The sequence below is a fragment of the Donghicola mangrovi genome (assembly GCF_013377535.1).
In the GTDB taxonomy this organism is placed as follows: Bacteria; Pseudomonadota; Alphaproteobacteria; order Rhodobacterales; family Rhodobacteraceae; genus Donghicola; species Donghicola mangrovi.
Genome location: NZ_JABCJE010000001.1, coordinates 277150 through 388142 on the forward strand (window position 1 = coordinate 277150; position 110993 = coordinate 388142).

The following is a 110993-nucleotide window of genomic DNA, read 5'->3' on the forward strand; positions in this document are numbered from 1 at the left end:
CTATGGCGGGCGCCTCTCTACCAACCACATCGAAGGTCTGGCGCAGGTTTCGTGATGCTGCTGGACGCCTTCACCCTCGGGCTGGGATATAACGCAACGCTAGTGACCTTGGGCTCGGCCCTGCTTGGCGGGGCTGCGGGGGTCTGCGGGACCTTCCTGTTCCTGCGCAAACGCGCGCTGGTCAGCGATGCGATCAGCCACGCCACTCTGCCCGGTGTCGCGCTGGCTTTTCTGGTCATGGTGGCGCTGGGGGGCGACGGGCGCAACCTGATCGGCCTGATGGCCGGGTCCGCCCTGTCCGCCGTTCTGGGCCTGTGGCTGGTGCAAAAGCTGACCCGCCACACCCGACTGGCCGAGGACGCCGCGATCGGCGCGATCCTGTCGGTCTTTTTCGGCTTTGGTATCGTGCTGCTGACCGTCATCCAGACGATGGAGGCAGGCAAACAAGCGGGCCTCGAAAGCTTCCTGCTCGGTGCGACCGCCGGAATGTTGAAGTCCGAAGCCCTGACCATCGCCATCGGCGGGGCCATGTCCCTGCTGGCGGTTCTACTGCTGCGCCGCCCCATGACGATGGTCGCGTTCGATCCCGAATATGCCTCGGCCACGGGGATGAATGTCAGCCGGATCGATATGCTCACCATGATGCTGGTGATGGCCGTCACGGTCGTGGGCCTCAAGATCGTCGGCCTGATCCTGATCGTCGCCCTCCTGATCATTCCCCCCGTCGCCGCCCGTTTCTGGAGCGATAACAGCGACACCGTCGCCTTGCTGTCCGGCGCGATTGGTGCGGTCGCGGGCTATACCGGCGCGGCCCTGTCGGCCAGCGCCCCCTCGATGCCCACCGGCGCCCTGATCGTCCTGAGCGCGGCGCTGCTGTTTACCTTTTCGCTGATCCTGTCGCCCCGCCGCGGCCTAGTCGCCGCCGCCCTGCGCCAGCTGAAATACCGCGACCAAGTCCACATGCGCCAAGGCCTGCTGGCCATCGCCCTGCAACAACCGATCTACGAGCGCCTCACCCTGAACATGCTGGGCAAACAGGGTCTTCTGCGGGCCGATGGCGTCCCCACCGATCTGGGCCGCGCCCGCGCCGCCAAAGCCCTGCTGGACGAGGAACGCTGGCGCGCCCTGCGCACCCTGCCCCAATTCGAGGCCGCCGCCGCCCGATATGACGGCCTGACCGATCTGGAACAAATCCTGACGCCCGACCAGTTGACCGAGATCGACGCCCACCTGAACCGCCCGCACGGAGTACCCGCCTGATGTTCGGCGCCGAATTCGTTCCGCTTTCGCTTCCCCCGCTGGTGATCGGCAGCTTGGCCGCCGTTGCCTGCGCCTTGCCGGGGAACTTTCTGGTCCTGCGCCGTCAGGCCCTGATCGGGGACGCCATCAGCCACGTTGTGCTGCCGGGCATCGTGCTGGCCTTTCTGGTCACCGGATCGCTGGGAACATGGCCCATGATGATCGGTGCCGCTGCGGCCGCCCTCGTTGCTGTCGCCCTGATCGAAGCCATCCGCCGCATCGGCGGAATCGAACCGGGCGCCGCGATGGGCGTGGTCTTCACCACCCTCTTTGCGGCTGGGGTTCTGCTGCTAGAGCGGTCCGACACCTCCAGCGTCCACCTCGACGTAGAGCACGCCCTCATGGGCAGCCTCGAGAGCCTGATCTGGCTGGACGGCACCGGCTGGGGATCGCTCTTCGATCCCGAGGCGCTGGCCTACCTGCCCCCCGAACTTCCGCGCCTTGCCATCACCCTGACCATAGTGGCCCTGCTCACCGCCATTTTCTGGCGGCCCCTGAAAATCTCGACCTTCGACCCGGGCTTTGCCCAAGTCATCGGCCTGCCCACCACCCTGATCGGCCTCGGCCTTGTCAGCACCGCGGCTATGGCCGCCGTGGCTGCCTTCGATGCAGTCGGGTCGATCATCGTGATCGCCATGTTCATCTGCCCGCCCGCCGCAGCGCGCCTTATGACCAACCGTCTGGAAATCCAGATCCTGTGGTCTGTGCTGTTCGCCGTCCTGTCGGCCACCACGGGCTACATCCTTGCCGGCTATGGCCCGCTCTGGCTGGGGGCAGACAACACGGTCAGCGCGGCCGGCATGATCGCCACGGTGGCGGGCCTGATCCTCGGCCTTGCGGCCCTATTCGGCCCCTGCCGCAACCGCGCCGGAGCCCCCTTGGGCGCGTAATTGCGCTTCTTCTTTGCCTAAATACTCACTGCGCTTCCATCAGCCGCGCCGTGATGCCGTCGAGCATGTTCAAACACATCTCCAGCTGCGCAATCTCGACATACTCGTCGGGCTTGTGCGCCTGCACGATGCTGCCGGGTCCGCAAACCACCACGTCCATGCCCAAAGACTGGAACAGCCCCCCTTCGGTGCCAAAGGCCACAACGTCCACGTCATTCGCCCCTATCAGGGCCAGCACCAGATCACGGGCGGCGTTGCGCTCCATCGGTTCCAGCCCCGCGACCTCTCCAATCGTTTCGGTCACCACATCCGCGTCGGGATGAACCTCTCGCATGGCGGGCAGCAGCACCTCGCCGACAAATGCGCGCACTTCCTCGGTCACATAATCATAGTCCGAGGGCTGAACCGGCCGGAATTCCCACTCCACCATCGCCTTGCCGGGGATCACGTTGTGGGCCACGCCCCCATGCAGACCCCCGATGTTCAAAGTGGTCCAAGGCGGATCAAACCGCCCCCCATGAGGCGCGCGCATCTTCAATGCCTCGCGGACCTCCAGCAGGTGGCCAACGTAACGCACCGCATATTCGACCGCATTCACTCCGGCGTCAGGCGCGCTTCCGTGCCCCTCGAGACCGGTGAAATGGGTGGTGTATTCGCAGCAGCCCTTGTGCCCTTCGATCACGCGCATCTCGGTCGGCTCACCAATTACGGCGATAGATGGTTTTAGCGGATTATTCCGTAACAACCCCACCAAAGCCTGCGCCCCCAGACAGCCGGTTTCCTCGTCATAGGTAAAGGCAAAGTGCAGCGGCCGCTTCAGCGCCGACACATCCAGATCGGGCAACAGCGCGATACAGCAGGCAATGAACCCCTTCATATCGCAGGCGCCACGGCCATAGAGCCGCCCGTCCCGTTCGACCATCTCAAAGGGATCGCTGGACCAATCCTGATCCGCCACCGGCACCACATCGGAATGGCCGGACAGCACAATGCCCCCGTCCACCTCGGGACCAAGGGTGGCCCACAGGTTCGCCTTGGCCCCCGTGGCATCATGCTGAAGGGTCACACGGGCCCCGACCTGAGTCAGAGCGTCCTGAAGATAGCCGATAATGTCGGCGTTCGAGTCAACCGAGATCGAGGGAAACCGGATCAGATCCGCCAATATCGCTTGGGCGCGGGATAGCTTGTTCATTTGTCTTTACAAACAGTTGGCGCGGCTGGGTACAGAAACACTCTGCGGGGCCGCTATCGGTGATCAAAATGGATTCGGTGATTTCCATCCCCCAGTCTTGCATCCACAAGCCCGGCATAAAATGGAAAGTCATTCCCGGTTGCAGGACGGTTTCGTCCTCGGCCCGCAGGCTGATGGTTCGTTCGCCCCAGTCCGGAGGGTAGCTCAGGCCGATGGGATATCCACACCGCTCGCCGCGTTTGATGCCCGCAGCCTCTAGGGGACCGGCCAATGCATTGGCAATATCGCAGGCTCTGTTGCCCGCGCGGGCGGCGTCCAATCCGGCCTCTAGGCCCCCCACCAGCGCTGCCTCGGCCCGTTTGAAGGTATCATCGGGCTGGCCCAGATAGATCGTCCGCGACAGGGGCGCGTGGTACCGGCGATAGCAGCCCGAAACCTCAAAGAACGTTGCCTCACCGTTGGCAAAGGGCCGTCCGTCCCATGTCAGATGGGGTGCGGCCGCATCGGTGCCCGAGGGCAGCAGCGGGACGATCGCGGGATAGTCCCCCCAGTGGCCATCGGCACCCAAGGCACCATCACGCAGCACCTCGGCCACGATCTCGTTCTTGGGAATACCGGCCACGACCCGCTCCCGCAGGCCGTTGATGATCTTGTCGGTGATCTTGGCCGCACGGCGCATAAAGGTGATCTCTTCGCCGGATTTCACCGACCGCTGGCGGTTCACCAGCCCCGTCGCCTCCTCGAACGAGGCATCGGGCAGTTCGGCCACCAAGGTGATGTGCGCCTTGGCCGAGAAATAGTAGTTGTCCAGCTCCAGCCCGATGCGCGCCGATTCCAGACCCAGCTCGCGAAAGATGGCAGCCAGATCCTGCATCGGGTGGCGCACCAAGGACTGCACGTAGTTATCGCGGTAGCCGCGCACGTGGTCGTCCGCCATCCAGACCGTCCGCACCGCGCCATTGGCGTCCTGCCCGCGGCCCCACCAGATCGGATCCCCATCGGGGCGGACAATCACCCCCTGATGCACATAGAACGACCACCCGTCATAGGCCGTGATCCATGCCATGTTCGACGGATCGGTCACGAACAGCGCGTCCAGACCGGCCTTGTCCATCGCGGCCCTGACCAAAGCCAACCGGCGAGCATATTCAGCGGACGAGAACGGCAGTTCCAGAGCAGGCATAGCGACCCTCCTGTGCGATGTGCTTGGGGCCAGCCTGTCGCAAAAGGGTCATGTCTGTCCCGTTAAAAGCGACGAAGGACGTCGCGAACAGCCCCCGCCCGATTAGCAGATTCCCCGTACGCCGTGATCTTTGGGAGGTCTGTTAGCGATATCGCCTGTAAGAATTGGGAAACCGTGACAACGAATGTGCATTTTCCGTGCACACCACATTTCCTGTTCAGGTCGCATTTATAGTCCATTTGGTCGGCTTCCATACAGCATATCAATCGTTTGAACTGACTTCATTAAAGAAGGATCATTTGAGCCTACGACGCTGTTGCAAGACTCGACTGCACGCGTTTTAGTCAAAGGCGAAAAAGCGCAGCACCAAAAAGCTGCCGGTAAACAGGGAGCCAGTTTTGGCGCAGACATATTCAAACGATGCGTTCGTTGCCTTCGAACGCGTGCAAAAGAGTTATGATGGCGAAACTCTGGTCGTCAAAGATTTGAACCTGACGATGCCCAAGGGCGAGTTTCTGACTATGCTCGGGCCGTCGGGTTCGGGCAAGACGACTTGCCTCATGATGCTTGCCGGTTTCGAAACAGCGACCCACGGCGAGATCAAGCTTGGCGGCAAGCCCATCAACAACATCCCGCCCCACAAGCGCGGCATCGGGATGGTCTTTCAGAACTACGCCCTGTTCCCCCACATGACCGTGGCCGAGAACTTGGCCTTCCCGCTCGAAGTCCGCAAAATGGGCAAGTCCGAGCGTGAAGCCAAGGTCAAGCGCGCGCTGGACATGGTGCAGATGGGTGCCTTTGGTGGCCGCCGTCCTGCGCAGCTTTCGGGCGGTCAGCAGCAGCGTATCGCTCTGGCCCGAGCACTGGTGTTCGAACCCGAGCTGGTTCTGATGGACGAGCCGCTTGGCGCGCTCGACAAACAGCTGCGCGAACACATGCAGTTCGAAATCACCCGCATCGCGCACAATCTGGGCATCACCACCGTTTACGTGACCCACGACCAGACCGAAGCGCTTACCATGTCGGACCGCGTTGCCGTATTCAACGACGGCCGCATCCAGCAGCTGGCTCCACCGGACGAGCTGTACGAAGCACCCCAGAACAGCTTCGTCGCGCAGTTCATCGGCGAGAACAACACCATCGAGGGCGTCGTCCAGCAGATCAGCGGCAACCGCGCTGTGGTCCGTCTGGACAGCGGCGAGGTCATCGACTGCCGCCCCGTGAACGTCTCCAAGGTGGGCGAGCGCACCAAGGTCTCGATCCGTCCCGAGCGCGTAGAAATCGACAAGAACCGTCTGCACCCCGATGCACACACCCTCAAGGCCGAAGTGCTGGAGTTCGTCTACATGGGCGACATCTTCCGCACCCGCCTGCGTGTGGCCGGTACCGACGACTTTGTCATCAAAACCCGTAACGCCCCTGACCAGCGGCGCCTGCAACCCGGCGAGATGATCGACATCGGCTGGCTGGCAGACGACTGCAGAGCCCTAGACGCATAAAAATTCGGCGTTACACTCAGAATACCGCGCCGACCACAACGGCGCGGTGGCCCCGCAGCCGAAGTGGTATGCGCGGCAAGGAACCGCAGGCCTGCCCCGGGGTCGGGTTCCAGAACAATCCAACCGGGCGACACATAGGGAGTAACACATGAAACTCACCAAGATGATGATGACCACCACGGCGCTGACCCTTGCCGCTGGTGCTGCGTTTGCCGAGAGCCACGGCTCGATGGCAGGCGAAATGACTGTTGTTTCCTGGGGTGGTGCATATCAGAACAGCCAGGTCAAAGCGTACATCGAGCCCTATCAGGCGATGAACGATGGCCTCAAGGTGATCACCGACGAAAGCTCGGCAGAAGCCGTGACCAAGCTGCGCGCAATGGCAGAAGCCGGCAACATCACCTGGGATGTGGTGGACGTTGTGGCTGCTGACGCGATGCGTCTGTGCGACGAAGGCCTGGCCATGGAAATCGATCCCGATACCATGCTGGCAGACGCGCCCGACGGCACCAAAGCGGCTGACGACTTCGGCGACCTGATGGTCAGCTCGTGCTTCGTGCCCCAGATCGTGTACTCGACCACCTTCGGCTACCGCACCGACCTGCTGCCCGAAGCGCCGACCAGCGTTTGCGACATCTTCGACACCGAGAAGTTCCCCGGCAAGCGTTCGCTGGAAAAGCGTCCGATCGGCAACATGGAGTGGGCTCTGATCTGTGACGGCGTCGCCATCGACGACGTTTACACCACCCTCGAGACCCCCGAAGGCGTTGCTCAGGCGTTCGCCAAGCTCGACACCATCAAGGACAACGTTGTCTGGTGGTCGGCCGGCGCCGAAACCCCGCAGCTGCTGGCTGACGGCGAAGTCACCATCGGTTCGACCTATAACGGTCGTCTGTTCTCGGCAATCGCCGAGCAGGGCCAGCCCATCGGCATGCTCTGGGATTGGCAGATGTTCGACCTTGACGGTTGGATCATCCCCGCGAACCTGCCCGCAGAGCGTCAGGCTCGCGCGCTGGACTTCCTGAAGTTCGCAACCGACACCCAGCGTCTGGCGGATCAGGCCAAGTTCATCTCGTACGGCCCCGCACGCGCATCGTCGGCTCCGCTGGTTGGCAAGCACGCCGAACTGGGCATCGAAATGGCGCCGCACATGCCGACCGATCCCAACAACGCCAAGAACACCTTCCTGTTCAACTACGACTGGTGGGCAAGCTACCGTGACGACCTGGACGCACAGTTCCAGGCATGGCTACTGAAGTAATCTTCGCACCCGGAGAGGGGGCTCGTCCCCCTCTCTACCCCTGCTTTTCCGACAGACGAAGTTCTTGCGCCAAGCCCGCTGACGGGCTTTGCCCAACAACTTTTCAAGACGCCGGTTAACCGGCGCAGACCTTTCAACAGGGATACACATGGCTGAAACATCGACGAATGGCCCGATGCTGGCCGCCGACGGCACGCCTCTCAAGCAAAGTCTTGCAAAAGCATTGAAGCGGCAAAAGCGGATGGCTCTGCTGCTGATCGCACCTCTTCTGATTTTTGTGCTAGTTTCGTTTATCATGCCCATCGGCTCGATGCTGATGCGCTCGGTCCAGAATACGGCGGGCACCGACTACGTCCCCGATATCCTGCCGAACGTCGTCGTCGCGCTCGAGGATTGGGACCCCGCCACCGGCGAGCTGCCCTCCGAAGCCGCGTTCAAGGCGATGGCCATCGACTTTGCCGCTGCATTCGAAAACAAACAGCACACCCAGCTGGGGCGCCGTTTCAACTATGAAACCCCCGGCATGTCGTCGCTGTTCCGTAAATCGGGTCGCCCGATTTCGCGCCTCAAGATCGATCAGGTCACCGACTTCAAATCCGAGCTGATCGGCATGGATAAAGACTGGGGCAAGATCGAATACTGGGCCACCATCAAGGCGAACTCGGGCTATTACACTGCCAGCTACTACATGGCCGCCTTTGACGCCGAGCGTACCTTGGACGGCGTCCAGATGAAGGAGCCCGACCAGCGCATCTACCAGAAGCTGATGATCCGGACCCTGTGGCTGAGCGCGCTGATCACCCTGTGTACGCTGGCTGTGGGCTACCCCGTGGCATGGCTGCTGGCGGACCTGCCGCTGCGCACCTCGAACCTGCTGATGATCCTTGTTCTGCTGCCCTTCTGGACCTCGCTGCTGGTGCGGACGTCGGCATGGAAAATCCTGCTGCAAGAGCAGGGCGTCATCAACGATATCTGGGTCGCCATCGGCTTTACCGAGCGTCTGAGCCTAATCAACAACCAGCTTGGCGTGGTGATCGCGATGACCCACATCCTGCTGCCCTTTATGATCCTGCCGCTGTATTCTGTGATGAAGACCATCCCGCCGTCGTACCTGCGCGCCGCGAAATCTCTGGGGGCCGATAACACCACCGCGTTCCTGCGGGTGTACTTCCCCCAGACCCTGCCAGGCATCGGCGCGGGCGCCCTGCTGACCTTTATTCTGGCGGTTGGCTACTTCATCACCCCCGAGCTGGTGGGTGGCGCAGACGGTACCTTTATCTCGAACCGCATCTACTTCCAGTTCTCGTCCATGGGTAACTGGGGTCTGGCCGCCGCACTGGGCACGATCATGCTGCTGATCGTTCTGCTGCTGTACTACGTCTACGACAAGCTCGTCGGCATCGATAACGTGAAGCTGGGGTAATCAATCATGGCAACCACACTCCCTCCTTATGCGACGACGGGTCAGAAAATCTGGTACTACGCGTTCCGGGTGTTCTGCGGGCTGGTCTTTTTCTACCTGATCTTCCCGATCCTGATCGTGATCCCGCTCAGCTTTAACGCGCAGGACTTCTTTACCTTTACGCCGGAAATGCTGCGTCTGGACCCTGCGGGATATTCGCTGAAACACTACCGCGATTTCCTTGGGGCGAACGGGGATTACAGCTGGCTGCAAGCGTTCAGCAACTCGCTGATCATCGCGCCTGCGGCGACGCTGCTGTCGGTCAGCCTTGGCACCTTGGCCGCCATCGGCCTGAGCCAACCGCACGTCCCCTACAAGCGTCAGATCATGGCGCTGCTGATCTCGCCGATGATCGTTCCACTGATCATAACCTCGGCCGGTATGTTCTTCTTCTACTCGAGCGTCAGCCTGCAGGGCACCTTGGCCGGTGTTATTCTGGCCCACGCTGCACTGGGCATTCCGTTCGTGATCATCACCGTCACCGCAACGCTCAGCAGCTTTGACCGCAGCCTGACCCGCGCGGCGGCGAACATGGGGGCGGACCCTGTGACCACCTTCTTCAAGGTGCAGATGCCGCTGATCCTGCCCGGCGTGATTTCGGGTGGCCTGTTCGCCTTTATCACCTCGTTCGACGAAGTTGTTGTGGTGCTGCTGGTGGGTTCGGCCGGTCAGAAGACCCTGCCGTGGCAGATGTTCATCGGCCTGCGCGAACAGATCTCGCCGACCATTCTGGCGGTGGCGACCATTCTGGTTGTGATCTCGATCGCGCTGCTGACCACCGTGGAAATGCTCCGTCGCCGCAGCGAGAAACTGCGCGGCATGAGCCCGGGCTAAGGCCCCGCGCATCACCGGAAATGCCAAAGGGCGCCCCGATCAAGGGCGCCCTTCCTACGTTCAGTGAGCGGAATTATTTGGTCAGGATCAGTTTCCCCTGACGGGTGATCCGCAGGGTATAGATCTGGTCCCCCAGTTGGATCAGCGCCTGCGCGCCGCCTGCGGTCAGCTCCTCGGCGATGTGCAGGGGCAGTTCGGGGGAATGCGGGCTGGCGGTGCGGAACGTCGAGGTCATCATGTTCATTGGAAATATCCTTGCGGTGCGCGCGGCATCAGAAGTCGCGGATTTCGATGTGGTCCAGCAAGCGCTCGGCACTCAGGTCCACCGGCCACGGCAACTCGGCAAGAATGGCGCGCAAAACAGAGGCGCGGGTATCACGGTCCTGAACGGGGGCGGCCTTGGGCGGTTGGGTCATTGTGGGTGTCCTGATTGACTTGTGCGCTGGCTGACCCGATTCAGGTTGGCTGAGTTAAACCTGACTATTTTTGTCGTATTAGTCAATCCCCCTGAACACCCAAACAAAAAGACCCGCCAATGACGGCGGGCCTTTGGTCATTTCGCGGGCATCAGCCAATCAGATCTGATCGACCAGAGTCTCGCCTGCGGACAGTTCGCAAACGCCCGGGCTTTCCTCGAGGTTCAGCACGGTCACAACGCCGTTCTCTGCCACCAGCGAATAACGCTTCGAGCGGCCGATCAGGCCAGCGGGCGGCGCGGTAAAGTCCATCCCGATCGCTGCGGTCCAAGCACCATCGGCGTCACCCAGCATGGTCAAGCCAGCGTCAGCGGCGCCGGTGTCCTTGGCCCAAGCGGACATAACAAAGGGATCGTTGACCGAAACGCAGATCACTTCGTCCACGCCTTTGGCCTTCAGCGCATCCATCGAGCGGATAAAGCTGGGGACGTGCGCGGTGCTGCACACGCCGGTATAGGCGCCCGGCAGGCCAAAAATCACAACCTTGCGGCCGTTCATTTTCTCGGCCAGATCAACGCCCTGCGGTCCGGCTTCTCCCATCACCAGCATGGTGGCTCCGGGCAGCGTATCCCCGATAGAAATAGTCATGTGTTTTCCCTCTGACGAATTGCGTTCGCAGCTAGCCTGCGTTTATTCAGGTCCTGTGCAGGCCCATAGAACTACATAGGAGCGCCCGTGGAAATGTCTCACATTGTTGTTATCGGTGCAGGTCAGGCCGCAGCGTCCTTAATTGCCGAACTGCGCAAGCGTGGTTTCGACGGCGCGATCACCCTCTTTGGCGAAGAGCCCGTGCCCCCCTATCAGCGCCCTCCCCTGTCCAAGGCCTATTTGCTGGGGGATATGCCGCTAGAGCGCCTCTTCCTGCGCCCCGAGCAATGGTATGCGGACAATGGCGTGACCCTGCGTCTGGGCCAGCGCGTGGATGCGATCGACGTGGCGGGCAAAACCGTCACCGCAGGGTCTGACGTGATTTCTTGGGACCAGTTGGTGCTGACCACCGGATCGTCCCCGCGCCACCTGCCCGCTGCGATTGGCGGCGATCTGGCTGGCGTTTATGTGGTGCGCAACCTGTCCGACGTGGACGCCATGGCCCCCGAGGCCACCGCAGGCAAGCGCGTGCTGATCGTCGGCGGCGGCTATATCGGCCTCGAGGCTGCAGCGGTCTGCGCGAAACGCGAAATGCAGGTCACGCTGGTCGAGGCCGCCCCTCGCATTCTGGGCCGCGTTGCGGCCCCCGAAACCGCCGACTATTTCCGCGCCCTGCACCAGTCCCACGGCGTTGACCTGCGCGAAGGCATCGGCCTAGCCCGTCTGAACGGCACCGATGGCCGCGTCACCTCGGCCGAACTGGCGGATGGCAGCACGCTTGAGGTCGATCTGGTCATCGTCGGTGTCGGCATCCACCCCACCACCGGATTGGCCGAGGCTGCAGGCATCACGCTGGACAACGGCATCGCCGTCGACGCCCAAGGCCGCACCAGCGCGCCCGACATCTGGGCTGCGGGCGATTGCACCAGCTTCCCCTACCGCGAGGCGCGCCTGCGTCTGGAAAGCGTCCCGAACGCCATTGATCAGGCCGAATGCGTGGCCCGCAACATGCTTGGCAGCAATGAGGCCTATGTGCCCAAACCTTGGTTCTGGTCTGACCAGTACGACGTGAAACTCCAGATCGCGGGCCTGAACACCGGCTATGATCGGATCATCACGCGGGACAACGGCAACGGCTCGGTGTCCTTCTGGTACTACGCCGGGGAAACCCTGCTGGCCGTGGACGCGATGAACGATCCCCGCGCCTTTATGGTTGCCAAACGCCTGATCGAGGCCGGCCGTAGCCCCGCCCCCGAGGCCGTCCAAGCCGCCACCGACATGAAGGACCTGCTGAAATGAGGATCATCGCCGGCCAATGGCGTGGCCTCAAGCTGGCCGAAGTGGGCGAAGGCGACGCCGCCGCCCACCTGCGCCCCACCTCGGACCGCGTCCGCGAGAGCCTGTTCAACATCATCGGCAATCAGGGCGGCGTCTCCCCCATCGTGGACGCCCGCGTGCTGGATCTGTTCGCAGGTACCGGCGCCTTGGGCCTCGAGGCCCTGTCGCGCGGCGCCAAACATGTGACCTTTGTGGACGACGGCGTGAAATCCCGCGCCCTGATCCGCGAGAACATCGACAAATGCCGCGCCATCGGCGCCACCCGCCTGCTGCGCCGCGACGCCACCGATCTGGGCCAGAACGACGGCGCCCCGTTCGACGTCATCTTCCTTGACCCGCCCTATGGCAAATCGCTGGGGGAACAGGCGCTCACCTCAGCCCTGAACGGCGGCTGGATCGCCCCGAACGCCCTGATCATCTGGGAAGAGAACAGCCCCCAACTCCCGCCAGCGGGCTATTTCCTGCGCGAACACCGGAAGTTCGGGGACACCCATATCACCTTCGCGGAACCGGCCTGACATAAGCTCCAAATAAAAAGGGGAAGGCACCGCGCCCTCCCCTTCATCTTGGCAAAAATACCCACATTACGCCGCCAGCCAGCGGCGTGTCATCACCACGTGGGGTGGAACTTGCCCGCAGGGGACAGGGTGAAAATCTCGCAGCCGTCCGCCGTCACACCGATGGAATGCTCGAACTGCGCGCTCAGAGATTTGTCGCGGGTCACGGCGGTCCAGTCGTCGGCCAGAACCTTGGTTTCGGGGCGACCGAGGTTCACCATCGGCTCGATGGTAAAGAACATGCCCTCTTCCAGAACAGGACCGGTGCCCGGACGGCCATAGTGCAGCACGTTCGGCGGCGCGTGGAACACAGTACCCAGACCATGGCCGCAGAAATCGCGGACCACAGACATACGCTGCGCCTCGACAAAGCTCTGGATGGCGTGGCCGATGTCGCCAAATGTGTTCCCCGGCTTGACCACCTCGATGCCGCGCATCAGCGCTTCGTGAGTGACGTCCAGCAGACGCTCGGCTTTGCGGTTCATCTTGCCCGCGACGTACATGCGGCTGGTGTCGCCGTACCAGCCATCCACGATCACCGTCACGTCGATGTTCAGAACGTCGCCGTCCTTCAGCTTCTTGTCGCCGGGGATGCCATGGCAGACCACGTGGTTCACACTGATACAGCTGGCGTGCTTGTACCCGCGATACCCGATCGTGGCCGAGATCGCCCCCGCCGCGTTCACTTTGTCTTCGATGATGCGGTCGATTTCACCGGTGGTCTGTCCGACAAACACGTGCTCGGCGATTTCGTCCAGAATTTGCGCAGCCAGACGGCCCGCCGCATGCATCCCCGCAAAATCGGCTGCCTCGTGAATACGGATTCCGTCTTTGGTCATCCGCCCATGGTGTTGCTTTTCCAACGGGCTCTCCTTTGTCGTCGCTGAGCCATATCTAAGTAGGTTTACGGCCATTTGCCAGAATGCACGCACCATTGGCAATCATATCGCCTGAGGGGAAGGGGCTACCGGCATCTGATGGCCGAAAAACACGCCGTCCACAGTGATATCCGTACCATAGCAGATCGCCTCGACGCCAGCGGCACGGGCCGCGTCAAATGCGCGGGCATAGGCAGGGTCCAGATGCGCGGCCAGCCGGAACTGCTTGCAATCGGTCCTCTGGACCAGAAACAGCATCACCGCGCGGTGCCCCAGCGCCACCATCTCGGTCAGTTCGGCCAAGTGTTTGGCCCCGCGGGCGGTCACGCAATCGGGGAACTCGGCCCAGTCGCCATCCCGCAGGGTCACGCTTTTGACCTCGACATAGGCGTCGGGCAGGCCATCGCCGGTCAGCAGGAAATCGACCCGACTGCCGTTGCCGTATTTCACCTCTGGCCGGATATTGGCGTATTGCGCCAGTTCGGGGACCAGCCCCGTCCGCAGCCCCTCGGCCACAACGCGGTTCGGGATCGAGGTGTCGATCCCCGCCATATGCCCGCCCTCTAATTCAACCAGCCGCCAGCCGTAGTTCAGCTTCTTCTTGGGGTCGTCGTTCGGCTCCAGCCAGCAACGCATACCGGCGTCCTTCAGACCCAGCATCGCGCCGGGGTTCGGGCAATGGGCGCGCACCTCCTGTCCCGTCTCCTCGAGGATCATGTCCGAGAGGAACCGGTTATAGCGCCGGATCAGGCGCGCAGGGATCAGGGGCGTTGTGAATTCCATAGCACCGGATGTACGGCCATCGGCCAAGTTTGGCAAATCCGTCCTGCGGCTATGGAAATGCCCCCTGTGCTGCCCTAGCATCTGCCCCGAAACACCCCAGACCGGAGCGCCCCCATGCCCAACCCCACCGCAGCCATGCTCGTGATCGGAGACGAAATTCTGTCGGGCCGCACGCGCGATTCCAACATGCATTATCTGGCGGGCGAACTGACCAAAATCGGGATCGACCTGAAAGAGGCCCGCGTGGTCAGCGATGACCGTGACGCCATTGTCGCGGCGGTTCAGGCGCTGTCGGCGGGTTATGACCATGTGTTTACCTCGGGCGGGATCGGGCCGACCCACGACGACATCACCGCAGACTGCATCGCCGCCGCCTTTGGCAAGCATATCGACGTGCGCGATGATGCGCGGGCGCTGCTGCAAGCCCATTACGACGCCCGCGGCCAAGAGCTGAACGCCGCCCGTCTGCGCATGGCCCGCATCCCCGATGATGCCACCCTGATCGACAATCCGGTCAGCACCGCGCCCGGCTTCACGCTGGAGAACGTGAACGTCATGGCGGGCGTACCCAGTGTGTTCCAAGCAATGGTGGCCAGCGTCCTGCCCCATCTGACCGGCGGCGCGCCCCTCTTGTCCCAAACTCTGTGCCTGATGCGCGGCGAAGGCGACATTGCCAGCCCCTTGGCGGCATTGGCGGCGGATTTCCCCGAGCTGTCCATCGGCTCCTACCCGTTCCAGCGGGACGGGGTGTACGGCACCAACATCGTGATGCGCGGCACCGATGGCGCGATGATCGACGCCGCGATGACCCGCCTTGCCGCCGAGGTCGCCGCCTGATGGACAACCGCTATTTCGACGTGGTGGACGCCACATGGCCGCCCTATGCGATCACCCACGCCGGTCCTTGGCTGATCCGCGAGGGGCGCGGCGGCGGAAAACGGGTCAGTGCGGCCTCGGCCACCGGCCCCGTTACCGAAACCGACATTCCGCAGGCGCTGGACGCGATGAGGGCCATCGGCCAAGGGCAGCTGTTCATGCTGCGCCCCGATGACACCGCGCTGGACCAGATGCTGGAAACCCAAGGCTACGAGGTCATCGACCCCGTCCACGTCTACTCCGGCGATCCGGCGGTGATCGGCGCGGGCGAGATCCCTCGCGTGACCACCTTTGAATCCGAGACCCCTCTGGCGATTATGCAGGAAATCTGGGCCGAGGGTGGCATCGGGCCTGATCGCTTGGCCGTGATGGCGCGGGCGCAGGGGCCGAAAACCTATTTGTTGGGGCGCACGAATGACCGCGCCGCAGGTGTGGCCTATGTCGCGATGCATGACGGCGTCGCCATGCTGCACGCGCTGGAGGTGCTGGAGAAATTCCACGGCAACGGTCTGGGCCGCCACCTGATGCGCGCCGCCGGACGCTGGGCCGCCGCACAGGGCGCGCGCGAACTGACGCTATTGGTCACACGCAGGAATGTGCCTGCCAATGCGCTCTACTCTTCCTTGGGGATGCAGGTTGTGGGAGACTACCACTACCGCATAAAGGACAGCGCATGACCACAGACCAGCCGACCGCCCTGAACCTGCCGCCCGTCGATCCTCTGCCGCCCGAAACGCAGAAATACTTCGACATTTGCATGGAAAAGCTGGGGATGGTGCCGAATGTCCTGCGGGCTTATGCGTTTGACATCAACAAGTTGAACGCGTTCACCGCGATGTACAACGACATGATGCTGGCTGACAGCGGCCTGACCAAGCTGGAGCGCGAGATGATCGCGGTGGCCGTGTCCTCGCAGAACAAATGCTTCTACTGTCTGGTGGCCCACGGGGCTGCTGTGCGCCAACTTTCGGGCGATCCGGCCTTGGGCGAGGCGCTGGTCATGAACTACCGCGTCGCCCCGATCACCGCGAAACAGCGGGCGATGCTGGACTTCGCCGTCCAGATGACCGTGGCCAGCAGCACCATTCAGGAAAGCGACCGTCAGGCCCTGCGCGATCATGGCTTCTCAGATCGGGACATCTGGGACATCGCCTCGGTCGCGTCGTTCTATAACATGACGAACCGCATGGCCTCGGCTGTGGATATGCGGCCCAACCCCGAATACCATTCTCTGGCGCGATGATCCGATCCTGTCTTTCCGGTGTGGCCGCCCTGCTGATCGCAGGGCCGGTGTTTGCCCTTGATCTGGCGGTGCCTGCGGGCGCCGCTCTGGTCTATTCCGAAGAGCCGTCTGCCGACAGCTACGAGATGCCCACGGGCCCCTATGCGAACGGCACCCTTCCCACCCGCACCGTCGAGGGGCAAGTGTCCGTGCAGGTCTGGCAGGTCCAGAACCCCGAGCTGACCAGCAGGTCTCTGCTCGATATGCTCAAGGCGCAGGTCGCCCTGCAAGGGTTCGACACCGTGTTTTCCTGCACCACGCTGGATTGCGGCGGGTTTGACTTCCGGTTCGGCACCCGCGTGGCCCCCGGCCCCGAGATGTACGTGAACCTGCGCGACTTCCGCTTTGTCTCGACCGAGAATGATCAGGGGGAGGCCCTGAGTCTCTTGGTCAGTCGCCGCGATAATCTGGGGTTCGTACAGCTGATTTTGGTAACGCCGGACGGCCAAGCCCCCGCAGTCACACAATCCAAGGCCCCTGCCCCCGCCGCCGTCAGCTATGCCACGCCTGTGCTGCAACAGCTGGTTGGCACCGGCCACGCAGTCCTGAGCGATGTGGTCTTTGAAACGGGGAAAACCAGCCTGTCGGGGTCAGAGCACGCCAGCCTAGAGGCTTTGGCAGGGTATCTTCAGCAGAACCCGTCCCGCAGGATCGTTCTGGTGGGCCATACGGACGCAACAGGCAGTCTGGACGGCAACATCACGGTCTCGCGCAGCCGCGCCCAATCGGTGCGCGATGCGCTGGTCCGTGGCCTTGGGGTGCCCGCTGCGCAGGTCGATGCTCAGGGCGCAGGCTATTTGTCCCCGATTGCCACCAACGACACCGAGGACGGACGCACCGCCAACCGGCGCGTCGAGGCTGTATTGCTACCCGAATAGGGTTACCAGGCGTCGGGGCCTTTTTCGGTGAACGCGTCGACGAGGAAGTCGATGAACGCGCGCACCTTGGGCTGCGGAAAGCGGCCCGGGGGGTACACAGCGTAGATGCCCTGCGTTTCCATCGGCAGATCGGGGATCACATCCACGACCAAGCCCTGCTTCATCGCGTCCGCGTACAGGAACGACGGCAGATACGCGATGCCAAGGCCCGAGATCGCCGCGTTCAGCAGCGACTGGCCGTCATTGACGCTGAGCCATCCAGCAGTGCGGATCTGGCGCTTTTCACCCGAGGGGGCGGTCACCTTCCACACGCTGCCGTTCGCTTGGTTCGAATAGTGCAGCAGCTTGTGCTCGTTCAGATCGTCCAGACGCTTGGGGCGGCCGTATTTCTCGATATAGGCAGGCGAGCAGATCATGCGGATCGTGGTGTCGGTCAGCTTGCGCGCCCGCAAAGAGCTGTCTTCCAGCTCGCCAATGCGGACGGCCAGATCGAACCCTTCGGAGATCAGCTCGACGTAGCGGTTGTTCAGCACCATGTTGACGCTGATGTCCGGATAGGTCGCCAAGAAGTCCCCGATGACGGGGCTCAGGTGGTTCACGCCAAAGTCGGTCGCCACCGAAATTCGCAATTGGCCGGACGGCGCAGCCTGCATCGAAGTGACCAGAGCATCGGCCTCTCCGGCGTCAGTTAGCACGCGGCGGGCGCGGTCATAATACGCCAAACCGATCTCGGTCGGGCTCACGCGTCTAGTTGTACGGTTCAACAATCTAGCGCCCAGTCGGGCCTCCAGAGAAGACACGTGTTTCGAGACCGCCGACTTGGAAATCCCCATTTTCTTTGCCGCATCCGTAAAGCCGCCTTGATCGACAACTGTTGCGAAAGCTTCCATTTCAGTGAGCCGATCCATGCAGATCCCCCGGTGCATTCTGTCCTGCCCTTTACCTGCCGCGCAAATGGGGCAGCACTGTGTCCAAGGGCGGACAATTGCGGGGAATGATAGGGATCGTTCGCCAAAGGGAAACAACAATTCTGTATGATTACCCCCTCCTAACGGCCCTATCTTTTGCATTAATCAAACACGTCTAAATTGCAGCCGCGACTCGGGTTCCCTGATTGATTGCGCGCTTCGCGTCGAGTTCGGCAGCCACATCGGCCCCGCCAATCACGTGAACCGTAATGCCTTCTAAACTAATGCTTTCAGCGAGGTCCCGGTTGGGCACCTGACCCGCACACAGGACCACGGTGTCCACTTCGATCAGTTTCGGGTTCTCTCTGGCCTCGCCAAACGACACGTGCAGGCCCTCGGCATCAATACGTTCATAGTTGATACCACCAACCATTTTGACCTGTTTCGCCATCAGCGCCATCCGGTGGATCCAGCCGGTGGTTTTGCCCAGCCTCTTGCCGGGCTTCTCGGCCTTGCGCTGTAGCAGGGTAACCTCGCGCACAGGTGGGGTCGGCTGGGCTCCGGCCGCGGCCAAGCCGCCACGGGTTTCTTCGGGATCGCCCACGCCCCATTCGGCCCGCCATTCCTGCGGATACTCGGTGGGGCTGTCGTCCATCACCAGATACTCGGCCACGTCAAAGCCGATGCCGCCCGCGCCAATCACCGCCACACGCGCGCCCACGGCGGCCTTGCCCGCCAGAACCTCGATATAGGACAGCACGTTCGGCCCGTCCTGACCGGGGATCTGCGGATCGCGGGGGGTGACGCCGGTGGCGATAATCACCTCATCAAAGCCCTTCAGGTCATCCGGCCCCACGCGATGCCCCAGCCGCAGGTCGATGCCCGATTGCGCGACGCTGGTCTCGAACCAATCCACGAGGCCGTGGAACTCTTCTTTGCCGGGGATCTGCCGGGCCATGTTCAGCTGTCCGCCCACGCGATCCGCTGCATCGAACAGGGTCACGCGGTGGCCGCGTTGATCCGCCGTCAGCGCCGCAGCAAGGCCCGCAGGCCCCGCTCCCACGACCGCCACAGTCTTGGGAGTGTCCGTCCGGGTGATCACCAGCTCGGTCTCATAGCAGGCGCGCGGGTTCACCAGACAGCTGCTGATCTTGCCGCTAAAGGTGTGGTCCAGGCAGGCCTGATTGCAGGCAATACAGGGGGCAATCTGCGCGGCCTTGCCTGCCGCAGCTTTGGACACGAAATGGCTGTCCGCCAGAAATGGACGCGCCATGCTGACCATATCGGCGCAGCCATCGGCCAGAACGGTCTCGGCGACCTCGGGGGTGTTGATGCGGTTGCTGGTGATGACGGGGATACCAACCTTGCCCATCAGCTTTTTGGTGACCCAGACAAAGCCCGCGCGGGGCACACTGGTGGCGATGGTGGGGATGCGGGCCTCGTGCCAGCCGATGCCGGTGTTCAGAATGGTGGCGCCCGCAGCCTCGATCGCTTTGGCCAGCTGCACGACCTCTTCGTGGGTGGAGCCGTCGGGGATCAGGTCGATCATCGACAGGCGGAAGATCACGATGAATTCGGGGCCCACGGCGGCGCGCACGCGCTTCATCACCTCGATGGCAAAGCGCATCCGGTTCTCGTAGCTGCCGCCCCAGCGGTCGGTCCGCTTGTTGGTATGGGTCACTAGGAACTGGTTGATCAGGTACCCTTCGGAGCCCATGACTTCGACCCCGTCATATCCGGCCTGCTGTGCACGGGCGGCGGCGGTCGCGATGTCGCTGATCTGCTTTTCGATCCCGTCTTCGTCCAGTTCGTTCGGAGCAAACGGCGAAATGGGCGAGCGGATCGGCGAAGGGGCCACGCAGTCTTTGCCATAGGCATAGCGGCCCGCATGCAGGATCTGCATCGCGATCTTGCCACCAGCGGCGTGGACGCGATCGGTGACGATACGGTGGTTCTGAATATCCTGATCGGTGAACAGACCCGCCGCACCGGGGAACACGCCGCCCTCTCGGTTCGGGGCCATGCCGCCGGTCACGATCAAGCCGACGCCGCCCTTGGCGCGCTCCTCATAAAAGGTCGCCACGCGGTTCCAGTCGCGGGTTTCCTCGAGCCCCGTATGCATAGAGCCCATCAGAACGCGGTTTTTCAGCGTCGTGAACCCCAGATCGAGCGGTGCCAGCAGGTGCGGATAATCTGTCATCGGTGCCTCCCTAGTGAGGGGATGACAGCGCATAAACGCGGCAGAGTCACCAGCAACGCCGCGTCACGGGGTGGGCGGCTTACCCGCGGTCAGCGCCCGTTTCAACGCAGTGGCGGCGGAAGGCACGCTTCAAAAGGTCCAGCTCGGCCCGCAGCAGATCCATCTCGATGCGGATGTCCTGTGCCAGCGCCTGCCCCGCGATCAGGGAAAAGCTGTTCACCTCCTCGTGGGTCGAGGCATCGATGATCAGATAGGTCTGCACCCCGTCCGAGATCGTCTCGAGCGGGATCGGCACACGCAGCACCCAGCCCCCTTCCATGTCGCCGACGGTCACACCGCTGATCGCCTGCCCCTGATGGGTCACGGCCACCGCAGGGGTTTCGCCGTTGCGGCCACCGCCACGGGTGATGACGCCTTCCCAGACACCTTCGATGATGCGGGTCTTGGTGATGTTCAAATCGCTCATCCAAAGGTCCTTTCGTTAAATGTCTGCGCGGGGCAAGCGGCAGAAGGTCAGGTCGCGGATCGTGACCTCGTTCATCTGGGCCCCTTCGAAAATCAGGTCGACCCACGCGGACTCGAGCCGGTTTTCTGCGATCTGGGTATATCCAAGGTCGAACTCGACCATCATCTCGCCGCCATGTTGCAGGGGCACCTCGCGGACGATCTGCTCGGTGTTGGGGCCGTGCTTGATGTTCAGGCGGGCAAAGATTTCCAGCGGCTTCTCGATCTCGATCTGGGTGTCCATACGGATCAGGTGCTTGCGGCGCAGGCCGCGCAAGGCCTCGGGCGGCAGATCAACAGCGATGGACAGGAAGCTGCCGTCAAAGCGGAACACGTCCATGCGCACACCAAAGGGGGCCAAGTCGGCCTCTCGGGTATTGCGGAGCTGGCGCAGGGTCAGCTCGGACACCGAGCAGTCGTGGAACACCGTCGAGCCGGGCGCGAATTCGGTCTTGCTGGGAACCGAGGCCATGCCCTTGTGCGCGACGGGTTCACGCCACAAGGGCGGACGCCAGCCCCAATCGGAATCCCGCGGCTGGCGAAAGGTATCGGACCCGATCGCAGGCAGCGCCAGACGGTTATCGGCCACCGCAATGACCCGATCCAGATGGTGACGCAGCAGTTTGGCGCGGTTGTTCTGCACGCGCAGGCGGCTCAGATCGGTGATGTCAGCACGCTCTGCCAGTGCGGCCCAACGCTTGACCAACCGTCGAAACAAGAAGGCGTTTACCAGCCGTCTGAACTTGCTCATGCGCTGCGGTCCCTTTGCCCGTGTTTTCTGCACCTTATCAGGAAAACTGTCAGGTAAACCTAGTCATGAAAAGCGCCGCAGCGAACTTTTTTGTTCGAATGCGTAAACAATGCGATTTTGACAGCAGTCAGACCTGCGGACCGGGGACGTAAAGGTTGTTGGCAAGGGTTTTCAGGATGATACTGCCGTTGGCCTGCGCCTCGCTCGCGCCCTTGGGGGCATAGAGCGCCATAGACACCAGACGCCCCGACACCACGCGGATCGCCCGCCAGTAGCGTTCATCCCCACCGGGCAGGGTTTCCTGCCCACCGTTCGCGATGTGCAGCAGGGACACCATATCGGTCTCTTCGCTGGCCAGAACCGCGGGATTTCCAAGGGCATTCGCAAATGCCGCCGAGGAAACTTGCTCCACGCTGACCTTGGGGCCGACCGAGACGGTGATGATTGCAGGCGTTGCCGCCACCCCCAGCAGGGACCGGCAGCTGGAAATCAGCGCAAAGCCACCCTGCACGCCTTGGTCCTTGGAGTTTCCGGTATCAATACAATACCCCGCAGGTGCAGCAAGAACGACCTCGCCGCCCGCCAGCGTAATTGTCCGAGGCTTATCATTCACCAAAGGCAGACGGTCGCAGCTGGCGGCGATGATCACGCCGACCAAAATCAACAGGGCCCGAACCGTCCGTCTCACTGTGGCTAATACTTTCAAGCAGGGGTGCAGGATCCGAAACCTGCACGCACGAATCACTGTGTAATTCTTAACGGGATTACCCTTTGTAAAAAAGGGCCATCAGGGGCCTTTCACCTTATTTTAAGGTGGTATCTGCCATATCTGCCCTGCAGTTTTTGCATGACTTGTCCAGTGACCTGACGATAGCGGGGGAGCTCATTGGAAATAGCGGAAATCCTGCCGTCGGGCATTGCCAGTTCAAGCCGCCCTGCTAGAGATAGAATCATGAAATTTCCCTCTGCATATGCAGCACACGACAGTTTAGCCGCCCCCGCCAAGACCCATCCCGAGGGGTGGCGCTTTGCCTTGGGCATGGTTGTGATGCTGGTCGCCGGGTACGGCATCATGTCGACCTACTGGGCCTTTGTGCAGACCATCGCCGGTGGGCAGGCCCCCGCCCTGCTGCAAGATGCCGAGGAAGGGGCCAGCCCTATCGGAATGATCCTGTTGCTGATCGGCTTTGGCTCGATGGCGGCGGGGCTGGCATTGTCCACGCAGCATGTCCACAAGCGCGCCTTTGCCAGCCTGTTCGGGCCTCTCGATCTGGCGTGGGCCCAGTTCAAACAAGTGGCTCTGCCGGTCGCCGGAATTTCCCTGCTGATCGCCATTCTGCCGCCGTGGGGCGGCACCCACGAATTGCAGCCCCATCTGACCTTGGGCACGTGGCTGACCCTGCTGCCGCTGTCCTTGCTGGCGGTGGGTATTCAGGTCGCCACCGAAGAGGTCGTGTTCCGCGGCTACCTTCAGCAGCACCTGTCGGTGATCAACCGTGATCCGCGCGTCTGGATCGGCCTGCCTGCCCTGCTGTTTGCCTTGGGGCACTATTCGCCCGCCACCGCTGGACCGAATGCGGTGCCGCTGGCGCTGTGGGCGGGGGCGTTCGCGCTTGCCATGGCGGACCTGACGGCGCGCTCGGGCACCTTGGGGCCCGCGATTGCCGTCCACTTTGTCAACAATGTCTTCGCGATGGTCATCATCTCTTACCAAGGGGATCTTTCAGGTCTGGCCCTGTACACTCTGCCCATGTCGATGGACGACGCAGAGCCTGTGCGCGCTGCCCTGCTCGTTGACATCATGATGCTGCTGGTCACTTGGTTGGCGGCCCGCTTGGCACTGCGCCGATGAAGTCCTACGCCCCCCACGACCGCTATATCGCCCCTGCCCTGCCCAGCGCAGATTTCCCGCGACTGGTCATCGGCTATGCCATTATCGAAGCCGCCTACTATGTCAGCCAGCACGCCTTTTCCCTGCTGCTGCTCCTGATCGGCGAGACGACGGGTTTCAGCGATCTGGAGCCCAGCTATGAATATGGCGACACTGCGCTGGGGTTGCTGCTGCAGCTGTTCTCCTTTGTCTTTCTGGCGTTGGCGGTGATCGGGGTCACTTGGGCCCATCACAGCCGCAGCGGTTGGACACTGCTGGGGCGGCTCGACAGGTTCATCCCCACGCTGATTGCCACAGTCGGGGCCTGTGCTGCGGTTTTTGCCGCGCTCGAGGTCCTGCCCCCCTTCTACAGCTTCGAGGGCGGAGAGCTGCAATTCGGCCGCATCGCCCTGCTGCCCCTGTCGATGCTGGCCATTCTGGTCCAGACCGGGACCGAGGAATTGCTCTATCGCGGCTACCTGCAACAGCAGTTCGCGGCCCGTTTCAGCAGCCCTGTGATCTGGATGGTGGCGCCGAACCTGATGTTCGGGCTGGCGCACTGGGACCTTGGCGGGGACTTCGTGACCTCGGCCCAGTATATGATGTGGACCTTCCTTTTCGGGCTGGCCTGCACCGATCTGACCGCGCGAACCGGCTCTTTGGCTGCCGCGATGGGCTTTCATTTCGCGAACAACGCCTATGTTTTCCTATTCTGGGCCGAGGAAACGACCCCCGACTCAGGGCTTGCCGTGCTGCTGTTCCCCTATTGGGAGGGCACCGGCGATGCCGCCCCCGTACCCCTGTTTGACCTGATTTTCTTTAATGATCTGGCGTTACCGGTGGTTCTGTGGCTTGCAGTCCGGCTTGCTATTCGCCGCTGATTGCATTCTCCGGCTATGGCGCTTATCTGTGCGCCAACGCGCCGCAGTAGGCCTCAGGGGAAACGCATGAACTGGATCACCAACTACGTCCGTCCGACCATCAACTCGTTCTTCTCGCGTCGTGACACGCCCGAGAACCTGTGGACCAAGTGTGAGTCCTGCGGAACCATGCTGTTCCACCGCGAGCTGAAGGACAACCAGAACGTCTGCACCAACTGCGGCCACCACATGGCGATCACCCCCCGTGAACGCTTTGCGCACCTGTTCGACGGCGGCATCTTTGTCGAGGTGGACGTACCCGAGCCCCTCGCTGACCCCCTGCAGTTCCGCGACCAGAAGAAATACCCCGACCGCATGAAAGCGGCCCAGAAAAAGACCGGCGAGAAAGAAGCCATGCTGGTCGCCGAAGGTGAAATCGGCCGGACCCCCATCGTGGCGGCGGCGCAGGACTTTACCTTTATGGGCGGCTCGATGGGCATGTACGTGGGCAACGCGATCATCGCCGGTGCCGAGCGTGCGGTTGCCACCGGCAAACCCTTTGTTCTGTTCTCGGCCGCTGGCGGCGCCCGTATGCAAGAGGGCATCCTGTCCCTGATGCAGATGCCCCGCACCACCGTCGCCGTGCAGATGCTCAAAGAAGCGAACCTGCCCTACATCGTCGTGCTGACCCACCCCACCACGGGCGGCGTCACTGCGTCCTATGCGATGCTTGGCGATATCCAGATTGCTGAACCGAACGCCCTGATCTGCTTTGCCGGTCCCCGTGTGATCGAACAGACCATCCGCGAAAAGCTGCCCGAGGGCTTCCAGCGCGCAGAATACCTGCTGGACCACGGTATGCTGGACCGCGTGACCCCGCGCACCAAACTGCGTGAAGAGCTGATCACCATCATCCGCATGCTGATGGGCCAGCCCCCTGCGATCGTCGGCGACCTGCCCGCCCCCGCGGCCGCTCCGGCCGAAGAAGCGCCCGCAGCTGACAGCAAATGACCGGCGTATCCTCTGACGTCATCCTCGAACGGATGATGGCCCTGCACCCCAAGGTCATCGACCTGACCTTGGATCGCGTCTGGCGCCTGCTCGAGGCTCTGGGGAACCCGCAAAACGACATGCCGCCCGTGATCCACATCGCGGGCACCAACGGCAAGGGCAGCACCCAAGCGATGATCCGCGCGGGGCTCGAGGCGATGGGTAAAAAGGTCCACGCCTATACCTCGCCGCATCTGGCCCGCTTTCACGAGCGTATCCGTCTGGCCGGAGAGTTGATCAGTGAACCCGCGCTGACCGCCCTCTTGGACGAATGCTATGAACGCAACGAAGGCGGCAACATCACCTATTTCGAGATCACGACCTGCGCGGCCCTGCTGGCCTTTGCGCGGACGCCTGCGGATTACACCTTGCTCGAGGTTGGCCTTGGCGGGCGACTGGATGCGACCAACGTGATCGACCAGCCTGCCCTGACCATCATTACCCCCGTGGACATCGACCATCAGCAATTCCTTGGGGAAACGCTGGCCGAGATCGCGGGCGAGAAGGCCGGTATCATCAAGCGCGGCGTCCCCGTGATTGTGGGCCCGCAAAAGGACGAAGGTCTGGACGTGATCGAAGCCCGCGCCGAGCGTCTTGGCGCGCCCGTTCTGGCCTATGGCCAACACTGGCATGTCAGCACCGAGAACGGCCGCCTGATCTATCAGGACGAGCGGGGCCTGCTGGACCTGCCGCTGCCCAACCTGCCCGGCCCGCACCAGATCACCAACGCAGGTGCAGCCCTTGCCGCCCTGCGCCATCTGGGTGCAGACGAAGCCGCCTGCGAAGCCGCCGTCACGCAGGCCTTCTGGCCCGCGCGGATGCAGCGCCTGAAAACCGGCCCCTTGGTCCAGATCGCGGGCGAGGCAGAGCTGTGGCTTGATGGCGGGCACAACCCTGCCGCCGGTGACGCCATTGCCGCGACGCTGGCCCAGATGCCCAAGCGCGAGACCCACCTGATCTGCGGGATGCTGAACACCAAGGACATCGCAGGCTATCTGCGCCCCATGGCGGCCTATGCGGACAGCCTGTCGGCGGTGTCCATCCCCGGCGAGGCCAATACCCTGCCCGCCGAAACCACCGCAGAGGTCGCCGCCAAAGTCGGCCTGACCGCCCACATCGCCGAAGACGTCGAGCACGCCCTGCGCCACATCATCGACACCCACGGCAACGTGCGCGTTCTGATCTGCGGCTCGCTCTATCTGGCGGGACAGGTTCTAAAGCAAAACGGCTGAGACCTGTATGGTCCCAGCCGCCTTGGCTGCCTGTTGTGAGTGGTAGGCTAATTCAGGATTTCGCACCCGAGAAACGGCGCTCGACGCGGCCGCTGGCGCGCATAATGGTGGCCATCACGTCCGCTTCGGAGGCGGGCATCATCACCACATTGCTGGTCGGCACACGGCGGCGCGCCACGTTGCAGGCGCCGCTGCCGGGGCGGACCATGACAACGACGGGGCTGTTGCCTTGCTCGACGATGTTCAGCAGGGTTTCGGCGTTATGCTCGTCTGCGGCGCTATCCTCGAGGCATAGAACCACGCTGTGAAAGGTCATGCCGCTGTTGCGCAGGATCGAGATCGCCAGCATCGGATCATCCGAACCTGCAACCTCCAGACCCTCTTCGCTAAGCAGCTGGGTCATCGCACCCAACGCTTCGGTGGAATCGGTGACCAGCAGAACCGGCAGCACCGCGCGGTTCGCCGCGACCGGCGCCGCAGCCCAGGCACGGGCGGGTTCGTTGGCAACCAGATGGTTCGGACGACCATAACGTTCAAACTGCAGACCGCCGTCGGCGCCGCAGACAAAGGTCAGTCCCTTGGGCTCTTTACTGGGTAAATAGCCACACGTGCGCGAATGGCGCGAACGGTTGTGGATGTTGTCTTGATGATCACTCATTTCACAATGGCCCGTGTTGGAGGGTGGTCTTGGTATGGAAAAAGTTACCTCATAAGGCGTATATCCGACAGTTACCCTTCGGGATCGAAATACATACTTTCTGATATAAAACCCCATCAAGGGGCCATATTTGCGACCCTTTGCCCGTTGACGGAGGGGCATTTCAGTCGGTACACATGTAAATAATAATAACAGAATGTGTGGCGAGCAGCCCCATTATACAGCGGTAATCTCGGATCGGAGGGCTCTCTGTTGGCGATGCCTTCGGGAAAGAGCGTAGGCGTGGCTATCTGTTTGGCTACGTTCGCGCCCCATGTGGCAGCACAGGACACCGGCGGGCAGAATCTTGCCCGTCTGGACTGGAAGGGAGTCTCTGTCGGGATCACCCAGACCCTGCCGGAGAGCGACCTATCCCGTTGTGACACCGATTGCCTGCCCCCGCTGACGCCGCACCGCGGAATCATCCCCGTGGCCGAAGCCGAAGTGATCGGGTTCCTGCGCAACCAGGTGACCGAGGGCACCGGCCTGTTGATCGACGTGCGGTCCGCGCAGGCCTATGCGGCGGGCTCTATCCCCGGTGCGCTGAACATTCCGCTGGAACTGCTGAGAGACACCAATCCCTATCGCGCGGACATCCTGAAGGCGTTCGGTGCGATGGACGCGCCCTCGAACACGCTGGACTTTGCGACCGCCCGCAGTGTGCTGGTGTTCGGGGATGGTCCGCTGGACCCTGACGCCGCCAGTGCCGCCAGCCAGTTAGTGCAGGCCGGATACCCTGCGCGGCAGGTTCTGTACTATCGCGGTGGGCTGCAAAGCTGGCAACTGATGGGCCTGAACATCGCAGAGCCCAAGGGAGCGCCGTCATGATCCGCGTTGCCCTGTTCACCCTGCTGACCATCATCGCCAATCTGGCGATCTACCTGTTCAACCCGTGGCAAGAGAGCGAGGCCATCGCCTCGATCCCCGAGATGGCCGTGATGGAAGCGCCCGAGGCCCCCAAGGGCCGTCTGGTGCGCCTGTCCGATGTGCGCGCTGCCGTGGCGCAGACCGTCCAGAAACAGCCCGTGGCCGCGCCGGAACCCGCCGCGCCGACCGAGGCAGTCGTTGACCCGCTACAGGACAGCACCCGCGCGGTGATCGCAGAGATTGCGGCAGCCACCGGCCTGCCCTCGCCCCAGTCGCCCAAGGCCGGGGGCAGCGTTTACGTTGTCCAGCCCGGCGACAGCCTGACAACCATTGCCCAGACCCACTATGGCGACCCGATGGAGTTCCGCCGCATTTTCGAGGCGAACCGCGCGGTGATCGGCTCCGCGCCTGTGGTTGCCCCGGGGATGCGGCTGGTCCTGCCCTGATTACTCGCGGTCGTCGCCCCAGCCTTCGGACTGCATCTCGCGCAGGCGGCTGGCGGTGCGGTTGAATTCGAACGCACCGTCCCCTTCGATATACAGCATCTCGGGCTTGTCGGCGGCACTGGCGATCAGACGCACCTTGGCTTCGTAGAGGGCATCCACCAGCGTCACGAACCGCTTCGCCTCGTTAAAGTTCGAGCGCCCCAGACAGGGGATATTTTCAATCACCAGCACGCGCAGGGCATGGGCAATCGCCAAATAATCCCCCGGCCCCAGGGCCGCGCCGCACAGTTGGTGAAAGCCAACACGCCCCACCCCGTTATGATGCCGCGGGATCTCGACCTTGCGGCCCTTGACCGTCAGGACCAAGGGATGCTCCTGCCCGCCGGTCAGATCCTGCCAGATGCTATTGATCTCGGCGCGGGCATCGTCGTTGGCGGGGTAGAAATAGACAGGGCTGCCCGCCAGACGGTTCTGGCGGTAATCGCGGGGACTGACCATTTCCCAGACGACCAGCTTTTCCTTGATCAGCGCGATGAAGGGCAGGAACAGCTGCCGGTTCAGACCGTTCTTGTAGAGGTCATCGGGGATGCGGTTCGACGTGGTCACGACCACCACGCCCGCATCGAACAACATCTGGAACAGACGCCCCACGATCATCGCATCCGTGATGTCGGTGATCTGCATCTCGTCAAAGGCCAGCACCTTGACCGAGGCAATGATCTCTTGGCCGACGGGCTTCAGCGCGTCCTCGACACCGTCCTTGCGGGCCTTGTGCATGGCCTCGTGGATTTCCTGCATAAAGGCATGGAAGTGCACACGCCGGACGGGAACCGTCAGGTGCTGCACGAACAAGTCCATAATCATAGACTTGCCGCGACCCACCCCTCCCCAAAGGTATAGTCCCTTGGGCGGCGGCGGCGCCTTGCGGAAGAGACCGCGCTTGACCGGAACCGCCAGCTCTGCGGCGATGCGGTCGAACTCGGGCAACACGGCTTCCTGTGCGGGGTCGCTGTGGATTTTACCTTCTGCGACTCGTGCCGCATATATTTGCTGGATGCTCTGGGTCATGTCGCCTGATTAGCTTGGCGCACCCCTCTCGCCAAGCCCAGAGCCGTCACCCAAAGCTCACATTCAGCATTTTGATTATACCTAATGCTATTTAGTTTTTGCGTTCTTAGCCGTTCCAGCGTAAACAAATGTAGATTTATTCAGTGCTCCAGTTATCATTTAGAATGACACAATAAACGTACGTGCGGATAGCGAGCGGATAAAATGATTGCTGAGCAAACCTCCGAGAAGACTAGGGTCCTGATAGCCGATGACCATTCGATGGTTCTCGAAGTTCTGAGTCTTTTTCTCGCCTCCCAGCCGGATCTGACTGTAGTTTCGGCGAACAACCTTGATGAAGCTCTGGTCAAACTAGAGAAGGAAGGCCCCGTTGATGTGGTCCTTCTGGACTACAACATGCCCGGCATGAACGGCCTCGAGGGCCTGAAAAAGATGATCGAACGCACGGGCGGCAAGCCTGTCGGCATCATCACCGGCACCCCGACCCGTAAACTTCTGGATGAAACGCTGGAAGTCGGTGGCGCGGGTCTGATCCCCAAAACCATGCAGGCGCGCAGCCTTGCGAACGCGATCCGCTTTATCGCGTCGGGCGAGGTATACACCCCGCTCAGCCTCATGCACGAAGAGGCCGCCCCCGCATCGAACCCCGACAGCCCCCTGAGCGATCGCGAGATGACCGTTCTGAACTATCTGGGTGAGGGCAAGCAGAACAAAGAGATCGCCTACGAGCTTGATCTGTCCGAAGCGACGATCAAAATGCACGTTCGTTCGATCTGCACCAAGCTGTCCGCAAACAACCGCACCCATGCGGTGTTTATCGCGCGGAACACTGGCCTGCTGTAAGGTTCAGGTGGGGCGCCCGAGTGTGGCGCCCTACTAGTTGACTTCGCCGATCAAGCTCCGCAGCCGCATGATGGCTGCTTTTTTGATCTGGGAGACCCGTCCCGTCGTGACTCCCAAGATGGCTGCCACTTCGTAGACGTTCAGTTCCTCGACATAGTACAGATGCAGCAGCAGGGCTTCGCGCTCTGGCAGCTTTTCCAGTGCTTTACGAAGCAGTTGCTTCAGCTGGGACTGATGGGTCAGGTCCTCCGAGTTCTGCTGGCGGTCCTCGAACAGCATCGACTGGTCCGAATAGACCTCGTCCAGCGACTGCACGCGGTTGGCCTGGAAACGGGCCTGCCAGTCCTCGTACTCTTCGATCGGGATTTCCAGCTTCTTGGCGATTTCCTCGGCTTCGGGGCTGCGGCCCAGTTCCGACTCCAGCGCGGCGATGGCTTTCTTCACCTCTTGCTGCATCGCGATGGTCTTGCGACACAGGTTCGAGTTCCGCCGCAAGAGGTCCACGATGGACCCCCGAATGCGGATCGCCGCATAGGCAGAGAAGCTGACCCCCTCGCGGACGCTATAGCGCTGCGAGGCATCGACAAGGCCAAGGTATCCGGCCTGCATCAGGTCATCGAGTTCGACAAATCTTCCGACACGTCCCAGAAAATGCCAGGCCAATCGCTTGACCAGATGCATGTGGTCTTCGACCAGTTTTTCGGGACGCGGCGCCGCCTGCTCGGCATAGGATTTCGGCGCGATCATTCCACACCTCCAGTACTTTGGGGCTTTTGTGCGTATAGGCTACGGATGCCCGCAGGCAGCTCTTGGGTCAGCGCTGCGGATAATCCTTCGCGGTCGGCAGCGGTCAGGCCCCCGATCACAGACTTTGACGCGCTGAGCCATGTCAGCGGCAGACCGGCGTCAATCAGGCCCGACAGATCGTCAGGGTCCAGAAGGTCTCCGGGGTTGGTGGTCAGCGTGACCACGGGGTCCAGCGCGCGCCATTGGCTGGCACTGGTCAGCACAGTCCGGCGCCGCATCCCCAAAGGCAGCGTCAGAACAGTGCGGGTGTCATCCTGAAGCGCCATCGCGTCGATCACTGCGTCCAGCAGGGCAAGGCGCCCTGACACGACAACGATGTGCAGCAGATCGCCCGAAGGCGGCGTCATCAGAATTTCGGGATTTGCGTAGTCCATCGGGCAGCCCAACAGGCGCGCCTTGGACATCAGATAGGCTCCGTCCGCATGGGAGGCGCCGACATAGCTGACGCGCACCTCCTGGCCGGCCTGAGCCTGCTGCGCCGCGATCTGCAGCGCCTGGAGCGACTTGCCCGCCCCTACGCGGCCAACCAGCACGATGCGATGGGCCCGCAGGACATTGGCGGCAGGGGCGATCTGGATACGGCGGATCAGGGCGGCGATCCCCTCGGGGGTCTCGGGGACGGATGCTTCGAGCTCTGCCTCGGTGGGGTTCATCCGCGACTTGAACAGCCGCGAGAAGCCGGGTTTCTGCGCGTCCACTTTGGGCGCGTGGGTGGCGACGACCTTGGGGGCCTCGACCTGCGGCAGAGGTACGATATCGGCGCTGCGGGGTTCGGGCGACACCTCGGGGGCGACGACCGGCTTGGGCGCGGGTTTGGGGTCCTTGGGCGGGATCGGGTCAGTGGTCGCAGTGATCTCGACCATGCCGTTCCGTTTCACGGTGGACAGGATCAGGGCATCGGGCCCCAGACGGGCGATGACTTCGTCCATCGCCTGTGCGCTATCTTCTGCTCGTACGACTGTGGTCGGCATCAGAGGGTCTCGTCACTTCAGTTCTGGGGGGCCTGACCGATTTGGCGAGTGCCGCCTACGGTAGCCACGATTTCAATCTTGCGGTTGTCTGGCAGTTCGTTCACCGCCAGCACGATGGCATCGCTGCCGTGTCCACGCAGGAAGGCCGCGAAAGGCCGACGGAGCGCGTTCGAGACGATCACCACGGGCTGCCGCCCCTGAGAGAGCATCTCTTCGTTGGCCTGGTTCAGCGACTGCAGCATCTGCTGGGTCAGCCCCTGATCCACGATCAGCCCCGCCCCTTTCTGGTAGCTGCGGGTCAGCAGCTCTTCGAAGTCGGGCGACAGCGTGATCAGCGGCAGGTTCTGGTTCAGCGGCGCGATCTGTTGCAGCAAGAGCGGCGTCAGAGCAGGACGCAGAGCCTCGGCCATGTCCTGGGGGTCTTGCAAACGGCTTGCCACGTCGGCCAAACCTTCCAAGATTCTGCGCAAATCGCTGACAGGAATGCGTTCGGACAGCAGGTGACGCATCACCGAGGTCAGGGTGTGCAGCTGAACGGGCTTGGGTACGACAGACTCGACCAGAGTGGGGCTGATCTCGGCCAGACGGTCCAGCAGGCCCTGTACGTCGTCGGGACCGATCAGGTTGGCCGCGTGGGTGTACAGCATCTGGCTGAGATGCGTCGCAATGACCGAGTCCGGCTCGACCACCACGTGATCATCGGCCTCGGCTTCGGCCTGCTGGTAGGGCATGATCCATGTCGCATCCATGCCGAATGACGGATCTTTGACATCTATGCCCTTCAGCTTTTTGGTGGACATGCCGCCCTGCAGGGCCAGCTTGCGATCGGGATAGACGGTGTCCTCGGCCACGATGGCCTGACCGATGCGGATCCGGTAGGTGTTCGAGGGCAGGTTCAGATCGTCGCGGATCCGCACGCCGGGCACCACAAAGCCCATGGATTTGGACACCTCGCGGCGGATGCCGGTGATCCGAGCCAGCAGTTCCCCACCCGAGCTGTCGTCGATCATACCGATCAGGCCAAAGCCGATCTGGATCGAAATCGGAGCATAATCGGTGACGTCCTCGGCGGTGATGGTGCCGGGGCTCGGCTTGTCCTTGTCCGCGCCTTTCAGCGCCGGAGCGTTCGCGCCGCCCTTGGCCGGATCGCCTGCGTCCGCCTCGTTGTCGCGTGAATACCAGTAGGCTGCACCGGCCGCACCGGCGGCAATCAGGAACAGCAGGTTGGGCATACCGGGGACCATCCCCAGCAGGGCCATTACACCCGATACGGGTAGCCATGCGCGGCTGATGTGGATCTGCTTGGTGATGTGCTGCGCCAGATCGGCCTCGCCCGAGACGCGGGTCACGATGATCGCGGTCGCGATGGAAAGCAGCAGCGACGGGATCTGGGCCACCAGACCGTCACCAATCGACAGCAGCACATAAGTCTGCGCCGCAGTCCCCGCCGACAAACCATATTGAGTGGTACCGATCACGATACCCCCCAAGATGTTGGCAGCAAGGATCATGATGCCAGCGACAGCGTCCCCTTTGACGAACTTGGACGCACCGTCCATAGCCCCGTAGAAATCGGCCTCTTCGGCGACTTCGGCGCGGCGCTTTCGGGCCTCGTCGGGGTTCAGGATGCCTGCGTTCAGGTCGGCATCGATCGCCATCTGCTTGCCGGGCATCGCGTCCAGAGTGAAGCGCGCCGAAACCTCGGACACGCGGCCCGCACCTTTGGTAATCACCACAAGGTTGATGATCATCAGGATGACGAACACCACGATACCGACCGCAAAGTTGCCCCCGATCACAAAGTTGCCGAAGGCCTCGATCACCTTGCCCGCAGCGCCCGCGCCCGTGTGACCGTCCGTCAGAACGATCCGGGTCGAGGCCACGTTCAGCGACAGGCGCAGAGTGGTCGCGATCAGCAGAAGGCTGGGAAAGCTGCTGAAGTCGAGCGGCTTGTAGGTGTGCATGGACACCATCAGGATCAGCAGCGACAGCAGGATGTTAAAGACAAAGAAGACGTCCAGCAGGAACACCGGCAGCGGCAGAACCATCATGGCGATCATCGCCAGAATGCCGAAGGGCATCACTAGTCCGCCCATCTTTTCTGTCGTTGAAGGGTTTGAAATGTCGGCCATGCGGCGGTCTCTTTGCGGCTGTCGGTTCTTTGACACGCGGGGTGTCCTCGGCAACCAAGGTGCAAAAGCCGTGCCAGAGCATCTTTTTTGCTAAAACAATCCGCGTTCGTGCCGTGGGGGACAGATGGCACAGGGTTTGCAGACCCGTTCGCATCCCATGGCCCGCAACAGGAGAGCCTGATGCCCACGACCACCACCCTCTTGCGCCTTGCTTGCGTCACCAGCCTCGGGCTGGGGCTGGCAGGCTGCACCCAGCCGCACCGCGCGGTTCAGGACCTGCCCTCGGACCCTGCGATGCAGACCCGCGAACTGGCCGAACTGAAGGACGCGCTGGACCAGACCACCCCCGCCTTTATGGCCCGCGCCAAAAAGGCCGAAGAGATCGTGCCCCTGACCGGCATGGGCTTTTCTCAGGTGTCCGGCCAGCCCGGCAAAACCACCAACGAAAAGCGCCTGATGGCCATTCGCGCCGCGCGCCTTGAGGCGATGCGCGATCTGACCGAACAGGTGCACGGCATCCGTCTGGATTCATCCTCGACGGTGAATGATCAGGTACTGCGCAGCGACTATATCCGTGGCCTCGTCGATGGCGAGATCCGCGGCGCCCGCACCACCAGCATCAAACCCAAGAGCGCCGATACCTTCGAGGTGATCCTGACGCTGGACCCCGATGTGATCCGCTACATCATCAAAGCCGCGAAAACCGGACGCTGATCCATGACCGTTGCCCCCTTTGCCCTGCTGACCCGACTGGCTGTTCTGGCCGCGACGCTGTTTGCCTTGGCCCTGCCCGCTGCGGCCGGTTCCAAGGATGACGCCGTCTGGATCGAGGCATGGGGCCACGCCGCCCCCGCCCCCGGCGAAAGTCAGGACAGCGCCAAACGCCGCGCCCTGATCGACGCGCTGGTGAACGCGGGGCTGCAAGGGGGCGCCACGATCCGCGGCTATACCTTTATGGACAAAAGCAACATCGTGGCCGACCGCGCCCTGATGTTGGCCAAGGGGCGCGTCATGCGCCACAAGGTCCTGTCCAGCAGCTTTGACGGCAGCCTGTGGCAAGTGCGCGTGCAGGCGCTGGTGGGGCCCGTCCCCTTGGGGGTTTGCGGCAGCAAGCGTAGTCTGGTGATCAGCGCCCACGCGCCCACCTATCGCATGTCCCCCGAAGTCCCCGCCTTTGTCGTGCCGATGGCCGAGCAGATGTACAAAGACATGCTCTACACCATCGAGCGCAATCCTGCGACGCGGCTGGACCGCGTGATGGCCACCACAGGCCGCGAGTCCGGCACCGTCCGCACCAGCGGCATGGACTACAACAGCCTGACCCGTGGCACCCTGCCCGGCTCGGCCAAGGGGGACCACGTCCTGCGCGTGACCTTTAACGGCGATGTGCAGTTCCTGAACGGGATGCAAACCGTGGTGATGAACGTCGACATCGACATGCGCGAGAGCAACGGCAACATCCGCACCCACCGCATCCAGCGTCTGGCCCCCGTGCCCAAGAACACCACCCTGCACGGCCTGACCCTGCGCACCCGCACCACCACCGAGGCCCTGCTTCTGCGCGGTGTGAAAGAAGAATTCGACAACGTCCTGAGTGCCCTTGGCTGCGAGCCGCCCGCCGCACGGGTGGAGTTCGCCGGTGGCACCCTGAGTGTCCCCGTCGGTGCCCGCCACGGCATCACCCGCGGTGCGCTTGCGGTGCTCGAGGACCCCAATGACAGCTTCGGCCTGCTGGAAATCGTGCGTCTGGAAAACAGCCGCGCCATCCTGCGCCCGTTGGACCCGACCCGTCCTGCCCAAAGCTTCGATGGACGTCTGGTCTACTTTATGGAGGCAGGTCTGTGATCTTTCGCGTCGCGTTTCTGGCCCTGATGCCCTTGGCCGCGATGGCCTCGCCCTATTCCGACGGGATCAGCCCCGACGAAGCCTCGGCGCTGGTCAGTCAGGCCATGAGGTCGGCCGGCCAGAGCGGCCAGATCCAGATCAGCCAGATGCGCGGGTTTCCGGCTTGTGATGACACCCCCGCCGTCTCGCCCCGCAATGGCGACTGGCGCACGGTCGAATTGCGCTGCGCCGCCCCCACCAGCTGGAGCCGCGCCGTGCGGACCTCGGCGGGACCGGGCGTGATGCCGCAGCGCAGTACCCGCAGCGAGCCCTTGGGCCAGCCCGTGCTAACGCTCACTGAAAGTCTGGCCAAAGGGACCGTAATCGAACCCCAACATTTGACCCTAAAACCTGTCAGCGAAGGGTCGTTGGACGGCTTGATGACAGACCCCGCTTCGGTGATCGGCCGTACGCTTACCGTCAATCTGGGTCAGGGTCGGCCTGTGCTTGCCCGTCATCTGGAACTGAATTGGCTGGTCACGGAAGGAACGCCTGTTGCAATCGTATACGACGCCGGAGGAATGTTGATCCTGGCATCAGGAATTGCAGCCGAGAACGGCCAACGTGGCCAGATAATTGCAGTAAGAAATCTAGGAAGCGACAGGCTGGTAAAAGCCATCGTAACCGAGAGAAACAAAGTACGGGTGGCGGCTAAAATGAATTAGCCCTCAGCCGTTTCACTGTCCGAGAGTATGTGTAATCCCGTTTCAGTCTAACCCGAGGAGAACGTCATGGTAGACTCCATTAATCCGTCCCTCGCCCGCGCCCGAATTCAAAAGACGCAGGGTGATACGCCCGCCCAGGTAGCGAGAAGCGCCGAGGGTTCGACGAGCGTCAGCGCGCCCGCCGCGACCGACAGCGTTTCGCTTAGCGCAGCCGTGGCCAAGATGCCTGCAGGTGTCGATGAAACGAACCCTCCGTTCGACGTCGAAGCCGTCAAGCGCATCAAGGATGCCATTTCGCAGGGCAACTATCCTGTCGATCTGGACCGGATCACCGATAGCCTTTTCGAAGGCTACCGCGAGCTGATGCTCTGAGACCCGCATACAAACTGTAATAAAATACTGGAATCCTGACGTGACCAGCCAACTGATCCTTCTTGCCAGCGCAGCAGCCGTGACCCTCATTCTTGCTTCCGGTGCCTATGCCGCCCTGCGTCGCAAGCGTGCCGAGAAGGCTGCTGCAAACTCTGAGAAAGCGATGCTTGCGAAAATCGCGGATGATCAGAGCAAGATCGACGCAGCGATCAATGCGATGGCTGACGAGATGAAAGACATCCGTGCGGATATCCAGTGGCTGACCAGCGAGCGCATGATCGACCAAGCGATCAACATGGCCCGCGAAGGCGAAAGCGGTCAGGAAATCGTGCGCCAGACCGGAATTTCAGCCGACGAACTCGTGGCCATGCAGGCGTTCCGCCGCCACTGATCAGGTTTTCTTGCAGGTTGCCGGCAGCTTGTTCTCTGGCAACTTCTCGCACCACTCTGTGAACAATTGCCGAGCGCGGGCCTGAATGGTCAATCGCTCTTGTTTTGTGATCTCTTGGCTGACGCCCTCGCGGAATAGCGCCGCATGAGGGGCCTCGAAGGCAGCGGCCACGGTGAACCACAGCAGGGCCTCGGCCTTTTGCGAGGGTTCGCTGACCTCGTTGTAAACCCGCCCCAAAGCTGTCAGTGCCCCCAGATCGCCTCGCTCTGCTGTGGCGGTCAGGTCAGTGACCAGACGCCCGGCCACTTCGGCGCGGCCCTCTTCGGTCAGGCGTTCGCGCAGCAGTTTGATCATCGAAATCGCGGCCTTCTCGCCGGAAAAGCGCGACCGCCATGCCCAGTAATAGGCATTCATGTCGTCCTGCGGCACGCCCTGCCCTATCGCATAGAGCACCGCCAGATTGGCTTGCGCGGCGCCGTCGTTATGCTCGGCCAGTTTCTGGAACAGGACCACGGCCCGATCCAGATCCCCGCTTTTGAACGCGGCCATCGCATCGTCGAACTGATCCGCCGCAGCGGCGCCGCACAGGGCCACAGACAGCGCCACAGCGCCGGTGAAACGTTTCAGATATCCAGTCATCGGCCAGCCATCATCACAAGTTGCAGGTACAAGAGCCGCCGCTTCCGCCCGTCCAGACCGGCCTGATAGACCACAATCCGCGGGCGCTTGCCCGGCTCGGTCTCGACCTCGATCTCGACGCTGTCGGGCAGGTGCACGTCATAGGTGGACAACATCTTTTTCGGGTGGTCCATGAACGCGGCCTGAAAGGGTTTGTCGATCCAGCCCCGCGCCAACGCACGGCCCAGAATTTCGGGCAGGTGACGCTCGATCTCGTCCAGGGTCATCAGGCGCGTCATGCGCTGGACCAGCACGAACTCTTCGGTGGGCAGGGAGCGGTCGTCGTAGTCGGCGCCAGCGGGCAGCGGATCATCAGGCATCAGCACCTGCGGCACGCCTTCAGCGCGCCTGCGTCCGAACAGACGCTTGAACGGGGCCAGAGCCCAACTCAAAGCCAGTGCCATCCACTACCTCTCTTGCTTCGGGGCCGGGGTCCGAAGCTTTGCTCTTGTCTTTATCTTTCGGTCATATTCCGGAATTTTTTAGCCTCGGGTTACACTCTAGCAGGTTTGGCACCTGCCTTGCAGAGCCTTTTGCAGAAATGAAAAGCCCGAGGAGGCATTCGCTTATGTCGGCCGAGCCGATCTCTGCCAAAACGAGCATTCTGTTGATGGTTGCCCCCGCGATTATTGTCGTCGGGGCTTTTGGCGCGGGCCTGTTCCTGTCGCTCGGGGCCAAGCCCGATCTGCCCGAACCCGAGGTCATCGAACCCGTCGAGCCAGAGCCGGAACCCGATCCCAAGCGGATGTACATCGACATCATCAACCCGATCAAAGCCACCCTGCCCCAACTTGGCGGGACGGCGAACATCAGCATCGGTTTGGCCGTGCGCGATGACATCGGCAAAAAGGTCTACGACATGCTGCGCGAAGACGCCGCCCCCGTGATGGCGCCCATGACCGATGCAGTTCAGGAACTGGTGGATCAGATGCCTGCGGGCAGCACATGGCAGGATCTGCGGGGCGCTCTGCCCGACCTGCTGCGGATCAAGCTGAACGAACAGCTGACCGCCGAGGACCGCCCCAACCCCGTCTACGAAGTGCTGATCACCAACTTTTCCGTCGGCCAATAGGATTTGGCGCGGCTCTTGCAGTTGCTCTGGTAGCAAGCACAGGAGCCCTGTCATGAACATGATCTACGACCCCAAGACCACTCAGGCCACCGAAGTCCCCGTGATGATGGTGGAAACCGTCTTCTGCGACGAAACCGGCGCGCCTCGGGCCCGCAAGAGCACCCCGCTGTCCGCACTGGTCGCAGCACTCAAGACGCCCCTACGGATCGCCTGAGGCGCTCTACGCCCATTCTGAACACAAAGAGCCAGGCCAAGGGGCGATACCCCTTAGCTCTGGCTTTTGTATTTTCTGTATCGCAGGAAAAATCCGGCAGTCCCGGACAGCATCATCAGCGCAGCAATCCAGCCGGTGGACGGCACCATGCCCGCAAGGCGGACCATGCCGGACGGCTGAAGTCCGATCATGATGATCAGAGGCAGCGCACACATCATGAAAATGCGAATACGCAGACAGGTGCGGCAGGGTTTACGACGGCCAGCCATCCTCAGTCCTTCCGCTTGTAGGCCAGACGCAAACGGCGCGACTGGTCGATTTTCTGTTTCAACTGCTTTTGCTGGACTTTGACCGAGGAGATCGCCACCTCGACCGCGCGCAAGGCATCGCGCACGGATTCCAGCTGCTCGACCAAGGGCGCTTCGCCTTGGGGGATGGTGCCAACGACGGCAAGTGCGGCGCAGCGCAGTTCATGGTCCAGCCGGGCCACCTCTTCCAGAGCGCCCGCACTGGCAGCTTTTTCAAGCCGCCGTGCGATATCAGCCAGTCGCTCTAGCGACTGGGCCGATGTCATGTGCCGGACCAGATCGCTGCTCACGCCGGTTTCCCACCTACTTCGGGTCCGATCTGGCGCCAGGCCGACATGATGTCGGTGATGCAATCACGGGCTGTGATAATCTGGGCCTCGGGGTCCCGGCGCATCAGGGCCAGTACCTGTTGGCGTGCATATTCATAGAGCTGGAACAGACTGGTCGCGATATCCCCACCCTTTTCGAAATCCAAAGAGGACTGCAGGATGTAGATCGCCGTCAGGGCGCGACTTGTGTGTTCATCTGGTGCTTTCACACCTTCGCCATTCGAGGTCGCCAAAACAGACAGGGATCTTTCGAGTTCGCGCAACGTAACCAGAATGATTTCGTGCGGATTTTCGACCTCTGCCGCGTTGGCGGACTGAGCTTGGCGATAGCGCGATCGTGCTAGGGCAATGGACATTCTGATGCTCCTTCAGTTTCCCTGACGCTTCCATCGTCTTGATAAAATCAACGACAAGTCCGTTGCATCTTTTAGGCCAAATTGCGTGTTTGGAGGGCACTAAGTTGTTGTCCTGAAATAAAAAACCACGCCCCGAGGGGCGTGGCCTAAAAGAGTCTGATTACAGGGACTTAGGCGCTTGCAAAGCTGCTGACAGACAGCACCATGCCCACGTCCCCACCGGTCAGAATGGCGATTCCGGACAGATCGCGCATGCTGGACAGGACCCCGCGCAGCGGACGCAGCAGAACCAGCTGCTGGCCCAGAAGTTCGTCCACTGGAATGGCGCGGCGGATTTCGCCATAGCGCACAATCACATAGAGGCCGTCGGGGCTGTCGCCGATCTTGGTCTTGCCGTTGGACAGGGGCTGGATTTTCACCAGATCCCCGTCGTCCAGTCGCAGCATCGCCATGTGACGGGCGGCAACCACGGGGACAACGTCTTTGCCCTGATGGATGCGCTGGATCGATTCAATCGGCAGCACATAGCGCACGTCACCAACCCGCACGACCATGCCATCCAGCACGATCATGTGCAGCGGCAGGCTGAGTTGGAAACGCTGTCCGCCGTTCGGCACATTAGCCGATTTCAGCGAACCGCCCTTGCGCTTGACGTCCTCGACCAGATTGCCGAATTCCTTGGACTTCTCGACGGATTTGCCGTCGTCGGTCAGTTCGACAACAACGCGGTCGTCCTCGTTCGACAACGAGATGTGGAATTTACCCGGACGCCCCTCTTCTTGCAGACGGATCGTGACCAGCGCCTTCAGGAAGTGGCGCAGATCGGTGATCATGGTCTGATCCAGAGTGATCTCGCCGCCAACCGCCGACAGACGGGCCGAGCCGCCATGTTTGCGGGCCAGCGTTTCCACGAACGATGCCAAGGGCTTGAGCAGGACGTTCGCAGGGCGCGAACGCATCGCAACGCTTTCTTCCTGAAGCTGGCCAAGCTGGCTGGCCAGCTGGGTTTCGGCTTCGGACAGCTGCTGCAGGCGGCCCATATGGTTGTCCATGATCTCGCGCAGGATGGTCCGGTGACGCGGGTTCAGGGGCGGCGCATCCGAATGCTGGATGCTCATCTCGATTTCCTGCATCAGATCGCGCATGGCCATCTGGCGCACCAGTTCCTGCACCATCGCCTGACCAGAGCTGATCTCGCCGATGGTTTCCAGCAGGCGCAGGCCATCCCCGCCCGAGCCCATCACGACGTTAAAGTCGATCGGATCGTCGGAGTGCTTGTGCGCGCCCGCGTTCTCTTCTTCTTTGACCTCGAGGCGCACGGTGCTGAACAGCTTTTTCGCCGAGGGGTCGATCTGGATCAGGGTTTCCTGCAGGTGGTCATCCGGCAGGCTGGTCGCGACCAGGAAGTCGAACAGCGTGATGTCGTCCTGGAACACGGTCACGTTGGTGATCATGCGGGCTTGCTTGGACGAAACCCAATCCAGGAAGGCCTGCGCGATATCCTCGTCGTCGTTCAGGTCGGCACGGATCACCCAGAAGCTCAGGCCGTTTTCGATGGCCGACTGGGCTTTCTTGACGCTTTCCGGCGACAGAACGCGGTGGAATTCCTTGGGCAGGCCCAGACGCTGCTCGATGCTTTTCGCGGTGACCATGCCGGAGGCAAGGAAGCACACGGTCGAGGCTTCTTCGAACAGTTTCTCGATCTTGCTGGTGTCGGGGTTGTCGCCCTGATCCAGCGCGTCGAACACCAGTTCCATCGTATCAACGAAACCGCGGGCGATCTGGATCAGAATGACGTCGGGCTTGGTTCCACCCACGCGGACACGGGCGAACAAGTCGATCAGCGCCATCGTCAGCTGCGCGGCGGTTTCCATGTTGAAGTAGTTACACGCATGGAAGGCACGGCGCATCAGACCTTCGAAGCCGACGAACCAGGTTTCCCCTTGGCCGTTGTTTTCCTCGAGGCCGTTGCGCAGCTTTTGCAGGGTGTCAAAGATGTTGTCCGCACCCCAGATGCGCAGCAGTTTGGTCGGGGTCAGCAGATCGACCGGCACCGCCCCACGGGGCAGCACGGCTTCGACGGCAGCCAGTTCTTCGTAGAACTGAAGTTCGGCAGTGCGGAAGCTGTTCGCCGTGGTCGCCATCGCCAGCAGTTCGGCGGCGCGGGTCACACGGACATAGCCCTGATCCTTGACCAGACCGATGATGGTCTGGCTCAGCGCGTCCAGTTCCTTGGGCGTGGGCTTGTCGTCGGTCGCAAAGCGCAGGCCGGTTTCCGACACACGGGTGAACAGGTCGGCCAGACCGCGCAGAACCTTGGTGGTGGGGTCCTCGGCGGGCGCAGCAGGCGCCGCAGGGGCTTCGGGTGCAGCTGCGGCCGGTGCGGGGGCCGGAGCCGCCGCAGGAGGAGCCGCAGGGGCCGCAGCCGCCGGAGCGGGCGCAGGTGCAGCTGCCGGGGCCGGAGCAGGTGCTGCTTCGGCAGCGGGGGCCGGTGCGGCCTCGGGCGCGTCATCCTCGACGTCGTCCCCGCCAATGCCCAGATCCCGCTTGCGCAGTTGCTTGACCTTCTTGACCACGTGCTTGAGCACATCGGTTGCGTTGCCGTCGGCCGCGTTCATGCGGTCCAGTTCGGTGACCCAGTCGTCCAGGCCCAGCTGTTTGGCAGCATAGGACAGACCCTTGCCCTTTTTCAGGGTGTCGGCGGGCATTTCGGCAGGTGCCTTGCCGATGGCTTCTTCCAGATAGCCAAGGGTCTCGGCGACCATGTCGCTGTAAATCTTGTGGTAAACCACGTCCTCGAGCAGACGCTTGGCCGCCTCGGAGGGGGCAGCATCCGCGGGCGCTTCAGCAGCGGCCTCGGGGGCAGGCGCAGGCTCTGCTGCCGCAGGTGCCGGAGCGGGCTCGGGCTCTGGTGCGGGCGCAGGCGCAGGTTCGGGTTCCGGCGCAGGTGCGGCTGCGACGGGTTCGGGCTCCGGTTCGGGTTCGGGGGCCACATCTGCGTTGTCGTCCATCTCGCCGAACAGGTCGTCATCGTCACCGTAATTGGTGTCGCTGTCGCCCAGATCGTCCAGCGCCGCGAACATGGACGCCATAGGGTCGGCGGCTGCAGGCGCCGCTGGCGCTGCGGGGGCAGCAGCCGGCGCTTCGGGCGCCGCCTCTTCGGCGGGGGCTTCGGGTTCTGCGGGGGCAGCTGCTTCGGGCTCGTCACCGCCCTCGCCTGAATACTTGGCCACCATTTTCTTCAGATCCTCGTACAGTTTCTGAGAGGGACCGGGATCCACGTCCGACCGATCAGAGGCCGTGTGATCCAGCATGCCGCGCAGGGTGTCCCCCGTCAGCATCAGGATATCCAGGATCTCGGAGTTGAGCGCGACGCCCGAGTCCCGCACCAGACCGATAAGGTCTTCGGAGACGTGCGCGCGGCTTTCTACCGTGGCAAGGCCCAGAACCCGCGAGTTGCCTTTGAAGGTGTGTACCGCACGGAACAGTGCCCCGATGTGGTCCTTCTGGTCGCCCTCGCCGTTTTGCAGCGCCTCGAGTGCCTCTTCCATAGCATCAAGGGCCTGCGCGCCGTCATCCGCGTAGAGTTCCCAGATTTCGTCCATTTCGTCGTTCATGGTTTCTTCCTTGATGCAACGATATTCATGGAAAGAGCGAAGCGGGGCGGCCTATCAGGCCGCTTCCACCAGCGACCGCATCACGCGGCGCAGTTCGTCACCGACGCGCTCTTCCAGGTCGTGGGACACAGTGCCCGAGGGTTTGGTCACAACGCCGTCCGCCCCCAGTTCGCGGGCTTTGGCCGCCAGCGGAGAGCCCGATACCGTCACCGAGGACAGCATGCAGATCTTGGCGCGGGTTTTCAGCTTGGCGTGGCGCAGGAATTCCAGGCCGTCCATTACGGGCATCTCGATGTCCAGCAGGATCAGGTCCAGGTCTTCGTGGTCGGACAGTTTGTCCAGTGCGTCCTGACCGTTCGCCGCCTGTGCCACCATTTTGAAATCGGGCAGAGTTTTCAGGAAGCTCGAGATGTAGAGGCGCATCATGGCTGCGTCGTCTACGATCATTACCTTGTATACCATATCGGTGTCTCCAAAAGTCTCGGGAAGGGGGCGCCGCACCCGAAGCACGGCGATTGGATTGCTTAGAAGTTACCGAAGCCGCGTTCGTCACGGTCTGCGTTTCGCGAGCCACCGCCGTTGGCCATGGCCATCTGGCCGCCCATCATCTTGGTGATCTGGGCCAGCATTTCGGGCGACAGTTTGCTCAGGTCGGGCATGCCGCCTGCAGTCTTCTTGACCTTACGCAGCTTGAAGCGGCCCATCTCGTTGCGCATCTGCGTGGTCGAGGAGGTCATCTGCGAGCTGGTCGAGGCCAGTTCTTCGGCCTGCTGGCTGGTTGCCAGAGCGGCCTTGGCGATTTCGCCGATCGCGTCGTTGATCTGGGCCACACCGCGGGACTGTTCGCCCGAGGCCTGGTCGATTTCCGAAACGATGTCGCGCACCTTCTGGATGTCACCGGCGATCTGGCTGAAGGCCTCGCTGGTTTCATTGGCGATACGCACACCCGACGTCACGCGGCTGGTTGCGCCTTCGATCAGGTCAGAGGTTTCGCGCGCCGCCTTGGCCGAGCGACCGGCAAGGTTGCGAACTTCTTGTGCCACCACCGCGAAGCCGCGGCCGTGCTGTCCTGCGCGGGCCGCTTCCACGGCGGCGTTCAGAGCCAGCAGGTTGGTCTGGAAGGCGATCTCGTCGATGACCTTGATGATCTTGGCAATGTCCTGCGACGAGGTGTTGATCCCCTCCATCGCATCGACCATCTGCGCGATCTTCTGGTTGCCCATGTCGGCAACCTGCGCCGCCGCCTGAACCAGCTTCGAGGCATCCTGAGCGTTGGCCGCGTTGGCACGGACCTGAGCATCGGTCTCCTCGACCGAGGCCGACACTTCGTCCACCGATGACGAGGCGATCTGGCTGTTGGTCGCCAGCTTCTGCGAGGCTTCGTTCATCTGCGCGGCAGTGCCCGAGATCTGTTCGATCTGCTCGCCGAACATGCTGAAGATGCCATCAAGGCTGGTGAAGGCGCGCTCGAACGATTCAACGATCTGGCGGTATTCGCCCTGGAACTTGCTGGCGTCGGCCTGCACATCCAGATTGCCCGATACGATGGCGTCGGACAGCATGGTGATCTCGGCGGTCACGCTGCGGAAGTTCATGCGCGAACGGTTGATGGTTTCGTTCAAAAAGGCCTTGCCTTTGGGCTGGACCGGCAGGTCTGCGTCGAAGTTGCCGCGGGCAAATTCGTCGAACACCGCAATGGTGGCCTTCTTGGTGTTGATGTGGGCACGAACCATTTCGTTCACCATCATCGCTGCGTCCTTGAGCTTGGGCTCGTTCAGCGCGCTGATGTTGATAAAGTGGTCGATGTCACCGCTTTCGTGCGCCATGGCCATATTGTTCATAGCGTCGATCAGGGACCGGAAGTCCGCTTCCATCTTGGTCACGACCGAGATGTCCTGAACCTCGACCAGAACGTATTCCAGATTGCCCTTGGCATCGCGCATCGGCGAAATCTGGGTGTCCCATGCCATCGGACCGATGCGGATCTTGATCGGCTCGGGCTGTGCCATGTTGCGCAGCATGGTGCGCTGCTTGTCCGGGGTCTTGTGGAAAGCGTCCATCGAACCGCCAACAAACTTGGCCGCCGCAAAGCTCGGGTTCACACTCTTGATCGTGCCTTCCCATTTGGTGACCAGATCGCTGCAAGCCTTGTTGGCATACACGATGTTATAGTCCTGGTCGGCAATACAGGTCGCGGTGCAGAGTTTATCCAGAGCGCCCGTGGCGACCAGGCTCTTCCATCCGGTTTCGGGGGTTTGGGTCTCGTTGGCGGTCATGTCTTCGGTCCTTTTTAGAACTTCCGCTTCAGCAGGAGCGGGCACTAATTCTGGGGTGGCGCTGGGGCCTTCGGGTTTCGTGGTTGCCGCAGGGGATCGAGGGGTGCGGCGGATCGGAGGGCGGCGGGTCGGTTTGTCTTCTTCGTTCAAGTGTCCGGCCTCCTTCTGGGGATCAGGTCAGGTTGTCGGGCTTTCAGCGCGGGGTACTGCCCGAGGGTCGCATACGCATACCGTCGGACGGTCCTTGCCTCTCTCGGGGCCGTCACCTGCCGCAGAAGCCGGATCAGGCCCCCGAGCAGATGGTGTGCGTATGGGATCGGGCGGGGCATTGGATCAGGCCTTGGCCATCTTGGGCGCGATGACATCCATGTCGGACACCAGCAGCGGCACATCCAAGAGGATGACCACGCGTTCGTCCACACGGCCCAGACCACTGACAACGCTGCGACCATCGGCCGAACCAAAGCTTTGGGCGCTGTCGATGTTGTCATCGGGGATGTCGATCACTTCGCGAACGCGGTCCACAATCAGGCCCATGGGGGCGTCGTTGACCTCGAGCACGATCACAACGGTGCGGTCGTCATAGGGACGCTCGGCCATGCCGAAACGCAGACGCACGTCCATCAGCGGGATCACCTTGCCACGCAGGTTGATCACGCCTTTGATGTAGTCGGGCACATCCGGCACCACCATGATGCGCTGCATGCCGACGATCTCGGTCACCATGCCGATGGACATGCCGTAATCTTCTTCGCCGACGGCGAAGGTCAGGTACATGCTGTCGATGCTTTCCGCCTCGACAACCCCGTCGTCTACAGACGAACGCGTTTCGCGTTCCATCTCTGCTGCTTGTGCGGCCATTTTCAGTTTCCTTTCCTGAGAGGCTTGGAAAAAATGTTCTCTTCGGGCAATGGCGGGGGCGCGACACCGATCGAGGACATCAGCGTTCCAGCCATGTGATGCAGGGGGACCAACCCTTCGGCGGCGCCTGATTGCCAGGCGGCTGCGGGCATACCGAATACAACGCTGCTGGCTTCGTCCTGGGCAAAGGTCCGGCCACCGACGCGGCGGATCATCCCCAAGCTTGTTGCCCCATCCCGGCCCATCCCCGTCAGAATTGCAGCTGACACGTTGGGGGCCGCATAGTTGGCAACCGAAGCAAACAGCACGTCCACAGAGGGACGCGAATAACACACCGGCTCACCGGGGTTCAGAACCACACACATCCCTGTGGGGGTGGGTCTGACGACCATGTGGTTTTCACCACCCGGAGCCAGAAGGACGAGCCCCTGACGCAGCATGTCACCGTGCTGTGCCTCGCGGACTTCAACCTCGCACATATCGTTCAAACGGCGCGCGAACGCATTCGTAAAGCCCTCGGGCATATGTTGTACGACAACGGTCGGCGGCGCGTCCTTGGGCAGCTGTGCCAAAAGCGTGCCAAGCGCCTGTACCCCGCCGGTCGAGGCCCCGATGGCAAACATCCAGCGCGCATTGGCCCGCGGATTGATCGAGGTCATCCGGGTCGGTGCCGAGGGACGGTTCGCGAACCCTTCGGTGTTTTGCAGGTGCGCGTGGCGCGCAGCTTTCAGGCTGACACGGATCTGGGTGGTGATCCCCATGATGTCCTGCCCCGCCACCATGCGCGGCTTGGGCAGCACGTCCACGGCACCGGCCTGCAGCGCCTCGATCGTGGCGCGGGCCCCGTTCGAGGTTTGCGACGACACGATCACGGTCGGGATCGGGTCCTTGGAAATCTCTTCCTTGAGGAAGGTCAGACCATCCATCTGCGGCATCTCGATATCCAGCGAGATCACGTCAGGGCGGCGGATTCCGATGAACTGGCGCGCCTGCTCGGCGTTTGCAGCGGTGCCAACCAGTTCGAATTCGGGATCGCTTTTGATGCCTTGGGCCAGAAACCGGCGGAACAGCGCGGAATCGTCGATGATCAGGACGCGGATCGGGCGATCAAAGTTGCTCATGCAGGCCTCCGGTAGATGCCTGCGGCAACGGGTTCCCAGCGCGATCCCAGATCACGCAGCGACTCGGTCACAGAAGTAATCAGCCAGCCTCCGGGCTCGGTAGCGTCATAGATCGCCTCGAGCGTTCCGATCTGGTCAGCGCGGTCAAAGTAATAAAGGATGTTCCGGCAGAACACGACCTGGAACGGATGGATGAACGGATAGGGCCGCGCCTTGAGGTTCATGCGGCGGAAGGTGCAGCAATCGCGCAGCTCGGGACGGACGCGGTACTGGTCCATGCCGGTGGGTTCGAAATAACGTCTAAGGATCATTGGGTCCGTATGAGCAAACTGGCGGGTCGGAAAGACACCCATCTCGGCGCGTTGAACGACGGGCTCGCTGATGTCGGTTCCCAGAATTTTCAGGCGCTTCAGGGCGTTCATGCCCAAGGCCTCGGCGATCATGATGACCACGGTATAAGCTTCGTCGCCGGTGGACGCGGCGGCGCTCCAGACGCGCATTTCGGGGCGTTCGGCCAGCTTGGGGATGATCAGGGACTTGAAGTTGTCCAGAACCTCGGGCTCGCGGAAGAAATACGTGTGGTTGGTCGAGGCCGCGTGCATCACGGCCAGCTCCACGTCCTGACGTGGGTTGTTCAGCAGATCCCGCGCGAGGCTGTTCAGATCACGGTATTCAAAACGGCGGGTCACCCGCGCAAGACGCTGGCGCAGCAGATCCTGTTTGTTGTCGGCAAAGTTGATGCCGCAACGGTCGGACAGCCAGTTCCTGATTTGCTCGTATCCTGCCTGATCGACGACCGTCATCGTTCCTCTCCGGAAGCGAGACGTTCACAATCCAGCACGATGGCCACCTCGCCCGAGGACAAGAGCGCACAGCCCCAGCTGGCGCGAACCTTGGCCAAAGAGCCAACCAGCGGCTTCATCACCACCTGCTGACGGTCCAGAACTTCGTCCACGGGCACCGCGATGGTCCCGCGCGAGGTGTTGAACACGATACAGACCATGTCGATCAGCGGGGTCAGGCGATCCACTTTGGTGCCGTAGAACTTTTCCAGCCGCAGAACGGGGATAAAGCTGCCGCGCAGTTTCAGCACTTCGGTGCCTTTGTCGGCGGACACACCAACCAGATCGCTGAGGCCGGGCTTGACGATTTCGGCCACGTCATCGACGGGCACGGTGAACAGCTGTTTGCCCAGACGCAGCAGAATGCTGTCTAGGAACGCCAGCGACACCGGAATGTGCAGGGACACTGTGGTGCCCTTCATCGCCTCGGAATCCACGGCGATACGGCCGCGCAGTTCGGACATGGTGGTGTTCAGAACGTCCATACCCACGCCGCGGCCCGACAGGGTCGAGACCACTTCGGCGGTCGAAAAACCGGGCTCGAAGATCACTTTCCACAGGCGCTCGGGCTCGGGCTCCTCATTCGGGCCAAAGAAACCGCGCTCGCGGGCTTTTTTCAGGATTTTGTCACGGTTCAGGCCGCGCCCATCGTCCACGACCTGAATACGGACCTCGGAGCCAACCTGTTGGGCGGCCAGCCGGATCATGCCGGCCTTGGATTTTCCGTTATTCAAACGCTCTTCGGGGCCTTCCAGACCGTGGTCCGCAGAGTTCCGCACCACGTGCAGCAGCGGATCATACAGTTTGTCAGCGACCAGCTTGTCGATCGCGGTCTCAGCGCCGACGATATCAAGGTCGATAATCTTGCCGGTTTCCCGCTCTAGCTCGCGGATCATCCGCTTGAGGCGTCGGAAGACCTCGCCCACGGGAACCAGTCGCAACTCGGTGGCTGCGTCCTGCACTTCGCGGACGATCATGGACAGCCGGTGGGCTGCCGCGTCAAATCCGACAAGATCGAGACCCTCTAGATCAGGGGAGTTTACCGTCTCGGATACACTGAGCGAGAGTTCGCCCACCAAATCCATCAAGCGGCCGATCTTGTCCGATGACACGCGCAGAAGCGCGCCACCGCTGGACTTATCTGATGTGGCTTCGGGATTTGCGCTCATCGCGCCTCTCTCACTTAGCTGGGGTTCTTAATTCTATGTGACACCGTCATTTTCACTCGGGGCACACGCGGTCGGGATCCCTGATGCAAACCCCGTGCCGACTCTGTTTTCCGGCCGTTAAGCCGCGTCGCTGGCGTCGAAATTAAAAATGCACACGCCGTCGAAACCGGTGGACCGGAACAGAAAGGTCGACTTCATCGCGTCGACAAAACCGCCATGGTTCTTCTCGAATGCCTTCAGCTCTGCGGCCGAGGGAAAGAACACATTCACCGAGATGTCGCCCTCTTTACTAAGAAGGACGGTCAGACCGGACATATTACAATTGGGGATCGCGTTCCCCAGGGTCTCGGTCACAAAGGGGGCGGCGATCTGCGCTGCATCCAGACTGGGAAATTTCAGATGGTAGGTTTTCGACAACATGGCAGCCCACGCCTTTCAATTTTGGCAACTGAATGTGTTAACGACCCTGCCGAGGAATCTTTCATAGCCCTTTTGAATGTGGCCGAACTATCCGAATGGGTGACCTTTTGGCTGTATAGCGGGGAAGGCTACGCCCACCGTGCTGTGCTAAATGAACGATAGTGCACTGCCCGTGGTCGATGTGGGTGTCGGCATTTCGACAACTGTCAGCGTTCCCTCGTGAATGACGGGGTTCCGACACAGTCTTTTCGCCTGACACTGACAGTATCGGCTCGTTTAAGCCCCGTTTTAGGGCTCATCGCGATTTTTTTTCGTTTTTTTTTATTTTGGCACGAGTCCTGCCTTGTTTGTTCCTGACAGCAACACGAGGACCACCATGACCGACATTCTGATCAACGAGACTGCATTCACCGCTGCCAACGGCCTGATCGAACTGCTCCAGCGTCGTCGTGCCAAAGTATCCAGTGACGCTGCTGCCAAGGCCACCACCTATGTTGTCTCGGCTGCTGCCGAAGCACAGATGGGCGGCCAGCGCGGCATCGTCGAAGCCGCCAAGGTTGCCGGTGCCAAGCGCGTCATCATCGTAGACGAAGCTGCCGCCGACCTGACCATCACCGAAGAACTGGGTGGCCGCATGATCCGTTTCGGTCTGCCCGCCGGTTCGACCGACGCGCTGCGCAACGGCCCCGTTCTGATGCTGTCGGACCTGATCGCCGCGCCCTACGGTGGCATGGTTGCCGCCGACACCCAGACCGGCGCCCTGATCGACATGACCGCCCGCGTCGCCCGCACCGATGTCACCGTGTTCATCAACGGCCCCACCGGCAGCGGCAAAGAAGTTCTGGCCCGCACCGTTCACGCCCACTCCAGCCGCGCAGACGCCCCCTTTGTTGCGATCAACTGCGCCGCCATCCCCGAGAACATGCTGGAAGCGATCCTGTTCGGCTACGAAAAGGGTTCGTTCACCGGCGCCTCGACCGCAAACAAAGGCATCGTGCGCGCTGCTGACGGCGGCACCCTGCTGCTGGACGAAATCTCGGAAATGCCGCTGGGTCTGCAAGCGAAACTGCTGCGCGTCCTGCAGGAAAAGAAAGTCACCCCGCTGGGTTCGCAGAACGAATGCGCCGTGGACATCCGCGTGATCGCAACCTCGAACCGCGACATGGCCGAGGCCGTTGCCGCCGGCACCTTCCGCGAAGACCTGTACTACCGCCTGAACGTGTTCCCCCTGGCGACCCAGTCGCTGGCCGAACGCGCCGAGGACATCCCCGCACTGGCCGCCGCTCTGCTGCGCCGTCACTGCGCAGGCGCCCTGCCCGTCCTGACCGAAGAAGCGTGTGACGTCCTGATGGCGCACAGCTGGCCGGGCAACGTCCGCGAACTGGAAAACGTGATCCAGCGCGCACTGGTTCTGCATGACGGCGTGCGCATCACCGGCGCGGACATCATGCTGAACGGCCGTCCGGGCCTGATGCCCGCACCGGCACTGGCAGAGGCCGCGTAAGACGGCCCTCCTCCCCCGACCAAAAATAAAAAAATCGAGCAGGCAACTTTAACCAGAGGATCAGAGAGATGAGCATCACAGGCCCTGTGTCGGCATTTGGCGCACTTCCTCTTCACTCGACCACGTCGTCGACCAACCTGACCCAGAACATCAAACCGCAGGGCAACGAAGGCCCCAGCTTTGGTGACCGGGTCAACGACGCGATCAACAACGTCGCGCAGTCGCAGAGCAATGCGGCTGATGCAGCCAAGGCCTATGAAACCGGCAAGACCGACGACATCGCCTCGGTGATGGTCGAACAACAGGTCGCGTCGCTGGGGTTCCAGATGACCCTTCAGGTCCGCAACAAGGCGCTCAGCGCCTACCGTGACATCATGAATATGCCGGTCTGATTTCAGATCAGGGCAAACGTTTTACTAACAGGGACAGACCATGGTTGACACTTCGACAGCACCGGTACCCGCAGGCGGCCAGAAAAACGAACTGGTGGCCAAAGGTGAAGCCGCGCTTGCGTGGACCAAGGGCGTGACCGATCAACCCGGCATCCGCCGCGCAATGCCCGCCATCGTGCTGGTCACCGCGGCTGTGCTGGGTCTGATGGTTTACATGTTCCTGAACACCTCGGGTCAGGTGGCGCTGAACACCGCTCTGCCCGACGCCGACAAGAACGCCGCGATCGAGCTGCTGAACGGTCAGGGCATCAAAGCCACCATCAACAGCGAAAACGGCCAGATCACGGTCCCCAAGGCCGACCTCTACAAAGCGCGCATGGCGCTGGCCGCCGAAGGCCTGCCCGCTGGCACCCCCGATGGTCTGTCCACCATCACCGACATGCCCATGGGCACCAGCCGCAGCGTCGAAAGCGCCCGTCTGCGCCGGATGCACGAACTGGATCTGGCGCGCTCGATTTCCGAGATCAAAGCAATCACGCAGGCCCGCGTGCATCTGGCCCTGCCCGAGCGCACCGCCTTTGTCCGTGATACCCAGCCGCCCCGCGCCTCGATCTTTGTGCAGGTCGCGCCCGGCCACACCTTGGGTCAGAATCAGGTTGACGCCATCGTCAGCCTGGTCAGCACATCGATCCCCGGCATGCCCCGCAACAACGTCTCGGTCGTGGACCAGACCGGCCGCCTGCTGACCAACAACACCGAAGACGCCTATACCGCGCAGACCGACCAGCAGACCCGCCAGCGGATCGAGATGGAAGAGCTGTATCGCCAGCGCATCGAAACCCTGATCATGCCCATCGTCGGCCTGGGGAACGCGGCTGTTCAGGTCACTCTGGACATGGACTTCACCCGTTCCGAGGTGATGAACGAACAGTACAGCCCCAACCAGACCGCCCTGCGCAGCGAGCAAAGCAACCTCGAGGAAAGCAGCAGCCCCAAGGCTGGCGGCATCCCCGGCGCTGTTTCCAACACCCCGCCCAAAGAGGTTGACCTGAACAAGGACCAGCCCGGCACCGGCCGTTCGGAATCCGGCAACGTGGACAACCGCTCGTCCTCGATGACCAAGAACTACGAGGTCAGCCGCCGCGTCGAGACCATCGTTCCGCAGGCCAGCCGCATCACCCGCATCAGCGCCGCCGTTCTGCTGCGTGCCCCCACCAGTGCCGATCCGACCGAACCCGCCGTTCTGCCCGAGGCCGTCCTGCGCGAGATCGAGGCCCTGACCCGCACCGCCGTTGGCTTCAGCCAGGACCGCGGTGACACCATTACCGTGTCGTCCAGCCCCTTCATCGACACCTTCGATGTTTACGAAGCCCCTTGGTACAAGGCAGACTGGCTGCCACAGGTTGGCCGCATCCTGGCGCAACTGGTAGCTCTGGCGATCGTAATCCTGGGTATCATCCGCCCGCTGATGTCCCGCCTGCTGCCCAAGCCCATGGAGTACGGCATCAGCCCCACTCTGGCCGATACTGTCGAAGTCGGCGAAGGCGACACCCTATCCACCCTGCGGGCCCGTCTGGCCGGTCAGGATGGCAGCGACGGCGGCAGCGCCGACGGCAAAGACGGCAAGTCCAAGAAGCCCAAAGGCGACGTTGTTCCCCGCGGTCCCGAGAACGAACTGCTCAAGAACGAAGCCGCCACCTACGAAGAAAAAGTTACCCTGCTGCGCCATCTGGCCGAAGTCGAAAGCGCCCGTGTTGCAGCTGTGTTCCAGCAGATGATCGAGCGTGACAAGGAGATCGCGAAATGAACGCCCTGGTTCCCGTCACTGAAGAAAACACCCAGCTTGCCGAGCTGAACGGCACCCAGCGTGCCGCGGTTCTGATGATGCTGTTCGGCGAACAGGCGGCGGCCAGCGTGCTGCGCGAACTGAGCCCCGGACAGGTGCAGGATCTGGGTGCGGCGATGTATTCGGTCCGTCAGATCCACCACCGCACCATCGCGGCGGTGGTCGATGAATTCCTGCGGGAACTGAACGAACAGACCAACATCGGCATCGGTGCCGGCGCCTACGTCAACAGCGTCCTCCACGAGGCCCTGGGCCCCGACAAGGCGCAGTCGGTCCTGTCGCGGATCACCCGTTCCTCGGCCGAGCACCCGATCGAAATTTTCGACTGGATGGACGCCAAGGCGATCTCGGAACTGATCGTAGACGAACACCCGCAGATCATGGCTCTGGTTGTCGCCTCGATCGACGCGCAACTGGCCAACGAGGTTCTGCGCCTGCTGCCCGAGGATTTGCAGCCCAACATCATCTTCCGGATCGCGACCCTGACCAATGTCCAGCCCGACGCGCTCAAGGAACTGGAGCAGGTCATGCAGCGCAAGTTCAAGGCCAACACCACCCTGCGCGCCAGCCAGATCGGCGGCATTCGTTCTGCTGCTCGTATCATGAACTTCGCAAAGCAGGACATGGAACAGCGCATCATGAAGGCGATCCGTGCCGAGGACAAAGACCTCATGGAGAACCTGCAGGACAACATGTTCGTCTTCGACAATCTGGTTCAGTCGCAGGACCGCGCGATCCAGACCCTGCTGCGCGAGATCGACGCCGAAATCCTGACCGTCGCTCTCAAGGGCTCGGACGATTACGTCAAGGATCGCCTGCTGTCGTGCATGTCCACCCGTGCCGCCGCCAACATCCGCGACGAAATGGAAGCCATGGGCCCGATCCGGCTTACCGCCGTGCAAGAGGCCCAGAAACAGGTGGTCGCCGTGGCACGGCGTCTGGCCGATGCAGGTACGATCACGCTCGCCGGGCGTGGCGGTGAGGAGATGGTATAATGACCCAGCAGTCCCGTCCGAATTCCGCGCTGTCCCGCGCGCTGGACCACGAAGACATCATGCGCCTCATCCGCGAGGCCGACCAGTCCGGCTTTGTGTCGGGCAGCGGCCTGCCGACCCGCGTGTCCCCCTCGCCCGAAAATTTCCAGCCCAAGGGCTTTGTGGCCGTGGCCGAAGCAGAGCTGCCCCCGCTGGTCGATGACCTGCCCGAGGACAGCATCGAAATCACCGCCCGCCCCGCCGCCGAAGAGCCCGCCCCCGCCCCCGCGCAGCCCAAGATCGACATCGAGGCCATCCGCAAAGAGGCATGGGCCGAGGGCTATCAGGCCGGTCTGGCCGAAGGTCAGGCCAAGGCCCATCTGACCGAACCCGAAGAACCCGCCGCGCCCCAGTCCGACGAAGAAGCCATCGCCGCCGCTCGCGAAGAGGCCTATGCCCTTGCCGCCGCCGAATTCGCCGAGGCCCGCGATGCGTTCGTTGCCGCCACCCAGCGCCTGCTGACCCCAGACACCGATGCCTTGGCCGGTCTGCGCGACCAGCTGACCGAAGCCGTGCGCAAGCTGGCCTCGGACCGCGCGGGTGTGCAGATCGACACCACCCCCGCCCGTTTCGTGAACCGCATCGAGGCGCTGGTGGAAACCGTCGCCAGCGGCATCACCGACGTGACCATCCGCCTGCACCCCACCGATCTGGACGCCGTGTCGCCTCACCTGTCGGGTGCGCCCATCGTACAGCAAAGCCGCCTGATCGCGGACCCCAAACTGCGCCGCGGTGACGTGGGCATCACCACCCCGGACATCACCCTGACCGACAGTCTGGCCAAGAAAGGAGCCGCGAAATGAGCGCCCTTCTGCAATCCCTGACCGGATCTCTGGACGATCTGGCGGTCAAACCGACCCCCGACATGAGCGGCAAAGTTCTGCGATATGACGGGCTGATTTTGGAATGCACCGGCTTTCCGGCCAGCCCCGGCGCGATCTGCGAGGTCGAGACCGAAGATGGCAGCCACGTACAGGGCGAGATCGTTGGCTTTCGCGATGGCCGCAACATGCTGTTTCTGGACACCCCCGGTGCGCGCATCGTCTCGGGCGCGCGCGTGCGTCGCTTGGACGGTGGTCACGACGCGCTGATGGGCGAGGCCCTGCTTGGCCGCGTCATCGACGCCGAAGGCCACGCACTGGACGAGGGTCCAAACCCCCAAGGCGACATCCGCTGGCCTCTAGCTGGCAAGGTGCAGAACCCCCTCGCCCGCCAACCCGTGGATACCGTTCTGGACGTGGGCGTGCGCATCATCAACAGCACCCTGACCGTCGGCCGCGGCCAGCGCGTCGGCATCATCGCGGGCTCTGGCGTTGGTAAGTCGGTCCTGATCGAGATGATGACCAAGAACACCAACGCGGACGTTGTCGTCGTCGGCCTGATCGGGGAACGCGCCCGCGAAGTCGGCGCATTCGTCGGCCACATCATGCACGGCGAGAACGCCCATAAAACCTGCGTGGTCGCGGTACCAGCCGACCGCTCGCCCCTGCTGCGTCTGCGGGCCGCCAACCGCGCCACCGCCATCGCCGAATACTTCCGTTCCAAGGGCAAAGACGTCCTGTTGATCATGGACTCGCTGACCCGCTGCGCCCACGCCCGCCGCGAGATCGGTCTGGCCTTGGGCGAACAGCCCACTGCCAAGGGCTACACCCCATCGGTGGTTTCGATGATCCCGACGCTGATCGAACGCGCCGGTCCGGGCCTCAAGGGCGAAGGGTCCATCACCGCCTTCTACACCATTCTGGCCGACGGCGATGACACCAACGATCCCGTCGTGGACACCGCCCGCGCCATTCTGGACGGTCACCTTGTTCTGTCGCGCAAGCAGGCGCAGATGGGCATCTATCCCGCGATCGACATCCCCCAGTCGGTCAGCCGCGTGATGAACGACATCGTGGACAAGGACCACCAGCGCGCCGCCCTGAAACTGCGCCGGATGATCAGCCTGTATATGGACAACCGCGACATGATGCTGATGGGCGCCTACAGCCCCGGCCAAGACCCCGAACTGGACGAAGCCGTCCAGATGTGGCCGCGGATCAAGAACCTGATCCAGCAGCCCGTAGACGAGAAATCGCCCTTCCCCGACAGCCGCAAGAACCTTCTTAACCTCGCCGGAGGCACCCTCGGATGACCCGCAAAGAAAAGCTGATGAACCTGATGGTCCGCAAGGAAAAGGCCAAGCTGGGTCAGGAAAGCAAACAGCTGGGTCAGATCGCGCAGGCCGCCGCCCGCACCGAGGCCCAGTCCACCCAGCTGAAAACCCTGCTGGACGAGGCGATCACCCAGCGCGCCTCGATCAATTCCAAGGCGCAGCTGGCCTCGACCATGTGGTTCGGGAACGCCATCGCGCAGCAACTGACCAACGTCGAAGCCCAGCGCACCCAGAACGAGGCCCGCCTGGCCGAGGCCCGCTCGCGCGTGGCGCAGGCCGAACAGCGCGTCCGCATCTATGGTGAAAAAGCCGTGGAAACCAAGCGCGAAGCCCGCGCCGAAGCCGACGCCAAAGAGGACAGCCGGTTGGGCGAACGCGGCCGCACACCGCGCTGACGCCAACTTGGCACTGCACTTGCAACACACGGTTTGAAACCGATCCGACTTTTGCCCTGAAAGGACCGCCATGACCCCGCTGACGCTGGCAGAGCAGAGCTTTCTCAAGCTGGACGCCCCGCAACAGGCCAAGCCTGCTGCGTCTCAGGGCGCGTCCGGTGCAGGGTTCGGGAACATCATGTCCGAGGCTCGGGAAAATGCCGAAGCCGCGCCCGAAGCCGTTGTGACCGACGCCGCCCCCGAGGCCGCAGCGGACACCCCCGAACAGACCACCGACGCTGAAATCATCCAGCTGCCGACCAAACCGGCCGCCAAAGGCGAGGCCGTTCAGGCCGACGCCGCAACCACCGACCTGCCCGATCTTCCGGTCATCGCGCGCCTGCCCGAGGGCGGCCTGACCATCAAAGCGAATCCCGACACCGCCCCTCGCAAAACCGCCGAGGTCGCCAAGGTGCAGCCCGCAAAGGAGCCGGGTCTCGATCCGGCGGCAAACGCTTTGCCCCTCACCGGAACCGTCAGCGAAACCGCCGTGGCCGAAACCGCAAAGCCCGTTCAGGCTCAGACGCTGAAGCTCGTGCAGGCCAAAGCGACCCCGACCGACGCCCCCTCCGAAGTTCAGGTAACCACTGATCTGCCCGAGGTTGTCACGCTCGCAATGCAGAATGCCACTGACTTTCCCATAGCTGACAGCCGCAAGGCCACAGCGAAACCCGCGACCACAGAAACGATGCAGGTGCTGACCGCGTCGACCAGCGCACCGGCGCTTGTGGCCGCTCAGGCCCCCGTGACCGAGGCCAAGGCCGAGCTGCCCACGACCACGCATACTTCGCTGGCGCTGCGTGCCAAGATGGGCAAGAAGGCCGCGCCCGCGACTGTGCAAACCGCGCAGCAAGCCCCTGCACAGCAGACCGCGAAACCCGTTAAGGCCGAGGCAACCACCGAAGTCGCAAAGACCTTTGAGGTCGCAAAGACCGAAAGCGGTGAAACGCCGACCGACGTTCTAGTGAACCTTGAGACCACTGAACAGGTCGCATCCGATGCACAGCCTCAGGCCACTCCAGAAACGGCCCCCCAGACGCCCGAGCAACTGACCGCCGCAGCGACCGTAGTTGCGCCGATCGTCGTGCAGCAGTCGGACAACGCCCCTGTCCAGACCCGCACCGAGCGGACCACCGACAAAACCGCTCAGCAGATCACCGCCGCACCCAAGGGCCCGCAGGCCCAAACAGTGCAGACCCAGAACACCGAGGCCACCGCTCAGGCCGAGCCCACCCAGCGCCGCACCGCGCCCGAGGCCAAGCAATCCGTGGCCGCCCAAAGCTTTGAGCAGATGATCCAGCAGTCCGTGTCCGATGACACGCCGCTGGACCTGAGCGACCTCAAGCTGGCCAGCGCCGACAGCGCCCCCGCCCCGCAGACCCAATCCACCCTGCCCCAATCTGCCCCGCAGGTTCAGGTCACCACCAGCCCCGAGGCCTTCCAGCCCCAGCTGGAGAGTGCGGCCCGTGACATCGCCACCCGCGAATTGTCGATGGAACAAGCCGACTGGCCGGAAACCATGGTTCAGGACATCGGGTTCGAAACCCTTGCCGATGGCGAGGCAATCGACATCCAGCTGACCCCCGAACACATGGGCCGCGTCCAGCTGCGGATGGAGATGCGCGATGGCGCGGCCTCGATCACGATCGTGACCGAAACCGCCGAAGCGGCAAAGCAATTCAACGACAACCAGCAGAAACTGGCCGACCTTCTGGCGAAACAGGGCGTCGAACTGGCGAACCACAACGCCAGCGCGGGCCGTGACTTTGGCCAGCAGGGCCAAGGCGGCCGAAATGGCGGCGAGGGTACTGCTGGCAACTCCCAGACCCAAACCACCGGCGGCACCGGACAGACAGAGGCACGAGCAGCCCGCAAGGATCCGAACCGACTGGTCGACGTACAGGCATAAGGCATTGAACCATGAGCGACGCGAACACTGACGCACCCAAAAAGAAAGGCAAGATCCTCAAGACCATTCTGTTGGTCCTGGGATTCCTGCTATTCCTCGGCGGCGGCTTTGCTGGCGGCTTCTATTACGCTGGCACGCAGATTTCTCCGTCCGAAGAGGTTCTGCGACTGGTCGAACGCACCAACGGCGACGCCGCTGCAGAAGGCGGCGAAGCAGGCGCCGAGGGCGAGCCGACCGTCGATGAAAACGGCAACCCCATCAAGATGGTCAAGGACATCCCTGAAACTCCAGTGTTCCAGACCAGCTACTATGAATTCCCCGACACCCTGACCACGAACCTGCGCGGCTCGCGCCGGTTCCTGCAGGTCGGGATCGGCATGTCGACCCAGTACGACGCCAAGGTCATCGCCAACGTGGAAACCCACGCGATGGCGATCCGCTCGGACTTTCTGGCGGTGATCAGTGGCTTCTCGGAAGAGGACGTCGCCGGCATGGAAGGCCGCGACCGTCTGGCCGAAGCGATGAAGGCTGCCGTGAACAAACGTCTCGAACAGCTCGAGGGGTTTGGCGGCATCGAGAACGTCTTCTTCCCCTCGTTCGTGTTGCAATAAGAGGCGCGGGCGAAGAATGGCAAAGGCAACGAAACTCTCCAGCTTCGAGGTCGCCGCCCTTGTGGACGGCCTCAAGAACCTGGACGACGACGCAGGCGACAGTAATGACGCCAGCAGTAAGGCCAAACCTTACAAATTCGGCGTCGATAACGTTTCGGCGCTGGGGGACTACTACGGTCTGCGGATGGTCAACGAACGCTTCTGCCGTCTGGCGCGCAGCGTGTTCCTGCCCTTTTTGCGGATGCAGCCGCGGATCTCGTCGTTCCCGCCAGAGATCAAGGCCTACGACCACTACACGGACGAACTGGACAACTTCAGCAGCCTGACCATCAGCCGTATCGACGAATTGCGCGGCACCCAAATGGTGGTTCTGCAGCCCAGCTTTGTCTCGCTGCTGACCAACGTGTACTATGGCGGTGAACTGAAGACGCCCCCAAAGACAGGGCGCAGCGAATTCACCGCGACCGAACTGCGGGTGATCGAACTGGTGGTCGGCGGTCTGAACCGGGCGCTAGAGATGGCGTGGCGGGATCTCTATCCGATCCACCTGACCGGCTCGGCCCACGAAGAGAACCTGCAATTCGCCAGCTTTCTGGACGGGCAGGATCAGGTGGTGAAGTGTTCGTTCATCATCCAGCTTCCGGGCGGCGATCCGGCGGATGTGGATATCCTGTATCCGCTGCAAACGCTGAAACCCATCGCCTCGCAGCTGCGGTCGCGCACCCAGTCCGACATGGTCGGCGAAGACATCAGCTGGCGCGCCCGTCTGGAAAAGGCGGTCATGAACGTGCCGCTGACCATCACCGCCCATCTGGACGAACCCGAGGTCCAGCTGCGCGAGATCACCGACCTGACCCCGGGCAAAGTGGTGCCCGTAAACCTGAAACCTGCCCCGCGTCTGCTGATCGAGGGCGAACACTTCTTTAACGGCGAAATCGGCGAGGTTGCGGGCAAAGCCGCCATCAGCATCACCGAATGCGTGGCCCCGGCCCCGCAAGAAAGCGAAAGGAAAACGGCATGAGCGACAAAGTACCTGCCACCGGGGACAGCGCCATCAACACCAAGCTGGGCATGCTGGCCAACGTCAAAGTCCGCATGACCGTCGAGGTCGGCCGCACCGAGATCACCATTCAGGACCTCTTGCGCCTGAACGAAGGCTCGGTGATCGAACTGGACCGCATGGCCGGTGATCCGCTGGATATTCTGGTCAACGGCACCATCATCGCCCGCGGCGAAGTGGTTGTGGTCGGCGAACGGTTCGGCATCCGCTTTGGCGAGATTGTGGACCCCGAAACCCGCATGGCCTCGGTCTGAACCCGCCCTACGGGGCCGGAAACCTGTGACATTCTGCGCGGCGCATACTTTTGCGCGGCGCACCCTTGCCGATCGGATAGGCCGCTCCCGTTCCGGTTGGCACGAAACATGCTCCTTTTCCCTCCAGATGGCAGGAATTGGAGCAGACCCTTGGACATCCTCGATACGCAGCAGATTTTCACCGTCGCCCTTTTTCTGGGGGTGATGGGGCTGGCTTGGCTGGCCGTCTATGTGAACCGCGGCAAACTGGCGGGCAAAGCCACCGCCGGACGCCGCCTGATCGTCCGCGAGGCCACCGGTCTGGGAAATGGCGAGCGCGCCCTGCTGATCGAGGCCGACGGTCAGCCCGTTCTGGCCGTGATCCCGCGCAAAGGCCCCGCGCAACTGCTGGCGCTGCCCCGCACCACCCAAGCGGAGGATGCGGAATGAAACGTCTGATCCCCGCCCTGATCCTGCTGGCCCTAGCGGCCCCTGCCCACGCCCAAGGTCTGCCCGCCCTGCAACTGCAAGGCGCCGACGGCGAGGTCACCTATTCGCTGACCCTGCAAATTCTGGCGCTGATGACGGTGCTGACCGTCCTGCCCTCGATCGTGATGGGGATGAGCGCGTTCACCCGCATCATCATCGTGCTGTCGATCCTGCGTCAGGCTCTGGGCACCCAGCAGACCCCGCCCAACCAGGTGCTGGTCGCCATCGCGCTATTCCTGAGCTTTTTCGTGATGCAGCCGGTCCTGACCGAACTGCACGACACATCGCTTGGCCCCTATCTGGACGAACAGATTTCCGCGCAGGACGCGCTGGAACAAGGCCGCAAGATCGTCACCGGTTACATGCTGGGAAACACCCGCCAGAACGACCTGATGATGTTCTCGGAACTGGCCAAGGTCGGCCCGTTTGAAAACAACGACGACGTGCCGCTGTCGGTCCTGCTGCCGGCCTATATGACGTCGGAATTGAAGACCGCGTTCCAGATCGGCTTCCTGATTTTCCTGCCGTTTCTGGTGATCGACATGGTGATCGCGTCGATCCTGATGGCGCTGGGTATGATGATGCTGTCGCCCATGCTGGTGTCGCTGCCCTTCAAGCTGCTGCTGTTCGTTCTGGTGGACGGATGGGCGCTGATGATGGGCTCTTTGGCCTCTAGCTTCTTGGGGAACTGACGATGGATTTCGACACCAATATTGAGCATTTGCAGCTGGCCTACTGGAATATCCTGCTGACTGCAGGCCCCATTCTGGGGATCGCGCTGGCGGTTGGTCTGCTGGTCGGCGTTCTGCAAGCCGCGACCTCGATCAACGAAAGCACGCTTAGCTTTGTGCCCAAGCTGGCGATCGTGCTGATCTCGATGGCGCTCTTATCCGGGTTCATGCTGCGGGTGATGTCCGACTACTTCGGGCATGTCTTTGAAACCATCGCGACGATGGGCTGACCGGATGTTCGCGCCCACCTTCAACTATACCTCCGGCATACCGGGCCTCGAACTGGCAGAGCTGATCAGCTACTCGGTGCAGTTCGTATTCGCGATGCTGCGGGTGGGCTCTTTCATTCTGGCGGCACCGTTCTTTGCGGCGCGCTACATCAACCTTCAGGTGCGGATCATGATGGCGGTGGCGCTGACCATCCCCGTCATCACCCAAGTCGAAATGCCCCCCGTGGACGTCCTGGTCAGCATGAAGGCCGTCCCGATGATCCTGTCCGAGATCGCCTTGGGTCTGGCCGCCGGTCTGGTTCTGTCGATCATCTTTGGCACCGCCGCCGTTGCGGGCGACCGGATTGCCGCGACCGCCGGTCTGGGCTTTGCCGCGCAGATCGACCCTGCGTCGGGCACCAGCGTTCCAGTGATTTCGCAGCTTTTCAGCCTGTTCATGCTGGCCACGTTCGTGTCGCTGGACGGGCACCTGCTGGCGCTGCGCATGATGATCGAAAGCTACAACTATATCCCGCCCGGCGGACCCCTGCTGACCGGCCCCATGCTGGAGGCCGGCAAAGAGGCCGCGCGGGACATGTTCACCTATAGCGTTCAGCTGATGATGCCTGTGGTGTCGATCCTGCTGCTGGTGAACGTGCTGATCGGTGTGATCACCCGCTCGGCCCCGCAGATGAACATTTTCTCGTTCGGTTTTCCGATGACCCTGACCATGACCGTGGTGCTGCTGTTCGTCGGCGCGCCCGTCTTGGGCAAGGCAAACGAGTGGGTCATGGGCTCGGCCCTCGACCTGCTGGACCATATGCTACAGGAGATGGCAAATGGCAGAAGGTGATGACGGTCAGGAAAAGACCGAAGACCCAACCCCGCGGCGAAAGGAACAAGCCAGAGAAGACGGCAAGGTCGTCACTTCCAAGGAAGTCTTTGTTCTGTTCAGCATCATTTCCGCGATGGCCATCATCTCGGCCGCGGGTTCGATGGGGGAAACGCTGGCGGGCAGTTGGGCCAGCTGGCTGCGCTGGGACAGCTCAGAGCAGCTGGATTCCATCATCATCCAACGCCTGAAAGAGGCCCTGTGGGCACTGTTCCTGATCGGGATGGGGATTGGCATTCCGATGCTGGCCCTGACCATCGGCGTCCAAGCCGCGATGGGTGGCCTGAACTGGGCACCCAAAGCGATGGCCTTCAAGCCCGACAAGATGGACCCGCTGAAGGGTCTGAAACGCATGGTCTCCATGAAATCGCTGGTCGAACTGGGCAAGGCGCTGATGAAGGTCGGCCTGCTTGGCGGGGCGGCTTACGGCGTGCTGCTCTCGCAGATCCCCGAGATGGAGCTGATGTACACCATGGCCCCCGGCCCTGCGGCGGCAATGTTCCAGTCCGGCGTGATCCGCCTACTGTCGGCGCTGATCGTGGGCCTGCTGGTCATCGGTGTGGTGGACTATGGCTACCAGTTCTACAGCCTGAACAAGAGCCTCAAGATGTCCCGTCAGGAACTCAAGGACGAGGCCAAGCAGACCGAAGGCTCTCCCGAGTTGAAGGGCGCGATCCGCCGCCGTCAGATGGAGGCCTCTCAGGGGGCGAAACGGGCCAAGGCGCTGGACGATGTGCCCAACGCCACTGCCGTGATCACCAACCCGACCCACTTTGCCATTGCCCTGCGCTATGCCCCCGAAGAGGCCGACGCGCCGATCATTCTGGCGATGGGACGGGGCGCGATGGCCCACCGGATTATGGAGCGCGCATCCAAGGCCCGCGTCACCACCGTGCAGGCGCCGCCTCTGGCCCGTGCGCTGTATTACACTGGCCAGATCGGCGAGATGATCCCCGAAGCCCTGTTCGTGGCCGTCGCCGCCATTCTGGCGCACGTCTACCGGCTGGATCACGACATGCCCACCGACATGCCCGATCTGGACATCCCCAAAGAACTGCGTCTGGATGAACACGGACGCCCCGAAAAGGAAGCGTGACATGGCAAGACATCACCAAAGCGTGGGCACCCTGATCTCGACCGTCAGCTTCGCGGGCGTCTCGGTCGCCCTGATGAACGAGGCCGTTCAAGCCGAAGGCATCCGCGCCATTGGCCTGTGGATCACCGCCATCATGTGTCTGGCCGCCGCGCTGCGCTATCGCATCGCCGATCTGGTAGAAAAATGGCGCAGGGATTGACCCCCGCGCCACATGAAATGCTGTCCGGTTTTCCGACAGCCCCTGTCAGAGTTTCCCCTGTCAGAGCATCGGCATAATCTGGGCACCGGCCCCCAGACGCTCGGCCCAGCCGACCATATCGGCGGACACTTCCATCTCGAGGTCGGGGGAAACCTTGACCAGCGCAGCAACCGCCCGGTCCTTTTCCTTTTCTTTCGAGATGTCCTTGATTTTCACCGTGGTCCAATCCCCTTCGGAGCCCACACGAATCTCGATCAGGTTCAGGTCTTCGGTGTTGCGGACCAGCCAGCTGACGTCTTCCAGCGCGAATTCCTGCGCACCGTCGGTGCGGGTCTGGCCTTCGATCTTGACCACGTGGGTGCGCACAAACCGCTCCAGCGCGTTGCTCTGGCTCAGGATGATGCCACCGCCGATGCGGGGCCAACCCTCTTCCAGCTGCATCCCCAGCGAGGTCCAGTCTTCTTTGCCCTCGGGGCGGTAGGCCAGCGTGATACCATCGCCGCAACGAGCCACCTCGTGCGCGCCGTCACCGAAAACAACCTTGGCGAAGGGTCGCAGATTTTCCAGAGATACAAATGCTCCGGATTCACCCGCGTTCCCAGTTGTTCCTGCTGCTTGCGACATCTGTGCCTCTCTTGAAATGTCCATATCGGTCCGCCCGCTGTGGGCGCGGGTCATCGGTCATGAAAAGCTAAACGGCGCTGGCCCTGAAATCTTTAGCGTGGGGTCCGCCTGCGGAATGGCACGGAACATGCATTCTCTCTGCCAAATGGTCCCCATAGCCTGCAGGAGACACCATGGCCCGCAAGACCTCCTCGGACGAGACCGAGATCGAAATCATCGAACCCACCGAGAATACCGAGCTTCAGGATACCATCCGGCTGGCCCTGGAGGCCGCCGAAGCCGCCAATGACGCCGCCGCCGAAGTATCCCGTCTGCAAAGCGAGACCGCCGCAGCCGCAGCCCGGCTGGACCGTTTCGGCGCAAGGCTGAGGCCCATGATGATCGGGCTTCTGGCCGGGGCTGGCGTGTCTATCGCATTGGGCGGACTGGTTTATTTCAAAACCCTTGCCGAAATGCGCCGCACCAGCGCCACCCAGATCGAAGCCTTGGCCATCTTTCAGGAAAGCGTCACGCAGTTGAACGGTCAGCTCGAGGCCGTCGCCGGCCTGAGCGAACGCCTGGCCAAGCTCGAGGGGATCAACAACGATAACCGCGAGGCCATTCTGACCGAGCTGACCTCGATGCATGACCAGATGGCCAGCCAGCTTGGCGACTATTCGGATACCGCAGGCAGCCTGCAATCCCAAATTGCCACCACGCTCACCGAACGGGTCGATGCCGGAACGCAAAAGACGGTAGAGGCGATGCAAGCCGGCATTTCTGATCTACAATTGGCCCTGAGCAAGATGATCGCCGCCGCTGCTACCAGTACACCGCCGGCCGCCGCCGCTGCAAAACCGTCCGCACCGGCCCCGACCAAGCGCACGACGTCGTCGTCCAGCTCGTCCAAGAAAACCACCAAGAAACCCGCCCCCAAAGCAGAGCCCAACCCGTTCTCGTTCCCATGACAGACACGCATGACTCCGAAAAGAAAGGCTACCATCTGGCGCTGAAATCGCTGGAGGTCGGCGCGATTGCCCTGGGCCTGAAGGTCGGGGACGAGCTGATCGCGGTGAACGGATTGCCGTTCGATGGCAGCACGCAGGATTTGCACGACCGCTTCGGGCGGGGTGCGCCGACGATTGCCCTGACCTTTCTGCGCGGGGAACGCAAATTCGTGGTTCTGTCCAACACCCCCAATCTGGGAGCGTGGAAAGAGGGCCGCGAATACGACACCGAAGAAGCCGAGCAAGCCGCCCAACGCATCATTCCCGACGGGATGATCAACTGGGAGGTCTATCGCGACGCGAACGGTGTCTACGACATCCAGACCCAGAAACCCTCGACTATGGCGATCGCGCTGACCCCTTTGTGGTATGCGCAGATGCGGCTGTGGACTCCGCTGGCGATCTGGGCCGCGACGATCATCGTGACCCTGCCCATCGGCCTGTGGGTCGTGGTGCTGACGCAGACGCTGGCTTGGTCCTATTTCTGGAACACCGCGCCAGAGTTCTTTCGCCGTGACCGGATCGAGCGGGGCATGAGCCTGCTACAGGTCATCGCCGCCAAGAACGAGCAGCGCGTCCACCAGTATATCAAGCGCGAGTTCCCCGACATGCGCTTTGTCTACGACCCGATCCCCGAGGATCCCGCCGCAGAATTCGAGGGGCTCTAAGGCCCCTCCTCCACCAGCCGTGGAACGCAAAAAAGACCGCCGAAGCGGTCTTTTTTTATCGGTAATATCGGGGATCAGTTGGTCAGTTTCGCGCGGCGCTTGCGCTGGAACGACGAAGGGATCTTCAGCATTTCGCGGTATTTCGCGACGGTGCGGCGGGCCAGATGGGTACCCTCGTCGGTGATGATCTTGGCGATGGCATCGTCGCTCAGGGGGCGCGCGGGGTCTTCGTCTTTGACCAGTTGCTGGACGCGGTGACGGATCGCCGCCGAAGAAGCCGCTTCGTCGCCATCGGTGGACAGCGCAGTGCTAAAGAACGTCTTCAGACCAAAGGTGCCCTGAGGGGTGACAATCAGCATGCCGGTGGTCACGCGGCTGACGGTGCTTTCGTGCACGCCAACGGCCTCGGCCACGTCTTTGAGGGTCATGGGAACGATGTGCGCGGGGCCATGCTCCAGGAATTTGGACTGACGGCGAACGATCTCGGCGCCGACCAGCAGGATGGTCTGGTTGCGGTGCTCGACCGCGCGGCGCAGCCAGCGGGCAAGGCTCAGACGCTCGCCTACAAATTCGGTTGCGGTCTTGTCGCGGGTGGCGCTTTCGGCTTTGGCCTCGTCCACGACGACCGACGGCAGGGTCGAGCGGTTCAGGTCAACCAGCCAGCCTTCTTCGCCCTTGGACACGATCAGATCGGGTTCACGCTGCGCGATATCACCGTAGATGAAATCGGCACCGGGCTTGGGGTTCAGACGACGCACTTCTTTCAGTTCATTGCGCAGGTCTTCCATCGAGCAACCGCAGGCGCGGGCCAGACCGTTCAGATCGGCGGCGGCCAGTTTCGGAAGGTTCGACAGAATGCCGGACATGATCGGGGTCAGCATGCCCTTGTCCGCGGCTTGCAGGCGCAGACATTCGGCAAGGCTACGGGCGAACAGACCGGCGGGGTCTACTTGCTGGACGCGCTCCAGCATCTCTTCGGCCTCTTCCATGGTGATGGCGGCGCGGAAGGCGATATCTTCCAGGCTCTCGCCCAGCCAACCGCTGGGTTCGATGGCTTCGAGGAAACATTCCGCAACGATGCGATCGCGGGGGGTGTCGAACATCAGATCGAATTGCGCAGCTACATGACCATAGAGGGAGGGGGCGTGGTCAGCAGCGCGGGCAGTGATGTCATCGTAATCGGTCGCGGACCGCTTCACGAGCGACGGTTCACGCAGACGATCATTTGTGGGGCGGGCCACCTCAACGAACGGATTTTCCTCCGCCTCGGACTCGATGTAGGATTGCAGATCCGTATTGCTGAGCTGCAGCAGACAAATCGCCTGTTGAAGCTGAGCTGTCATCACGAGCGACTGACGCTGTCCGAGTTGTTGAGTGTAGCTGAGTTGCATGACGTTCCCTCCTGGATGACCCAATTAGGGCTCCAGTTAGAGATTCTCACAAGGCAGCTTATTTGACACCTAACGGTGATCCTTTCGGGTATTTTAGCAAAAAAATGAAAAAAATTTTTAATCATTGATTCAAAACGAAAAAACCCGGCGCGATGGCGCCGGGCTCTCTTTCGGGTGTCAATTTTCCGTCAGCCGCGGAGCAGAGACAGCACGTTCTGGTTAGAAGCGTTTGCCTGTGCCAGCATCGAAGTTGCTGCCTGCGACAGGATTTTGCCGCGTGCCAGGTCCGACGATTCTTTGGCGAAGTCGGCGTCTGCGATCTGGCTGCGCGCTGCCTCGACGTTGACCGTGATGTTGGTCAGGTTCGAGATGGTGCTGTCCAGTCGGTTGGATACCGCACCAAGGTCGGAGCGAGACTGCGAGACCTTCGACAGAGCGACGTCCAGAACCTTGATCGCTTTCGAAGCGCCTTCGGCAGTGGTCAGGTCGATGTCCGAGACTTTCGACAGCGAAGAGGTGTTCGAGTCAGCGTCCAGGAAGTCGACGTCTGCGCCAGCGTTCTCACCACCAACCGAGAAGGCTTTCATCGAGGTGAACTCGACCTGACCGACGACGGTTGCGCTGTCCGAGCCAGCTGCGCCGGTGCCTGCCAGAGTGACGATCGAGGTGCCATCGCTGTTGCCGTCACGGTCCAGAGCGGTGACGGTCATGTCCGAGTCAGTCGCCGCGTTGTCCGCATATTCGCTGATCTTGATGTCGTTCCCCAGCTTGTCGGTCAGGATGATCTGGCTGTTGTCGTCACCCATCTTTGCGGTCACTCCGGTGGTGCCGGCTTTGTTGTTGATCGCATCACGCAGGCCACGCAGGTCGGTGGTGTCGGTTACCGCGACTTCGCCGATCGACTCGCCGTTCACCTTGAAGGTGATGTTGCCGGTGCCAGTCAGGCCGCTGAGTTTGACGTTGGTTTCTGCGGTCGCATCCACACCGGTCGAAGCCGATACTTTGTTCACTGCAGCAGCCAGATCCTTGGCCGACATGTTGGCGGTGCCAACCACGGTGGTCGAGCCAGTGTGACCGGTGATCTTCAGGTCTTCCTGAGCGATACCGTTGGTTGCCTGAGCGTCGTCAACGGTGGCCTGGTTGATCTTGACCTGGGTGCTCAGGGTCTGAGCGCCGATCTCGGTGGTGTGAACGCTGTCCACGTGCACTTCGATGGTCTGGCCGGTGTCTGCACCGATCTGCAGCTGCTTGCCGGTGAAGGTGCCGTCGAGGATCTTCATACCGTTGAAGGTGGTGTCGGTAGCGACGCGGTTGATTTCAGTGATCAGCTGCGAGCCTTCTGCCGAGATGTTACCACGGTCGCCGGCGGTGTTCGTATCGTTCGACGATTGTACGGCGAGTTCGCGGAGACGCTGCAGCATGCTCGAAACTTCGACCTGAGCGCCTTCGGTGGTGTCCAGAAGGTTCTTGCCGTCGTTGGCGTTACGAACCGCTTGGTTCAGACCCATGATCTGCGAAGTCATCTTTTCCGCGATGGCCATACCTGCCGAGTCGTCCTTGGCAGAGTTGATGCGCATGCCGGTCGACAGACGCTCCATTGCGGTTTCCATGTCGGTGTTAACGCGGCTCAAGCTAGCCTGAGCATTGATTGCGCCAATGTTCGTGTTGATGATGGCCATTGTGCCGTCTCCTGTGTTCGGTTTGGTGTGCGCCCCTCGGCGTCTGGTTATGGCAACGGCCTCTGCCCCAAATTTGTTTAGGAATATTTTTCGGGGGCCAGATCAGATCACGCAAGCCATTGATTTTTATGAATTCACCGAAAACAGGCCCAGATCACATCTTTGTCTCTAGTATATAACGCGCGTTTGGCACGTCGTTTGCTCCTTATGAAACGACACTGTTTTTTCGGAGCAGGCCAATATGGATATCGCAACTATCGTAGGCTTCTTGGGCGCGGTCGGCATGATCTTGGGCGCTATGATCTCGGCGGGCGGCGTTGGGCCGTTCATCGACGTCCCCTCGATCCTGATCGTTTTCGGGGGCGCCTTTTTTGCCGTTATGTACACAGCGCCCATGGGAGTCTTCCTGGGCAGCTTTGGCGCAATGGCCAAATCCTTCTTCCCGAAGGCCCCCAAGGTCGAGGAACTGATCGAGAAGATGGTCGAACTGTCGAACCTTGCGCGCAAGGACGGCATGATGGCGCTAGAGGGTCAGCCCGTCCCCGACAAGTTTTTCGAAAAGGGACTTCAGATGCTGGTGGACGGTGCCGACGAGCACAAGATGGCCAAGCAGCTGAACACCGAGATCACCGCCATGAAGGCCCGTCACGCCGGATTTCAGGGCGTGGTCAAAGCATGGATCGACATCGCCCCCGCGATGGGCATGATCGGCACGCTGGTGGGTCTGGTGCAGATGCTTGGTAACATGGCCGACCCCAAATCGATCGGCCCCGCGATGGCGGTGGCGCTGCTGACGACACTATACGGTGCGTTCGTGGCGAACGTGATGTTCGGCCCCATGCTGACCAAACTCGAAGGCTATACCGGTGACGAGATCGCCTATCGCGAGATGGTCATCGAAGGTCTGCGCAATATCGCCCGCGGTGAATCCGGCCGCAACGTTCAGGACCAGATGATCGCGAACCTCGCGCCCAAAGCGCAGGCCAAGTTCGCCGACGCGGCCTGATCCCTCTGACAGCATAGACACACGGACCCATGGCAAAGAAACCCATCCCCCTCCCCGTTCCGGTCGAAGAAGCCAAGTGCGAGGAATGCCCGAAGTGCCCCCCCGTGGGCGCTCCGGCATGGATGGCGACCTTTGCGGACATGGCGACGCTGCTGATGGCGTTCTTCGTTCTCATTCTGTCGTTCGCCGAATTCAACCAGCCCAAGTTCAAGATGATCGCAGGCAGTCTGAAGAACAGCTTTGGCGTCCAGAAACAGGTCCCTGTGATCGAACAGCCCAAAGGCACGACCGTCCTGAAGCTGGAGTTCAGCCCGTCGCCCGACATGTCGCTGATCGACCAGATCAAACAGGAAACCACCGACACCGAGAAAAAGCAGCTTGAGACCAAGCCCGACCAGACCGAAGGCGATGGCGCCGCCGGTCAGGGCAACGAACAGGCTGCGGCTCAGGAAAAGGCGATGGAAGAACTGGCCAACGCCCTGTCCGAGGCGCTGCAATCCGGCGCGATCGAGGCGAATGTGGAAAACGGTCAGGTCTCTTTGAACTTCAACCAGCAGGCGGATTCGTCCGAACAACTGGCCAAGCAGCTGAACGAAGCCGCCAATGCGGTCGAGCAAGCCGCAGCCCAGACCGGCGCCAGCCCAGATGACGTCAAGCTGGGTGGTCTGGCCGACGATCTGCGCCAGATGGCCGACATGGCCAGCGGCACCGGTCAGCAAGGCAACGATCAGGGCGAAGGCACCGGCGGGGCCGCCCAAGGCGACGCCGACCGCAAGGCCGCCATCGCCACCGCCGAGCTGCAAGTCGCCCTGCGCGAACAGATCGGCCAGGGTCTGGTCACCGTCGAGCAAGAAGAAGGCAAGGTCAAAGTCACCGTTGGTGCAGGCGGCGCGTTCCCCTCGGGCACGGCAGACCTGACCGAACAAGCGCGCGAAATCATGTCCCGTCTGGCCTTCGAGGCAATGGACGAGAACAGCAGCATCACCGTCACCGGCCACACCGACGACGTGCCCGTGGGCGCAGGCTCGGAATTCCGCGACAACCTTGGCCTTGCTTCGGCGCGTGCCTCGTCTGTGGTGCGGGAAATCGCGAACTCTGGCCTGATCGACGCGGCCCGTATGACCGCCGTCTCCAAAGGCGAGACCGACCCGATTGCCGACAACTCGACCCCCGAGGGCCGCGAAGAAAACCGCCGCATCGAAATCGAAATCTCGTACTAGGCCTAATGCTTTTGGCCACCGTGCCGTAAGTATGGTCAGGAGGGTGTGATATGACCACCGATATTCTTAGTAGTCTGAACACCAACGGCAGCGGGCTGAATATCACTCAGCTGGCGACGGACCTGTCCGGTGCCGAATACTCGCCCAAGAAATCCATCGTTCAGAGCCGCTCGGACAAGGCCGAGCTGTCGCTCACGGGCCTTGACCGGCTGCGCAGCCAGTTCGAGAACCTGAAAACGGCGGTTGGCAATGCGGGCACATCCTCGGCCACGACGATCAGCAGCGACAGTGCCGCAATCGTCCTGACCGGCGAGCAATCGGACAAGCTGATCACCGGCACCACCACCATCGAGGTCGAGCAAATGGCGACCCCGCAGGTGTTGGCCTTTGGCGGCTTCACCGGCCTGACCGAGGAGTTGCGCGCAGGCACCCTGCAAATCGAATTCGGAACGTGGGACGATAGTGTGCCGTCGGTCTTTACCGCCGATGCTACCCGTTCCATCGAGTCCCTGAACGTGACCGAGGGCATGACCCTGTCCGATCTGGCCGACCAGCTAACCGCCCTTGACGGGATGGCCGCGCAGGTGATCGACATCGGTGACGGCACATTCTCTTTGGGGCTTCTGGCCGATTACGGCCTCAAGAACGCGATCCGCATCACCGCGACCGACGATCCCGCGGCCACCACGGGGGCCTCTTTGTCGGCGCTCGACATGACCGATCAGGTCGAGGATGTGCAGATGCAGGCGGCCTCGAACGCCAAGCTCAAGGTCAACGGCATCTCGATCATCCGCCAATCGAACGAGGTAGATGACATCATCCCCGGTGTCAGCTTTAACATCGCCGGGTACACCAGCGTCCCCGCCACCGTGCAGATCGAGGTCAACTCGGACGCCGCGAAATCGGCGATGCAGGATCTGGTGGATGCGTTCAACACCTCGATCAACCTGATTGACGAATTGGGCAGCCGCGGTTTTGACGGATCGGCCAAGGGCGCGCTGGCGGGGGATACCTCGATCAGCAGCCTGAAGCGTGAAATGCAGTCGATGCTGAGCCAAGGCCTGACCGGTTTCAAAGACCGCCCGGTCTTTTTGGCGGATATCGGCGTGCGGACCGAACGGGACGGCAGCCTGACCCTGGATCAGGACGTTCTGGAAAAGGCCATGACCGATATGCCCGAGGTCTTTGAGGCGATCATGCGGGACGGCCTGAATACGAACACCCCCGGAGTGACCGTTTCAGGCACCCCCGCCACCACCGCGACCCCCGGCCGTTACACCGTGACCCGCGATCCGATCACCGGCGAGGCCTCGATCGGCGGGATCACCATGTCGAACCGTGGCACCGAAGATGGCGTGACCACCTATGCGATGCTGACCGGCCCCCTGAAGGGCATCACCATCGCCATGGAAAGCACCGTGGAAACGGCGACCATCGACTTTGGCCGCAGCTTTGTGTCGAACATGACCACCCAGATCGACGACTGGCTGTCGAACAACGGCACCCTCGCCCGCCGCGAGGACGTCTTTGCGAACATCGTTTCCGATGCCGCGCTGGAACTCGAAGACCTGAACACCGAGGCCGACGCCCGCAAAAGCTTCTATCTGGAGCGGTTCACCCAGATGGAGATCATCGTCTCGAAGCTGAACTCCACCGGCGAATATCTGACGAACCTGATCGACGCCTGGAACAACAGTAACAACTAAAACGACAAAGGCCGCCCGAGGGCGGCCTGATCGTTTCTACCGGACCACAGGTCAGTTCAGCATCGCGCCATCGCGGCTGATCGACAGCTTCTTCATCTTCTCGATCAAGGTGGTGCGCTGCAAACGCAGGGTCCGCGCCGCTTGGCTGACGCAGCCGCCATTCTTGCGCAAGGCGGCGTCGATCAGCATTTCTTCGATGTCCCGCAGGTAGCTGCGCATATCGACGCTTTGCTCGGTGTCCATGATGGTGCGCACGGCGTCCATGCTGACCTCGGGGATCACACCGGTTTCGGGGCGGACGGGTTCGGCGGTGATGCTGGCCATGCCTTGGGTGGGCAGCAGCACGTTTTCGACAGCCTCGGCGGTGACAACGCGGCCCGCGTACAGAACGGCGGCACGTTCGAACATGTTGCGCAATTCGCGCACGTTGCCCGGCCAGTTGTGGTTGGCCAGTGCCCGCAGCGCCCCTTGGTTAAAGTGCGGAGGCATCGCGTCGGGGTTCCGATCCTGCGCGCGGCGGATCATGGCATCAAGGATCAGCGGAATGTCATCCGTGCGCTGCACCAGAGCGGGCACGCTGACGGGGAACACGTTGATCCGGAAATAAAGGTCGGCGCGGAAACGGCCACATTCGGCATCGGTCGCCAAGGCGCGGTGGGTCGCCGTCACCAGACGGAAATCAACCTCGATCTCGCCGCGGCCACCGACACGCTGGATGCGGCGGGTTTCCAGAACACGCAGCAGTTTGGCTTGCAGCGCCAAGGGCATGTCCCCGATTTCGTCCAGAAACAGCGTTCCGCCTTGGGCCTGCTCGATCCGCCCAATCCGGCGCTGGTCAGCACCGGTAAAGGCACCCTTTTCATGGCCAAAGAGTTCGGATTCCAGCAGGTCCGCAGGAATGGCGGCGCAGTTCACGGCCACCAGCTCGCCTGCGCGGCCCGACGCCTTGTGAAGAGCTTCACAGACAAGTTCCTTGCCCACGCCGGTTTCGCCCTGCACCATCACAGGGGCTTCGGTGGGTGCCACGACGGACAAAACCTGCTTGAGCTGCAGCATGGGGGCGGAGCGGCCGATCAGGATACGATCCAGTACAGAGATATTCTTGGCGTCTACTTCACTTACAGCGGCTTGCCAGTACTGGGTCATTTTCTCGTGCCTCGGTAACAATTCCTACTTACACGCTAAATTTACCGACTCGTTCCGGTGGGCTGATAGCCGCACAATGGTTTTTTTAGATCGCCGAAGGGGTAGGTTCGGAAATCAATGGGCCGTTAGATATCCACAGACCTGACCTGAGGGGCTAGTTCGCTACCCCGAAAGCAGCCTTAAGAGACGCCAGCCGCGTGGCCGCATCTTCGACGCCCGAAGCCGGCGCGCTGAAATCATAGGCTTTGGGGGGAATCGCTTTGTGGCCAGATTGTGGCATCGTCGGCAAATTTCCCTTTGGAAGCTGCATTTTGCCGACATAACCCAACAAATCGCCAGATCGCACCAGAACCCTCGGAGCCGCCGATTCTGGCGGCGCGGCAGAGGCGACCATGATTTCGGCTGCGGGCAGTCCCTCTTTGGTGAAGGCCTCATAGGACTTTTCCACACGGGCAAGGTATTTGGTGCCCAAGGCATCGGTCGAGGAATGGTAACGTTTGACCGCCTCTTCCCAGCTGCCATGACGGTCCTTGAGGCTGGTCAGGAACTGCGCGGCATAGGCCGCATTGGATACCGGATCGAACATATCCTCGATCGAGGAAAACGCCTGACCGTGCCAGCGATAGTTAAGCTGCATACACCCGACATCAATGCTGGTCAGGCCCTGCGCGATGGCATCGCGAAAGGCGGCGATCGCCTCTTCCCGCGATTCATAGTAATAACCCTTGCCCTTGATGTTCAGCGTCCACGGCCACGCGCCAAAGCCGCGACCGCGGCGGGTGTGGCCGGTTTCGGTGCGGGTGATGGCGGCCAGCAGATAGGTCGGGATGCCCGCAGCCTTTTCGGCCTGCAGGGCCTGCGCCTCGCAACTGGGGACGCGGGCGGCCCACACAGGCATCGCCCCGAATACCGCCAACAGGGCGGTCAGGACGATGCTGCGTGCCATGAGGATAAGGGAACATCTGCTCATGCCATCTGCAATGCAAACGGCGGGCCAGCCCCGTTACCGGATGTAGTCGAACAGCGATTTCTGGCTGATTTTCACAAAGCTGGATTGGGACGCATCGCGCGTGGTCAGCAAGGACTGCATCTTGGTGATCGCCTCGGCGATATCCAGATCCTGAAGGCCGCTGATCGCCTCGTCCATGATCACGCGGCGGTCGGTGACCAGCGCCTGATAGCGGTCCACCGACTGGCCTTGCGAACCCACAATCGCCCGCATGTTCGCGATATGCGAAGAGGTCGAGGTGATGTCGTCGATCATGCCGGTCTGGGTGCGGCCGGGGGCCACCATGCGAACCGTTTCGTCATCGCGCTTGACCACGGCCAGATCGCCCGACACTTCGGGGCTGACGCGCAGGCCGGACAGGTTCACACCAGACGGGCCGGACAGCACCAGACCTTTGCCATCCTCGCTAAAGGCGGCGGTCACACCGGTTTGCGAACTGACTTCATTGATCGCGGCGATGGCGGGGCCGGGCTGGCCGTTCACCAGCTCGGCGGAGACAGTCACGGCGGCGTCCCCCTCGCCAAAGGTAAAGGACCAGTCGGATTTGCCCTTGGTCGCCTGCAGGTGCATCTCGACATCGCCTTCGGTCGAGACTTTGTCATAGAGGGTCTCGTTGGATTTGAGCGCGTGGATGAAATCATCGACGATGGTGAACAGGCTGCGCACCTCGCCAGAGCGTGTGGGCACGGACATGAAGGTCTGGTTCCCGTCCACGCCGGTTGCCACGCTGGCGCTTTCTGAAACGCGCAGGGTGTGTTTGCCTCCGTCGCCGGTGTACTGAACGCCCGCATCGCTATCCACAAACGGATCGCTGCGCCCCTTGAAGCCGCCAAATAGCGGGCGCCCCGTATCGTCGCGCAGGTTCGCCTGCGAGATCAGCGCCTCGCGGTATTCGCTGGCCTCGAGCACCAGAGCGACCCGCTCGTCGGGGGTTACGTTGGCGTCCGCCGCGCGAACCGACATGGTGCGCAGGTATTGCAGGATGTCGATGGTGTCGCCCAAGGTGTCATCGGTCAGCGACAGGCGCTTTTCGGCGATGATCAGGTTGCCTTCGAAACGGTCCAGCATGTCCTTCTGCTCTTTGGCGACGGACAGGCGCTGCGCCCGCACCGGATCGGCCGACGACCGCGGGTCTTTGGTCCCGCGGGCCACGTCCTCTTGCAGGCTGGAGATCTGGGTATCCAGACGGTTGAACGCCCGTGAATTCAGTACCTGAAACAGTGATGTGCCCAGTGTCATGTTATCCTCACAGTGCGTTGATCAGGGTGTCGAACAGGGCTCGGGCCACCGAGATGATCTGCGCGTTCGCCTGATAGGCCTGTTGTTGCGAAATCAGGTTCGCGGCCTCTGTATCCAGATCAACGGCACTAACCTTGGCTTCTGCAGCCAGAGCGCTTTCTAACAGCGAATTTGCCGTCGATTTTCTGTTCTCGGCGCCAGAAACCTTGCCGCCGACATCGGTGACCATCTCGTTGAAGATGGCGGTAAAGCCACCCAGCCCGCTGTCCAGGTTCCGCATTTGCAGGTCAGCCAGCTTTTCGACCGTGCGGGCGTCGGCATAGTCGGGCTGCGCCGGATTTATCTGGAAGCTGTCGCCGGTGATATACCCCGCCGAGAACGTGACGCTGTAATGCCCGATCTGCGCGTTGCCGTTTTCGTCCAGCGCACGGCGGGCGATCTCGTCGCCGGTTTCGGTGTCGTACAGACCCACCAGCCCGTTATCCGCATCCAGAATACGCACCTCGACCGAGCGGTCGGCCTCTTCGAGAATGCGGGGGGTGACGTCGGCGGTCAGCTTGGTCGCGCCGTTCGATCCCATGGCCACGATGAACTGCTCGTTCGGCAGGCCACTCAGGGTCAGGCGGCGGCCCGAGGCCTGCATTTCCCCGGTGATGTCCAGAATTCGGTTATCGGCCGAGCGCACCTCGAGCGAGCCATCGTCGGTCACCAATAGGCTGGTGTCCGAGGTCTGGAAGCCCAGCAGCCCTGCGCCTGCCTGCGGGGGGAAGTCGATCTCGCCCGAGCCGGCGGGCGGCGTGATGGTGATCTTCTGTGTCGCGGCGTCATAGCTGACCGTCCCCGGAAAGCCGACCGAACTGGCCGAGATCGACCCGTTGCCCGCGTTGTTCGCCCGCAGCACATAGGCCGTGCCGCCAAGGGTAAAGTTCACCGCATGGGGTCCCAGCGGCAGGGTGTCAATGTTGATCTCGCCGCCGGTGGTCTGCTTGGTGATCAGGTTGGTCGCCCCCATGCCAAAGGCCGCCGCGTTGCCCGGGCTGGACGAAACCGCCAGCATCGCGCCATCGAACGCGCCATCGGTGGTCTCGACCACCAGCTTGTTCGAGGCATCGAAATAGGCGGTCACCATGCCCTTTTCGGGGCCGGTCACCACGGGTTCGCCATCGGTCATGGTGATCGCATAGGTCTGGTCCCCCAGATCCACACGCATCATGGTGCCGTTCGCGGGAATGTTGGCCACGGCCTCGCCCGTCATCCGGCTCGAGGGGGACTGCGCCCGCAGCGCCGACGCCATGCCATAGGCCGCGTCCACATCATCAACCGCGCCAAACTCGGCGGGGTCGAAAGTGGCGCTCAGGGTGCCGACGGTGGGGTCCTCAATGTTCAGGGTATAGAAGGCCGAGCCCGCGGTCTGCGTCAGGCCGTCATCGGACGGACCATCCAGCGCCGCGTCATAGGCAAAGCGGAACACCTGAGTCGCGCCTGCATCCTGAATCTCGCGGGTCGCACGGCCCCCGTTAAAGGGGTCAGCCTCGGCCCCGATGGACAGGGCCCCTTCGGACACGCTGAAGTCATCCTGCGCGGCGACCGAAACGGTGCCGACCGCGCGCAAGGTATCCAGCCCCGACGCGCCCAAAGACGTGGTACCAAGGCCGAAGGAATTCCCGAACTCGTCCACCTTGTCCACGACCATCGAGCCGCCGGTGCTGTGGGTAAAGACCGAGATGTTGATGTCTGCGCCGGTGTCGCTGGTCAGTATCAGACGGCCTGCCGACGGATCAATCGACGCCGAAATCCCGGTCGAGGGACTGGCAAGGTTGATCGCCTGCGCCAGCTCGGTCACATCGCCGCCATAGACATCCGCGTCGATCTGGAACGGCGAGACGTTGTCGCCCTGCAGCTTGAACCGGACTTTGCCGTCATCGGGGAAGGCCAGCGAAATATCGGTGCGCGCGGTGACGGTGCCGTCGACCTCGGTGCGCATCAGGTCGGCCATCTGCTGGGCACTGGACCCTTCGGGCACGTTGATCAACCCACCGCCCAAGGCAGTCACGTCCAGCGTCACCGCAGGAGTGATCGCCGCCGTGTCATAGGTGGCCCACGCTTGCAGACCCACGGTTTCGCGCAGGGTCGCCACATAGTTCCCCGTCGCGCTGGACTGGGTCATGGTGATGCCGCGATAGCCGTCGGGGTTGTTCAGGTCGGCCATGCGATAGGTCGCGCCGGGCTGGAACCCGTTGGCCTCGATGATAAAGGCTTCAGCCTCGGCGGGGTCCAAGGGGGCACCGGCAATCTGCAGACCGTCACGGGTGAACACCGCGATATCGGCAGCCAGTTCGGGGTCGGCCAGAATGGTGGCGCTCGAGGTGCCAGCCCCGTTGGTCATGGTGGCGGTCACGCTGGTGCTGGCTCCGGCAACCTCGAGCATCAGCTCGGAGCCCGAAATCATGACCCGCCCGCCAAGGCTGCTGAGCCGCTCGCCGTTGGCATCCAGAATGGTGCCATCATTGATCTGAGCGACAAAATCCGCCTGCGTCTGGAAGGTGTCGGGGATGAACTCGTGCAGGGTTCCGTCGATCGTCACCTTCAGCGCACCGATGTCGCTGCCGTCCACGGCAAACGACAGGCTGGCCTGACGGTCCATCGACGCCAGCGTAAAGGTCTCGGTCCCCGAGGGGATCACGCCCACCACGCCCGCCGACAGGAATTCGGTGGCGGTCAGGGCAGAGCTGCCGGTCAGGGCGGACATCTGCCCAACGGTGGTAATCTCTTCGTCCGAGCGGGCCACGACGATCTTGGCGTTGCCCAGATTGCCGCCCGCAGGCGTCACGGTCGAGGCCGAGGCACTGGCGATGCGCTCGGGCTTCGAGATCAGGAACGCCAGATCAGAGGCGTTGCCCTCGCGGCGGGTCAGGTCGATGCGGTCACCGTTAAAGGGCTTGCCCGCCAGACTGATCACCATGCCCGGCAGCGTGATCTGCGTATCCCCCGAGGCGATTTCCGCGCCATCGGGGTCGTATACCTTCCACAGACCGGCCAGACTGTCGCGCACCAGATCCAAGGGGCCTTCGGGCATAACGGTGGGGTCGGTCACGGTAACCTCGGCCACGCCGGTCCCGCGGTTGATCTGAGAGGACTGAACCTTCCAGCCTTGCAGGGCGAACAGGTCGCCGCCGGGCAGACCGTCCAGATCGACGCCCTCGTTGTGGATCGCGTTCATCTGGGCCGCGATGGTCTGCGCCCAGTCGTTCAGGTCATTCAGCGCCGAGCGAATGACACCCACAGCCGTCGACAACCCATAGAGCGAGCCGCCAGACACCGTGCGGGACTGGGCCTCTTCGGTGGGGTCCTGCGGGATGATCCGCACACGGTCCGCATTCACCTGCTGTAGCTGAGAAACGTTGTCTTCTTCGATCAGAACCAAGCCGCCGGGGTTCTTGCCCCAAGTAACGGTCATCAGGTTGTGGTCGTCGAACTCGACGTTGATGTCGTTGATCTTGGCCAGATCGACCAGCAGCTTGTCGCGGCGGTCGAACAAGGGGTTCAGCGCGCCGGTGTCCTGAGTCACGGCGACCTTCTGCTGGATTTCCCCCAGCTCTTTCAGGATCAGGTTGGCCTGATCGATCTGCAGGGCGCCGTCCTCGGTGGTGACGGCGATCATGTTCTCCATGTCGGCGGCCAGCGATTTGACCCCTTCGACAAAGGAATTCGCGCCGTCGATCATGATGGTCCGCAGACCCACGTCCACCGGATCCCCCGCAACCGAGGCGATGCCGTCAAAAAAGTTGTCCATCATCTCCAGCACGCCGCCGGGCTGCGGGGTCAGCCGCGCCTCAAGCAGGTTCAGGGGCGGCAGGGCAGCCTCCTGCACCTCGACTGCGCCAGAGGCCGTGCGGACCCGTTCAGCCAGAATGCCGTCGAACGCGCGCTTGATCTCGGACACGGTGACACCCTGCGACTGGGTGCCCGCGTGGATAGGACTCATTTTGCCGCCGCCGATTTCCTCGGTGACGGCAATGCGGCGGTGATAGCCCTCGGTGTCGGCGTTCGCGATGTTTTCCGACGTGACTTGCAGTTTGGCCTGGGCCGCGCGGATGCCGCTGCGACCGATGTCCAGAATGCCGCTCATGATTTATCGCCTCCGGGGACGAACTGCGCGAATTGTTTGTAAAGAGCCGCCCCGATACCAAGGCCCGACCCGCCTGCCCCGATCTGGGACATTTTCTCGTCGAGCATGCTTTGCATCGTATCGACACCCGAGCCGCCCAGAAGGTCTTCGCCCAGTTTTGTCTCGCGGGCGGTTTTCATGACCTGCTGCAGGAACAGACCCTCGAAGGCCTGCGTGGCTTCCTTGAGCTGCTGGTGTTTGTAAGCCGAAGATGTTTTGCCTGTAGTCGAAGAGTACATGCGCAGATCGGCAGTTTTGCTCGCTTCTATCATGGCAGTCTCCTTAGATGATGATCAGTTCGGCGCGCAGGGCGCCTGCGGAATTCAAAGCCTCGAGGATCGCGACCAGATCGGCGGGGCTGGCGCCCACAGCGTTGATCGCATCCACAAGCGAGGACAGGGACACACCGGGGTCGAACAGGAACGCGCGGGCGGGGTCTTGTTGTACGTCGATCTGGCTGTTGGGGGTGACCACGGGGTTGCCACCGGGCACCACCACCTGAGCGCCATTCTGACCACCGTTGGCCACGACGGTCGCGCCCCCTTGATCGACGTTCAGTTTTTCATTCACGCGGACGGTCAGCGACCCGTGGGTCACGGCGGCGGGCGACACACGGACATCACCACTGATAACGACCGTGCCGGTGCGGCTGTTTACGATGATCTTGGCGGGGGCTTCGGCGGGCTCGACCTCGATGCTTTCGAGCATCCCCATAAAGGACACGCGCTGACCGGGATCGGCAGGGGCACGCACCCGCACCGAGGTGCCATCCAGAGGCAGCGCGACGCCGCCGCCGAACATGCCATTGATCGCTTCGGCCATGCGGTTCGAGGTACTGAAGTCGTTCCGGTGCAGGTTCAGGACAAAGTATTCGGATTCCAGGAACGGGGTTTCCACCAGCCGCTCGACGGTCGCGCCGCCGGGAATGCGGCCCACGGTGGGGATGTTGACCATCACCGACGATCCGTCGCCGGCCTCGACCCCCAGACCTCCGACCACAAGGTTGCCTTGGGCGATGGCGTAAACCTCGCCATCGGCGCCCATCAGCGGGGTCATGAGCAGGGTGCCGCCCTTCAGCGACTTGGCCTTGCCTGCGGTGGACACGGTGATGTCCATTTTCTGGCCCGGCTTCAGGAAAGGGGACATTTCCGCGGTCACCATCACGGCCGCCGCGTTTTTGGCATCCAGACCGCCCGCGTCCGTCTCTAGTCCGAGGCGCGAGATGATCGACTGCATCGACTGCTGGGTCAGCGTCGAGCCCCCGTCACCGGTGCCTGCCAGACCGACCACCAGACCATAGCCCACCAAAGGGTTCGAGCGCACACCGGCCACCGAGGCCAGATCCTTGATCCGGTCGGCCTTGGCCATCATGGGGGCCATCAGGCTGAGGATGATAATCAGGACTAGACGGCACATGGCGGCGCCCCTTTCAGCAGATTAGAACGGCGAGACGGTGTTGACGGCGCGGCTGAGCCAGCCACGTTTGCCCGCATCCGCGATCTGGCCCGCACCGATGTATTTGATGTCGGCGTTGGCGATGCGGTCGGATTCCACAATGTTGTCGGGCGACACGTCCGAGGGACGCACGATGCCCGTCAGGCGGATGTATTCGTCGCCGTTGTTCAGGGTCAGCTTCTTCTGGCCAACGATTTCCAGATTGCCGCCGGGCAGAACGCGGACAACGCTGACCGACATGCGGCCCGTCAGGCTGTTCGACTGGCTGGCGCTGCCACGGCCCGAGAACTTGCTCTCCGATCCGCTGGTCAGGTCCGCGCCGGTGAACTTCAGCGGCAGGATCGACGGCAGGCTGACGTTGTAGTCGTCAGTGCGGCTGGTGCTGGCGTTCTGGCTCTTGGTTGCGGCAAAGCGTTCCGACAGCTCCACTGTCAGGATGTCACCCACCTGCGCCGCCTTGCGGTCGGTGGCGAACAGGCCCATCGCACCGCCCGAATAGATGCCGCCGGTGGGCATCAGGGACGCGGTTTCGGGAGCCTCTACGGGGTAGACGGGGGCAAAGTTGGCCGAAGCGTTCTCTTCGATCTGCTGGGAACAGCCTGCCACGGTCAGGGCGGCGCATCCGGCGAGTAGGACAAAGCGTAGGGTCATGGGGATCACAGCTTGTTAGAGAGGTACTGCATCATCTCGTCCGAGGCCGAGATCGACTTGGAGTTCAGTTCGTAGGCGCGCTGGGCTTCGATCATGTCGACCAGCTCTTGCACCACGTTCACGTTCGATGCTTCCAGAGTACCCTGCATTAGCTGGCCCATGCCGTCCGCGACGGGGTTCGCCACGATGGGGGCGCCGCTGGCGGGGGTCTCGATCAAGAAGTTCTCGCCGCGCGGGTCCAGACCGGCCGGGTTCGAGAACGTCGCCAGAGTGATCTGGCCGACCTCTTGGTAGATGCTGGTTCCGGGGGTGGTGACACTGACGATCCCGTCAGCCGAGATGTTGATGTCCATCGCATCGGCAGGGATCTGGATTTCCGGCTGGACCACATAGCCCGAGCTGGTGGTCAGCGTGCCTTCGGAGTTGCGGGAAAAGGTGCCATCGCGGGTATAGCCGATCTGGCCGTCCGGCAGCAGCACCTGAAAGAAGCCCTGCCCGTTGATCGCCAGATCCAGATTGTTTTCGGTGTTGATCAGGCTACCCTGGCTGTGAAGCTTCTGGGTGTTGACCATCCGCACGCCGGTACCCACAGCCGAGGCCGAGGTCAGCTGGGTCGCCTCGGAGGTTTGCGCCCCGCCCGATTTCCAGGTCTGGTACAGAAGGGTCTCGAAGTTCGCGCGGTCGCGCTTGAAGCCGGTGGTGTTAACGTTCGCCAGGTTGTTCGAGATCACCTGGATCCGGGCTTGTTGGGCGTTCAGCCCCGTCTTGGCGACGTGCATGGATGCGGTAGACATCTGGGACGCTCCTTGGAAAGTGGCGGTTCACCAAGAAGCCTGCAAAGCGCGTGCCAAAGTACTAAAATACTCTGGCACGCTGCCGTTATTATTCCATTGGAGCCTGCATCAGGCTTGTTCCGGCCTCGTCGATCTTTTCGGTTTCGGAAATCATCTTCATCCCGAACTCGAAACTGCGCTGGTTGTCGATGGTCGACAGCAGTTCGTCGATGGCGTTCACGTTGGACCGTTCCAGAGTGCCCTGCATCACCTTGGCCTGTTGGTCAGGGGCGGGCATGGTCCCGTTTTTATTGCGGATGTGGCCGTCAGCGCCCTTTTGCAAGGTGCCTTCGGGGGGAACCACGGTGGCCAGCACCGCAACGTTCAGCTGCTCGCCGGGCGCGCCGTCCACGGGCTCGATGATGATTTCACCGATTTCGTTGATCACGATCTGCCGGAAAGGCGGCAGGTTGATCGGCTGCATCTGCGCGTTCAGCATTTCTTCGCCCGCGCCGTTGCGCAGGATGCCGTCATTGCCACGGGTCAAGTCACCGCGGCGGGTCAGCGCCGGCGGGCCACCATTGTCGGGCTTCATAAAGAAGTACCCTTTGTCGGCGATGGCCACGTCCAGAATGTTATCGGTCTTGTCCAGAAAACCGGCATCTTCCGAGAACCCTGCCGGGCCTTCCTCTAGCTGGAAGGCACGGACATTCGCCTGATCCATCGCGTCCAGAAATCTGGTGCCACCCGGGTTATCCAGGTCGGCGCGATAGCCGGGGACGTTCATGTTGGCCAAGTTCTGGGCCAACGTCACGTTGCTGTCGCGGCGGTTATGCAACGAGTTCAGCGCGGTATAGATCAGGCGGTCCATGGGTCAGGTCCTCTTGGCGATCAGGCCTTAGCGAAGCTGCAGGATGGTCTGGGACAACGAGTTCGAGGTTTCCAGCGCCTTGGCCGAAGCCTGATAGTTGCGCTGGGATGCGATCAGGTCCACCAGCTCGGCGGTCAGGTCGACGTTCGCTTGTTCCAGCGAGCCGGAGCGAATGTTACCAAAGCCGCTGATGCCCGACTGGCCATAGTAGGGCATACCCGAAACCGCGGTCGCCTTGTAGGACGAGTCGCCCACCGGCGACAGGCCGTTCAGGTTGGTAAAGTTCGCCAGAACCACCTGACCCAGCGCGATGGTGTCGGTGCCCGAGTAGTTGGCCCAGACGATGCCGTTGCCGTCCACCTCTAGGTTCGACAGGCCGCGGGGCGACACGCCGTCATGGTCCAGAGTGACCACGGCGAATTCGTCGGTCATCTGGGTCGAGTCAGCGAAGTCGATGTTAATGGTGCGGCCATCGCCGGTGAAATCGACGGGGGTCTCGCCTTCGATCGGCAGACCGGATTCATCGAACGCAAGGGTCATGGTGCTCGACGGGGTATAGGGCACGCCGTCCAGCTTCATGTGTACTTCGTAACGGCTGACGGTGTTGGTCGCATCCGGAATGTCGGTCATGACAAAGAACAATTCGGCCTCTTGGGCGACGCCTTCGGTGTCATAGATCGAGAAAGGGGTGCTGAAGGCGTAGGTGGTGTTGTCATCCGCATCAAAGGCCAGCGTGGCGGGAACCGCGTCCTGAGTACCTTGGGCGTTCGAACCGGTGGGAACGGCCAGCGTGATCGAGGCATTGTCGGTCTGCTTGGGGTCACCGCGGAACGACGGAACGTAAAGCGGCTGGATGATCGATTTCGACAGAACGGTGCCGTCCTCGGCGCTGGGGTAGCTCAGCATATAGCTGCCGCCCGCGTTCACCACGTTGCCCTCGGCGTTCAGGCCGAACGCACCGGCGCGGCTGAAGGTCATCTCGCCCGCATCTTTTTCGGGACGCAGCGCAAAGAAGCCCTGACCCTGAATGCCCAGATCCAGCGTGTTACCGGTCTGCTCGAACGAGCCCTGGTTGAAGCTTTTGCCAACGTGGGCCAGACGGGTCCCCAGACCGGTCTGTTTCTTGGGGTCCGAGAACGGCGGGGTCGAATAAAGGTCCGCGAATTCGGTACGGCTTTTGTGGTAGCCGACGGTGTTCACGTTGGCGATGTTGTTCGAGGTGTTGGCGATGTCTGCCTGTGCTGCGTGCAGACCCGTCAGGGCGGTAAGAGCGGACATAGGGATCTCCTAGCTTGGCTTTCCGAACAGGAAACTGGTTGTAAGGTTGGGGGCGGAGATCAGCGCAGGGCGCTGATTTCCAGATAGTTGCGTTGACCGTAGTCTTCGATATTCAGGGTCATATCGCCGCCATCGGTCGGCATCTGGACCCCCGTTACTCGGGCATAGACGGATGCGCCCATGACCTTGGTTTCTTCGCCGTTCGTCACCTCGACCGAGACGCGGACGGAACTGTGGTTGTTCACGATGTTGTCGGGGACATCGGTCCAGTCGAAACCGACCAGACCTGCGCGCTGACCCCCGAGTTGCTCTTTGTTCAGGATCGCGCCGGTGACGGTGTCCATGAAGGTCACCGTCACGTTGTCGGCGCTGGTCTCCAGATCGACGACACCGTGGATTTCCCCGTTGCTATCAGGGCGCGCCAGATTGCCCGGCACCAGCACGCTCTGCCCCAGCAGGGACGAGGCGGTGGCGATCCGGCCATTGGTCATCTCGGACGACATGGAGGTGAGCGTTTCGTTGATCTTGTCCAGACCCGCGACCGAGCTGAACTGCGCCATCTGCGCCAGAAAGTCCCCGTTCTCCATCGGCGAGAAGGGGTCCTGGTTCTGAAGTTGCGCGGTCATCAGGGTCAGAAAGTCCTGCTGGCCCAGATCCTTGTTATTGGCGGCAACCGTGCTTTTCAGGCTTTCGGTGTCGTATTCGCGGACGCCGGCGATGTTGGAATATGCGCCGCTGACAGTGGTCATGCTCTCTCTCCTGCCCTAGACGTTACTGGCCCATCTTGACCGTGCGCGACGCCAGCGTGCGCAGGGTCGAGACGACCTCGAGGGTGTTCTGGTACTGGCGGCTGGCTTCCATCATTTCGACCATCTCTTCGTCGACGTTGACGGCGGCCTCGTAGACAAAGCCGTCCTTGTCCGCGAGCGGGTGGTCGGGGCGATAGGATTTCGCCGGTTCGCGATCCAGCGACACGATGTCTTTGACGCTGGTGGTGGACAGACCGCTTTCGCGGGCGTCATGGGCATAGTCGATCTCGAACACGGGGCGGATCGCGCGGAACGCATCCTCTTTGGTGGTCGCGACCGATTGGGCGTTGGCGATGTTCGAGGCAATCGTGTTCAGACGGGTCATCTGCGATGACATCGAACGGGCCGCTACATCGTATACGTTCTTGATCTGCATGATTATTCTCCTCTGATCGCGGACTGCAGCCCGGCGATCCTGCGGTTCAGCAGGGTCAGGCTGGCCTGATACCGCTGCGTGTTCTCCGAGAATTCCATTTGTTCGACGGCCAGTTCGACAGTGTTCCCGTCAAGCGCGGGGTTGATGTTCTGGCGGTACACCAGCCCTTGTTTCAGGCCGCCCCCCGTCGAGAAGTGCTGATCATCGCTGGCACGCAAATTGCCATTGCCCTGCGCGCGATCCAGCGCGCTGGCAAAGTCGATATCCCGTGCCTTGAACCCCGGTGTCGCGGCGTTCGCGATGTTCGAGGCAAGGATATTGTTGCGGCGTTCACGCAGCACCAGCGCATCTGCGTGCAGGCTGATATGGTTGCGTATTCCCGTCATTCCGGTCCTCGTTGACTTTCTTTCTAAAAAGTTCGGCGCGGCGGCCGTTCTGGTCTGGGAATTGCAAGTGCCATGCCAAATGACAGCAACGCGGCAGGAGCACGGTATGACCTCGGCCAAATCGGATAGCGCAGACGGGAAAAGCGGCGGCGGACGCAAGATCAAGCCGGTGCGCAAGATCCTCGACAAGATGCGCGGCGTCGACCCCATGAGCGGGGCCGAGGCCTTGGCCGATGTATACGAAGAAGAAAAAGACGCTGCCCGCCGCAACCTTCTGATGCAGGCGCGCCTGAAGCTGTTGCAAGATGCCCTGAAGGGCGAACAAGAGCCGCCCAAGCCCAAAAAGAAAAAGACCCCCAAGCCCAAGCCGGAGCCCGCGCTCGAAGCCGAGCCCCTGCCCGAGCCAGAACCCGCGCCGCCGCCCGCACCGAAAAAAGTGCCAAAGCTGGATATGCTCGACCTGAGCGATCCGTCGGTCTTTGACGTGTTCGGCGCTCTTGATGCGGACGACGACGAGGACGAAGCCCCCGCACCCGCTGCCAAGCCAGCCCCTGCCGAGGAAGAGGCCCCCGATCCCTTTGCTATGCTGGCCGACATCGGCGACAGCCAGAGCGCGAGCGACGATCCCTTCGCCGCCTTCGATGACGCGGACGACCCGTTCGCGGCCTTCGACGCCACGACCCCGCCCAAAGCCCCTGCACCCGCCCCGGCCGCGGCCAAACCCGCCATGGACGACGATCCCTTCGCCGCCTTCGGAGAACTGCTGGACGACGTCGACAAACCCGGCCCTGCGGCGATGGACGACGACCCGTTCGCTGCCTTTGCGGACGAAGACGACCCATTCGCGCCCTTCGAAGCAGACGCCGCCCCCTTTGAAAGCCCAAAAGAAGAGTCTGAACAAGAGGACCCCTTCGCCGCCGTCGCAGACGACGACCCGTTCGCAGCTTTTGATGAAGCCGCGGCAGAGCCAGAACAGGAAGAAATTCCGGTAGCAGAAAGCCTCGCCAACCCTGAGGAGGACCCCTTCGCCGCCCTAGCAGACCTGACCGGAGACACTGCCGTCAACGTCGAGGGCGATGAAGACCCCTTTACGCCCTATGCACAGGAAGACGCTGCAGTGCGCCCCACCTCCTCGGCCCTCGAAGCCTTTGCGGCATCGGGAATGGCAGCCCTGTCGGACGATCCGGAGGAAAAGGCCCCGGAAAAGGCATCCAGCCCCGAGGACACCGTTGGTGAAGTCGATCCCTTCGCAGCCTTCACTGATGGCGACGACCCGTTTGCAGCCTTTGATGGGCCAGACGAAGACGCAGAAACCAAAGCGCTCGCCGAAAACAACGTAGAGCCCCGGAGCGCCGAGCTTTCGGAGGAAGCACCCGCGCTAGAGCCAAACGCAGATCCCTTCGCCGCCCTAGTGGACGAGGACGATCCGTTCGCACCCTTCGAAGCAGAAGCAGCACCCACCGAAGTGGCGAAAGAAGAGTCCAAACAAGAGGACCCTTTCGCGGCGTTCTCGGACCACGACCCGTTCGCAGCCTTCGACGATCCCGAGGCAGAGCCAGAACCGGAAGAAATTACGGTAGAAGAAAGCCTCGCCAACCCTGAGGAGGACCCCTTCGCCGCCCTCGCAGACCTGACCGGAGACACCGCCGTCAACGTCGAGGGCGATGAAGACCCCTTTGCGCCCTATGCACAGGAAGACACTCCAGTGCGCCCCGCCTCCTCAGCCCTCGAAGCCTTCGCGGCATCGGGAATGGCAGCCCTGTCGGACGATCCGGAGGAAAAGGCCCCGGAAGAGGCATCCAGCCCCGAGGACACCGTTGGTGAAGTCGATCCCTTGGCAGCCTTCGCGGACGAGGACGATCCGTTCGCACCCTTCGAAGCAGAGGCTGCCCCCGCCGAAGTTGCGAAAGTAGAGCCTGAACAAGAGGATCCCTTCGCTGCATTCTCGGACGGTGACCCGTTCGCAGCCTTCGAAGAACCCGAGGCAGAGCCAAAACCGGAAGAAATTACGGTAGAAGAAAGCCTCACCAACCCTGAGGAGGACCCCTTCGCCGCCCTCGCAGACCTGACCGGAGACACCGCCGTCAACGTCGAGGGCGATGAAGACCCCTTTGCGCCCTATGCACAGGAGGATGCAGCAGTGCGCCGCACCTCCTCGGCCCTCGAAGCCTTTGCAGCATCGGGAATGGCAGCCCTGTCGGACGATCCGGAGGAAAAGGCCCCGGAAGAGGCATCCAGCCCCGAGGACACCGTTGGTGAAGTCGATCCCTTGGCAGCCTTCGCGGACGATGACGCGGACGAGGACGATCCGTTCGCACCCTTCGAAGCAGAAGCAGCACCCACCGAAGTGGCGAAAGAAGAGTCCAAACAAGAGGACCCTTTCGCGGCGTTCTCGGACCACGACCCGTTCGCAGCCTTCGACGATCCCGAGGCAGAGCCAGAACCGGAAGAAATTACGGTAGAAGAAAGCCTCGCCAACCCTGAGGAGGACCCCTTCGCCGCCCTCGCAGACCTGACCGGAGACACCGCCGTCAACGTCGAGGGCGATGAAGACCCCTTTGCGCCCTATGCACAGGAAGACACTCCAGTGCGCCCCGCCTCCTCAGCCCTCGAAGCCTTCGCGGCATCGGGAATGGCAGCCCTGTCGGACGATCCGGAGGAAAAGGCCCCGGAAGAGGCATCCAGCCCCGAGGACACCGTTGGTGAAGTCGATCCCTTGGCAGCCTTCGCGGACGAGGACGATCCGTTCGCACCCTTCGAAGCAGAGGCTGCCCCCGCCGAAGTTGCGAAAGTAGAGCCTGAACAAGAGGATCCCTTCGCTGCATTCTCGGACGGTGACCCGTTCGCAGCCTTCGAAGAACCCGAGGCAGAGCCAAAACCGGAAGAAATTACGGTAGAAGAAAGCCTCACCAACCCTGAGGAGGACCCCTTCGCCGCCCTCGCAGACCTGACCGGAGACACCGCCGTCAACGTCGAGGGCGATGAAGACCCCTTTGCGCCCTATGCACAGGAGGATGCAGCAGTGCGCCGCACCTCCTCGGCCCTCGAAGCCTTTGCAGCATCGGGAATGACCGCTCTGTCGGAAAATGCAGGAGAAACTGCGCCGGAAGAGTCATCTAGCCCCGAGGACACCGTTGGTGAAGTCGATCCCTTGGCAGCCTTCACAGAAGACGAGGGCGACCCGTTCGCAGCCTTCGACGATCCCGAGGCAGACACAGAACCGGACGCGGCCGTAGCTGAAGCAGAAAATGAAGAAAGCCTCGCCAACCCTGAGGAGGACCCCTTCGCCGCTCTCGCACACCTGACCGGAGACACTGCCGTCAACGTCGAGGGCGATGAGGACCCCTTTGCGCCCTTTGCACAGGAGGACGCCGCTGTGCGCCGCACCTCCTCGGCCCTCGAAACCTTCGCGGCGACGGGAATGGCCGCCCTGTCGGACGATCTGGAGGAAAAGGCTCCGGAAGAGGCATCCAGCCCCGAGGACACCGTTGGCGAAGTCGATCCCTTCGCAGCCTTCACCGAGGATGATCCCTTCGCGCCTTTCGAAGAAGAAGAGCACACTTCAGAAGTTATGGACCAAGACCCAACCCCATTCACTGCCCCCGTCAAAGACGCCGAGGCATCGTCGCCCGCCCCCAAGGCCGCTCCTCAGGAACTCACGCGGCTTGAGATGTTGCTGCTGAAGAAACTCGCGACCGGCAAGAAGATCCCGGATGCGATCAGTCGGGATGCTCTGCGCGATATTCGTGTGCACGGGCCTGCGCCAGAGCCGGAACCCGAGCCTTTGGCGCCCGAGGCGGAGGCGGAAACCGGGGTGGAGGCTGCTGATGATACCCAGCCGGAACCGAAGGTTCAGGAGGCCCCCGCCCCTTACAAGGACAAGTCCGCAGACTACTGGAACTACGACATCTTCGATGACTGATGCGATGGGCAACCATCACAATCCTTGATTTGACGCGCTAGTTCGATCTTCTAAGGTCGTGCGGTGCGACGAAAAAGGAAACTGGAATGGAACGCAGCAGCCCCTTGGTGACACCCGTCTTGATTGCGGGCTGTCTGGTGATCATGGTCGGATTTGCGATCCGTGCCAGCTTTGGCGTGTTCCAGATTCCGATCGCGCAGGAATTCGGATGGGCGCGGGCGGACTTCAGCTTGGCCATTGCGATCCAGAACCTGGCTTGGGGGATCGGGCAGCCGCTGTTCGGGGCCTTTGCCGAACGTCTAGGGGACCGCAAGGCGATCATTCTGGGGGCGCTGCTGTATTCTGCGGGTCTGGTGGCCTCCAGCTTTGCGGTCACGCCAGCGGCGCACCAGCTGTTGGAAATCCTTGTGGGCTTTGGCGTCGCGGGTACCGGTTTCGGCGTCATTCTGGCGGTCGTGGGCCGTGCGTCGAGCGACGAGAACCGCTCTATGTCGCTGGCGATTGCGACGGCGGCGGGCAGCGCGGGGCAAGTGTTCGGGGCGCCCTTGGCGGAATGGCTCTTGGGCTTCATGACGTGGCAGCAGGTGTTCCTGATGTTTGCGGTGGCGATCATCGCCGTGCTGATGGTGCTGCCGATGATGCGGGTCGAGCCGCCAGCCTCGAAGAAAGAGCTGGAGGAGAGCATGGGCCAGATTCTGGGCCGTGCGTTCCGCGACCCCAGCTACACCATGATTTTCCTTGGGTTCTTTAGCTGCGGGTACCAGCTGGCCTTTGTCACCGCGCACTTTCCGGCCTTTGTGACCGAGGTGTGCAGCCCGATCGCCGCTGGCGGTGTCCTGAGTTCGCTGGGGATCGAGACGACTTCGGCCCTTGGGGCGGTCTCGATCAGTTTGATCGGTCTGGCCAATATCGCGGGCACGTTGTTGGCGGGCTATCTGGGCAAGAGGTATTCGAAAAAGTACCTGCTGGCCGGCGTCTATGCGATGCGGACCATTGTGGCGGCGGCGTTCATCATGTTCCCGATGACCCCTGCGACGGTGATCCTGTTCTCGCTGGTGATGGGTTCGCTGTGGCTGGCGACGGTGCCGCTGACCTCTGGTCTGGTCGCGCATCTGTACGGCCTGCGCTACATGGGAACGCTTTATGGGATCGTGTTCCTGAGCCACCAGCTTGGCAGCTTCATGGGCGTTTGGCTGGGGGGCAAGATGTACGACATCACCGGCGATTACACGGCTGTGTGGTGGGTCGGCGTGGGGGTTGGCGCATTTTCGGCACTGATCCACCTGCCGATCAAGGAAAAGCGCGTCGAACTGGCGGCATGAGTTGAGGGGCCCCGCAGGCCCCTTTTTCATTGGGCTGCGCGCCAAGCATCGAGGACGTAGCGACTGACCATCAGGTCCAGATGCGCGCCGCCGCCGTTCTTGCAGATCGTGATCTCTTCGGGCGTTTGGCGGGCAAAAGCCGCGCCATCGTAAAAGTCCGCGATCACGTGGTCGGGGGTGATTTCCCCTGCGGCGATGGGCAATTTCAACTCGCCGATATGGTCGATCGTGGTCTCACGGCTGTCCACGAACAGGCGCGCGCGGGTCAGGGCTTCGGTGTCGGCTTCGCGCATGTCGGGGCGGTAGGCGCCGATCAGGTCCACGTGCTGACCGGGTTGCAGCCAAGCGCCCTTTAGCACCGGCTCGGTGCTCATGGTGGCGCAGCAGATGATGTCAGCTTGCGCGACGGCCTCGGGCAGGTCGGTGGCGACCTTCAGGCCGGGGATGTCTGCGGCCATCTCGGTGGCGCGGGCGGTGGTCCGGTTCCAGACGGTGAACTGCGCGTCGGGGAAGGCGGCAGAATAGGCGTCGATCATGTTCGCGCCCACCGTCCCTGCCCCGATGATCAGGATGTTCCGGCTGTCCGGCCGCGCCAGACGGCGAGCAGCCAGCAGGCTGTCGCCAGCGGTCTTCCACTTGGTCACCAGATGGAAGTCCACCACGGCCTCTAGCAGGCCATGATCGTCGCCGAACAAGGACACGCCGCCATTCACGCGGGGCAGATCAGAGGCGGGGTTTTCGGGGAACACCGTCGCTGCCTTGACCGCCAGACCCAGCCCGTTGATCCACGCAGAGCGCAGCAGCAACGTGTCATCGCCCCGATACAGGAAGCTGTCCGAGATCTGCGCCTTCGGCAGGCTGTGGGCCTGCCAGATGGCGTCGGTCAGAGCGATCCAGTCCAGATGGGCGTCGGCTTCGAACGGGACGATGGCGGGGGTCATGCGGCCTCGCTCTCGGTCAGCAGGCCCTTGGCCACCAAGCAATCAGCCCAACCTTGGGGGCCGGTGAACAGGTGCGTTTGCCACCCGCGAGAGGCCGCCATTTCGATGTTATCGGTTCGGTCGTCGGCGAACAGCAGCCCCTCGGGGGCAACACCGCAATCCTCTTCGACCATCTCGTAGATGCGGACCTCGGGCTTGATCACCTGCATGTGGCCCGAGATGTAGCGTTTGTCGAACTCGGTCAGGAACGGGTACACAGGCTCGGCGATTGCAAAGGTCTGAACGCCGAAATTGGTCAGGGCGAACACCGGCACTCCTTTGGCCCGCAGGGCGCGCAGCAAGCGGACCGAGTGGGGGATTTCGGGGCTGGCCATTTCGATCCACTGGTCGTGCCAGATGCCCAGTTCCGCCCGCCATTCGGGATTTTCGTCCGCGGTTTTCGCCAGCAATTCGTGGAAGTTCGCCCCGCGATCCACCTGATCGTTCATGCTGTGCAGATCGACAGCGGCGAACAGTTCCTTGCGGCGGGCCTCTCCGATCACCTTGTCGAAGTGGCGCTCGGGCTGCCATTCGATCAGGACGTTGCCGATGTCAAAAATGACGGCTTCGGGAGTCATGGATTATCCTTTGCGTTTCACGCGGCGCAGCGCGTCTTCGAGGGCATTCAGAAAGCGGGAGCGATCGGCCTTGGTGAACCCTTTTCCGCCCCCTTGGCGGAACGGGTCGGCGGCGCGCAGGTCGGCCATCAGGTCGCGCATCCCCAGCACGTTGCCAATGTTGGCTTCGGTTAGAAATTCGCCGTTGGGCTTGATCACGATGGCCCCCGCAGGCACGCATTTCGCGGCCAAGGGGATGTCATTGGTGATCACCACATCGCCGGTCGTGGCACGGTCTGCGATCCACATATCGGCCACATCGGGGCCCTCGGGCACGATCACCAACTGGATCAAGGGGTTCTGCGACGGGCGCAGTCCCCCGTTGCAGACCATCGCCACCTCGGTCTTGTGCCGCGTGGCGATGCGCTCGATCTCTTCCTTCACCGGACAGGCGTCCGCGTCGACGTAAATCATAGGGCGTAAAGCGCCTCTGCGTGGAAGGCCACGTGCTCTTCCATGAAGGTCGAGACGAAGAAGTAGCTGTGGTCATAGCCCTTTTGCATGCGGAAGGTGCCGTCCTGACGGCGGGCCGCCATGGAATGGGCCAGCGCTTCGGGCTTCAGCAGGTTCAGGAACTGGTCGCTTGCGCCCTGATCAATCAGAACCGGACCATCAAAGCCGCGATCCAGCATCAAGAGGCTGGAGTCGTGGGCCTTCCACACCTCTTCGTCGCTGCCCAGATAGGCGGTCAGCTGTTTGCGGCCCCAATCACTCTGGGTCGGGTTCGCGATGGGCGAGAACGCCGACACCGACGCATAGCGGCCGGGCAAGGACATCGCCAAGGTCAGCGCGCCGTGGCCGCCCATGGAATGGCCGGTGATCGACTGACGCTCGGGGTCGATTGCAAAGTTGTGGTCCACCACGCGGGGCAGTTCCTCGGCGATATAGTCCCACATCTGGAAATGCGGCTTCCAAGGGTCTTGGGTCGCGTTCACATAGAACCCCGCGCCCTGCCCCAGATCATAGGCGTCGTCATTGGCCACACCTTCACCGCGGGGCGAAGTATCGGGGAAACACAGGGCGATCCCGTGGTCAGCGGCCCACGCTTGCGCGCCCGCTTTGGTCATGGCGTTTTCGTGGGTACAGGTCAGGCCCGACAGGTACCACAGCAAGGGGACGCTGCCGTGCTCTGCCTCTTGAGGCAGGAACAGGCCAAAGGTCATCTTGCAGCCGGTGACGGCGCTATCGTGGGCATAGACACCCTGCACACCGCCAAAGCACCGGTTTTCCGAAATCGTTTCCATCAAATCTCTCCCTTGAACTGGCGCTATGAGGGTGACCTAACCAACCGTCACCCAAGCGATCACTGCCGACACTGTAGCGATACTGAGCGTCGTTGAAATCAGAATCGAGGTCGATACGCGCTGCACCGCCACCCCGTAATGCGCCGCCAGCATATAAACGTTGCCCGCAACCGGCAAAGAGGCCGCCGCGATCATCACACTGGCCGCGAAAGGTTCCACGTGGAACAGCGACAGCGCCGCATAGGCCACCGCCGCCGGATGCAGGATCAACTTGCAGAACGACAGCCAGCCCGCGATCTCGATCCGCTCGGCCGACTTGCCGGCCAGTGAGGCACCGATGGCGAACAGCGCACCCGGAGTCGCCGCTGCGCCCAAGATCGACACGAAATCCATCAGGGGCGCTGGGGTTGGCAGCGCCAGCGTGGACCACGCCAGACCCAGTGCAATCGACACAATCATGGGGTTTTTCAGCAGGCCCATCGCCACGGTCTTCAGCACGCTCAGGCGCATTTTGCCATCGCGCGAACCGGTGATCAGAATGACGATCAGGCTGGAGAACACGATCAGGTCGATGGCCAGCACCATCATCACGGGGCCAATCGCCTGCGGGCCCATCAGCATCGTCAGCATGGGAATCCCCAGAAAGCCCGTGTTGCCAATGACGGCGCATTGGGCCTCGACCGCGGATTCGTCGACCGGCCTGCCGCGGAACAGCGCGAACCCCATAGCGACCACATAGATCAAGCCGGTTGCGCTGAGGTAGGCAAGGATAAAGGGCGGATCAAAAACCTCGCTCATGCTGAGGTTGGCCGAGAAGCGGAACAGCATCGCCGACAGGGCGAAATAGAACACAAACTTGGTAATGGCTGCGGTGGCTTCGGCGCTGAAAAACCGCGTGCGTGCCGCGCCGTAGCCTAGCGCGATCATCGCAAAGAAGGGCAATGTTCTAAAGAATATCTCGATCATGCCCAAAGCGATAGAGAGCGCCGCAGCACATGGCAACGGCGCTCTTCGGGATTGCGTAATTTACATGGGGGATGGGCCGGTTTGCATCAACCGCCGCCAATCAGAACACCAGCTGCGAACACCAGCGCCCCACCAAGGACAACCTGGAACGCGGCCCGCAGGAACGGGGTGTCCATATAGCGGTTCTGAATCCAGACAATCGCCCAAAGTTCAAAGAACACGATCAGGAAGGCGGTGATGGTCGCGGTCCAGAAATGCGGGATCAGATAGGGCATCGCGTGCCCAAGACCCCCGAGCGCCGTCATGATGCCCGCCGCAAAGCCGCGCTTGACCGGCGATCCACGGCCCGACAAGGCGCCATCGTCCGACGCGGCTTCGGTAAAGCCCATGCTGATGCCCGCGCCCACGCTGGCGGCCAGACCGACCAGAAACGTGGTGTGCGTGTCCTGAGTCGCGAAGGCGGTCGCGAAAATCGGGGCCAGCGTACTGACCGAGCCGTCCATCAGGCCAGCCAGACCGGGCTGGACATAGGTCAGGACGAACTGGCGGTGTGCGGACTGATCCTCGGATTCCTTTTCCTCGCCGGTCAGGTGGGCCTTTTCCAGCTCGGAGGCGGTGTGCTGGTGGCCAGCCTCGGCCTGCGCCAACCGGCCCAAGAGATCGCGGGTCGAGGCATCGGACGTGCGCGAGGCTGCCATTTTGTAGAACCGCTCGGCGTCGCGCTCCATGCCCTCGGCCTCGGCGCGGATGCGTTCAAGGCCAAGGTTCTCGATCAACCACACAGGGCGGCGGGCATAGTAGCCCGCCACATGCTCGCGGCGGATCAGGGGAATCGTCTCGCCCCAGCGTTCGCGGTGCAAGGCGATCAGTTGGGCGCGGTGGCCGTCCTCTTCCAGCGCCATGCCGTCGAACACAGCAGCGGTGGCGGGAAACTCGGCCCGCAGCCGGGCGGCGTAGGTGCGGTAGATTTGCGCGTCATCTTCCTCGGAGGAGATGGCAAGGGCGATAACCTCTTGATCACTCAGATCAGAAAAACGCCGGCGCTGGGTAATGAAACGCATGGGGGAGATCCACCTTTTTAGAATGGTTCCAATTTAGTCAACCACGCGCGCCTTACAAGAGGCGAATTGGCACAGCTATGCGTCTGGGGCAAACCCGCCTATGCGCCCGACATCACTGGGCAATCCTTGCCTGAACTGAACGGTCTGGTCTATGTTGTCCCCCTAAGCTGGAGATCCCGATGAACGTCGCCCACGAAGTCCGCCGCGGCCGCAAATTCGATCAGGTGCTCGAAGGAGCGCGGCAGATTTTCATGCGCGACGGGTTCGAAGGGGCCAGCGTTGACGACATCGCCACAGCCGCGAACGTGTCCAAGGCGACGCTCTATAGCTATTTCCCCGACAAACGGCTGCTGTTCATGGAGGTCGCGCGCTGCGAATGCGCGACGCAGGCCGACAAAGCATCGGTCGAGATCAGCGTCGAGGCCGGCGCCCGCGCCGTGCTGACCTATGTGGGCGAAAAGATCTGGGGCTTCACCTCCAGCGAGATGGGCCTGAAAATGTTCCGCATCTGCGTGGCAGAGTCGGGCCGCTTCCCCGAACTGGGTCAGGCGTTCTATGAATCCGGCCCCGAGGTTATGGTCGCCCGCCTGTCCGAATATTTCGAAGAGGCCGAGTCGCGCGGTGAACTCAGCATCCCCGACAAGCGGCTGGCGGTGTTCCAGTTCAGCGACATGTGCAAATCGGACCTGTGGCTGCAAATGGTCTTGGGCGTGCGCACCGAAGTCGCCCCCGATGAACGCCGCCGCCTGATCGACAGCGCCGTGGATGTCTTCTTGGCCCGCTACGGGGTCTGACGTTACAGCACGCCTTGTTCCTGTAGATAGGCGACCAGCCCTTCGTGGCCGGAAAAGACATGACCCGCCATGCCTGCCTTCTGCGCTCCGGCGACGTTCCCGGCCATGTCATCAATGAAAATCCCCTGCTCTGGCGTCATGCCGATGGCCGACAGACAGCCCAGAAAACACTGGGTATCCGGCTTGGCCGCGCCAAACACCGAGGACGGGAAAATCAGGTCCCCGAACAGGGGCCGCAATTCGGGGAACAGAAAGTCGATGTTGTCCCCGACCAGCTCTGAGTTGTTGGTCAGCACGGCCACCTGATGGGTTTTACGCACCTGTGCGACCAGATCCAGAACCTCGGGGTTGGGGGTCATCGAAGCCTTTCGCGCCTCGAGCCACTGATCCGCCGAGAACGGCACCCCCAGTTGCAACGCAACCTCTCGTAGATAGGTGGTTGTGCTGATCTTGCCCGCATCCGCCGCCGCATCAATGCCAGAGCCCCAGATCGCCGCATACACTCGATCCGCGGTGGTGTTGGTCAGTTGCGCCAGATGGGCCGCGCGATAGCGGCGGTCCGAGTGGCACAGCACATCATCCATGTCGAACAAGATCAAATCATATCGGGGCATCGCAAAGGACTTTCTGGAAATCAGACTATCCAGTGATGCTGACAAATGACGCGGCCCCGATCAATCGCCCTGTTTACCGGACGTGAAAGATGCGCCGCATTTGCCCGTTAAAGAAGCTGATACATGACGTGGGCATCGACTTTGCCTTCGGTCGGATGGCGAAAGGCTTTGGGCAGCGTGCCGACAATCTCGAACCCGTTGCGCTGCCACAAGGCAATCGCTCCGGCGTTGGTCGACACCACGAAATTGAACTGCATCGCGCCGTAACCGGCCATACGAGCCTCGGCCAGAATGTGGTTCAGCAGACCTTGGGCGACGCCCCTGCCCCGTGTCTGCGGGTCGGTGACGAAACCGGCGTTGCAGATGTGGTCAGCGTTGCCCTTATGGTTGGGGCACAGATAACCCGTGCCCACGATCCCGATATCCGCCACAGCGACCCAAGCGCTGTGGGTGCCCCCCATCCAGTACTCCAACGCCTCTTCCCGACTGATATCGGTGGGGATGGCATAGGTCTCGCCCGCGCGGAACACGGGCTCCAGCATAGCCCAGATGGCGTCGGCGTCATCGGTGGTGGCGGGTCGGATCAGCATCGGGTCACCCTATTTGGCAGGCATTTTCCTGAATGATTACGCCTGACTAGGATTTCTGACAATTCAAACGGTCAGTTTCGCTTCTCTTTTTGAGAAAATCTGTAATAGGGTGCGTCCATTGAATCCCGGAGTATACAATGAAGACCTCAGTTCTGTTGATCGCTGTGCTTGCGCTGTCCTCGTGCGCCAAAACCAAAGAGGTTGCAGGCGACGTCATCGGGGTCATCAATCCGTGGAAAGACCAGAACACCATCGCGGACACCTGCGGGTCGGAAAACCAGCAGCACCTGATCGGTCATCACATCTCGGAATTCGATGCGGACACGCAAAAGGGCCCCGTGCGGGTTCTGGGCATGAACGACATTTATACCGAGGATTACCGTCCCGAGCGCCTGAACATCTTCTTGGATGAAGAAGGCAACATCGTGAACCTGTACTGCCAGTAAAAGCAGGACCCCGGCGCAACGTGCCCTCGTGGGGGCTTAGGCCCGTTACGCCGGGTTAGCGGCTTCGCTGAATATCAATCTGCACATCGGATGTGAAAACGGATTGACCGGATCAGGGCATTTTCTGGGCGATTGCACGCGAAATGCTTGATTTGCGAAAGGTGTGGCGCAAATCTATCTAGATGAACATACAAACGCCCCCTCACCTGCATGGCGGCTTGGATCGCGTCGCGTTCGACCGTCAGGAAATGTCGGTGATCTTGTCCTTGTACGGACGTATGGTGGCTGCGGGCGAATGGCGGGACTATGGCCTGTCGATGCTCCGCGAAGTCGCCGTTTTCTCGGTATTCCGCCGGACTGCCGAACACCCCCTTTATCGCATCGAAAAGCGCCCCAAGCTGCGCAACCGCCAAGGCATGTATTCGGTGATCGGGATGGACGGGCAGATCCTGAAACGCGGTCAGGATCTGCGCAATGTGCTGCGGGTGCTGGATCGCAAGCTGATCAGGCCGGTTGAGTGATCCTGCGGGTAACCGTGACAGGCCCATCCCCCGCCGCCCCGATGCGAAAGATCGCGGCATCCAAGGGCTCATAGGCCACGGACATCGTGTGGGCGTTCGCGTGGATCAGCACCTGATCGTCCACCATCATGGCCACGTGCCCCTTCCAGAACACCAGATCCCCGCGCTGTAGCGGGGTGCCTGCGGGCAGAGCGTTGCCCAATTCGGCGGCTTGCATGTCGCTGTCGCCGGGGCAGTCGATCCCGCAAGCGCGGCAGGCAGCCTGCACCAGCCCCGAACAGTCGATCCCCCAGATGCTGTTGCCGCCCCACAGATAGGGCACGCCAAAGAACAGTTGCGCCACCGTGGCCGGATCACGCATCGGCGCGTTAAAGGCCCGCAGGTGTTGGCGCGGCACAAACCACCCTTCGGCGGTTTCAAAGAAATTCCCCTCGGCCCCGACCACACGCAGGCGGCTGCCGTGGGACAGGCCCATGACTTCGGCCGATTTCAGGTCAGCGCGGGTATAGGCATGAGTCGCGGGGGCGCTGACGATCTGGTTGTGCTGGATCAGGGGGCCGATCGCTTCGGTCCGGACATAGCCGACATAACCATCGTCCTTGGCCTGAATGAATGACCAACCGTCGTTCGGCTCCAGCACCAAAACCTCGGCGCCGTAGATCACCTGACGGTCGCGCGGCCCTTCGGGGGCCGAGCAAATATCGGCGACAGGCGTGATAATCTGCATCGGGGTGCCATCGACGTAGCGTTCCGCCTGCACCATCCCTTGCAGATGGGTCAGCGCCACGCGGCCATTGGCGGGAGTGCGGCGACGATCGCTCACAGCCCCAGTACCTGTGGCAAGGCCCTGGACAGCGCCCGCGCGCCCTGCTGGACGCCGCCCTTGGGGCGGGCGGGCAGCGATGCGGGTGTCCAACCGTAGATGTCGAAATGGGCATAGCGCCCCTCGCCCGCAAAGCGGCGCAGGAACAGCGCGGCGGTGATCGACCCCGCGAACCCACCCGACGGCGCGTTGTCCAGATCGGCGATGCCGGGCTCGATCATCGGCTCGTAGGGCGCGTGAAACGGCATCTGCCAGACGGGGTCTGCCATCGCGGAGCCAGCCGCCATCAACGCCTGCGCCAGAGCGGCATCATCGGTGTAGAATGGCGCGATATCAGGGCCGACCGCCACGCGCGCCGCGCCTGTCAGGGTTGCCATGGTCAGCATCAGGTCGGGTGTTTCTTCGGCCCCATAGGCCAGCGCGTCGGCCAGCACCAGACGCCCTTCGGCATCGGTATTGTTGATCTCGACCGTCAGCCCGTTGCGGGCGGTCAGGATATCGCCGGGGCGGAAGCTGTTGCCCGATACGTTGTTTTCCACTGCAGGGATCAGCACGCGCAGACGAACCTGCCAGCTGGACGCCATGATAATCTGCGCCAGCCCCAGAACGGTGGCCGAGCCGCCCATATCCTTTTTCATCAGGCCCATAGAACTGCCGGGTTTCAGGTTCAGACCGCCCGTGTCAAAGCACACGCCTTTGCCCACCAGGGTCAGGGTCGGGCCAGCGTCCCCCCAGCGCATGTCGATCAGGCGCGGCTCTTGCTCGGCGGCGCGGCCAACCGCGTGGATCATGGGGAAGTTCTGTTCCAACAGCGCCTCGCCCACGGTCACGTCGATGGATGCGCCATGGGTTGCGGCCAGTTCACGGGCAGCGACCTCCAGTTCTGCGGGGCCCATGTCGGCGGCGGGGGTGTTGATCAGGGTGCGGGTCAGGGCTTCGGCATTGGCGAGGATTTCGACGCGAGCGGCATCCACGCCCTCGGGCGCAACCAGCTGCGCACCCAACGGGGCCTGCGATTTATAGCGGTCAAACCGATAGCCGGTCAGCAGCCAGCCAAGAGTCTCTTGCTCTAGCATCTCGGCCGGAATGCCGCCTTCCAAGGCAAAGGTCAGCGGCGGCAAGGCAGGCACAGCAGCGGCCAAAGCGAACCGGCCACGGGCACGGGTGGCTTCGGTCCCATACCCGACAAGAGCACCCGCAGGTGCCCCATCCGCCCCCGGCAGAACCAAGGCCTGACCGATCGCGCCAGAAAAAACAGACGCACGAACCCATGCGGCATGGGCGGGCGTCAATGTCTCGATAAAGCTGTCCAGATCATCCGCCCCAACCACATAAAGTGGCAGGGCATCGGTGGTCTGCTGCGCGAATTGCAATGTCATTGCGGCCTCCTGACTGCGGTCTTGCCGCGCAGCCTAGCGTGCCGCGCGGTGACCGCAAGGCCGACCGGATCACAACTTGCGCTGGTTGGCCCAGAGCGCCGCTTGGGTGCGGTTGTCCACGCCGATCTTCGAGTAGATCGAGCGCAGGTGCATCTTCACGGTGGTTTCGCTCAGACCCAGCTCGTTGGCCACGTCCTTGTTCGAGCGGCCTTCGGCGACCAGCAGCAGAACGTCACTCTCGCGAGAGGACAGGTTCTCGATGCGGGGCTTCTTGGGCTCTGCCTTGCGGGTAAAGAATTCTGCGGGCAGGAAGGTTTCCCCCATCAGCAGGAAGCGGATCGCGTTGGCGAACGCTTCGGCGCGGCTGGTTTTGGGGATGTAGCCTTTGGCACCCATCGCCATCGCGTCATAGATCGCCTCGCGGGGCAGATCCGACGAGATCAGCGCGGTGGGGGTGTTGTCCGACCGATCCAGAACTTGGGACAGGCCGCTCAGGCCCGAAACGCCCGGCAGGTTGTAGTCCAGAAGGATCAGGTCGTAATCGTGGTCTTCGATCAGATCGAGCGCGGTCTCCAGATCGGGCGCCGTGTCGACCTGAGCCTCGAGCGCCGCGTTGAAGTAGCGCATGAGAACGTCAAGAATAAGTTGATGATCGTCGATCATCAGGATGCGTTTCGACCCGGCAGATTCTGCGATCATAGGCCTGTACTCCACTTCATTTGCCCCTTGGCAGGGCGCTGCATTCGCTCGGGCGGTGCGAGGGGCTGCCGCTCGATAGGCTGGCCTGCTGTACAGGCTGCCCCACACCAGCGGGTGCAAGGCAAAGGGAGTTGTGCACAACGACCCGTTTCAACTGGCCTGACGGTGCAGATTTCTTACGAAAGTCTGCCCCCCACCGGCTTGGCTTTGCCCCTCTGTTCGGCGGGCTTGGCATTGGTGTGTGCCGGTTTGGCTGTTGAAAGGTGATCGTTCAGGTGAGCACGATACCCAACGAACGCGAGATTAAATGAAAGAATGGCTGCGTAAATTGCCCGCATACCATTTAAACGGCTGATTATACCTAAGTGTTGACACCGGAACGATAGTATAACCCAGACTTACACTTACCGGTCCCGTGCAGCGTCAAAACGCCACGTAAAAGCGTATTTTCACTGAAGAACAATCGTTTAATTCCCCTCGCAATTTAGGATATAGAGCAGTAATTTTGTCCAAATTGCTTCGGAGGATGACGAATGAAGTTTGCGAAACCGCTGCCGTCCTACTTGGTTCACCGCTATCAGGGATGGCGCGCGACGACCTACACTGAGAATCAGGCATGGTATCGTAGACTGGCAGACGAGGGTCAGCGCCCCCGCGCCATGGTCATTTCCTGCTGTGATTCCCGCGTTCACGTGACCTCGATCTTTGGCGCGGATACCGGCGAGTTCTTTATTCACCGCAACATCGCCAACCTGGTCCCCCCCTACGAGCCCGATGGCCTGCAGCACGGCACCTCGGCGACTGTGGAATACGCGGTGACCGCGCTAAAGGTCGCGCACCTGATCGTTCTGGGTCACTCGAACTGTGGTGGTGTGCAGGGCTGCATGAACATGTGCTGCGGCCATGCCCCCGAGCTGGAAGAGAAAACCAGCTTTGTCGGTCGCTGGATGGACATCCTGCGCCCCGGTTACGCGGCGGTCGAAAGCATCACAGACGAAAAAGAGCGCCTGCGCGCTCTGGAAAAGAAAGCCGTCTGTGTGTCGCTGGAAAATCTGATGACCTTCCCGTTCATCGAAACCGCGGTCAAGGACGGCTCGTTGACCGTTCACGGCCTGTGGACCGACATCGGCGAAGGCTCGCTAGAGTATTACGATCCCGAGACGGACAAGTTCCTGAAGGTCTGATCAGGCGCTGGCGCGCGGCGCCAGTTCCGAATGGGCCTGCAAATCGGTTCTGAACAGCCGCTCCATCTCGGAGCGGCTGACTTTTTTCCGGACAGGGCGATCGGTTGCCTCGGCCACATGAGACTCGGCCGTTGCGGCAGCGATTTTGCGTGCGGCAAGCAGGTGTCCGATCGTGAACATGGCAGGTCTCCGTCTGGATGAGTCAAAGGACATCATACCTGCGGGCCGCCCGTGCCACCCGACAGCCCATCGGATGTTTCACGGATGATCCGGATAGCGGTCGCACCTTTTGACGGTACAGCCTCGACCTGCGGAGGTGGGATCGGGACTGCGGCTTACACATCGCACTGGCCAACCCACGAATCAGAATGGCGCGGACCGTGCCGCGCCATTCGAAAAACGATCACTGATTAAGACACTTGTCCGGATCAGTTCTGCGAAATGATATTCGACTGATCGGTCACCTGAGCGATGATCACACACTCGCCATAACCCTCGAGCAGCGAGGCGTTACAGATATCCAGCGCGATCTTGTCCGAGTCTTCAAAGCTCTTGAAGTCGTTCGCCATGCCGGTCACCACAGCGGGGTTCTGCATGCTGCAGCTGTCATCGACGTTCGCGGGCAGGGTCGGCACGGCCAGCGAAGCATAGCCTTCGGTGTCGGCGGCCCAGTCGATGATGTCAGCCTTGTCGTTTTCACAAACGCCTTCAACAACGGTCAGGTGGCGTGCCTCGGGGAACATCGAACCGTCGGTTACAACGTCAACCATCGGACGGTCGGGGCCGTGGTACTGAACAGGGTTGCCGGTCGATTCAATCAGCTGTTCTTCGGTCGCCGCAAAACCAGCAACGGGGATCAGGGCAACGGTCGATGCAAGTACGAAGTTCTTGAAAGTCATAACTAATTCCTCTCGATCATGTCTGGTCACCCAACGCGGCTCCCCGCATTGCGTTCCCAGAAACTTTCCGAAAGAAACACCTTCACAGACCTGTGATCGCCCGTGAGCGCACCAAATCGACGCAGATTTCGGGCAAAAAGTCTTGCAGGAGATAGCGTTATCCCCTGCAAAACGCGCTTACATCTGGCCGTCACCAACGATGGAAACCAGCAGACAATCTTCGTAACCGTCCAGCTTGCTGGCCTCGCAGCGGGCCATTGCGGTGGCAATTGCGGCCTCCTCGGACGACAACTGTTGCGCCCAACCACCCTTGAGGTTCGGGTTCACGATGCTGCAATCGGTCTCGATATCCTCGGGCAGACCGGGGAACGCCACGGCCGCATAGCCAGAGGTGCCCGCAGCCCAGTCCAGAATACGCTCGCGGTCGCCCGCACACATGCCGTCAACCATGCGGACATAGCGGCCGCCCTGGACAGAGGTGTTCGGCGCATAGACTTTGGCCTTGAGTTCATAGGGATTGCGATACTGGTAAGCATTTCCTGTCGAGGCGATAAACTCTTTCTCGCCTGCAAACAGCGCAGTCGCCCCAAGGCCAACCACGCCACACACTGTCACACACAGTCTGAGCATCTGAATTTCTCTATCTATCTGAAAACGATTAATGCCCTGACAGTATGAGGGAAAATGCCATTCTGAAACAACCTTAGGATGACTAACATATCCCCGGTGTGGCATAGAAAAAGGCGCGCCCGGATAGACGCGCCTTGGTAGTCAGATCGGGACAGGTCCCGCGGGACTTAGCCCTTTTTCAGGCAACGCTTGCCCAGGGTTTCGGCGATCTGAACAGCGTTCAGTGCCGCGCCCTTGCGCAGGTTGTCCGAGACGCACCACAGGTTGATGCCGTTCTCGATGGTGCTGTCCTGACGGATGCGGCTGATGAAAGTCGCATAGTCGCCAACGCATTCGATCGGGGTGACGTAGCCACCGGGCTCGCGCTTGTCGATCACCATGATACCGGGCGCTTCGCGCAGGATGTCACGGGCTTCTTCTTCGTCCAGGAACTCTTCGAACTCGATGTTGATCGCTTCGGAGTGGCCTACGAATACAGGAACGCGCACGCAGGTTGCGGTGACCTTGATCGACGGATCGACGATCTTCTTAGTCTCGACAACCATCTTCCACTCTTCCTTGGTCGTGCCATCTTCCATGAAGACGTCGATCTGGGGAATGACGTTGAAGGCGATCTGCTTCTGGAACTTGGAGGCTTCTTTCTCCTGACCGGGGACGTACATGCCCTTGGTCTGATCCCACAGCTCGTCCATGCCCTCTTTGCCCGCGCCGGAAACCGACTGGTAGGTGCTGACAACGACGCGCTTGATCTTGGCGCGGTCGTGCAGGGGCTTCAGCGCGACAACCATCTGCGCAGTCGAGCAGTTGGGGTTCGCGATGATGTTTTTCTTGGTGTAGTTGTCGACAGCCTCGGGGTTCACTTCCGGAACGACCAGCGGGATCTCCGGGTCATAGCGATAGAGCGAGGAGTTGTCGATCACGACGCAACCAGCCGCAGCCGCGATGGGCGCGTACTTTTTGGTGGCATCCGAACCGATGGCGAACAGAGCGATATCCCAACCCGCGAAATCGAACTGTTCGATATCCTGGGTAGTGAGTGTCTTGTCGCCAAAGCTTACTTCAGTGCCGAGGCTGCGGCGGCTTGCCAGCGCTGCAATCTCATCGACAGGGAACTGGCGCTCGGCCAGAATATTCAGCATTTCGCGGCCCACGTTGCCCGTGGCACCCGCGACGACGACCTTATAGCCCATTCTTGGGTCCTCCGTTACAGTACGGCGCGGGATGTACCCCAATACCGGCTTGTGGAAAAGGGCTTCCCCCTTTCGATTCTGTGTGAAAAACATGTAACAGGCTAGAAAGTTGCAGATATGACCCGCCGCAAGCCCTTCGAAATCGCCGGACGCAGTATTCCGGCAGGCCTTCGGGCCACAGTAGACCTACCTGTGACGGTTCAATCCGACCACACACCGGTCAATTTATCCGTTCATGTGATTCACGGCGCCAAGGATGGCCCCACCATGTTCGTCAGCGCGGGCGTGCACGGTGACGAGGTGATCGGCGTGGAAGTCGTGCGCCGTTTGCTGCGTGTGCAGTCGCTGAATCGCCTTAACGGCACCTTACTGGTTGTGCCGATCGTGAACTCGTTCGGGTTCCAAAGCCACTCGCGCTATCTGCCCGACCGCCGCGACCTGAACCGCAGCTTTCCGGGCCACCCCACGGGGTCGCTGGCCAGCCGCCTTGCGCATATCTTCCTGAACGAAGTGGTCATGCGCGCAGAACTGGGGATCGACCTGCACTCGGCGGCCGTACACCGCACCAACCTGCCGCAAATCCGGATCTCGCCGGACAGCGAGCGATTGATGACTCTCGCCAAAAGCTTTGGCGCGCCGGTGATCATGACCTCGAAACTGCGCGACGGCTCCCTGCGCGGGGTCGCCAAAGATCGCGGCGTGGACATGCTGCTCTATGAAGCAGGCGAAGGCCTACGGTTCGACGAAATGGCTGTCCGCACCGGAGTGGCGGGCATCTTGCGCGTGATGCGCGATCTGAACATGATCCCGAAAAAGGGCGTCCCCGTCACCAAAGCCCCCCCGATGATCTCTCGCAGTTCCAGCTGGACCCGCGCGCCCATGGGCGGCCTGATGCGTACCTTCAAACGCCGCGGCGAAGTGGTGAACGAAGGCGATATCCTTGGCCTGATCTCGGACCCCTTTGGCGAGAAAGAGGCAGAAATACTGGCCGAGGACAGCGGCATCATCGTGGGCCGCGCGGTTATGCCTGTAGTGAACGAAGGTGACGCGATCTACCACATCGCCCAAATCAAACGCCCCGAGGCCGCCGGAGAAACGGTGGAGCAGCTGAACGCGGAACTCATGGCCGCACCGATGTTCGACGAAGACGAAATCATCTAAAGTGGTCGCCCTGCCCCTCTGGGCAGGCAAATCCTCTCAGGTCGCGTGGTGAGTATTTTTTGCAAAAAGAAGGCGGAACTTGTGCTTCTTTTTACCCCAAATACTCAACGGCACCGTCACTCAAACCAACTGACCGCTCCAGAAAAAGGCGCGACTATCGAAGCCGCTCCAGCAACCTCAAAGAGGGGTATCCGTCAGGAATGAGCCCCTTTGACCGCTGGTAATCTCGGACCGCGTCAATTGTGTTGGGGCCAATCCGGCCGTCGATACCTTTGGTACTGAACCCTGCATCGGTCAGACGTTCCTGCATCTCTTGCCGCTCGACAAAGGTCAGTGCGCGGTCGCCGCGAGGCCAGTCCGACTGGATTTTGGGGCCACCCATCAGGCGGTCGCTCAGGTGGCCGACGCCAATGACATAGGCGTCGGCGGTGTTGTACCGCTCGATCACGCTGAAGTTCTTGAAGATCATGAATGCGGCCCCCTGCGCCCCCGCGGGCAGCAGGATGGACGCGGTACCGAAGTCCCGCACCGCATGGCCGTTCATGTCCGTGATCCCCATTCGGGCCCAGTCCGACGGCATCTTCTCGATCCGGCGGTTGGATTGGGTGTAATCGAACCCTTCGGGCAGTTTGACTTCGACGCCCCACGGCATCCCTTTG

Annotated in this window: 117 protein-coding genes and 1 pseudogene (2 of these 118 only partly in view); 56 read left to right on the forward strand and 62 right to left on the reverse strand. The window is 61.9% G+C overall.

Annotated features, from left to right (window positions below; genetic code table 11):
• The 3 genes in view from HJ536_RS01465 to HJ536_RS01475 are tightly spaced (each overlapping or abutting the next) and all read left to right on the forward strand, a layout consistent with a single transcriptional unit that may run on beyond the window.
• A protein-coding gene (locus tag HJ536_RS01465; RefSeq protein ID WP_228028360.1) for a metal ABC transporter ATP-binding protein crosses the window boundary here: on the forward strand, nucleotides 1–55 show its 3' end. The gene continues 683 nt to the left of window position 1, outside the view; 55 of the gene's 738 nt are visible here — the last part of the coding sequence; its start codon lies beyond the left edge, outside the window; the stop codon is at nucleotides 53–55.
• Nucleotides 55–1260, forward strand: a complete 1206-nt coding sequence (locus tag HJ536_RS01470; RefSeq protein ID WP_177156430.1) for a metal ABC transporter permease — start codon at nucleotides 55–57, stop codon at nucleotides 1258–1260. Before HJ536_RS01465 ends, HJ536_RS01470 begins: the two co-directional genes overlap by 1 nt.
• Nucleotides 1260–2189, forward strand: a complete 930-nt coding sequence (locus tag HJ536_RS01475; protein WP_177156431.1) for a metal ABC transporter permease — start codon at nucleotides 1260–1262, stop codon at nucleotides 2187–2189. Before HJ536_RS01470 ends, HJ536_RS01475 begins: the two co-directional genes overlap by 1 nt.
• A 25-nt stretch (nucleotides 2190–2214) precedes the next feature.
• Here the strand turns inward: HJ536_RS01475 and argE are convergent, their stop codons facing one another.
• Together argE and HJ536_RS01485 are read right to left on the reverse strand one after the other, a co-directional pair.
• Nucleotides 2215–3381, reverse strand: coding sequence for an acetylornithine deacetylase (gene argE / locus HJ536_RS01480; RefSeq protein ID WP_177156432.1), 1167 nt, complete (start codon nucleotides 3379–3381; stop codon nucleotides 2215–2217).
• On the reverse strand, nucleotides 3314–4564 hold the full coding sequence (locus HJ536_RS01485; RefSeq protein WP_177156433.1) for a M24 family metallopeptidase: 1251 nt from the start codon (nucleotides 4562–4564) through the stop codon (nucleotides 3314–3316). The genes argE and HJ536_RS01485 overlap by 68 nt, the downstream gene beginning before the upstream one ends.
• 398 nt (nucleotides 4565–4962) lie before the next feature.
• On the opposite strand from HJ536_RS01485, the gene HJ536_RS01490 reads away from it, so the two are divergent.
• The 4 genes and pseudogenes from HJ536_RS01490 to HJ536_RS01505 all read left to right on the forward strand — a co-directional run.
• Nucleotides 4963–6063: an ABC transporter ATP-binding protein gene (locus HJ536_RS01490; RefSeq protein ID WP_176852784.1), complete on the forward strand. Its 1101-nt coding sequence runs from the start codon at nucleotides 4963–4965 to the stop codon at nucleotides 6061–6063.
• Between the two features lie 148 nt (nucleotides 6064–6211).
• A complete protein-coding gene (locus tag HJ536_RS01495) occupies nucleotides 6212–7324 on the forward strand; it encodes an extracellular solute-binding protein (protein ID WP_176852783.1) in 1113 nt (370 codons plus the stop codon).
• Nucleotides 7325–7472: 148 nt separating this feature from the next.
• Nucleotides 7473–8747: an ABC transporter permease gene (locus HJ536_RS01500; RefSeq protein ID WP_177156434.1), complete on the forward strand. Its 1275-nt coding sequence runs from the start codon at nucleotides 7473–7475 to the stop codon at nucleotides 8745–8747.
• Between the two features lie 18 nt (nucleotides 8748–8765).
• Nucleotides 8766–9620, forward strand: a pseudogene (locus tag HJ536_RS01505) (ABC transporter permease); the annotation flags it as partial.
• A 73-nt stretch (nucleotides 9621–9693) separates the two neighbouring features.
• Here the strand turns inward: HJ536_RS01505 and hemP are convergent.
• The 3 genes from hemP to HJ536_RS01520 form a co-directional block, all read right to left on the reverse strand.
• Nucleotides 9694–9855, reverse strand: coding sequence for a hemin uptake protein HemP (hemP, locus tag HJ536_RS01510; RefSeq protein WP_072708415.1), 162 nt, complete (start codon nucleotides 9853–9855; stop codon nucleotides 9694–9696).
• 37 nt (nucleotides 9856–9892) lie between these two features.
• Nucleotides 9893–10036 (reverse strand): hypothetical protein, encoded by a 144-nt coding sequence (locus tag HJ536_RS01515; protein WP_176852779.1) that lies wholly within the window; start codon nucleotides 10034–10036, stop codon nucleotides 9893–9895.
• A 159-nt stretch (nucleotides 10037–10195) separates the two neighbouring features.
• On the reverse strand, nucleotides 10196–10684 hold the full coding sequence (locus tag HJ536_RS01520) for a peroxiredoxin (RefSeq protein WP_177156435.1): 489 nt from the start codon (nucleotides 10682–10684) through the stop codon (nucleotides 10196–10198).
• Nucleotides 10685–10777: 93 nt separating this feature from the next.
• Between HJ536_RS01520 and HJ536_RS01525 the strand changes: the two genes are divergently transcribed.
• Nucleotides 10778–11983 carry an NAD(P)/FAD-dependent oxidoreductase gene (locus HJ536_RS01525; protein ID WP_177156436.1) on the forward strand — a complete coding sequence of 402 codons (1206 nt, stop codon included), beginning with the start codon at nucleotides 10778–10780 and terminating at the stop codon, nucleotides 11981–11983.
• The gene (gene rsmD, locus HJ536_RS01530) at nucleotides 11980–12540 is read left to right on the forward strand and encodes a 16S rRNA (guanine(966)-N(2))-methyltransferase RsmD (RefSeq protein WP_177156437.1); all 561 of its coding nucleotides are present in this window, start codon (nucleotides 11980–11982) and stop codon (nucleotides 12538–12540) included. The genes HJ536_RS01525 and rsmD overlap by 4 nt, the downstream gene beginning before the upstream one ends.
• Nucleotides 12541–12632: 92 nt before the next feature.
• On the opposite strand, the gene map is transcribed toward rsmD, so the two are convergent.
• Entirely contained in the window at nucleotides 12633–13418 is a 786-nt protein-coding gene (map, locus tag HJ536_RS01535) for a type I methionyl aminopeptidase (protein ID WP_228028359.1), read from the reverse strand.
• Between the two features lie 102 nt (nucleotides 13419–13520).
• Entirely contained in the window at nucleotides 13521–14240 is a 720-nt protein-coding gene (sfsA, locus tag HJ536_RS01540; protein WP_177156438.1) for a DNA/RNA nuclease SfsA, read from the reverse strand.
• 114 nt (nucleotides 14241–14354) lie between these two features.
• On the opposite strand from sfsA, the gene HJ536_RS01545 reads away from it, so the two are divergent.
• From HJ536_RS01545 to HJ536_RS01560, 4 genes are read left to right on the forward strand one after another with little or no spacing between them, the layout of a single operon-like run.
• The gene (locus tag HJ536_RS01545) at nucleotides 14355–15077 is read left to right on the forward strand and encodes a competence/damage-inducible protein A (protein WP_177156439.1); all 723 of its coding nucleotides are present in this window, start codon (nucleotides 14355–14357) and stop codon (nucleotides 15075–15077) included.
• Nucleotides 15077–15793, forward strand: coding sequence for a GNAT family N-acetyltransferase (locus HJ536_RS01550; RefSeq protein ID WP_177156440.1), 717 nt, complete (start codon nucleotides 15077–15079; stop codon nucleotides 15791–15793). Before HJ536_RS01545 ends, HJ536_RS01550 begins: the two co-directional genes overlap by 1 nt.
• On the forward strand, nucleotides 15790–16359 hold the full coding sequence (locus HJ536_RS01555; RefSeq protein ID WP_177156441.1) for a peroxidase-related enzyme: 570 nt from the start codon (nucleotides 15790–15792) through the stop codon (nucleotides 16357–16359). Before HJ536_RS01550 ends, HJ536_RS01555 begins: the two co-directional genes overlap by 4 nt.
• Entirely contained in the window at nucleotides 16356–17276 is a 921-nt protein-coding gene (locus HJ536_RS01560; RefSeq protein ID WP_176852770.1) for an OmpA family protein, read from the forward strand. The genes HJ536_RS01555 and HJ536_RS01560 overlap by 4 nt, the downstream gene beginning before the upstream one ends.
• A gap of 2 nt (nucleotides 17277–17278) precedes the next feature.
• Here the strand turns inward: HJ536_RS01560 and HJ536_RS01565 are convergent, their stop codons facing one another.
• From HJ536_RS01565 to HJ536_RS01585, 5 genes are all read right to left on the reverse strand, one after another.
• Nucleotides 17279–18184, reverse strand: a complete 906-nt coding sequence (locus HJ536_RS01565) for a LysR family transcriptional regulator (RefSeq protein ID WP_176852769.1) — start codon at nucleotides 18182–18184, stop codon at nucleotides 17279–17281.
• A gap of 175 nt (nucleotides 18185–18359) precedes the next feature.
• Nucleotides 18360–20384 (reverse strand): NADPH-dependent 2,4-dienoyl-CoA reductase, encoded by a 2025-nt coding sequence (locus HJ536_RS01570; protein ID WP_177156442.1) that lies wholly within the window; start codon nucleotides 20382–20384, stop codon nucleotides 18360–18362.
• 79 nt (nucleotides 20385–20463) lie between these two features.
• Nucleotides 20464–20850 (reverse strand): hypothetical protein, encoded by a 387-nt coding sequence (locus HJ536_RS01575; RefSeq protein ID WP_176852767.1) that lies wholly within the window; start codon nucleotides 20848–20850, stop codon nucleotides 20464–20466.
• A 15-nt stretch (nucleotides 20851–20865) separates the two neighbouring features.
• On the reverse strand, nucleotides 20866–21639 hold the full coding sequence (locus tag HJ536_RS01580) for a DUF6478 family protein (protein ID WP_177156443.1): 774 nt from the start codon (nucleotides 21637–21639) through the stop codon (nucleotides 20866–20868).
• A gap of 127 nt (nucleotides 21640–21766) precedes the next feature.
• The gene (locus HJ536_RS01585; RefSeq protein ID WP_176852765.1) at nucleotides 21767–22327 is read right to left on the reverse strand and encodes a hypothetical protein; all 561 of its coding nucleotides are present in this window, start codon (nucleotides 22325–22327) and stop codon (nucleotides 21767–21769) included.
• A gap of 264 nt (nucleotides 22328–22591) precedes the next feature.
• Here HJ536_RS01585 and HJ536_RS01590 point away from each other — a divergent pair, with 264 nt between their 5' ends.
• The 4 genes from HJ536_RS01590 (at nucleotide 22592) to HJ536_RS01605 (ending at nucleotide 26651) form a co-directional block, all read left to right on the forward strand.
• Nucleotides 22592–23491 carry a CPBP family intramembrane glutamic endopeptidase gene (locus HJ536_RS01590; RefSeq protein WP_177156444.1) on the forward strand — a complete coding sequence of 300 codons (900 nt, stop codon included), beginning with the start codon at nucleotides 22592–22594 and terminating at the stop codon, nucleotides 23489–23491.
• Complete coding sequence (locus tag HJ536_RS01595; RefSeq protein ID WP_177156445.1) at nucleotides 23488–24390, forward strand: CPBP family intramembrane glutamic endopeptidase; 903 nt, start codon at nucleotides 23488–23490, stop codon at nucleotides 24388–24390. The genes HJ536_RS01590 and HJ536_RS01595 overlap by 4 nt, the downstream gene beginning before the upstream one ends.
• Nucleotides 24391–24456: 66 nt before the next feature.
• On the forward strand, nucleotides 24457–25380 hold the full coding sequence (accD, locus tag HJ536_RS01600; RefSeq protein ID WP_176852762.1) for an acetyl-CoA carboxylase, carboxyltransferase subunit beta: 924 nt from the start codon (nucleotides 24457–24459) through the stop codon (nucleotides 25378–25380).
• The gene (locus tag HJ536_RS01605; RefSeq protein ID WP_177156446.1) at nucleotides 25377–26651 is read left to right on the forward strand and encodes a bifunctional folylpolyglutamate synthase/dihydrofolate synthase; all 1275 of its coding nucleotides are present in this window, start codon (nucleotides 25377–25379) and stop codon (nucleotides 26649–26651) included. Before accD ends, HJ536_RS01605 begins: the two co-directional genes overlap by 4 nt.
• Before the next feature lie 52 nt (nucleotides 26652–26703).
• Here the strand turns inward: HJ536_RS01605 and HJ536_RS01610 are convergent, their stop codons facing one another.
• Nucleotides 26704–27309: a hypothetical protein gene (locus HJ536_RS01610; protein ID WP_176852760.1), complete on the reverse strand. Its 606-nt coding sequence runs from the start codon at nucleotides 27307–27309 to the stop codon at nucleotides 26704–26706.
• Nucleotides 27310–27591: 282 nt separating this feature from the next.
• Between HJ536_RS01610 and HJ536_RS01615 the strand changes: the two genes are divergently transcribed.
• On the forward strand, nucleotides 27592–28176 hold the full coding sequence (locus tag HJ536_RS01615; protein WP_177156447.1) for a rhodanese-like domain-containing protein: 585 nt from the start codon (nucleotides 27592–27594) through the stop codon (nucleotides 28174–28176).
• On the forward strand, nucleotides 28173–28661 hold the full coding sequence (locus HJ536_RS01620; RefSeq protein ID WP_228028609.1) for a LysM peptidoglycan-binding domain-containing protein: 489 nt from the start codon (nucleotides 28173–28175) through the stop codon (nucleotides 28659–28661). Before HJ536_RS01615 ends, HJ536_RS01620 begins: the two co-directional genes overlap by 4 nt.
• On the opposite strand, the gene zapE is transcribed toward HJ536_RS01620, so the two are convergent.
• Nucleotides 28662–29729: a cell division protein ZapE gene (gene zapE, locus HJ536_RS01625; protein ID WP_176852758.1), complete on the reverse strand. Its 1068-nt coding sequence runs from the start codon at nucleotides 29727–29729 to the stop codon at nucleotides 28662–28664.
• 204 nt (nucleotides 29730–29933) lie between these two features.
• On the opposite strand from zapE, the gene HJ536_RS01630 reads away from it, so the two are divergent.
• Nucleotides 29934–30572 (forward strand): response regulator transcription factor, encoded by a 639-nt coding sequence (locus HJ536_RS01630; protein WP_176852757.1) that lies wholly within the window; start codon nucleotides 29934–29936, stop codon nucleotides 30570–30572.
• 33 nt (nucleotides 30573–30605) lie between these two features.
• On the opposite strand, the gene HJ536_RS01635 is transcribed toward HJ536_RS01630, so the two are convergent.
• Genes HJ536_RS01635 through flhA form a run of 3 tightly spaced genes read right to left on the reverse strand, consistent with a single transcriptional unit; the run spans nucleotide 30606 to nucleotide 34482 of the window.
• The gene (locus tag HJ536_RS01635) at nucleotides 30606–31319 is read right to left on the reverse strand and encodes a sigma-70 family RNA polymerase sigma factor (RefSeq protein WP_176852756.1); all 714 of its coding nucleotides are present in this window, start codon (nucleotides 31317–31319) and stop codon (nucleotides 30606–30608) included.
• Nucleotides 31316–32350 (reverse strand): hypothetical protein, encoded by a 1035-nt coding sequence (locus HJ536_RS01640; protein WP_177156448.1) that lies wholly within the window; start codon nucleotides 32348–32350, stop codon nucleotides 31316–31318. Before HJ536_RS01640 ends, HJ536_RS01635 begins: the two co-directional genes overlap by 4 nt.
• A 17-nt stretch (nucleotides 32351–32367) precedes the next feature.
• Entirely contained in the window at nucleotides 32368–34482 is a 2115-nt protein-coding gene (gene flhA, locus HJ536_RS01645) for a flagellar biosynthesis protein FlhA (RefSeq protein WP_176852754.1), read from the reverse strand.
• A 180-nt stretch (nucleotides 34483–34662) separates the two neighbouring features.
• Here flhA and HJ536_RS01650 point away from each other — a divergent pair, with 180 nt between their 5' ends.
• From HJ536_RS01650 to HJ536_RS01670, 5 genes are all read left to right on the forward strand, one after another.
• A complete protein-coding gene (locus tag HJ536_RS01650) occupies nucleotides 34663–35196 on the forward strand; it encodes an LPP20 family lipoprotein (RefSeq protein ID WP_176852753.1) in 534 nt (177 codons plus the stop codon).
• A 3-nt stretch (nucleotides 35197–35199) separates the two neighbouring features.
• A complete protein-coding gene (locus tag HJ536_RS01655; RefSeq protein WP_177156449.1) occupies nucleotides 35200–36327 on the forward strand; it encodes a hypothetical protein in 1128 nt (375 codons plus the stop codon).
• Nucleotides 36324–37031, forward strand: a complete 708-nt coding sequence (flgA, locus tag HJ536_RS21185) for a flagellar basal body P-ring formation chaperone FlgA (protein ID WP_177156450.1) — start codon at nucleotides 36324–36326, stop codon at nucleotides 37029–37031. Before HJ536_RS01655 ends, flgA begins: the two co-directional genes overlap by 4 nt.
• 66 nt (nucleotides 37032–37097) lie before the next feature.
• On the forward strand, nucleotides 37098–37403 hold the full coding sequence (flgM, locus tag HJ536_RS01665) for a flagellar biosynthesis anti-sigma factor FlgM (protein ID WP_176852750.1): 306 nt from the start codon (nucleotides 37098–37100) through the stop codon (nucleotides 37401–37403).
• Nucleotides 37404–37443: 40 nt separating this feature from the next.
• Nucleotides 37444–37794, forward strand: coding sequence for a hypothetical protein (locus HJ536_RS01670; RefSeq protein ID WP_176852749.1), 351 nt, complete (start codon nucleotides 37444–37446; stop codon nucleotides 37792–37794).
• On the opposite strand, the gene HJ536_RS01675 is transcribed toward HJ536_RS01670, so the two are convergent.
• Complete coding sequence (locus tag HJ536_RS01675) at nucleotides 37795–38433, reverse strand: sel1 repeat family protein (RefSeq protein ID WP_177156451.1); 639 nt, start codon at nucleotides 38431–38433, stop codon at nucleotides 37795–37797.
• Nucleotides 38430–38876 carry a hypothetical protein gene (locus tag HJ536_RS01680; protein WP_176852747.1) on the reverse strand — a complete coding sequence of 149 codons (447 nt, stop codon included), beginning with the start codon at nucleotides 38874–38876 and terminating at the stop codon, nucleotides 38430–38432. The genes HJ536_RS01675 and HJ536_RS01680 overlap by 4 nt, the downstream gene beginning before the upstream one ends.
• Nucleotides 38877–39040: 164 nt before the next feature.
• Here HJ536_RS01680 and HJ536_RS01685 point away from each other — a divergent pair, with 164 nt between their 5' ends.
• Nucleotides 39041–39544, forward strand: coding sequence for a hypothetical protein (locus tag HJ536_RS01685; protein ID WP_176852746.1), 504 nt, complete (start codon nucleotides 39041–39043; stop codon nucleotides 39542–39544).
• A gap of 52 nt (nucleotides 39545–39596) precedes the next feature.
• Nucleotides 39597–39758, forward strand: a complete 162-nt coding sequence (locus HJ536_RS01690) for a hypothetical protein (protein WP_177156452.1) — start codon at nucleotides 39597–39599, stop codon at nucleotides 39756–39758.
• A 53-nt stretch (nucleotides 39759–39811) separates the two neighbouring features.
• On the opposite strand, the gene HJ536_RS01695 is transcribed toward HJ536_RS01690, so the two are convergent.
• The 11 genes from HJ536_RS01695 to HJ536_RS01745 form a co-directional block, all read right to left on the reverse strand.
• A complete protein-coding gene (locus HJ536_RS01695; RefSeq protein WP_176852744.1) occupies nucleotides 39812–40027 on the reverse strand; it encodes a disulfide bond formation protein B in 216 nt (71 codons plus the stop codon).
• A gap of 2 nt (nucleotides 40028–40029) precedes the next feature.
• On the reverse strand, nucleotides 40030–40356 hold the full coding sequence (locus HJ536_RS01700; RefSeq protein WP_176852743.1) for a hypothetical protein: 327 nt from the start codon (nucleotides 40354–40356) through the stop codon (nucleotides 40030–40032).
• Nucleotides 40353–40751 (reverse strand): flagellar export chaperone FliS, encoded by a 399-nt coding sequence (locus HJ536_RS01705; protein ID WP_176852742.1) that lies wholly within the window; start codon nucleotides 40749–40751, stop codon nucleotides 40353–40355. The genes HJ536_RS01700 and HJ536_RS01705 overlap by 4 nt, the downstream gene beginning before the upstream one ends.
• Nucleotides 40752–40921: 170 nt before the next feature.
• Complete coding sequence (locus HJ536_RS01710; RefSeq protein WP_177156453.1) at nucleotides 40922–44368, reverse strand: Hpt domain-containing protein; 3447 nt, start codon at nucleotides 44366–44368, stop codon at nucleotides 40922–40924.
• 54 nt (nucleotides 44369–44422) lie between these two features.
• Nucleotides 44423–44830, reverse strand: a complete 408-nt coding sequence (locus HJ536_RS01715; protein ID WP_176852740.1) for a response regulator — start codon at nucleotides 44828–44830, stop codon at nucleotides 44423–44425.
• 62 nt (nucleotides 44831–44892) lie between these two features.
• Nucleotides 44893–46644 (reverse strand): methyl-accepting chemotaxis protein, encoded by a 1752-nt coding sequence (locus HJ536_RS01720; protein ID WP_228028610.1) that lies wholly within the window; start codon nucleotides 46642–46644, stop codon nucleotides 44893–44895.
• Nucleotides 46645–46977: 333 nt separating this feature from the next.
• A complete protein-coding gene (locus tag HJ536_RS01725; RefSeq protein ID WP_228028331.1) occupies nucleotides 46978–47505 on the reverse strand; it encodes a chemotaxis protein CheW in 528 nt (175 codons plus the stop codon).
• A gap of 2 nt (nucleotides 47506–47507) precedes the next feature.
• Nucleotides 47508–48626, reverse strand: coding sequence for a protein-glutamate methylesterase/protein-glutamine glutaminase (locus HJ536_RS01730; RefSeq protein WP_176852739.1), 1119 nt, complete (start codon nucleotides 48624–48626; stop codon nucleotides 47508–47510).
• Nucleotides 48623–49429, reverse strand: coding sequence for a CheR family methyltransferase (locus HJ536_RS01735; RefSeq protein WP_176852738.1), 807 nt, complete (start codon nucleotides 49427–49429; stop codon nucleotides 48623–48625). The genes HJ536_RS01730 and HJ536_RS01735 overlap by 4 nt, the downstream gene beginning before the upstream one ends.
• Complete coding sequence (locus HJ536_RS01740) at nucleotides 49426–50637, reverse strand: chemotaxis protein CheA (protein ID WP_176852737.1); 1212 nt, start codon at nucleotides 50635–50637, stop codon at nucleotides 49426–49428. Before HJ536_RS01740 ends, HJ536_RS01735 begins: the two co-directional genes overlap by 4 nt.
• Before the next feature lie 117 nt (nucleotides 50638–50754).
• Nucleotides 50755–51057 carry a hypothetical protein gene (locus tag HJ536_RS01745; RefSeq protein WP_176852736.1) on the reverse strand — a complete coding sequence of 101 codons (303 nt, stop codon included), beginning with the start codon at nucleotides 51055–51057 and terminating at the stop codon, nucleotides 50755–50757.
• 376 nt (nucleotides 51058–51433) lie between these two features.
• Here HJ536_RS01745 and HJ536_RS01750 point away from each other — a divergent pair, with 376 nt between their 5' ends.
• From HJ536_RS01750 to HJ536_RS01830, 17 genes are all read left to right on the forward strand, one after another.
• Nucleotides 51434–52561 carry a sigma 54-interacting transcriptional regulator gene (locus tag HJ536_RS01750; RefSeq protein WP_177156454.1) on the forward strand — a complete coding sequence of 376 codons (1128 nt, stop codon included), beginning with the start codon at nucleotides 51434–51436 and terminating at the stop codon, nucleotides 52559–52561.
• Between the two features lie 68 nt (nucleotides 52562–52629).
• Nucleotides 52630–52953, forward strand: coding sequence for a flagellar hook-basal body complex protein FliE (fliE, locus tag HJ536_RS01755; protein ID WP_176852734.1), 324 nt, complete (start codon nucleotides 52630–52632; stop codon nucleotides 52951–52953).
• 40 nt (nucleotides 52954–52993) lie between these two features.
• On the forward strand, nucleotides 52994–54760 hold the full coding sequence (gene fliF, locus HJ536_RS01760; RefSeq protein WP_177156455.1) for a flagellar basal-body MS-ring/collar protein FliF: 1767 nt from the start codon (nucleotides 52994–52996) through the stop codon (nucleotides 54758–54760).
• Complete coding sequence (gene fliG / locus HJ536_RS01765) at nucleotides 54757–55794, forward strand: flagellar motor switch protein FliG (RefSeq protein ID WP_176852732.1); 1038 nt, start codon at nucleotides 54757–54759, stop codon at nucleotides 55792–55794. The genes fliF and fliG overlap by 4 nt, the downstream gene beginning before the upstream one ends.
• Nucleotides 55794–56636: a FliH/SctL family protein gene (locus tag HJ536_RS01770; RefSeq protein WP_177156456.1), complete on the forward strand. Its 843-nt coding sequence runs from the start codon at nucleotides 55794–55796 to the stop codon at nucleotides 56634–56636. Before fliG ends, HJ536_RS01770 begins: the two co-directional genes overlap by 1 nt.
• The gene (locus HJ536_RS01775) at nucleotides 56633–57967 is read left to right on the forward strand and encodes a FliI/YscN family ATPase (RefSeq protein ID WP_176852730.1); all 1335 of its coding nucleotides are present in this window, start codon (nucleotides 56633–56635) and stop codon (nucleotides 57965–57967) included. Before HJ536_RS01770 ends, HJ536_RS01775 begins: the two co-directional genes overlap by 4 nt.
• A complete protein-coding gene (locus HJ536_RS01780) occupies nucleotides 57964–58383 on the forward strand; it encodes a hypothetical protein (RefSeq protein WP_176852729.1) in 420 nt (139 codons plus the stop codon). Before HJ536_RS01775 ends, HJ536_RS01780 begins: the two co-directional genes overlap by 4 nt.
• A gap of 70 nt (nucleotides 58384–58453) precedes the next feature.
• Nucleotides 58454–60331: a flagellar hook-length control protein FliK gene (locus tag HJ536_RS01785; RefSeq protein WP_177156457.1), complete on the forward strand. Its 1878-nt coding sequence runs from the start codon at nucleotides 58454–58456 to the stop codon at nucleotides 60329–60331.
• An 11-nt stretch (nucleotides 60332–60342) separates the two neighbouring features.
• Entirely contained in the window at nucleotides 60343–60942 is a 600-nt protein-coding gene (locus HJ536_RS01790; protein WP_177156458.1) for a flagellar basal body-associated FliL family protein, read from the forward strand.
• A gap of 16 nt (nucleotides 60943–60958) precedes the next feature.
• Nucleotides 60959–61963: a flagellar motor switch protein FliM gene (gene fliM / locus HJ536_RS01795; RefSeq protein WP_177156459.1), complete on the forward strand. Its 1005-nt coding sequence runs from the start codon at nucleotides 60959–60961 to the stop codon at nucleotides 61961–61963.
• Between the two features lie 50 nt (nucleotides 61964–62013).
• A complete protein-coding gene (fliN, locus tag HJ536_RS01800; RefSeq protein WP_420811077.1) occupies nucleotides 62014–62256 on the forward strand; it encodes a flagellar motor switch protein FliN in 243 nt (80 codons plus the stop codon).
• 150 nt (nucleotides 62257–62406) lie between these two features.
• Nucleotides 62407–62685, forward strand: a complete 279-nt coding sequence (locus HJ536_RS01805) for a flagellar assembly protein FliO (RefSeq protein ID WP_177156460.1) — start codon at nucleotides 62407–62409, stop codon at nucleotides 62683–62685.
• Complete coding sequence (gene fliP, locus HJ536_RS01810; protein ID WP_176852723.1) at nucleotides 62682–63416, forward strand: flagellar type III secretion system pore protein FliP; 735 nt, start codon at nucleotides 62682–62684, stop codon at nucleotides 63414–63416. Before HJ536_RS01805 ends, fliP begins: the two co-directional genes overlap by 4 nt.
• A 2-nt stretch (nucleotides 63417–63418) precedes the next feature.
• On the forward strand, nucleotides 63419–63685 hold the full coding sequence (gene fliQ / locus HJ536_RS01815) for a flagellar biosynthesis protein FliQ (protein WP_176852722.1): 267 nt from the start codon (nucleotides 63419–63421) through the stop codon (nucleotides 63683–63685).
• 4 nt (nucleotides 63686–63689) lie between these two features.
• On the forward strand, nucleotides 63690–64517 hold the full coding sequence (fliR, locus tag HJ536_RS01820; protein ID WP_176852721.1) for a flagellar biosynthetic protein FliR: 828 nt from the start codon (nucleotides 63690–63692) through the stop codon (nucleotides 64515–64517).
• On the forward strand, nucleotides 64504–65652 hold the full coding sequence (locus HJ536_RS01825; protein WP_176852720.1) for an EscU/YscU/HrcU family type III secretion system export apparatus switch protein: 1149 nt from the start codon (nucleotides 64504–64506) through the stop codon (nucleotides 65650–65652). Before fliR ends, HJ536_RS01825 begins: the two co-directional genes overlap by 14 nt.
• A 1-nt stretch (nucleotide 65653) precedes the next feature.
• On the forward strand, nucleotides 65654–65851 hold the full coding sequence (locus tag HJ536_RS01830) for a hypothetical protein (RefSeq protein WP_176852719.1): 198 nt from the start codon (nucleotides 65654–65656) through the stop codon (nucleotides 65849–65851).
• A gap of 60 nt (nucleotides 65852–65911) precedes the next feature.
• On the opposite strand, the gene HJ536_RS01835 is transcribed toward HJ536_RS01830, so the two are convergent.
• Complete coding sequence (locus tag HJ536_RS01835; protein ID WP_176852718.1) at nucleotides 65912–66475, reverse strand: hypothetical protein; 564 nt, start codon at nucleotides 66473–66475, stop codon at nucleotides 65912–65914.
• A gap of 173 nt (nucleotides 66476–66648) precedes the next feature.
• On the opposite strand from HJ536_RS01835, the gene HJ536_RS01840 reads away from it, so the two are divergent.
• Nucleotides 66649–67422, forward strand: a complete 774-nt coding sequence (locus tag HJ536_RS01840; RefSeq protein WP_177156461.1) for a hypothetical protein — start codon at nucleotides 66649–66651, stop codon at nucleotides 67420–67422.
• Complete coding sequence (locus HJ536_RS01845) at nucleotides 67419–68129, forward strand: PDZ domain-containing protein (protein WP_177156462.1); 711 nt, start codon at nucleotides 67419–67421, stop codon at nucleotides 68127–68129. The genes HJ536_RS01840 and HJ536_RS01845 overlap by 4 nt, the downstream gene beginning before the upstream one ends.
• Before the next feature lie 74 nt (nucleotides 68130–68203).
• Here the strand turns inward: HJ536_RS01845 and rpoN are convergent, their stop codons facing one another.
• The gene (gene rpoN, locus HJ536_RS01850; RefSeq protein WP_177156463.1) at nucleotides 68204–69520 is read right to left on the reverse strand and encodes an RNA polymerase factor sigma-54; all 1317 of its coding nucleotides are present in this window, start codon (nucleotides 69518–69520) and stop codon (nucleotides 68204–68206) included.
• Nucleotides 69521–69708: 188 nt separating this feature from the next.
• Nucleotides 69709–71199 carry a flagellin N-terminal helical domain-containing protein gene (locus HJ536_RS01855; protein ID WP_177156464.1) on the reverse strand — a complete coding sequence of 497 codons (1491 nt, stop codon included), beginning with the start codon at nucleotides 71197–71199 and terminating at the stop codon, nucleotides 69709–69711.
• 241 nt (nucleotides 71200–71440) lie between these two features.
• On the opposite strand from HJ536_RS01855, the gene HJ536_RS01860 reads away from it, so the two are divergent.
• From HJ536_RS01860 to fliD, 3 genes are read left to right on the forward strand one after another with little or no spacing between them, the layout of a single operon-like run.
• Complete coding sequence (locus HJ536_RS01860; protein ID WP_177156465.1) at nucleotides 71441–72205, forward strand: motility protein A; 765 nt, start codon at nucleotides 71441–71443, stop codon at nucleotides 72203–72205.
• A gap of 29 nt (nucleotides 72206–72234) precedes the next feature.
• A complete protein-coding gene (locus tag HJ536_RS01865) occupies nucleotides 72235–73425 on the forward strand; it encodes a flagellar motor protein MotB (RefSeq protein WP_176852712.1) in 1191 nt (396 codons plus the stop codon).
• Nucleotides 73426–73475: 50 nt separating this feature from the next.
• Nucleotides 73476–75131 carry a flagellar filament capping protein FliD gene (gene fliD / locus HJ536_RS01870; protein ID WP_177156466.1) on the forward strand — a complete coding sequence of 552 codons (1656 nt, stop codon included), beginning with the start codon at nucleotides 73476–73478 and terminating at the stop codon, nucleotides 75129–75131.
• 51 nt (nucleotides 75132–75182) lie between these two features.
• On the opposite strand, the gene HJ536_RS01875 is transcribed toward fliD, so the two are convergent.
• The 13 genes from HJ536_RS01875 to flgB all read right to left on the reverse strand — a co-directional run bounded on the left by HJ536_RS01875 (nucleotide 75183) and on the right by flgB (nucleotide 89292).
• A complete protein-coding gene (locus HJ536_RS01875; protein ID WP_177156467.1) occupies nucleotides 75183–76277 on the reverse strand; it encodes a sigma-54 interaction domain-containing protein in 1095 nt (364 codons plus the stop codon).
• Nucleotides 76278–76431: 154 nt separating this feature from the next.
• Complete coding sequence (locus tag HJ536_RS01880; protein WP_177156468.1) at nucleotides 76432–77223, reverse strand: transglycosylase SLT domain-containing protein; 792 nt, start codon at nucleotides 77221–77223, stop codon at nucleotides 76432–76434.
• Nucleotides 77224–77280: 57 nt separating this feature from the next.
• On the reverse strand, nucleotides 77281–78525 hold the full coding sequence (flgL, locus tag HJ536_RS01885) for a flagellar hook-associated protein FlgL (protein ID WP_176852708.1): 1245 nt from the start codon (nucleotides 78523–78525) through the stop codon (nucleotides 77281–77283).
• Nucleotides 78526–78532: 7 nt separating this feature from the next.
• Nucleotides 78533–82654: a FlgK family flagellar hook-associated protein gene (locus HJ536_RS01890; protein ID WP_177156469.1), complete on the reverse strand. Its 4122-nt coding sequence runs from the start codon at nucleotides 82652–82654 to the stop codon at nucleotides 78533–78535.
• On the reverse strand, nucleotides 82651–82965 hold the full coding sequence (locus tag HJ536_RS01895; protein ID WP_176852706.1) for a rod-binding protein: 315 nt from the start codon (nucleotides 82963–82965) through the stop codon (nucleotides 82651–82653). The genes HJ536_RS01890 and HJ536_RS01895 overlap by 4 nt, the downstream gene beginning before the upstream one ends.
• A gap of 10 nt (nucleotides 82966–82975) precedes the next feature.
• A complete protein-coding gene (locus HJ536_RS01900; protein ID WP_177156470.1) occupies nucleotides 82976–84109 on the reverse strand; it encodes a flagellar basal body P-ring protein FlgI in 1134 nt (377 codons plus the stop codon).
• Between the two features lie 21 nt (nucleotides 84110–84130).
• Nucleotides 84131–84799 (reverse strand): flagellar basal body L-ring protein FlgH, encoded by a 669-nt coding sequence (locus tag HJ536_RS01905; protein ID WP_176852704.1) that lies wholly within the window; start codon nucleotides 84797–84799, stop codon nucleotides 84131–84133.
• A gap of 5 nt (nucleotides 84800–84804) precedes the next feature.
• Nucleotides 84805–85593: a flagellar basal-body rod protein FlgG gene (flgG, locus tag HJ536_RS01910; RefSeq protein ID WP_176852703.1), complete on the reverse strand. Its 789-nt coding sequence runs from the start codon at nucleotides 85591–85593 to the stop codon at nucleotides 84805–84807.
• Between the two features lie 88 nt (nucleotides 85594–85681).
• On the reverse strand, nucleotides 85682–86443 hold the full coding sequence (locus tag HJ536_RS01915; protein ID WP_177156471.1) for a flagellar basal body rod C-terminal domain-containing protein: 762 nt from the start codon (nucleotides 86441–86443) through the stop codon (nucleotides 85682–85684).
• Nucleotides 86444–86470: 27 nt separating this feature from the next.
• Nucleotides 86471–87721, reverse strand: coding sequence for a flagellar hook protein FlgE (locus HJ536_RS01920; RefSeq protein WP_177156472.1), 1251 nt, complete (start codon nucleotides 87719–87721; stop codon nucleotides 86471–86473).
• A 59-nt stretch (nucleotides 87722–87780) separates the two neighbouring features.
• Nucleotides 87781–88470: a flagellar hook assembly protein FlgD gene (locus HJ536_RS01925; RefSeq protein WP_176852700.1), complete on the reverse strand. Its 690-nt coding sequence runs from the start codon at nucleotides 88468–88470 to the stop codon at nucleotides 87781–87783.
• 22 nt (nucleotides 88471–88492) lie between these two features.
• Entirely contained in the window at nucleotides 88493–88906 is a 414-nt protein-coding gene (gene flgC, locus HJ536_RS01930; RefSeq protein ID WP_194245015.1) for a flagellar basal body rod protein FlgC, read from the reverse strand.
• Nucleotides 88907–88908: 2 nt separating this feature from the next.
• Complete coding sequence (flgB, locus tag HJ536_RS01935) at nucleotides 88909–89292, reverse strand: flagellar basal body rod protein FlgB (protein WP_176852699.1); 384 nt, start codon at nucleotides 89290–89292, stop codon at nucleotides 88909–88911.
• A 106-nt stretch (nucleotides 89293–89398) separates the two neighbouring features.
• Between flgB and HJ536_RS01940 the strand changes: the two genes are divergently transcribed.
• Both HJ536_RS01940 and HJ536_RS01945 read left to right on the forward strand, forming a co-directional pair.
• Nucleotides 89399–93214, forward strand: coding sequence for a midas domain-containing protein (locus HJ536_RS01940; protein WP_177156473.1), 3816 nt, complete (start codon nucleotides 89399–89401; stop codon nucleotides 93212–93214).
• An 86-nt stretch (nucleotides 93215–93300) separates the two neighbouring features.
• Complete coding sequence (locus HJ536_RS01945; protein WP_177156474.1) at nucleotides 93301–94536, forward strand: MFS transporter; 1236 nt, start codon at nucleotides 93301–93303, stop codon at nucleotides 94534–94536.
• Between the two features lie 26 nt (nucleotides 94537–94562).
• On the opposite strand, the gene HJ536_RS01950 is transcribed toward HJ536_RS01945, so the two are convergent.
• From HJ536_RS01950 to mbfA, 6 genes are all read right to left on the reverse strand, one after another.
• Entirely contained in the window at nucleotides 94563–95477 is a 915-nt protein-coding gene (locus tag HJ536_RS01950; protein ID WP_177156475.1) for an ornithine cyclodeaminase family protein, read from the reverse strand.
• Nucleotides 95474–96094, reverse strand: coding sequence for an HAD family hydrolase (locus HJ536_RS01955; protein ID WP_177156476.1), 621 nt, complete (start codon nucleotides 96092–96094; stop codon nucleotides 95474–95476). The genes HJ536_RS01950 and HJ536_RS01955 overlap by 4 nt, the downstream gene beginning before the upstream one ends.
• Before the next feature lie 3 nt (nucleotides 96095–96097).
• Complete coding sequence (locus HJ536_RS01960) at nucleotides 96098–96547, reverse strand: YaiI/YqxD family protein (RefSeq protein WP_177156477.1); 450 nt, start codon at nucleotides 96545–96547, stop codon at nucleotides 96098–96100.
• Nucleotides 96544–97377 (reverse strand): S-formylglutathione hydrolase, encoded by an 834-nt coding sequence (fghA, locus tag HJ536_RS01965; RefSeq protein WP_177156478.1) that lies wholly within the window; start codon nucleotides 97375–97377, stop codon nucleotides 96544–96546. Before fghA ends, HJ536_RS01960 begins: the two co-directional genes overlap by 4 nt.
• A gap of 36 nt (nucleotides 97378–97413) precedes the next feature.
• On the reverse strand, nucleotides 97414–98343 hold the full coding sequence (locus HJ536_RS01970; RefSeq protein ID WP_176853135.1) for an AEC family transporter: 930 nt from the start codon (nucleotides 98341–98343) through the stop codon (nucleotides 97414–97416).
• Nucleotides 98344–98429: 86 nt separating this feature from the next.
• On the reverse strand, nucleotides 98430–99404 hold the full coding sequence (gene mbfA / locus HJ536_RS01975; protein ID WP_176852692.1) for an iron exporter MbfA: 975 nt from the start codon (nucleotides 99402–99404) through the stop codon (nucleotides 98430–98432).
• 179 nt (nucleotides 99405–99583) lie between these two features.
• Here mbfA and HJ536_RS01980 point away from each other — a divergent pair, with 179 nt between their 5' ends.
• Nucleotides 99584–100198: a TetR/AcrR family transcriptional regulator gene (locus HJ536_RS01980; protein WP_177156479.1), complete on the forward strand. Its 615-nt coding sequence runs from the start codon at nucleotides 99584–99586 to the stop codon at nucleotides 100196–100198.
• Nucleotides 100199–100200: 2 nt separating this feature from the next.
• Here HJ536_RS01980 and HJ536_RS01985 read toward each other — a convergent pair whose 3' ends face one another.
• A complete protein-coding gene (locus tag HJ536_RS01985; RefSeq protein WP_177156480.1) occupies nucleotides 100201–100812 on the reverse strand; it encodes an HAD family hydrolase in 612 nt (203 codons plus the stop codon).
• 107 nt (nucleotides 100813–100919) lie between these two features.
• Entirely contained in the window at nucleotides 100920–101402 is a 483-nt protein-coding gene (locus tag HJ536_RS01990; protein WP_177156481.1) for a GNAT family N-acetyltransferase, read from the reverse strand.
• Nucleotides 101403–101539: 137 nt separating this feature from the next.
• Here HJ536_RS01990 and HJ536_RS01995 point away from each other — a divergent pair, with 137 nt between their 5' ends.
• Both HJ536_RS01995 and HJ536_RS02000 read left to right on the forward strand, forming a co-directional pair.
• Nucleotides 101540–101848 (forward strand): I78 family peptidase inhibitor, encoded by a 309-nt coding sequence (locus tag HJ536_RS01995; protein WP_177156482.1) that lies wholly within the window; start codon nucleotides 101540–101542, stop codon nucleotides 101846–101848.
• 182 nt (nucleotides 101849–102030) lie between these two features.
• Nucleotides 102031–102369, forward strand: coding sequence for a DUF2794 domain-containing protein (locus tag HJ536_RS02000; RefSeq protein WP_176852687.1), 339 nt, complete (start codon nucleotides 102031–102033; stop codon nucleotides 102367–102369).
• On the opposite strand, the gene HJ536_RS02005 is transcribed toward HJ536_RS02000, so the two are convergent.
• From HJ536_RS02005 to HJ536_RS02015, 3 genes are all read right to left on the reverse strand, one after another.
• A complete protein-coding gene (locus HJ536_RS02005) occupies nucleotides 102353–103192 on the reverse strand; it encodes an NlpC/P60 family protein (protein WP_177156483.1) in 840 nt (279 codons plus the stop codon). The two genes, HJ536_RS02000 and HJ536_RS02005, sit on opposite strands and share 17 nt — an antisense overlap.
• Nucleotides 103189–104571 carry a leucyl aminopeptidase family protein gene (locus HJ536_RS02010; RefSeq protein ID WP_177156484.1) on the reverse strand — a complete coding sequence of 461 codons (1383 nt, stop codon included), beginning with the start codon at nucleotides 104569–104571 and terminating at the stop codon, nucleotides 103189–103191. Before HJ536_RS02010 ends, HJ536_RS02005 begins: the two co-directional genes overlap by 4 nt.
• Before the next feature lie 69 nt (nucleotides 104572–104640).
• Nucleotides 104641–105270 carry a response regulator transcription factor gene (locus HJ536_RS02015; RefSeq protein WP_176852684.1) on the reverse strand — a complete coding sequence of 210 codons (630 nt, stop codon included), beginning with the start codon at nucleotides 105268–105270 and terminating at the stop codon, nucleotides 104641–104643.
• Nucleotides 105271–105803: 533 nt separating this feature from the next.
• Between HJ536_RS02015 and HJ536_RS02020 the strand changes: the two genes are divergently transcribed.
• A complete protein-coding gene (locus tag HJ536_RS02020; protein WP_177156485.1) occupies nucleotides 105804–106454 on the forward strand; it encodes a carbonic anhydrase in 651 nt (216 codons plus the stop codon).
• Here HJ536_RS02020 and HJ536_RS02025 read toward each other — a convergent pair whose 3' ends face one another.
• From HJ536_RS02025 to HJ536_RS02040, 4 genes are all read right to left on the reverse strand, one after another.
• Nucleotides 106455–106634, reverse strand: coding sequence for a hypothetical protein (locus HJ536_RS02025; protein WP_176852682.1), 180 nt, complete (start codon nucleotides 106632–106634; stop codon nucleotides 106455–106457). It lies immediately after the preceding gene.
• A gap of 248 nt (nucleotides 106635–106882) precedes the next feature.
• Entirely contained in the window at nucleotides 106883–107353 is a 471-nt protein-coding gene (locus HJ536_RS02030; RefSeq protein ID WP_176852681.1) for a hypothetical protein, read from the reverse strand.
• A gap of 177 nt (nucleotides 107354–107530) precedes the next feature.
• Nucleotides 107531–107983, reverse strand: coding sequence for a hypothetical protein (locus tag HJ536_RS02035; protein WP_177156486.1), 453 nt, complete (start codon nucleotides 107981–107983; stop codon nucleotides 107531–107533).
• A gap of 167 nt (nucleotides 107984–108150) precedes the next feature.
• A complete protein-coding gene (locus HJ536_RS02040; RefSeq protein ID WP_176852679.1) occupies nucleotides 108151–109173 on the reverse strand; it encodes an aspartate-semialdehyde dehydrogenase in 1023 nt (340 codons plus the stop codon).
• 117 nt (nucleotides 109174–109290) lie between these two features.
• Between HJ536_RS02040 and HJ536_RS02045 the strand changes: the two genes are divergently transcribed.
• Nucleotides 109291–110334: a succinylglutamate desuccinylase/aspartoacylase family protein gene (locus HJ536_RS02045; RefSeq protein ID WP_176852678.1), complete on the forward strand. Its 1044-nt coding sequence runs from the start codon at nucleotides 109291–109293 to the stop codon at nucleotides 110332–110334.
• 154 nt (nucleotides 110335–110488) lie between these two features.
• On the opposite strand, the gene HJ536_RS02050 is transcribed toward HJ536_RS02045, so the two are convergent.
• Nucleotides 110489–110993: the end of a lytic murein transglycosylase gene (locus HJ536_RS02050; protein WP_177156487.1), read on the reverse strand. Its footprint extends 800 nt past the window's final position; only the last 505 of its 1305 coding nucleotides appear in the window; its start codon lies off the right edge, out of view; it ends in the stop codon at nucleotides 110489–110491.

Bases quoted from the DNA above. Each gene is read 5' to 3' on its own strand.
- HJ536_RS01470 (WP_177156430.1), top strand. From the start codon at position 55: ATGCTGCTGGACGCCTTCACCCTCGGGCTGGGATATAACGCAACGCTA.
- HJ536_RS01475 (WP_177156431.1), top strand. From the start codon at position 1,260: ATGTTCGGCGCCGAATTCGTTCCGCTTTCGCTTCCCCCGCTGGTGATC.
- argE (WP_177156432.1), bottom strand. From the start codon at position 3,381: ATGAACAAGCTATCCCGCGCCCAAGCGATATTGGCGGATCTGATCCGG.
- HJ536_RS01485 (WP_177156433.1), bottom strand. From the start codon at position 4,564: ATGCCTGCTCTGGAACTGCCGTTCTCGTCCGCTGAATATGCTCGCCGG.
- HJ536_RS01495 (WP_176852783.1), top strand. From the start codon at position 6,212: ATGAAACTCACCAAGATGATGATGACCACCACGGCGCTGACCCTTGCC.
- HJ536_RS01500 (WP_177156434.1), top strand. From the start codon at position 7,473: ATGGCTGAAACATCGACGAATGGCCCGATGCTGGCCGCCGACGGCACG.
- hemP (WP_072708415.1), bottom strand. From the start codon at position 9,855: ATGACCTCGACGTTCCGCACCGCCAGCCCGCATTCCCCCGAACTGCCC.
- HJ536_RS01515 (WP_176852779.1), bottom strand. From the start codon at position 10,036: ATGACCCAACCGCCCAAGGCCGCCCCCGTTCAGGACCGTGATACCCGC.
- HJ536_RS01520 (WP_177156435.1), bottom strand. From the start codon at position 10,684: ATGACTATTTCTATCGGGGATACGCTGCCCGGAGCCACCATGCTGGTG.
- HJ536_RS01525 (WP_177156436.1), top strand. From the start codon at position 10,778: ATGTCTCACATTGTTGTTATCGGTGCAGGTCAGGCCGCAGCGTCCTTA.
- rsmD (WP_177156437.1), top strand. From the start codon at position 11,980: ATGAGGATCATCGCCGGCCAATGGCGTGGCCTCAAGCTGGCCGAAGTG.
- map (WP_228028359.1), bottom strand. From the start codon at position 13,418: ATGACCAAAGACGGAATCCGTATTCACGAGGCAGCCGATTTTGCGGGG.
- sfsA (WP_177156438.1), bottom strand. From the start codon at position 14,240: ATGGAATTCACAACGCCCCTGATCCCTGCGCGCCTGATCCGGCGCTAT.
- HJ536_RS01545 (WP_177156439.1), top strand. From the start codon at position 14,355: ATGCCCAACCCCACCGCAGCCATGCTCGTGATCGGAGACGAAATTCTG.
- HJ536_RS01550 (WP_177156440.1), top strand. From the start codon at position 15,077: ATGGACAACCGCTATTTCGACGTGGTGGACGCCACATGGCCGCCCTAT.
- HJ536_RS01555 (WP_177156441.1), top strand. From the start codon at position 15,790: ATGACCACAGACCAGCCGACCGCCCTGAACCTGCCGCCCGTCGATCCT.
- HJ536_RS01560 (WP_176852770.1), top strand. From the start codon at position 16,356: ATGATCCGATCCTGTCTTTCCGGTGTGGCCGCCCTGCTGATCGCAGGG.
- HJ536_RS01565 (WP_176852769.1), bottom strand. From the start codon at position 18,184: ATGGATCGGCTCACTGAAATGGAAGCTTTCGCAACAGTTGTCGATCAA.
- HJ536_RS01570 (WP_177156442.1), bottom strand. From the start codon at position 20,384: ATGACAGATTATCCGCACCTGCTGGCACCGCTCGATCTGGGGTTCACG.
- HJ536_RS01575 (WP_176852767.1), bottom strand. From the start codon at position 20,850: ATGAGCGATTTGAACATCACCAAGACCCGCATCATCGAAGGTGTCTGG.
- HJ536_RS01580 (WP_177156443.1), bottom strand. From the start codon at position 21,639: ATGAGCAAGTTCAGACGGCTGGTAAACGCCTTCTTGTTTCGACGGTTG.
- HJ536_RS01590 (WP_177156444.1), top strand. From the start codon at position 22,592: ATGAAATTTCCCTCTGCATATGCAGCACACGACAGTTTAGCCGCCCCC.
- HJ536_RS01595 (WP_177156445.1), top strand. From the start codon at position 23,488: ATGAAGTCCTACGCCCCCCACGACCGCTATATCGCCCCTGCCCTGCCC.
- accD (WP_176852762.1), top strand. From the start codon at position 24,457: ATGAACTGGATCACCAACTACGTCCGTCCGACCATCAACTCGTTCTTC.
- HJ536_RS01605 (WP_177156446.1), top strand. From the start codon at position 25,377: ATGACCGGCGTATCCTCTGACGTCATCCTCGAACGGATGATGGCCCTG.
- HJ536_RS01610 (WP_176852760.1), bottom strand. From the start codon at position 27,309: ATGAGTGATCATCAAGACAACATCCACAACCGTTCGCGCCATTCGCGC.
- HJ536_RS01620 (WP_228028609.1), top strand. From the start codon at position 28,173: ATGATCCGCGTTGCCCTGTTCACCCTGCTGACCATCATCGCCAATCTG.
- zapE (WP_176852758.1), bottom strand. From the start codon at position 29,729: ATGACCCAGAGCATCCAGCAAATATATGCGGCACGAGTCGCAGAAGGT.
- HJ536_RS01630 (WP_176852757.1), top strand. From the start codon at position 29,934: ATGATTGCTGAGCAAACCTCCGAGAAGACTAGGGTCCTGATAGCCGAT.
- HJ536_RS01635 (WP_176852756.1), bottom strand. From the start codon at position 31,319: ATGATCGCGCCGAAATCCTATGCCGAGCAGGCGGCGCCGCGTCCCGAA.
- HJ536_RS01640 (WP_177156448.1), bottom strand. From the start codon at position 32,350: ATGCCGACCACAGTCGTACGAGCAGAAGATAGCGCACAGGCGATGGAC.
- flhA (WP_176852754.1), bottom strand. From the start codon at position 34,482: ATGGCCGACATTTCAAACCCTTCAACGACAGAAAAGATGGGCGGACTA.
- HJ536_RS01650 (WP_176852753.1), top strand. From the start codon at position 34,663: ATGCCCACGACCACCACCCTCTTGCGCCTTGCTTGCGTCACCAGCCTC.
- HJ536_RS01655 (WP_177156449.1), top strand. From the start codon at position 35,200: ATGACCGTTGCCCCCTTTGCCCTGCTGACCCGACTGGCTGTTCTGGCC.
- flgM (WP_176852750.1), top strand. From the start codon at position 37,098: ATGGTAGACTCCATTAATCCGTCCCTCGCCCGCGCCCGAATTCAAAAG.
- HJ536_RS01675 (WP_177156451.1), bottom strand. From the start codon at position 38,433: ATGACTGGATATCTGAAACGTTTCACCGGCGCTGTGGCGCTGTCTGTG.
- HJ536_RS01680 (WP_176852747.1), bottom strand. From the start codon at position 38,876: ATGGCACTGGCTTTGAGTTGGGCTCTGGCCCCGTTCAAGCGTCTGTTC.
- HJ536_RS01685 (WP_176852746.1), top strand. From the start codon at position 39,041: ATGTCGGCCGAGCCGATCTCTGCCAAAACGAGCATTCTGTTGATGGTT.
- HJ536_RS01690 (WP_177156452.1), top strand. From the start codon at position 39,597: ATGAACATGATCTACGACCCCAAGACCACTCAGGCCACCGAAGTCCCC.
- HJ536_RS01695 (WP_176852744.1), bottom strand. From the start codon at position 40,027: ATGGCTGGCCGTCGTAAACCCTGCCGCACCTGTCTGCGTATTCGCATT.
- HJ536_RS01705 (WP_176852742.1), bottom strand. From the start codon at position 40,751: ATGTCCATTGCCCTAGCACGATCGCGCTATCGCCAAGCTCAGTCCGCC.
- HJ536_RS01710 (WP_177156453.1), bottom strand. From the start codon at position 44,368: ATGAACGACGAAATGGACGAAATCTGGGAACTCTACGCGGATGACGGC.
- HJ536_RS01715 (WP_176852740.1), bottom strand. From the start codon at position 44,830: ATGGTATACAAGGTAATGATCGTAGACGACGCAGCCATGATGCGCCTC.
- HJ536_RS01720 (WP_228028610.1), bottom strand. From the start codon at position 46,644: ATGACCGCCAACGAGACCCAAACCCCCGAAACCGGATGGAAGAGCCTG.
- HJ536_RS01725 (WP_228028331.1), bottom strand. From the start codon at position 47,505: ATGGCCGCACAAGCAGCAGAGATGGAACGCGAAACGCGTTCGTCTGTA.
- HJ536_RS01730 (WP_176852739.1), bottom strand. From the start codon at position 48,626: ATGAGCAACTTTGATCGCCCGATCCGCGTCCTGATCATCGACGATTCC.
- HJ536_RS01735 (WP_176852738.1), bottom strand. From the start codon at position 49,429: ATGACGGTCGTCGATCAGGCAGGATACGAGCAAATCAGGAACTGGCTG.
- HJ536_RS01740 (WP_176852737.1), bottom strand. From the start codon at position 50,637: ATGAGCGCAAATCCCGAAGCCACATCAGATAAGTCCAGCGGTGGCGCG.
- HJ536_RS01745 (WP_176852736.1), bottom strand. From the start codon at position 51,057: ATGTTGTCGAAAACCTACCATCTGAAATTTCCCAGTCTGGATGCAGCG.
- HJ536_RS01750 (WP_177156454.1), top strand. From the start codon at position 51,434: ATGACCGACATTCTGATCAACGAGACTGCATTCACCGCTGCCAACGGC.
- fliE (WP_176852734.1), top strand. From the start codon at position 52,630: ATGAGCATCACAGGCCCTGTGTCGGCATTTGGCGCACTTCCTCTTCAC.
- fliF (WP_177156455.1), top strand. From the start codon at position 52,994: ATGGTTGACACTTCGACAGCACCGGTACCCGCAGGCGGCCAGAAAAAC.
- fliG (WP_176852732.1), top strand. From the start codon at position 54,757: ATGAACGCCCTGGTTCCCGTCACTGAAGAAAACACCCAGCTTGCCGAG.
- HJ536_RS01770 (WP_177156456.1), top strand. From the start codon at position 55,794: ATGACCCAGCAGTCCCGTCCGAATTCCGCGCTGTCCCGCGCGCTGGAC.
- HJ536_RS01775 (WP_176852730.1), top strand. From the start codon at position 56,633: ATGAGCGCCCTTCTGCAATCCCTGACCGGATCTCTGGACGATCTGGCG.
- HJ536_RS01780 (WP_176852729.1), top strand. From the start codon at position 57,964: ATGACCCGCAAAGAAAAGCTGATGAACCTGATGGTCCGCAAGGAAAAG.
- HJ536_RS01785 (WP_177156457.1), top strand. From the start codon at position 58,454: ATGACCCCGCTGACGCTGGCAGAGCAGAGCTTTCTCAAGCTGGACGCC.
- HJ536_RS01790 (WP_177156458.1), top strand. From the start codon at position 60,343: ATGAGCGACGCGAACACTGACGCACCCAAAAAGAAAGGCAAGATCCTC.
- fliM (WP_177156459.1), top strand. From the start codon at position 60,959: ATGGCAAAGGCAACGAAACTCTCCAGCTTCGAGGTCGCCGCCCTTGTG.
- fliN (WP_420811077.1), top strand. From the start codon at position 62,014: ATGCTGGCCAACGTCAAAGTCCGCATGACCGTCGAGGTCGGCCGCACC.
- fliP (WP_176852723.1), top strand. From the start codon at position 62,682: ATGAAACGTCTGATCCCCGCCCTGATCCTGCTGGCCCTAGCGGCCCCT.
- fliQ (WP_176852722.1), top strand. From the start codon at position 63,419: ATGGATTTCGACACCAATATTGAGCATTTGCAGCTGGCCTACTGGAAT.
- fliR (WP_176852721.1), top strand. From the start codon at position 63,690: ATGTTCGCGCCCACCTTCAACTATACCTCCGGCATACCGGGCCTCGAA.
- HJ536_RS01825 (WP_176852720.1), top strand. From the start codon at position 64,504: ATGGCAGAAGGTGATGACGGTCAGGAAAAGACCGAAGACCCAACCCCG.
- HJ536_RS01830 (WP_176852719.1), top strand. From the start codon at position 65,654: ATGGCAAGACATCACCAAAGCGTGGGCACCCTGATCTCGACCGTCAGC.
- HJ536_RS01835 (WP_176852718.1), bottom strand. From the start codon at position 66,475: ATGTCGCAAGCAGCAGGAACAACTGGGAACGCGGGTGAATCCGGAGCA.
- HJ536_RS01840 (WP_177156461.1), top strand. From the start codon at position 66,649: ATGGCCCGCAAGACCTCCTCGGACGAGACCGAGATCGAAATCATCGAA.
- HJ536_RS01845 (WP_177156462.1), top strand. From the start codon at position 67,419: ATGACAGACACGCATGACTCCGAAAAGAAAGGCTACCATCTGGCGCTG.
- rpoN (WP_177156463.1), bottom strand. From the start codon at position 69,520: ATGCAACTCAGCTACACTCAACAACTCGGACAGCGTCAGTCGCTCGTG.
- HJ536_RS01855 (WP_177156464.1), bottom strand. From the start codon at position 71,199: ATGGCCATCATCAACACGAACATTGGCGCAATCAATGCTCAGGCTAGC.
- HJ536_RS01860 (WP_177156465.1), top strand. From the start codon at position 71,441: ATGGATATCGCAACTATCGTAGGCTTCTTGGGCGCGGTCGGCATGATC.
- HJ536_RS01865 (WP_176852712.1), top strand. From the start codon at position 72,235: ATGGCAAAGAAACCCATCCCCCTCCCCGTTCCGGTCGAAGAAGCCAAG.
- fliD (WP_177156466.1), top strand. From the start codon at position 73,476: ATGACCACCGATATTCTTAGTAGTCTGAACACCAACGGCAGCGGGCTG.
- HJ536_RS01875 (WP_177156467.1), bottom strand. From the start codon at position 76,277: ATGACCCAGTACTGGCAAGCCGCTGTAAGTGAAGTAGACGCCAAGAAT.
- HJ536_RS01880 (WP_177156468.1), bottom strand. From the start codon at position 77,223: ATGGCACGCAGCATCGTCCTGACCGCCCTGTTGGCGGTATTCGGGGCG.
- flgL (WP_176852708.1), bottom strand. From the start codon at position 78,525: ATGACACTGGGCACATCACTGTTTCAGGTACTGAATTCACGGGCGTTC.
- HJ536_RS01890 (WP_177156469.1), bottom strand. From the start codon at position 82,654: ATGAGCGGCATTCTGGACATCGGTCGCAGCGGCATCCGCGCGGCCCAG.
- HJ536_RS01895 (WP_176852706.1), bottom strand. From the start codon at position 82,965: ATGATAGAAGCGAGCAAAACTGCCGATCTGCGCATGTACTCTTCGACT.
- HJ536_RS01900 (WP_177156470.1), bottom strand. From the start codon at position 84,109: ATGTGCCGTCTAGTCCTGATTATCATCCTCAGCCTGATGGCCCCCATG.
- HJ536_RS01905 (WP_176852704.1), bottom strand. From the start codon at position 84,799: ATGACCCTACGCTTTGTCCTACTCGCCGGATGCGCCGCCCTGACCGTG.
- flgG (WP_176852703.1), bottom strand. From the start codon at position 85,593: ATGTCTACCGCATCCATGCACGTCGCCAAGACGGGGCTGAACGCCCAA.
- HJ536_RS01915 (WP_177156471.1), bottom strand. From the start codon at position 86,443: ATGGACCGCCTGATCTATACCGCGCTGAACTCGTTGCATAACCGCCGC.
- HJ536_RS01920 (WP_177156472.1), bottom strand. From the start codon at position 87,721: ATGTCCGCTCTTACCGCCCTGACGGGTCTGCACGCAGCACAGGCAGAC.
- HJ536_RS01925 (WP_176852700.1), bottom strand. From the start codon at position 88,470: ATGACCACTGTCAGCGGCGCATATTCCAACATCGCCGGCGTCCGCGAA.
- flgC (WP_194245015.1), bottom strand. From the start codon at position 88,906: ATGCAGATCAAGAACGTATACGATGTAGCGGCCCGTTCGATGTCATCG.
- flgB (WP_176852699.1), bottom strand. From the start codon at position 89,292: ATGACGGGAATACGCAACCATATCAGCCTGCACGCAGATGCGCTGGTG.
- HJ536_RS01940 (WP_177156473.1), top strand. From the start codon at position 89,399: ATGACCTCGGCCAAATCGGATAGCGCAGACGGGAAAAGCGGCGGCGGA.
- HJ536_RS01945 (WP_177156474.1), top strand. From the start codon at position 93,301: ATGGAACGCAGCAGCCCCTTGGTGACACCCGTCTTGATTGCGGGCTGT.
- HJ536_RS01950 (WP_177156475.1), bottom strand. From the start codon at position 95,477: ATGACCCCCGCCATCGTCCCGTTCGAAGCCGACGCCCATCTGGACTGG.
- HJ536_RS01955 (WP_177156476.1), bottom strand. From the start codon at position 96,094: ATGACTCCCGAAGCCGTCATTTTTGACATCGGCAACGTCCTGATCGAA.
- HJ536_RS01960 (WP_177156477.1), bottom strand. From the start codon at position 96,547: ATGATTTACGTCGACGCGGACGCCTGTCCGGTGAAGGAAGAGATCGAG.
- fghA (WP_177156478.1), bottom strand. From the start codon at position 97,377: ATGGAAACGATTTCGGAAAACCGGTGCTTTGGCGGTGTGCAGGGTGTC.
- HJ536_RS01970 (WP_176853135.1), bottom strand. From the start codon at position 98,343: ATGATCGAGATATTCTTTAGAACATTGCCCTTCTTTGCGATGATCGCG.
- mbfA (WP_176852692.1), bottom strand. From the start codon at position 99,404: ATGCGTTTCATTACCCAGCGCCGGCGTTTTTCTGATCTGAGTGATCAA.
- HJ536_RS01980 (WP_177156479.1), top strand. From the start codon at position 99,584: ATGAACGTCGCCCACGAAGTCCGCCGCGGCCGCAAATTCGATCAGGTG.
- HJ536_RS01985 (WP_177156480.1), bottom strand. From the start codon at position 100,812: ATGCCCCGATATGATTTGATCTTGTTCGACATGGATGATGTGCTGTGC.
- HJ536_RS01990 (WP_177156481.1), bottom strand. From the start codon at position 101,402: ATGCTGATCCGACCCGCCACCACCGATGACGCCGACGCCATCTGGGCT.
- HJ536_RS01995 (WP_177156482.1), top strand. From the start codon at position 101,540: ATGAAGACCTCAGTTCTGTTGATCGCTGTGCTTGCGCTGTCCTCGTGC.
- HJ536_RS02000 (WP_176852687.1), top strand. From the start codon at position 102,031: ATGAACATACAAACGCCCCCTCACCTGCATGGCGGCTTGGATCGCGTC.
- HJ536_RS02010 (WP_177156484.1), bottom strand. From the start codon at position 104,571: ATGACATTGCAATTCGCGCAGCAGACCACCGATGCCCTGCCACTTTAT.
- HJ536_RS02015 (WP_176852684.1), bottom strand. From the start codon at position 105,270: ATGATCGCAGAATCTGCCGGGTCGAAACGCATCCTGATGATCGACGAT.
- HJ536_RS02020 (WP_177156485.1), top strand. From the start codon at position 105,804: ATGAAGTTTGCGAAACCGCTGCCGTCCTACTTGGTTCACCGCTATCAG.
- HJ536_RS02025 (WP_176852682.1), bottom strand. From the start codon at position 106,634: ATGTTCACGATCGGACACCTGCTTGCCGCACGCAAAATCGCTGCCGCA.
- HJ536_RS02030 (WP_176852681.1), bottom strand. From the start codon at position 107,353: ATGACTTTCAAGAACTTCGTACTTGCATCGACCGTTGCCCTGATCCCC.
- HJ536_RS02035 (WP_177156486.1), bottom strand. From the start codon at position 107,983: ATGCTCAGACTGTGTGTGACAGTGTGTGGCGTGGTTGGCCTTGGGGCG.
- HJ536_RS02040 (WP_176852679.1), bottom strand. From the start codon at position 109,173: ATGGGCTATAAGGTCGTCGTCGCGGGTGCCACGGGCAACGTGGGCCGC.
- HJ536_RS02045 (WP_176852678.1), top strand. From the start codon at position 109,291: ATGACCCGCCGCAAGCCCTTCGAAATCGCCGGACGCAGTATTCCGGCA.